The 114,139-nt window shown below is 54.7% G+C and carries 111 protein-coding genes, 2 pseudogenes and 1 other annotated feature (1 of these 114 cut by a window edge); of the genes and pseudogenes, 23 read left to right on the forward strand and 90 right to left on the reverse strand.

Going from position 1 to position 114,139, the window contains the following annotated elements:
- The 8 genes and pseudogenes from NLX71_RS00005 to NLX71_RS00040 all read right to left on the reverse strand — a co-directional run.
- A pseudogene (locus NLX71_RS00005) lies at positions 1 to 930 on the reverse strand (hypothetical protein); the annotation flags it as partial.
- Positions 931 to 1,064: 134 nt separating this feature from the next.
- Positions 1,065 to 1,673, reverse strand: coding sequence for a ribonuclease HII (locus NLX71_RS00010; RefSeq protein WP_254361464.1), 609 nt, complete (start codon positions 1,671 to 1,673; stop codon positions 1,065 to 1,067).
- A gap of 59 nt (positions 1,674 to 1,732) precedes the next feature.
- A complete protein-coding gene (locus tag NLX71_RS00015) occupies positions 1,733 to 2,239 on the reverse strand; it encodes a YhfM domain-containing protein (RefSeq protein ID WP_254361465.1) in 507 nt (168 codons plus the stop codon).
- Between the two features lie 268 nt (positions 2,240 to 2,507).
- Positions 2,508 to 3,155 (reverse strand): polysaccharide deacetylase family protein, encoded by a 648-nt coding sequence (locus tag NLX71_RS00020; RefSeq protein WP_254361466.1) that lies wholly within the window; start codon positions 3,153 to 3,155, stop codon positions 2,508 to 2,510.
- Positions 3,156 to 3,262: 107 nt separating this feature from the next.
- The gene (locus NLX71_RS00025; protein ID WP_254361467.1) at positions 3,263 to 4,594 is read right to left on the reverse strand and encodes an FAD/NAD(P)-binding protein; all 1,332 of its coding nucleotides are present in this window, start codon (positions 4,592 to 4,594) and stop codon (positions 3,263 to 3,265) included.
- Between the two features lie 21 nt (positions 4,595 to 4,615).
- Positions 4,616 to 5,101: a GNAT family N-acetyltransferase gene (locus NLX71_RS00030; RefSeq protein WP_254361745.1), complete on the reverse strand. Its 486-nt coding sequence runs from the start codon at positions 5,099 to 5,101 to the stop codon at positions 4,616 to 4,618.
- A gap of 36 nt (positions 5,102 to 5,137) precedes the next feature.
- Complete coding sequence (locus NLX71_RS00035; RefSeq protein ID WP_254361468.1) at positions 5,138 to 6,541, reverse strand: MATE family efflux transporter; 1,404 nt, start codon at positions 6,539 to 6,541, stop codon at positions 5,138 to 5,140.
- 323 nt (positions 6,542 to 6,864) lie between these two features.
- Positions 6,865 to 8,784 (reverse strand): beta-N-acetylhexosaminidase, encoded by a 1,920-nt coding sequence (locus tag NLX71_RS00040; protein ID WP_254361469.1) that lies wholly within the window; start codon positions 8,782 to 8,784, stop codon positions 6,865 to 6,867.
- 123 nt (positions 8,785 to 8,907) lie between these two features.
- Between NLX71_RS00040 and NLX71_RS00045 the strand changes: the two genes are divergently transcribed.
- Genes NLX71_RS00045 through NLX71_RS00055 form a run of 3 tightly spaced genes read left to right on the forward strand, consistent with a single transcriptional unit; the run spans position 8,908 to position 11,797 of the window.
- Positions 8,908 to 9,759 (forward strand): MurR/RpiR family transcriptional regulator, encoded by an 852-nt coding sequence (locus tag NLX71_RS00045; RefSeq protein WP_254361470.1) that lies wholly within the window; start codon positions 8,908 to 8,910, stop codon positions 9,757 to 9,759.
- A gap of 26 nt (positions 9,760 to 9,785) precedes the next feature.
- Positions 9,786 to 11,003 carry an N-acetylglucosamine-6-phosphate deacetylase gene (gene nagA, locus NLX71_RS00050; RefSeq protein WP_254361471.1) on the forward strand — a complete coding sequence of 406 codons (1,218 nt, stop codon included), beginning with the start codon at positions 9,786 to 9,788 and terminating at the stop codon, positions 11,001 to 11,003.
- A 50-nt stretch (positions 11,004 to 11,053) separates the two neighbouring features.
- Positions 11,054 to 11,797, forward strand: a complete 744-nt coding sequence (locus tag NLX71_RS00055) for an MOSC domain-containing protein (protein ID WP_254361472.1) — start codon at positions 11,054 to 11,056, stop codon at positions 11,795 to 11,797.
- 158 nt (positions 11,798 to 11,955) lie between these two features.
- On the opposite strand, the gene ylqF is transcribed toward NLX71_RS00055, so the two are convergent.
- The 21 genes from ylqF to NLX71_RS00160 all read right to left on the reverse strand — a co-directional run bounded on the left by ylqF (position 11,956) and on the right by NLX71_RS00160 (position 30,615).
- Positions 11,956 to 12,834 carry a ribosome biogenesis GTPase YlqF gene (ylqF, locus tag NLX71_RS00060; RefSeq protein ID WP_254361473.1) on the reverse strand — a complete coding sequence of 293 codons (879 nt, stop codon included), beginning with the start codon at positions 12,832 to 12,834 and terminating at the stop codon, positions 11,956 to 11,958.
- A gap of 23 nt (positions 12,835 to 12,857) precedes the next feature.
- Positions 12,858 to 13,454, reverse strand: coding sequence for a signal peptidase I (gene lepB, locus NLX71_RS00065; RefSeq protein ID WP_254361474.1), 597 nt, complete (start codon positions 13,452 to 13,454; stop codon positions 12,858 to 12,860).
- A 73-nt stretch (positions 13,455 to 13,527) separates the two neighbouring features.
- Positions 13,528 to 13,869 carry a 50S ribosomal protein L19 gene (gene rplS / locus NLX71_RS00070; RefSeq protein ID WP_090675007.1) on the reverse strand — a complete coding sequence of 114 codons (342 nt, stop codon included), beginning with the start codon at positions 13,867 to 13,869 and terminating at the stop codon, positions 13,528 to 13,530.
- A gap of 334 nt (positions 13,870 to 14,203) precedes the next feature.
- A complete protein-coding gene (gene trmD, locus NLX71_RS00075) occupies positions 14,204 to 14,971 on the reverse strand; it encodes a tRNA (guanosine(37)-N1)-methyltransferase TrmD (RefSeq protein ID WP_254361475.1) in 768 nt (255 codons plus the stop codon).
- Positions 14,968 to 15,492 (reverse strand): ribosome maturation factor RimM, encoded by a 525-nt coding sequence (rimM, locus tag NLX71_RS00080; RefSeq protein WP_254361476.1) that lies wholly within the window; start codon positions 15,490 to 15,492, stop codon positions 14,968 to 14,970. The genes trmD and rimM overlap by 4 nt, the downstream gene beginning before the upstream one ends.
- Before the next feature lie 78 nt (positions 15,493 to 15,570).
- Positions 15,571 to 15,801 (reverse strand): KH domain-containing protein, encoded by a 231-nt coding sequence (locus NLX71_RS00085; protein ID WP_254361477.1) that lies wholly within the window; start codon positions 15,799 to 15,801, stop codon positions 15,571 to 15,573.
- A gap of 22 nt (positions 15,802 to 15,823) precedes the next feature.
- Positions 15,824 to 16,096 carry a 30S ribosomal protein S16 gene (rpsP, locus tag NLX71_RS00090; protein ID WP_010501096.1) on the reverse strand — a complete coding sequence of 91 codons (273 nt, stop codon included), beginning with the start codon at positions 16,094 to 16,096 and terminating at the stop codon, positions 15,824 to 15,826.
- Between the two features lie 37 nt (positions 16,097 to 16,133).
- Positions 16,134 to 17,501 carry a signal recognition particle protein gene (gene ffh, locus NLX71_RS00095; protein WP_254361478.1) on the reverse strand — a complete coding sequence of 456 codons (1,368 nt, stop codon included), beginning with the start codon at positions 17,499 to 17,501 and terminating at the stop codon, positions 16,134 to 16,136.
- A 31-nt stretch (positions 17,502 to 17,532) separates the two neighbouring features.
- On the reverse strand, positions 17,533 to 17,883 hold the full coding sequence (locus NLX71_RS00100; RefSeq protein WP_254361479.1) for a putative DNA-binding protein: 351 nt from the start codon (positions 17,881 to 17,883) through the stop codon (positions 17,533 to 17,535).
- Positions 17,884 to 17,995: 112 nt separating this feature from the next.
- A complete protein-coding gene (gene ftsY / locus NLX71_RS00105) occupies positions 17,996 to 19,000 on the reverse strand; it encodes a signal recognition particle-docking protein FtsY (RefSeq protein ID WP_254361480.1) in 1,005 nt (334 codons plus the stop codon).
- A gap of 32 nt (positions 19,001 to 19,032) precedes the next feature.
- Positions 19,033 to 22,608 carry a chromosome segregation protein SMC gene (smc, locus tag NLX71_RS00110; protein WP_254361481.1) on the reverse strand — a complete coding sequence of 1,192 codons (3,576 nt, stop codon included), beginning with the start codon at positions 22,606 to 22,608 and terminating at the stop codon, positions 19,033 to 19,035.
- Positions 22,609 to 22,723: 115 nt separating this feature from the next.
- Positions 22,724 to 23,428 (reverse strand): ribonuclease III, encoded by a 705-nt coding sequence (gene rnc, locus NLX71_RS00115; protein ID WP_254361482.1) that lies wholly within the window; start codon positions 23,426 to 23,428, stop codon positions 22,724 to 22,726.
- Between the two features lie 106 nt (positions 23,429 to 23,534).
- Positions 23,535 to 24,773, reverse strand: a complete 1,239-nt coding sequence (fabF, locus tag NLX71_RS00120; RefSeq protein WP_254361483.1) for a beta-ketoacyl-ACP synthase II — start codon at positions 24,771 to 24,773, stop codon at positions 23,535 to 23,537.
- A 135-nt stretch (positions 24,774 to 24,908) separates the two neighbouring features.
- Positions 24,909 to 25,142: an acyl carrier protein gene (gene acpP, locus NLX71_RS00125; protein ID WP_254361484.1), complete on the reverse strand. Its 234-nt coding sequence runs from the start codon at positions 25,140 to 25,142 to the stop codon at positions 24,909 to 24,911.
- 167 nt (positions 25,143 to 25,309) lie between these two features.
- On the reverse strand, positions 25,310 to 26,050 hold the full coding sequence (gene fabG, locus NLX71_RS00130; protein WP_254361485.1) for a 3-oxoacyl-[acyl-carrier-protein] reductase: 741 nt from the start codon (positions 26,048 to 26,050) through the stop codon (positions 25,310 to 25,312).
- A gap of 27 nt (positions 26,051 to 26,077) precedes the next feature.
- Positions 26,078 to 27,019, reverse strand: coding sequence for an ACP S-malonyltransferase (gene fabD / locus NLX71_RS00135; RefSeq protein ID WP_254361486.1), 942 nt, complete (start codon positions 27,017 to 27,019; stop codon positions 26,078 to 26,080).
- A 100-nt stretch (positions 27,020 to 27,119) separates the two neighbouring features.
- A complete protein-coding gene (locus NLX71_RS00140; RefSeq protein WP_254361487.1) occupies positions 27,120 to 28,112 on the reverse strand; it encodes a beta-ketoacyl-ACP synthase III in 993 nt (330 codons plus the stop codon).
- Between the two features lie 2 nt (positions 28,113 to 28,114).
- Positions 28,115 to 29,110, reverse strand: a complete 996-nt coding sequence (gene plsX / locus NLX71_RS00145; RefSeq protein WP_254361488.1) for a phosphate acyltransferase PlsX — start codon at positions 29,108 to 29,110, stop codon at positions 28,115 to 28,117.
- A complete protein-coding gene (gene fapR, locus NLX71_RS00150; RefSeq protein WP_010501116.1) occupies positions 29,094 to 29,702 on the reverse strand; it encodes a transcription factor FapR in 609 nt (202 codons plus the stop codon). Before fapR ends, plsX begins: the two co-directional genes overlap by 17 nt.
- 177 nt (positions 29,703 to 29,879) lie before the next feature.
- A complete protein-coding gene (gene rpmF, locus NLX71_RS00155) occupies positions 29,880 to 30,053 on the reverse strand; it encodes a 50S ribosomal protein L32 (protein ID WP_254361489.1) in 174 nt (57 codons plus the stop codon).
- Between the two features lie 40 nt (positions 30,054 to 30,093).
- A complete protein-coding gene (locus tag NLX71_RS00160; protein WP_254361490.1) occupies positions 30,094 to 30,615 on the reverse strand; it encodes a YceD family protein in 522 nt (173 codons plus the stop codon).
- Between the two features lie 152 nt (positions 30,616 to 30,767).
- On the opposite strand from NLX71_RS00160, the gene NLX71_RS00165 reads away from it, so the two are divergent.
- Positions 30,768 to 32,003, forward strand: a complete 1,236-nt coding sequence (locus tag NLX71_RS00165; RefSeq protein WP_254361491.1) for a nucleotidyltransferase — start codon at positions 30,768 to 30,770, stop codon at positions 32,001 to 32,003.
- 3 nt (positions 32,004 to 32,006) lie between these two features.
- Here the strand turns inward: NLX71_RS00165 and NLX71_RS00170 are convergent, their stop codons facing one another.
- Entirely contained in the window at positions 32,007 to 33,110 is a 1,104-nt protein-coding gene (locus NLX71_RS00170; RefSeq protein ID WP_302058014.1) for a SepM family pheromone-processing serine protease, read from the reverse strand.
- 126 nt (positions 33,111 to 33,236) lie between these two features.
- Between NLX71_RS00170 and NLX71_RS00175 the strand changes: the two genes are divergently transcribed.
- Positions 33,237 to 34,505 carry a nucleoside recognition domain-containing protein gene (locus NLX71_RS00175; protein ID WP_254361493.1) on the forward strand — a complete coding sequence of 423 codons (1,269 nt, stop codon included), beginning with the start codon at positions 33,237 to 33,239 and terminating at the stop codon, positions 34,503 to 34,505.
- Between the two features lie 14 nt (positions 34,506 to 34,519).
- On the opposite strand, the gene coaD is transcribed toward NLX71_RS00175, so the two are convergent.
- Both coaD and rsmD read right to left on the reverse strand, forming a co-directional pair.
- Positions 34,520 to 35,044, reverse strand: a complete 525-nt coding sequence (gene coaD / locus NLX71_RS00180; RefSeq protein ID WP_254361494.1) for a pantetheine-phosphate adenylyltransferase — start codon at positions 35,042 to 35,044, stop codon at positions 34,520 to 34,522.
- A gap of 30 nt (positions 35,045 to 35,074) precedes the next feature.
- Positions 35,075 to 35,644, reverse strand: coding sequence for a 16S rRNA (guanine(966)-N(2))-methyltransferase RsmD (gene rsmD / locus NLX71_RS00185; protein ID WP_254361495.1), 570 nt, complete (start codon positions 35,642 to 35,644; stop codon positions 35,075 to 35,077).
- 544 nt (positions 35,645 to 36,188) lie between these two features.
- Here rsmD and NLX71_RS00190 point away from each other — a divergent pair.
- A complete protein-coding gene (locus NLX71_RS00190) occupies positions 36,189 to 36,308 on the forward strand; it encodes a putative holin-like toxin (RefSeq protein WP_302058015.1) in 120 nt (39 codons plus the stop codon).
- Positions 36,309 to 37,051: 743 nt separating this feature from the next.
- Here the strand turns inward: NLX71_RS00190 and NLX71_RS00195 are convergent.
- The 4 genes from NLX71_RS00195 to NLX71_RS00210 form a co-directional block, all read right to left on the reverse strand.
- Positions 37,052 to 37,315 (reverse strand): YolD-like family protein, encoded by a 264-nt coding sequence (locus NLX71_RS00195; RefSeq protein ID WP_254361497.1) that lies wholly within the window; start codon positions 37,313 to 37,315, stop codon positions 37,052 to 37,054.
- Between the two features lie 46 nt (positions 37,316 to 37,361).
- The gene (locus tag NLX71_RS00200; protein WP_254361498.1) at positions 37,362 to 37,580 is read right to left on the reverse strand and encodes a hypothetical protein; all 219 of its coding nucleotides are present in this window, start codon (positions 37,578 to 37,580) and stop codon (positions 37,362 to 37,364) included.
- Positions 37,581 to 37,654: 74 nt separating this feature from the next.
- A complete protein-coding gene (locus NLX71_RS00205) occupies positions 37,655 to 37,855 on the reverse strand; it encodes a hypothetical protein (RefSeq protein WP_254361499.1) in 201 nt (66 codons plus the stop codon).
- Positions 37,856 to 38,112: 257 nt separating this feature from the next.
- Positions 38,113 to 39,459 carry a lytic polysaccharide monooxygenase gene (locus tag NLX71_RS00210; RefSeq protein ID WP_254361500.1) on the reverse strand — a complete coding sequence of 449 codons (1,347 nt, stop codon included), beginning with the start codon at positions 39,457 to 39,459 and terminating at the stop codon, positions 38,113 to 38,115.
- Between the two features lie 593 nt (positions 39,460 to 40,052).
- Here NLX71_RS00210 and NLX71_RS00215 point away from each other — a divergent pair.
- Entirely contained in the window at positions 40,053 to 40,262 is a 210-nt protein-coding gene (locus NLX71_RS00215) for a YrzA family protein (protein ID WP_254361501.1), read from the forward strand.
- Between the two features lie 416 nt (positions 40,263 to 40,678).
- On the opposite strand, the gene gloA2 is transcribed toward NLX71_RS00215, so the two are convergent.
- The 5 genes and pseudogenes from gloA2 to NLX71_RS00240 all read right to left on the reverse strand — a co-directional run bounded on the left by gloA2 (position 40,679) and on the right by NLX71_RS00240 (position 43,702).
- Positions 40,679 to 41,065, reverse strand: a complete 387-nt coding sequence (gene gloA2, locus NLX71_RS00220) for an SMU1112c/YaeR family gloxylase I-like metalloprotein (RefSeq protein WP_254361502.1) — start codon at positions 41,063 to 41,065, stop codon at positions 40,679 to 40,681.
- Between the two features lie 46 nt (positions 41,066 to 41,111).
- Positions 41,112 to 41,546, reverse strand: coding sequence for a DUF350 domain-containing protein (locus NLX71_RS00225; protein WP_254361503.1), 435 nt, complete (start codon positions 41,544 to 41,546; stop codon positions 41,112 to 41,114).
- Between the two features lie 51 nt (positions 41,547 to 41,597).
- Positions 41,598 to 42,884, reverse strand: a pseudogene (locus NLX71_RS00230) (glutathionylspermidine synthase family protein).
- Between the two features lie 64 nt (positions 42,885 to 42,948).
- Entirely contained in the window at positions 42,949 to 43,221 is a 273-nt protein-coding gene (locus NLX71_RS00235) for a hypothetical protein (RefSeq protein WP_254361504.1), read from the reverse strand.
- Positions 43,222 to 43,258: 37 nt separating this feature from the next.
- Positions 43,259 to 43,702, reverse strand: coding sequence for a hypothetical protein (locus NLX71_RS00240; protein ID WP_254361746.1), 444 nt, complete (start codon positions 43,700 to 43,702; stop codon positions 43,259 to 43,261).
- 233 nt (positions 43,703 to 43,935) lie between these two features.
- Here NLX71_RS00240 and NLX71_RS00245 point away from each other — a divergent pair, with 233 nt between their 5' ends.
- From NLX71_RS00245 to NLX71_RS00265, 5 genes are all read left to right on the forward strand, one after another.
- On the forward strand, positions 43,936 to 44,169 hold the full coding sequence (locus NLX71_RS00245; protein ID WP_254361505.1) for a hypothetical protein: 234 nt from the start codon (positions 43,936 to 43,938) through the stop codon (positions 44,167 to 44,169).
- A 296-nt stretch (positions 44,170 to 44,465) separates the two neighbouring features.
- Positions 44,466 to 45,842: a TcaA NTF2-like domain-containing protein gene (locus NLX71_RS00250; protein WP_254361506.1), complete on the forward strand. Its 1,377-nt coding sequence runs from the start codon at positions 44,466 to 44,468 to the stop codon at positions 45,840 to 45,842.
- 156 nt (positions 45,843 to 45,998) lie between these two features.
- Complete coding sequence (locus tag NLX71_RS00255; protein WP_254361507.1) at positions 45,999 to 47,252, forward strand: DNA polymerase IV; 1,254 nt, start codon at positions 45,999 to 46,001, stop codon at positions 47,250 to 47,252.
- Positions 47,249 to 47,719 carry a YhjD family protein gene (locus NLX71_RS00260; RefSeq protein WP_254361508.1) on the forward strand — a complete coding sequence of 157 codons (471 nt, stop codon included), beginning with the start codon at positions 47,249 to 47,251 and terminating at the stop codon, positions 47,717 to 47,719. The genes NLX71_RS00255 and NLX71_RS00260 overlap by 4 nt, the downstream gene beginning before the upstream one ends.
- 135 nt (positions 47,720 to 47,854) lie before the next feature.
- Positions 47,855 to 48,400 carry a Crp/Fnr family transcriptional regulator gene (locus tag NLX71_RS00265; protein WP_254361509.1) on the forward strand — a complete coding sequence of 182 codons (546 nt, stop codon included), beginning with the start codon at positions 47,855 to 47,857 and terminating at the stop codon, positions 48,398 to 48,400.
- A gap of 33 nt (positions 48,401 to 48,433) precedes the next feature.
- On the opposite strand, the gene hmpA is transcribed toward NLX71_RS00265, so the two are convergent.
- From hmpA to NLX71_RS00300, 7 genes are all read right to left on the reverse strand, one after another.
- Complete coding sequence (gene hmpA / locus NLX71_RS00270) at positions 48,434 to 49,684, reverse strand: NO-inducible flavohemoprotein (RefSeq protein ID WP_254361510.1); 1,251 nt, start codon at positions 49,682 to 49,684, stop codon at positions 48,434 to 48,436.
- Between the two features lie 208 nt (positions 49,685 to 49,892).
- On the reverse strand, positions 49,893 to 51,248 hold the full coding sequence (locus tag NLX71_RS00275; protein ID WP_254361511.1) for a right-handed parallel beta-helix repeat-containing protein: 1,356 nt from the start codon (positions 51,246 to 51,248) through the stop codon (positions 49,893 to 49,895).
- 117 nt (positions 51,249 to 51,365) lie between these two features.
- Positions 51,366 to 51,653, reverse strand: coding sequence for a stage VI sporulation protein F (locus tag NLX71_RS00280; RefSeq protein WP_254361512.1), 288 nt, complete (start codon positions 51,651 to 51,653; stop codon positions 51,366 to 51,368).
- A 142-nt stretch (positions 51,654 to 51,795) separates the two neighbouring features.
- Positions 51,796 to 53,850, reverse strand: coding sequence for an ATP-dependent DNA helicase RecG (recG, locus tag NLX71_RS00285; RefSeq protein ID WP_254361513.1), 2,055 nt, complete (start codon positions 53,848 to 53,850; stop codon positions 51,796 to 51,798).
- 1 nt (position 53,851) lies between these two features.
- Positions 53,852 to 54,703 carry a DegV family protein gene (locus NLX71_RS00290; RefSeq protein WP_254361514.1) on the reverse strand — a complete coding sequence of 284 codons (852 nt, stop codon included), beginning with the start codon at positions 54,701 to 54,703 and terminating at the stop codon, positions 53,852 to 53,854.
- Positions 54,704 to 54,764: 61 nt separating this feature from the next.
- Positions 54,765 to 56,561 (reverse strand): DAK2 domain-containing protein, encoded by a 1,797-nt coding sequence (locus NLX71_RS00295; RefSeq protein WP_254361515.1) that lies wholly within the window; start codon positions 56,559 to 56,561, stop codon positions 54,765 to 54,767.
- Positions 56,562 to 56,659: 98 nt separating this feature from the next.
- Entirely contained in the window at positions 56,660 to 57,019 is a 360-nt protein-coding gene (locus tag NLX71_RS00300; RefSeq protein WP_254361516.1) for an Asp23/Gls24 family envelope stress response protein, read from the reverse strand.
- Positions 57,020 to 57,211: 192 nt separating this feature from the next.
- Between NLX71_RS00300 and rpmB the strand changes: the two genes are divergently transcribed.
- Positions 57,212 to 57,400, forward strand: coding sequence for a 50S ribosomal protein L28 (gene rpmB, locus NLX71_RS00305; protein ID WP_010498258.1), 189 nt, complete (start codon positions 57,212 to 57,214; stop codon positions 57,398 to 57,400).
- A 171-nt stretch (positions 57,401 to 57,571) separates the two neighbouring features.
- Here rpmB and spoVM read toward each other — a convergent pair whose 3' ends face one another.
- From spoVM to NLX71_RS00400, 19 genes are all read right to left on the reverse strand, one after another.
- Complete coding sequence (gene spoVM / locus NLX71_RS00310) at positions 57,572 to 57,652, reverse strand: stage V sporulation protein SpoVM (protein WP_014652194.1); 81 nt, start codon at positions 57,650 to 57,652, stop codon at positions 57,572 to 57,574.
- Between the two features lie 254 nt (positions 57,653 to 57,906).
- Complete coding sequence (locus NLX71_RS00315; protein WP_254361517.1) at positions 57,907 to 58,158, reverse strand: hypothetical protein; 252 nt, start codon at positions 58,156 to 58,158, stop codon at positions 57,907 to 57,909.
- A gap of 1 nt (position 58,159) precedes the next feature.
- Positions 58,160 to 58,828, reverse strand: a complete 669-nt coding sequence (gene rpe, locus NLX71_RS00320; protein WP_254361518.1) for a ribulose-phosphate 3-epimerase — start codon at positions 58,826 to 58,828, stop codon at positions 58,160 to 58,162.
- A gap of 1 nt (position 58,829) precedes the next feature.
- Positions 58,830 to 59,741: a ribosome small subunit-dependent GTPase A gene (gene rsgA, locus NLX71_RS00325; RefSeq protein WP_254361519.1), complete on the reverse strand. Its 912-nt coding sequence runs from the start codon at positions 59,739 to 59,741 to the stop codon at positions 58,830 to 58,832.
- Complete coding sequence (gene pknB / locus NLX71_RS00330) at positions 59,741 to 61,936, reverse strand: Stk1 family PASTA domain-containing Ser/Thr kinase (protein ID WP_254361520.1); 2,196 nt, start codon at positions 61,934 to 61,936, stop codon at positions 59,741 to 59,743. Before pknB ends, rsgA begins: the two co-directional genes overlap by 1 nt.
- A 7-nt stretch (positions 61,937 to 61,943) precedes the next feature.
- Entirely contained in the window at positions 61,944 to 62,714 is a 771-nt protein-coding gene (locus NLX71_RS00335; RefSeq protein ID WP_254361521.1) for a Stp1/IreP family PP2C-type Ser/Thr phosphatase, read from the reverse strand.
- An 8-nt stretch (positions 62,715 to 62,722) separates the two neighbouring features.
- On the reverse strand, positions 62,723 to 63,808 hold the full coding sequence (rlmN, locus tag NLX71_RS00340; protein ID WP_254361522.1) for a dual-specificity RNA methyltransferase RlmN: 1,086 nt from the start codon (positions 63,806 to 63,808) through the stop codon (positions 62,723 to 62,725).
- Between the two features lie 93 nt (positions 63,809 to 63,901).
- Positions 63,902 to 65,386 carry a 16S rRNA (cytosine(967)-C(5))-methyltransferase RsmB gene (rsmB, locus tag NLX71_RS00345; RefSeq protein ID WP_254361523.1) on the reverse strand — a complete coding sequence of 495 codons (1,485 nt, stop codon included), beginning with the start codon at positions 65,384 to 65,386 and terminating at the stop codon, positions 63,902 to 63,904.
- Between the two features lie 42 nt (positions 65,387 to 65,428).
- A complete protein-coding gene (gene fmt, locus NLX71_RS00350) occupies positions 65,429 to 66,385 on the reverse strand; it encodes a methionyl-tRNA formyltransferase (protein WP_254361524.1) in 957 nt (318 codons plus the stop codon).
- Entirely contained in the window at positions 66,382 to 66,864 is a 483-nt protein-coding gene (gene def / locus NLX71_RS00355) for a peptide deformylase (RefSeq protein ID WP_254361525.1), read from the reverse strand. Before def ends, fmt begins: the two co-directional genes overlap by 4 nt.
- A 103-nt stretch (positions 66,865 to 66,967) precedes the next feature.
- Positions 66,968 to 69,472, reverse strand: coding sequence for a primosomal protein N' (priA, locus tag NLX71_RS00360; RefSeq protein WP_254361526.1), 2,505 nt, complete (start codon positions 69,470 to 69,472; stop codon positions 66,968 to 66,970).
- Between the two features lie 7 nt (positions 69,473 to 69,479).
- On the reverse strand, positions 69,480 to 70,685 hold the full coding sequence (gene coaBC, locus NLX71_RS00365; RefSeq protein ID WP_254361527.1) for a bifunctional phosphopantothenoylcysteine decarboxylase/phosphopantothenate--cysteine ligase CoaBC: 1,206 nt from the start codon (positions 70,683 to 70,685) through the stop codon (positions 69,480 to 69,482).
- A gap of 75 nt (positions 70,686 to 70,760) precedes the next feature.
- Entirely contained in the window at positions 70,761 to 70,976 is a 216-nt protein-coding gene (rpoZ, locus tag NLX71_RS00370) for a DNA-directed RNA polymerase subunit omega (RefSeq protein ID WP_254361528.1), read from the reverse strand.
- 1 nt (position 70,977) lies between these two features.
- Positions 70,978 to 71,619: a guanylate kinase gene (gmk, locus tag NLX71_RS00375; protein WP_254361529.1), complete on the reverse strand. Its 642-nt coding sequence runs from the start codon at positions 71,617 to 71,619 to the stop codon at positions 70,978 to 70,980.
- Positions 71,609 to 71,869 carry an extracellular matrix/biofilm regulator RemA gene (gene remA, locus NLX71_RS00380; RefSeq protein WP_009672664.1) on the reverse strand — a complete coding sequence of 87 codons (261 nt, stop codon included), beginning with the start codon at positions 71,867 to 71,869 and terminating at the stop codon, positions 71,609 to 71,611. The genes gmk and remA overlap by 11 nt, the downstream gene beginning before the upstream one ends.
- A gap of 33 nt (positions 71,870 to 71,902) precedes the next feature.
- Positions 71,903 to 72,784 (reverse strand): YicC/YloC family endoribonuclease, encoded by an 882-nt coding sequence (locus NLX71_RS00385; protein ID WP_254361530.1) that lies wholly within the window; start codon positions 72,782 to 72,784, stop codon positions 71,903 to 71,905.
- A 29-nt stretch (positions 72,785 to 72,813) separates the two neighbouring features.
- A complete protein-coding gene (locus tag NLX71_RS00390) occupies positions 72,814 to 74,709 on the reverse strand; it encodes a bifunctional homocysteine S-methyltransferase/methylenetetrahydrofolate reductase (protein ID WP_254361747.1) in 1,896 nt (631 codons plus the stop codon).
- 32 nt (positions 74,710 to 74,741) lie between these two features.
- The gene (gene dapF, locus NLX71_RS00395; protein WP_254361531.1) at positions 74,742 to 75,578 is read right to left on the reverse strand and encodes a diaminopimelate epimerase; all 837 of its coding nucleotides are present in this window, start codon (positions 75,576 to 75,578) and stop codon (positions 74,742 to 74,744) included.
- 149 nt (positions 75,579 to 75,727) lie between these two features.
- Complete coding sequence (locus NLX71_RS00400) at positions 75,728 to 78,520, reverse strand: calcium-translocating P-type ATPase, SERCA-type (RefSeq protein WP_254361532.1); 2,793 nt, start codon at positions 78,518 to 78,520, stop codon at positions 75,728 to 75,730.
- A gap of 206 nt (positions 78,521 to 78,726) precedes the next feature.
- Here NLX71_RS00400 and NLX71_RS00405 point away from each other — a divergent pair, with 206 nt between their 5' ends.
- Entirely contained in the window at positions 78,727 to 80,496 is a 1,770-nt protein-coding gene (locus NLX71_RS00405) for an Rqc2 family fibronectin-binding protein (RefSeq protein ID WP_254361533.1), read from the forward strand.
- A 161-nt stretch (positions 80,497 to 80,657) separates the two neighbouring features.
- On the opposite strand, the gene galU is transcribed toward NLX71_RS00405, so the two are convergent.
- The 5 genes from galU to NLX71_RS00430 form a co-directional block, all read right to left on the reverse strand.
- Positions 80,658 to 81,533, reverse strand: coding sequence for a UTP--glucose-1-phosphate uridylyltransferase GalU (gene galU / locus NLX71_RS00410; protein WP_254361534.1), 876 nt, complete (start codon positions 81,531 to 81,533; stop codon positions 80,658 to 80,660).
- Positions 81,530 to 82,378, reverse strand: coding sequence for a PHP domain-containing protein (locus tag NLX71_RS00415; protein WP_254361535.1), 849 nt, complete (start codon positions 82,376 to 82,378; stop codon positions 81,530 to 81,532). Before NLX71_RS00415 ends, galU begins: the two co-directional genes overlap by 4 nt.
- A gap of 38 nt (positions 82,379 to 82,416) precedes the next feature.
- A complete protein-coding gene (locus tag NLX71_RS00420) occupies positions 82,417 to 83,328 on the reverse strand; it encodes a selenium metabolism-associated LysR family transcriptional regulator (protein WP_254361536.1) in 912 nt (303 codons plus the stop codon).
- A gap of 160 nt (positions 83,329 to 83,488) precedes the next feature.
- The gene (locus NLX71_RS00425) at positions 83,489 to 83,929 is read right to left on the reverse strand and encodes a hypothetical protein (RefSeq protein ID WP_254361537.1); all 441 of its coding nucleotides are present in this window, start codon (positions 83,927 to 83,929) and stop codon (positions 83,489 to 83,491) included.
- 227 nt (positions 83,930 to 84,156) lie between these two features.
- Positions 84,157 to 84,423, reverse strand: a complete 267-nt coding sequence (locus tag NLX71_RS00430; protein WP_254361538.1) for a YlbG family protein — start codon at positions 84,421 to 84,423, stop codon at positions 84,157 to 84,159.
- 53 nt (positions 84,424 to 84,476) lie between these two features.
- Here NLX71_RS00430 and NLX71_RS00435 point away from each other — a divergent pair, with 53 nt between their 5' ends.
- A complete protein-coding gene (locus NLX71_RS00435; RefSeq protein ID WP_254361539.1) occupies positions 84,477 to 85,496 on the forward strand; it encodes an asparaginase in 1,020 nt (339 codons plus the stop codon).
- A gap of 41 nt (positions 85,497 to 85,537) precedes the next feature.
- Here NLX71_RS00435 and NLX71_RS00440 read toward each other — a convergent pair whose 3' ends face one another.
- The 3 genes from NLX71_RS00440 to NLX71_RS00450 all read right to left on the reverse strand — a co-directional run bounded on the left by NLX71_RS00440 (position 85,538) and on the right by NLX71_RS00450 (position 89,816).
- The gene (locus tag NLX71_RS00440) at positions 85,538 to 85,984 is read right to left on the reverse strand and encodes a YlbF/YmcA family competence regulator (protein ID WP_254361540.1); all 447 of its coding nucleotides are present in this window, start codon (positions 85,982 to 85,984) and stop codon (positions 85,538 to 85,540) included.
- A gap of 89 nt (positions 85,985 to 86,073) precedes the next feature.
- A complete protein-coding gene (locus tag NLX71_RS00445; protein ID WP_254361541.1) occupies positions 86,074 to 88,125 on the reverse strand; it encodes a helicase-associated domain-containing protein in 2,052 nt (683 codons plus the stop codon).
- Positions 88,122 to 89,816, reverse strand: coding sequence for a DNA repair helicase XPB (locus NLX71_RS00450; RefSeq protein WP_254361542.1), 1,695 nt, complete (start codon positions 89,814 to 89,816; stop codon positions 88,122 to 88,124). Before NLX71_RS00450 ends, NLX71_RS00445 begins: the two co-directional genes overlap by 4 nt.
- A gap of 43 nt (positions 89,817 to 89,859) precedes the next feature.
- Between NLX71_RS00450 and NLX71_RS00455 the strand changes: the two genes are divergently transcribed.
- Positions 89,860 to 90,294 carry a thermonuclease family protein gene (locus NLX71_RS00455; RefSeq protein ID WP_254361543.1) on the forward strand — a complete coding sequence of 145 codons (435 nt, stop codon included), beginning with the start codon at positions 89,860 to 89,862 and terminating at the stop codon, positions 90,292 to 90,294.
- Between the two features lie 72 nt (positions 90,295 to 90,366).
- Here NLX71_RS00455 and NLX71_RS00460 read toward each other — a convergent pair whose 3' ends face one another.
- The 3 genes from NLX71_RS00460 to NLX71_RS00470 form a co-directional block, all read right to left on the reverse strand.
- On the reverse strand, positions 90,367 to 91,533 hold the full coding sequence (locus NLX71_RS00460) for a Gfo/Idh/MocA family protein (RefSeq protein WP_254361544.1): 1,167 nt from the start codon (positions 91,531 to 91,533) through the stop codon (positions 90,367 to 90,369).
- Positions 91,534 to 91,672: 139 nt separating this feature from the next.
- A complete protein-coding gene (locus NLX71_RS00465) occupies positions 91,673 to 92,110 on the reverse strand; it encodes a CBS domain-containing protein (RefSeq protein ID WP_254361545.1) in 438 nt (145 codons plus the stop codon).
- Positions 92,111 to 92,243: 133 nt separating this feature from the next.
- A complete protein-coding gene (locus NLX71_RS00470; protein WP_254361546.1) occupies positions 92,244 to 93,431 on the reverse strand; it encodes a M20 family metallopeptidase in 1,188 nt (395 codons plus the stop codon).
- A 243-nt stretch (positions 93,432 to 93,674) separates the two neighbouring features.
- Between NLX71_RS00470 and NLX71_RS00475 the strand changes: the two genes are divergently transcribed.
- Together NLX71_RS00475 and ftsW are read left to right on the forward strand one after the other, a co-directional pair.
- Positions 93,675 to 94,022: a YugN family protein gene (locus tag NLX71_RS00475; protein WP_254361547.1), complete on the forward strand. Its 348-nt coding sequence runs from the start codon at positions 93,675 to 93,677 to the stop codon at positions 94,020 to 94,022.
- A gap of 11 nt (positions 94,023 to 94,033) precedes the next feature.
- Positions 94,034 to 95,179: a putative lipid II flippase FtsW gene (ftsW, locus tag NLX71_RS00480; RefSeq protein WP_254361548.1), complete on the forward strand. Its 1,146-nt coding sequence runs from the start codon at positions 94,034 to 94,036 to the stop codon at positions 95,177 to 95,179.
- A 22-nt stretch (positions 95,180 to 95,201) separates the two neighbouring features.
- On the opposite strand, the gene NLX71_RS00485 is transcribed toward ftsW, so the two are convergent.
- Both NLX71_RS00485 and NLX71_RS00490 read right to left on the reverse strand, forming a co-directional pair.
- Complete coding sequence (locus tag NLX71_RS00485; protein ID WP_254361549.1) at positions 95,202 to 95,591, reverse strand: Asp23/Gls24 family envelope stress response protein; 390 nt, start codon at positions 95,589 to 95,591, stop codon at positions 95,202 to 95,204.
- 155 nt (positions 95,592 to 95,746) lie between these two features.
- Entirely contained in the window at positions 95,747 to 96,532 is a 786-nt protein-coding gene (locus NLX71_RS00490; RefSeq protein WP_254361550.1) for an SDR family oxidoreductase, read from the reverse strand.
- A gap of 104 nt (positions 96,533 to 96,636) precedes the next feature.
- Between NLX71_RS00490 and cax the strand changes: the two genes are divergently transcribed.
- Positions 96,637 to 97,689 (forward strand): calcium/proton exchanger, encoded by a 1,053-nt coding sequence (cax, locus tag NLX71_RS00495; protein WP_254361551.1) that lies wholly within the window; start codon positions 96,637 to 96,639, stop codon positions 97,687 to 97,689.
- A gap of 45 nt (positions 97,690 to 97,734) precedes the next feature.
- On the opposite strand, the gene NLX71_RS00500 is transcribed toward cax, so the two are convergent.
- The 4 genes from NLX71_RS00500 to NLX71_RS00515 form a co-directional block, all read right to left on the reverse strand.
- A complete protein-coding gene (locus tag NLX71_RS00500) occupies positions 97,735 to 98,022 on the reverse strand; it encodes an Fpa/YlaN family protein (protein ID WP_254361552.1) in 288 nt (95 codons plus the stop codon).
- Positions 98,023 to 98,264: 242 nt separating this feature from the next.
- Complete coding sequence (locus NLX71_RS00505) at positions 98,265 to 98,513, reverse strand: HPr family phosphocarrier protein (RefSeq protein WP_254361553.1); 249 nt, start codon at positions 98,511 to 98,513, stop codon at positions 98,265 to 98,267.
- 100 nt (positions 98,514 to 98,613) lie between these two features.
- Positions 98,614 to 99,732, reverse strand: a complete 1,119-nt coding sequence (locus NLX71_RS00510) for an aminopeptidase (RefSeq protein ID WP_254361554.1) — start codon at positions 99,730 to 99,732, stop codon at positions 98,614 to 98,616.
- A 28-nt stretch (positions 99,733 to 99,760) separates the two neighbouring features.
- A complete protein-coding gene (locus NLX71_RS00515) occupies positions 99,761 to 100,348 on the reverse strand; it encodes a TVP38/TMEM64 family protein (protein ID WP_254361555.1) in 588 nt (195 codons plus the stop codon).
- A gap of 368 nt (positions 100,349 to 100,716) precedes the next feature.
- On the opposite strand from NLX71_RS00515, the gene rpsD reads away from it, so the two are divergent.
- Positions 100,717 to 101,319: a 30S ribosomal protein S4 gene (gene rpsD / locus NLX71_RS00520; RefSeq protein ID WP_254361556.1), complete on the forward strand. Its 603-nt coding sequence runs from the start codon at positions 100,717 to 100,719 to the stop codon at positions 101,317 to 101,319.
- Positions 101,320 to 101,477: 158 nt separating this feature from the next.
- Here the strand turns inward: rpsD and tyrS are convergent, their stop codons facing one another.
- A complete protein-coding gene (gene tyrS, locus NLX71_RS00525; RefSeq protein ID WP_254361557.1) occupies positions 101,478 to 102,734 on the reverse strand; it encodes a tyrosine--tRNA ligase in 1,257 nt (418 codons plus the stop codon).
- 59 nt (positions 102,735 to 102,793) lie between these two features.
- Positions 102,794 to 103,095, reverse strand: a binding site (T-box leader).
- Positions 103,096 to 103,282: 187 nt separating this feature from the next.
- Here tyrS and NLX71_RS00530 point away from each other — a divergent pair.
- Complete coding sequence (locus NLX71_RS00530) at positions 103,283 to 106,471, forward strand: transglycosylase domain-containing protein (protein WP_254361558.1); 3,189 nt, start codon at positions 103,283 to 103,285, stop codon at positions 106,469 to 106,471.
- 148 nt (positions 106,472 to 106,619) lie between these two features.
- On the opposite strand, the gene acsA is transcribed toward NLX71_RS00530, so the two are convergent.
- A complete protein-coding gene (gene acsA, locus NLX71_RS00535; protein WP_254361559.1) occupies positions 106,620 to 108,344 on the reverse strand; it encodes an acetate--CoA ligase in 1,725 nt (574 codons plus the stop codon).
- A 145-nt stretch (positions 108,345 to 108,489) separates the two neighbouring features.
- Here acsA and NLX71_RS00540 point away from each other — a divergent pair, with 145 nt between their 5' ends.
- Complete coding sequence (locus NLX71_RS00540; RefSeq protein ID WP_254361560.1) at positions 108,490 to 109,122, forward strand: GNAT family N-acetyltransferase; 633 nt, start codon at positions 108,490 to 108,492, stop codon at positions 109,120 to 109,122.
- Between the two features lie 16 nt (positions 109,123 to 109,138).
- The gene (locus tag NLX71_RS00545) at positions 109,139 to 110,317 is read left to right on the forward strand and encodes an acetoin utilization protein AcuC (RefSeq protein ID WP_254361561.1); all 1,179 of its coding nucleotides are present in this window, start codon (positions 109,139 to 109,141) and stop codon (positions 110,315 to 110,317) included.
- 123 nt (positions 110,318 to 110,440) lie between these two features.
- Here the strand turns inward: NLX71_RS00545 and NLX71_RS00550 are convergent, their stop codons facing one another.
- The 4 genes from NLX71_RS00550 to NLX71_RS00565 form a co-directional block, all read right to left on the reverse strand.
- Positions 110,441 to 111,826: a glycine--tRNA ligase gene (locus tag NLX71_RS00550; protein ID WP_254361562.1), complete on the reverse strand. Its 1,386-nt coding sequence runs from the start codon at positions 111,824 to 111,826 to the stop codon at positions 110,441 to 110,443.
- 57 nt (positions 111,827 to 111,883) lie between these two features.
- Entirely contained in the window at positions 111,884 to 112,585 is a 702-nt protein-coding gene (locus NLX71_RS00555) for a 5'-methylthioadenosine/adenosylhomocysteine nucleosidase (RefSeq protein ID WP_254361563.1), read from the reverse strand.
- 38 nt (positions 112,586 to 112,623) lie between these two features.
- Positions 112,624 to 113,652, reverse strand: coding sequence for a catabolite control protein A (gene ccpA / locus NLX71_RS00560; RefSeq protein ID WP_254361564.1), 1,029 nt, complete (start codon positions 113,650 to 113,652; stop codon positions 112,624 to 112,626).
- A gap of 138 nt (positions 113,653 to 113,790) precedes the next feature.
- Positions 113,791 to 114,139 carry the 3' portion of a hypothetical protein gene (locus NLX71_RS00565; protein ID WP_090667868.1) on the reverse strand. 68 nt of this gene lie beyond the right edge of the window, so only the last 349 of its 417 coding nucleotides appear in the window; its start codon lies beyond the right edge, outside the window; its stop codon occupies positions 113,791 to 113,793.

Consider the following 114,139-nt stretch of genomic DNA (forward strand, 5'->3'; position numbering starts at 1 on the left):
CTGCGCCGCTGCTTGCGCTCCCGCGCCTGCGCCCGTCCCCGGCTGCGCCGCTGCTTGCGCTCCCGCGCCTGCGCCCGTCCCCGGCTGCGCCGCTGCTTGCGCTCCCGCGCCTGCGCCCGTCCCCGGCTGCGCCGCTGCTTGCGCTCCCGCGCCTGCGCCCGTCCCCGGCTGCGCCGCTGCTTGCGCTCCCGCGCCTGCGCCCGCCCCCGGCTGCGCCGCTGCTGGCGTCCCCTCTCCGTTGGGTTTCGCCCCGATCAGCAAGCTCGCCGTATCGCGAAGCTGTTGAACAAGCTGCCGCACGTTTTGCAGCAGCTCGCGGCTTTGCGGCAACAGCGCAGCGTTCCCTTCCAGCACGCGTCCTGCAAGTTGTCCGAGCTGATCCAAAACCTCATGAAACGGCGGACCCTGCACCGCCTGCCGCACCGAAGAGACCGTCTCCGGAGTTAGCGGCAGTCCTTTTTGGAACGCGACGACAGCCGACGGAAGCCATGCTTCTTGCGGCATATTCGGAGGCATTTGAGCCTGCAGCTTCGCAAACGCCTGCACATTTTCCTTTGTCAAGGTAACTCCTGTCTGATTCAGAAATTGCACCAACTGCCGGTTTGCCGGAGAATCGGGAAGTCCCATCGTTTTCACAATATCCGCAAGAGATCCGTCCGATAGTTGCACGTTCGACTGCAGCGGCTTAAGGACCACCTGTCCGTTCGGCGATTCCGGCTGCACTTGAAGCATCGTCACTTCCCCCGGTTTCAGCGGCACTTCGAGCTGAGCCCGTACCTGCACCCCTCCGATATTGACTACAGCATCCTTCTCCGGTCCAACCTGAAGCACCATGCCCTTTACCACTTGCCCGACCTTGAGCTCCAAGGCCTTAGGCTCCGCTGCCTGCGCGTCGCCCGCCAATCCCCGGATCAATCCGCTGATATTCATCGCTGCCGCTCCTTCCATCTATACAAATAAAGCCGGCTTAGGCTACGTTTGCACGTCTCCTTGCCGGCTGCATTTCCGGTTCATTGTATATATCGGCTAACTGCCGGGCTTTTTTCAGCGCAGACTTGCAACGACTAGAATAGCACCTGCTGTTCGTAAACGATGTTTCTTAAAAACGTTTTGCGATGCATCGGCGACGGGCCATATTCTGCCACACGCTCCCGATGCATTTTTGTCGCATATCCTTTATGTATCGCAATGCCGTACTCTGGAAATTCTATATCCCATTGCAAGCACATGCGGTCCCGAGTCACCTTCGCAATAATGGAAGCGGCTGCGATCGACTGGCTTAAAGCATCACCGTGGATAACGGCAAGCTGCTCCACATCCACATCGACTTTCTCGGCATCGACAAGCAGCGAATCGGGAATGGGGTCCAGTTGTTCGACCGCACGCTTCATCGCGAGCCGCGCCGCCTGCTTAATATTGATCCGTTCGATCGTGTCGACGTCCGCCACCCCGATGCCGATGGACAGCGCCTCCCGCTGGATCACATCATACAACGTTTCCCGCTTCTTCTCGCTTAGCTTCTTCGAATCGTCGACGCCTTCGAGCACCAGACCTTGTGGTAAAATAACCGCCGCAGCCACCACATCGCCGAATAAGCAGCCTCGTCCGACCTCGTCAACTCCGGCCACGAGCGTTCTGCCTCGACCCCAGAGCTCCTGTTCGTATTCCAGCATTTCCTCACCCGTATTTCCTGCACCAAGATTCGACCTTGGCAATCCGCCATGATGTTCCATTATACCGCAGGATTCGGGACCTGCCTATCCCCTTGTGCATAAAACCGCGAATTCAAGCTTTTTCTCGTTTCATCCAATAAGTGTAAAATTTTATTTTTGCCTTCTTCCGTCAACCTATAATACCCTGCAGAACGATCCAGGTCTACGAACAGGCGGTCGTTACTTTGAGCAAGCCAAAAGTACATCGGACGCTCTCTTCCATCCTTCAAGCTCATAGCAATCGTCATGTCAGGAGGCCGAATGTCCGGCTTGGCCGCCTCCGCAGTCGCTTCCTGTATCGCGTCGAGAAACTGTCCGATCGCATCCCGGGAAGCGATCGAACCTTGGTTGCCCGACGAATCGGTAACGATCAGGCTCGCGATATCTTCCGCCCGAATATGATGCGGCTCGCCCCACGTTCGTTTTTCGGCGGCAAAATCTTTTCCCGCCTCGTGATTGCAAGCACTGAGCAATCCGATGCCGAACAAAGCGGCGGCAACCGCCATCCGCACTTTCCATCCGTTCATTCCGTTCATTCTCTCCACCTCTCAGCAGCCTAACTATAAATACAGGACGTCGTACGCACCCGTTTTGTTTCTTATTCCCAACCAAAAATTTCAGTGCCTGTCCATTACGGCTCCCCAAAAAAACAAAAAGGACCCGATTACGGAGAACCATAATCAAGTCCAACAATACAGGCAATGAGCTGCGGATGAAACTCAAGAGAGAGAAACAGAATGAACTAATATAAATACATATTTTTGAATAATTATGCAAATTCTTTAATACCTGCTCCTAGACGCGCAATATCATCGCTTCATTATAGCTGCGCATCATCCGGGATACGGTCACCAATTTGTAGTTATTCCCAATCAAATGCGGAAGCAGTATTTCGATGGCCTGGACCGTCTGGCTGCGATCCTCGCCCGCATCGTCTCCACTGCCGTCATGAAATAAAATAATATCGCCCGTTTGCAGCGTTTCCAGCACCCGCTCCACAATCGTGTCGACGCCCGGGAGACTCCAGTCCTTCGTGTTTTGATGATCCGGCCAGATCACCGTATGAAGCCCGAGCCGATCCGCCGCCTCGACGGTATGCTTATTGAATTCGCCGTAAGGAGGGCGAAACAAGGAAGGCTGTATTCCCGTAATTTCTTGAATAATCCCGTTCGTCGTTTCCAGCTCGTTATAAACATCCTGCCTTTCGCATTTGGGCAAAGCAGGATGACTGTACGTATGGTTCCCTATTTCGTGCCCCTCTTCAACAATCCGGCGAAGGAGGTCCGGGTATTGCTTGGCATAAGAGCCGATGACGAAAAAGGTGGCATAAGCTTGATGCTTCTTAAACAAATCCAAAATTTGCGGAGTATAGACCGGATTCGGACCGTCGTCGAACGTAAGCGCGAGCTGTCGTTCCCGCGAAGGCAGTTGATAGATGATCATCGTAACTCTCCCTTCCAAGAGGAAAATAGCAAGGAGAGGTGTTCGCTTCCTCTCCGAAAGCACGAGGTCCTCGGGTCGGATCGTCCGGCAAGCCTTGATTTCAACCGTTAACCCTTCGATGCCATCGCCGTCTCGGATATTCGTTGGTACAAGACGTTGCCTAATTCCTCCGCTACCCGGTATACGGCCAGTATACTTTCGACGTGCGTTTCAAGCGCGTCCCGGTTCAATAAAGGTCCGATGACAAAGCCGTTATCCACCCCCTCAAGCTCGTAACCATTCGGCCGCAATTGGAATCCCCGCAAGGAAGCGTTCATTTTAAAATGATTTTCGCGTGCCCGCAAATTGCCGATCAACGGGGAATCCGTCCGGTTTACGCGTCCCGCTCCAGTGCAGTTCACCACAATATCTGCCGTCAACTCGATTTCCCCCTCCTGTCCTTCCGCTTCGATATACAACCGCCGGTCTGCCCGGCTGTCCATATGGATAATTTTTGCCTGCGTGGCAGTGACAAGTCCTTCCGCTACAAAGCGGGCAGCGATCTCGATGTACTCGAGCGCCGACGGACGCTGGCCGCCGGATGTCAGAGCTTCGTTTTCTTCCCCTTCGAAGACGCCGCCCGGCAAATACCCGCTGGAGGAAACGACATTGATGCTGCGCACAGCAGAGAGCAGCTCCGCACGATTCGATAGAAAATAGATCGCCTCAATTGCCGAAGCGTTCGAGCCTGCGATCAAGATGTCCAGCTTCCGGCCGAACGCTTTGGCGCGCGTCGCAACCGCCTTTTCCAGACCGGCATAGGCATCCTCGTACAAATCGTGGATGTACCCCTCGTCCGCGCTCAAGCCGTAGCTGTTGCTGCGCGGAATGCATCCCGTTGCCAGCACGAACGCCAGGCTATGAAAGCTTGAATCGTCGGCCAGCCGGGTCGTAAAGCCGGATGCCTCCGGCTCGATATCCGTTACCTCTCCTGTAATGAACCCAACCTTGGCCAAATTCCGCTCTTCCGCCAGCTGCACCGTTTGACGAAGCAAGCGCTCGACGTAGAAGCCGAACAGCTTCCGGGGCACATAAAGCTCGTCTACCTGCCCGCTCTGGAGCTGCTCTTTAAAGCGAAATATCCAAGCCTGCAGCAATCGATCTTCATGGTGCACGCCTTCATGGACCAGCTCCTTATCATGCATCGACAGCCAATCCCGAAACTCTTTCGGCGTCGACTGGGCAGCCGGTTCAATCAGCAAAAATCCGGACGGGCTTTGTTTCCCGTAAGGAATCCCGCGTCCAAATTCGCCGAAACGGTCAATCATCACGATTTCGATCGGCTTTTCTCCCGCTCCCTTGCCAGCTTCCAGCAATCGGTTCAATACATGAATGACCACCCGACTTCCTGACAAGCCTCCTCCGGCGACAACCAAATCCGCATGATTAAGGTTTACCATCGCTTCCCGTCCACTCCTTTTTTAACTATCTTTGCCACGCAATCTGTCGATATAAATTCCCGGATTCGACCCTTCGATATCAATAGCGCCCACAACCCGTGCGTAGAACGGAGCCGCCTCCTTGGGACCGCCGATAATGGCATAGGCGTAGCCCATATCCGCCATCGCGTGCAAGCAATGCAGCAGCAGCGCTTTGCCCACCTGTCCGCCCCGATAAGCTTCGCCTACCCCGATCGGGCCGAAAAAATTCCGGTATGTCGCTTCGTAGCAAGCAAACCCGATAATTTCTCCGTCCTGTGTAGCAATAAAGCTGCTGACCGGAGAATTGGAGAACGTGACGTCGCATTCGCTCATCCAGCCTTTGCTAAAATGGGTCTGTACCCATTCCAGCACCTGATTTTTTTCATAAGCTCTCGGACGGCGAATCAGAATACCGTTCTCGCGCAGTGCGTTAATATAATCCTCCAACGGAGGCAACTCATAAAGCTTCACTAATCTGTCCAGCATTTCCACGATCGCTTCACCTCAAAATCATTTTCATTATTACATTGCCGAATACGTCTGTTCACGCGTCTTAACCGTGACAAGGTTCCGAACCCATTTACCTTGCCGGATGCGATAAAGCGTCAAGCACGCCTTCACAAGGTCTTCCATGATGACCAGAATAAAAATTTGCGGCAAGCTCCACTTCAAGACGAATGCGCCCACTAAAGCAAGCGGAAGGCCGATCAGCCATTGTCCAGTAAAATCAATCACCAATCCCGCGTTCAAGTCTCCTCCGCTGCGCAGCACCCCGCTGATCCCGACGGCATTGATCGTTTTCAGCCAAAACGTGAACGCCATGATCATATACACTTGGAACGCCGCATCGATTAACGATTCGTCGATCGCCCCGTACAACCCGATAATCGGGCGGTAAAACAACAGCAGCAGCGAACCCAGCCCGAGCGACAGCAAAAGACTGATCATGAGCATTCCTTTAGCCTGTTCAATTACCGCATTAAAGCGCTGTTGCCCAAGAGTATGCCCCAGAAGCACAGCCGTCGCCGTTGCGCAACCTTGTTCAAAAGCGGCGCTGAAAGAATCGATGGTCGCCATCATCGACATAACAGCCAACGCTTCGGTGCTGATCTTTCCGTAAATGACGTGATACAAGAAAATACCCGTAGACCAGATGAAGCCGTTGACGGTAGACAGCACGGATATTCGGACAAACTGTACTAAACGAGCTTTGCTGATATAACGGATGAAATCGTTCGGAACGAACGCCAGGGGGTGTTTTCTGAAGTAAATCATTGCGGTGAGCAGCAAGGCCTCCGCCACACTACTGATCAGCGTAGCATAGGCAGCCCCCATGATGCCGAACTGGGGAAACCCGGCTTTTCCAAAAATAAGCAGGTAGTTGAGCAACACATTCAAGGCGACGCCTCCGATGCTGAAGTACATCGCTGTGGAAGCTTGTCCAATCGCTCGAAGACCGACGCCAAACACATTGACAATCGCTAAAAAAATGACGCTTAACGAAATGACGCCCAAATACTTCGACGCGATTTCGGCAAGATGGCTATCGGAAGTGGCCAGCCCCATAACGACCGCCGGATTGGCCGTAAAGAGGAGCAGAACCGGCAGCACGACAAGCACAAACGCCATACCGAAACTGAGACCCAGAATTCCTTTCACACCGGAGAGATTGTTCGCTCCCCAATATTGGGCGGCCAGAACGCCGCAACCGCTGCTGAGGCCGACGAGCAGCACAATCGAAATCATCATCGCTTTGCTGACAATACCGACCGCAGCCACTTCGGTTTGTCCCAACGTCCCAACCATAAGGACATCCGCCAAATTCCGCGACGACAGCATAAGCACCTGAATAATGACTGGAATCGCCGTCGTAATAAAACTGACGAAAAATGCTTTTTCAAAGCCGAAAAGCTTTCTTGTTTTCATCCCGGTTCTCCTATCGTATGTCTCTTCATCCTCTCGCCGGATGTTTTGCAGACCGGCCAAACGTTTTCGTCCTTACTTCTTCTCGTCTTCTCGCACAGCTTCACTCCTTCCCCCATTCATCAGGGATATTTTATCTTCAATCCCATAAATAGTTAATCACTATTTATTTAAAAAGGATATTATCAAATATTTCCCATTGGAGCAATAGGTTTTTATTAATTTTAATAAGCGAAATGTTGTTCATCGAGGGTTGAAATTTAGAAAAGCCTCTTGCGCCATAACGCAGAGGCGGTCTCTTGAAAACAAAATGCGCTTCTTTTCGGTCAAAAGATCGGCAGCACATGGAAAAACACATTCGGCGAAGCAATGCGAAAATAATAGCTGCTCCAGCCCGCGCCTTTGTTGTTAAAACGATTGCGCTGACCGAACAACAACCGCTCCTGCTCCAATTCCTCCAGTTTATCGATTCTGCCCTCCACATAATCCAGCAGTCGCGCGCCTGCGCTTTCCAGCCTTGTCAGAACGCCGCCATAGCGGATATCGAGCACTTCCCATCCAAAAGGCTTATACATCGCGTGCCACTGGTTCCGATGGGCAATCCGCAGCGCGTTGACGCGTCGGGAAAGCTCGGGAAGCACATGCAGGGCCGCATCTTTAAGCTTTTCCAGTTGACCATTGTCGTAAGCCTGCTTCAGGTCGATGCCTAACTGGCTTTTTAACGCCAGTACCCTGCACAATTGTTCCGGCACCTCGAACAAATAATCAAGCTCCGCCTCTGGATTGCGTCGTTCATGAATCGCTTGTTCCAAGCGCGCATAATGCTCCGACAGCTCCAATCCCTCGATCTGCTTGTCGAACAACCCCAACAGCACATCCTGCCACAGCAAAAACTTGGACGGATTGCTCTGCTCCGTATTGTCCGGCACGCTCCCCGGCGTTTCGTCCAAATATTTCAGATGGAGGAACGACTCCGCATCAATGCCCGTACAAAACTTCACTCTTTGATGCAATTGTTCCGTGCTCACTTCCTCCGCGTAAGCATGCTCCGCATACAGCTGAATGCCAAGCAGCGCATTGAAGTGATTATTTTCCATGCCGTCGTCGCCCCACATGGCTGCATGCACCTGCTTCACACCTTCTTTTTTGCAGGCTTTCAAAGCTGCCTCGGACGTTTTCAAAGAAAGTCCGTAGTTCGTCCCGAAGCAGTTCCACGTCCAGATGCCGCCAAGGAAAATCGGATTTTGACCCCGGCCCAATTGACGATGAATATCAATCAGATACGAGTAGTCCTTTTCTTCCGTATGGAAAAAGTCCCAGTACACTAACCGTACGTCGTTCGGAATCACATTCACCATTTCCTCGGAAAGCTCCACGTTTTTCACGAACACGTAATGATCGCCTTCGGCCTTGGAAGCCATCTTCAAGAACATATCTCCGTACATGCATGGCTCCAAGCCGAGCTTTTGGGCAATTTGGCGCACCTTGGACAAGTGCTGGATCATCACGTCGAACCGGTCCTTGTAACCGAACCGGTCCAGGTATTTCCCCCTTCCCAGCTCCTCCGCTTCGTCCATGCCGATGTTCACCTTTTTGCTGCGGAACGGAGCGGTGGCAGCTGCAAGCATTTTCTCAATCAGCTCGTACGTCGGCTCGTAATCGGACAGCAGCACGCCTCTTGTGTCCCGGTAGTGTGCCGCCTGCTCCCATTTCAAAAACTCCTCCAGATGCGCATAAGTCTGGATGCTGGGATAAGCTTCGATGCCAAAGATGTCGGCGTAATCGTCAATCGCTTTCAATTCGGCGAACGAATATCTCCCCCGCATGTAGCCGAAATAAGGCTCGCCTTCCAGCTCGTACACGTCTTCCATGTAAAGCACCATCGAGTTGAGCCCCATCAGTGCGAGTTTGCGAATCCATTCTTTAAAGCTGTCCACCGTCAATACCGCATTGCGGGACAAGTCGAACTGCGGCCCGATCGCATCGAACTGCGGATGCTCTTCGATATGGAACGATTCTTTCTCGCCGTAATGCTGAATAAACAATCCTAATGCGCGAAAAAATTCATGCTTTTTTCCATAGCGGATCGTTCCTTGCCCTTGTTCCAGCCGAACCTCCAACACATTCGGCGTCCGTTCCACACGCACCGGGATTCCGTCATCCGACAGCGTAAACCGCAGTTCCTCCGCCATCAGTCCGATCCCGGCTGACAGTTCTTCCGTTTGCCCTTCAAACTTTATTCTCATCGCTTATCCCTCCAAACTTGTATGGATACAAAAAAACATTGATATGTAACATTATTACGTATATTATTATATTGTGAGGAATTATATTACGTCAATGAATAAATCACAAGCAGGTGAAGGTCAATGAACAATGCCGGTTTATTGCTGCAAAGCATGCTCGATACACTGCATCCGGCTGAAAAACGGGTCGCCGAGTATATCCTGAAACACCAACAGCAAATTAGCCAAATTTCCGTGCAAAAGCTCGCCGAGGACACGGAAACCAGCGTAGCGACGGTCGCCCGGCTTGCCCAGCGCGCAGGCTTCAGCGGATACCGCGAATTAAAGTTCGCACTGCTTTCCGCTGTGACCGCCATTCCGAAGAATGACGATCATTTTGACGATATTCGTCCTGGCATGGAACCCACTCAAGTCATCCGGCAGCTTACTTATTGGGCGAAGCAATGCATCGAGGATACGGCAATGGTCTTGTCCGCCGAACAGGTCGACCGGGCCGTTAGCGCGCTGCTGAACGCTTCAAAAACGGCTTTTTTCGGTGTAGGCAGCTCTTCTTTCGTCGCGATGGACGCCTCTTTCAAGTGGATTCGCCTGAACCGGTGGAGCTTTGTTTACAGCGATCCTCAAGTCATGCTGCTTTCCGGCGTTATGCTTCAGCCGGGCGATGTGCTGGTTGCCATCTCCTATTCCGGCAAAACAAAGGAAACGCTCGAAGTGGCGGCGATGGCCAAGGAGCACGGGGCCACGGTGATCAGCATCACGCAGGTCGGCAACAATCCGCTTCATCAGATGGCGGATATCGGGCTTTGGGTCACGGCGACCGAAGCGGGGATGAAACGGGGCGACATCGGTTCGCGTCTGGCGCAAACCCATGTGATCGATATTTTATACATGTCCATGATCAGCCGTAACTTTACCGACGCCGTCATGCAGTTGGAAGAAACCTACACCATGGTGCGCCAAAAAAGGAAGGACTAGACCGAGAGCAAATGGAGGCGTTGCACATGACGGAGCGCAAACGGAGCGCCGGCCGGCTGGTGCTTAAAGGGACGATCCTCGACGGGAGCGGCAGGGAGCCTTTTAGCGGTTATGCCATCATCGAGCAAGGTAGGATCGCAGGGGTATTCCCCGAACAAGCAGCACCTGCGGAAGTTATGTCGCAGCTTGATTTTACCGACGCCTCCGTGCTTGATTTCGGCAAGGCATATCTGATTCCCGGCCTGATCGACATTCATCTTCACGGAGGCGCTGGCGCGGATGTGATGGACGGCAGCGCCGACAGCCTGATTCGGATGCTCCGCTACTATCTCGCCCATGGTACAACCTCGATTCTCGCCACCACCCTGACGGCCCCGAAGCCGGATATTGATCGCGCGCTTGCCGCCACTTTTTCCATACAGCAAACGGAGCGCATCGGTCGGGTGATTCAAGGCGTTCATCTCGAAGGGCCGTTCCTCAGTCCCAAATGGCCGGGCGCCCAGCATCCGCAGTGGATCTGCAACCCGCAGACCGCATGGCTTCGCGAATGGACTTCCCGCTTCCCCGGATTCATTCGTATGCTGACGCTCGCCCCCGAACTGGAAGGAGCCCAAGAGGCTGTCGCTTATGCTTTGGAGCAAAATATCATCGCCGCTTGCGGACATTCCGACGCTACCTACGATCAGGTGCGGGCCGCAATCGGCTGGGGAATTTCCCACGCCGTCCACTGCTGCAATGCTATGCGTCCGTTTCATCATCGCGAACCGGGGGTTGTAGGAGCGGTGCTTCTGCACGACGAGCTGAGCACCGAAATCAATGTAGACGGGTATCATCTGCATCCGGCGGCAGTGGAATTGATTTTAAGACTAAAGCGTGATCGCGTATGCTTAATTACGGATTCCATGCGCGCCGCGGGAATGACGGACGGCGTCTACCATTTGGCCGGACTGGAGGTTCACGTCAAGCAAGGGGCCGCCCGTTTTGACGACGGCACGATCGCCGGAAGCACCATTCCTTTGGTGCAATCGGTACGAAACCTCGTGCAGACGCACGGAAAATCGTTGCCGGAGGCGGTGAAGCATGCGACCTCGATTCCGGCGGGAATCGTAAAACTGCCCAACAAGGGACTTTTAAAAGCCGGGTACGATGCGGACCTTGTCGTGCTTGAGCCGGAGGGTCTGCAAGTGAAGCGTGTCATGCATGGCGGGGATTGGTTTGATCCCGAGACCCATGATTTTACCTAAACGGGAAGAAGCATAAGTTCACAAGCGTTCATTTCAGGGAGGGGTTCGCTTTGAAATCCATTGGTGTCATTCAGTCCATTTACCGTTATCCCGTGAAGTCCTTTCAGGGAGAGCGCCTGACCGCGGTCGATATCGAGCGATACGGATTATACGGAGACAGAGGGTACGCTTTTATCGATCATACGCGTTCAACCGATGCTTCCCGGTCCAACAAGAAGCTGAACGCCAAATTTGTTCCAAAGCTGCTCGCGTACTCCAGCAAATACGTCGCCGGCAGATCGGACAACGAATTTCCGCCAATACAGGTAACGGCCCCCGACGGCCGGGTATTTCAATGGGATGAGGAGCTTTTTGAAGAAATTCGGACCGTCGTTTCTCCGCGTGAAATTTCTCCCCGGAAGTATTCGCCTGAGCATGACGACCTGCTGGGAGTTGATGAAGCAAGCATTTTGATTGCCACGGACGTTTCTCTGGCCGAGCTGGAAAAAATCATTGGCGTGGAAACCGACATGCGCAGGTTCAGGCCCAACCTCGTCATTCGTTATGACGAACCGCAGCCCTTTGAGGAATTTGATTGGATCGGGAAAACCGTCCAAATCGGGGGTACGAAACTGGAGATATACAAAAAATGCCATCGATGCAGTATGGTGAACGTAGATCCGGACCACAACACCGTCAACCCAGCCTTCCTAAAACATATTGCCAAGCATCTGGATGCCTGCTTTGGGGTATATGCCAGAGTCATTCGGACCGGAACCGTTACGGTTGACGATCCTGTGTATTTGCTCGACTAAATTTCAAATGAAAAAGAGCGATTCGTTTCTTTACGAATTCGCTCTTGCAGGATAAATTTTATATCGTTTCCGATGCGCGCTGTGCCACTCACAGCGCGCTTTTCGGCGTTTATGAACAGTTAGACTTTGTGCTGCTTTCGAAGGCTGCTCATTCATTGTCAGGTTGTGACGGCATCGCCAGGCGCTTCGAGACTAATGCGTCCCAGCTTGCCTGCCCTCAGTTCGCGCAGAATGGCGAGCGAAGCCTTCTCCAGATCTACCCGTCCTCCGCTCATCAGGGCGCCGCGCTTACGGCCTACGGCTTCCATCAGAGCGACAATCGCATCCGTGTCTCCCGGGTCTTGCGGAATCTCTTCCACGTCGAAACGTTCTTTGACCGCTTGTGGATAATGCTGGGTCAAATAACGCATGGCGAACAGAGCAATTTCCTCCACCTGCAAAATCTCTTCCTTGATCGCTCCGGTCGCTGCCAAGCGAAAACCGACCAACTGATCTTCGAACTTCGGCCACAAAATCCCGGGCGTATCGAGCAGCTCCATCTCCGTGCCGACCTTAATCCACTGCTGACCTTTGGTTACCCCCGGCTTGTCTCCGGTTGCGGCGATTTTACGTCCGGCCATCCGGTTGATCAGGGTCGATTTTCCGACGTTCGGAATCCCGACGATCAATGCGCGGATCGCTCTCGGATTCATCCCTTTGCGCAGCTGCGCCTGAATTTTTTCCGACAGCAGTTCCTTGCTGCGCTGCATAATTTCTTTCACCGGATTGCCGCCTACGGAATCGATCGGGATCGCTTTCAACCCTTTTTCCGCGAAAAACTCCATCCACCGCCGGGTAACCTCCGGGTCCGCCAAATCGTGTTTGTTCAGCAGAACCAAACGCGGTTTATTTTGCAAAATTTCATCGATCATCGGGTTTCGGCTGGATAACGGTACCCGCGCGTCCAAAAGCTCGATCGCCATATCAATCAGCTTCAGCTTCTCTTGGATTTGCCGCCTTGCCCGTGTCATGTGACCCGGAAACCATTGGATCGTCATCTGAGTCACCTCAATCTGTTTACCTACTGCCGGTTCGGACTGTTGAAATGAACCAGGCTGATTTTATTGAACGGCCAGAATATCAAGTCGGCACGTCCGACAATTTTATCATAATTGACAAAGCCTACAGACGGGTCGCGGCTATCTGAGCTGTTCGAACGGTTGTCGCCCATCACGAATACGCTGCCCTCGGGGACTGTTTGCTCCGGGAAATTTCTTGTGTTATAGGGTCTCCCTTCCGAGGCGGCTTTATCCAGCGCCGGCTTCAGATAGGTTTCGTCCACCAATTGGTTGTCCACATACACCTTGTCGCCTTCGACTTTAACCTTCTGGCCCGGCAAGGCAATAACGCGCTTTATGTAATCTTTATCCTTGGATGCATGAAACACGACGACTTCCCCGTGCTTCGGTTTCCCGAACTTGTAAATAAACTTATTGACGATGAGCCGCTCTGCCGTATAGAAATTCGGCTCCATGGAAGGCCCTTCCACAATGAACGGGGCGAAAACGAGCCAGCGTATAAAAAACACGAGGGCCGCCGCAATCAGCAGCGCTTTGATCCATTCCCAAGCTTCGTTTTTGACGGGATTCGTTTTTTCTACGGTTTGATCCTGCTCCATTAGCTTTCCTGCCCTTTCGCCAGAGTGGGTAAAAAACGAAAAGGGACTTGGTGTGCAAGCCCCTTTGTTTTCGTTAACGAATCTCTTTAATTCTTGCTGCCTTACCGCGCAGACCGCGAAGATAATAGAGCTTCGCGCGACGGACTTTACCACGGCGAGCCACTTCAATCTTATCGATCTTCGGAGTATGAATCGGGAACGTTCTCTCAACGCCGACACCGTAAGAAATTTTTCTTACTGTGAACGTTTCGCTGATTCCGCCGCCGCGGCGCTTAATAACAACGCCCTCGAACAGCTGGACACGCTCGCGCGAACCCTCGATAACCTTAACGTACACTTTCAAAGTGTCGCCAGGACGAAAGCTCGGAATGTCGCTGCGCAGTTGTTCCTTTGTAATCTCTTGGATCAAGTTCATGGATGACTCCCTCCTTCCACACAGGTGTTCATGCCGCTGCTATTAGATGTCGGTTCTTTGATGTCACGCGCAGAGGACCACCGTATTCAAGCAAATTGCCACAACGTTATATATATTAGCATAAGTTCGAGGGAAACACAACCAGTTCTTTGCCGAAAGATGAAGGATTGTTCCATTTTTTGCAAATTGATCCGTTCATGCCGGATGCTTGGCGATGTCTTCCAGAGTCACATTATTCCCATTACAACAAAAATGTATTCCATCCTCCAAGTTTAAAAAACCGTCTTGGCTCATGCTTCTACGCATGACGCAAAACGGTTTTTCCTGAGGTCCGTCATTCCGGTTTACCCGGGACATCCCGCCCTGAACGCTCCTGTGCTTCCCATTCGTCAAGCCAGCGGCGTTCTTTAGGCGTAAGCTCGATCCCTGCCAGCAAATCCGGACGTTTCCTCCATGTGCGCTCCAGCGACTGCTTTCTGCGCCATTCCTCGATATTCCCATGGTGGCCGGAGATCAGCACGTCGGGAACCTCCCAGCCGCGGAAATTCGCGGGTCGGGTATAATGAGGGTATTCCAGCAGGCCGGTGCTGAACGAATCCGTTACCGCCGACGTTTCGTTCCCCAGCACGCCGGGAAGCAAACGTACGACGCTGTCGATCACGACCATCGCCGGTAGCTCTCCCCCGGTCAGCACATAATCGCCGATGGACAGCTCGTCTGTCACCAAATGCTCGCGGATTCGCTCGTCATAGCCTTCGTAGTGTCCGCAGATAAAGATCAAATGCCGTTCTGCCGCAAGCTCCTCGGCTTTTTTCTGTGAGAACGACTCGCCCTGAGGACACATCAGGATCACGCGGGGCTTCGATTCCAGACCGGAGGTTACATCTTCAACCGCAGCGAACAGCGGTTCCGGCTTTAGCACCATTCCGCCGCCGCCCCCGTACGGATAGTCGTCCACCGTATTGTGCTTGTTATTCGCGTAGTCCCGGAAATTGACCGTATTTAGCCCGACTAAACCTTTTTCCCGTGCCTTCCCCAAAATACTCGAAGTAAACACCCCGTCGAACATCGCTGGAAAAAGCGTCAGCACATCGATTCTCATAGGTCAAGCAAGCCTTCCATCAGGCGGACCGTAACCTTCTTCGCGGTTACGTCGACGTTCAGCACGACATCGTCGATATAAGGAAGCAGCAGCGGTTTACCTGCTGGACGATTGACGACCCATACGTCATTTGCCCCAGGCGACAAAATTTCCGAGATCGTACCCAGCTCTTCGCCTTCTTCCGTGACGACGGTACAGCCGAGTATTTCGTGGTAGTAATACTCGTCTTCGGGAAGTTCGGACAAGTATTGTTCTTCGACTTTTAACAGCCAGCCTTTATATTTTTCCACTTCGTTGATGTTCGTGAAGCCTTGGAATTTGATGATGAACATGTTTTTTTGCTCACGGGCCGCTTCTACCGTAACGGAGAGCTGCGTCCCTTGCTCGGGATGAACAAATACGAGCTTGCTGCCTTTGGCAAAGCGCTCGTCCGGAAAATGCGTTTCCGGGACGATCTTAAGCTCGCCGCGGATACCATGCGTGTTCACAATTTTTCCAACCGTATACAACTTTTCGCTCATAGGACCCTCCCGGGTTTGGAATAGGAGCTTATAGGAAGAGAAAAGAGTTAGGAGCAGCTCCTAACTCTCATGTTTCCCTTATGACACGATTTCAACCGAAACGCGTTTCGGTTCTTTCACTGCAGCGGATGTGACTACGGTGCGGAGCGCCTTGGCAATCCGTCCTTGCTTGCCGATTACTTTGCCGACATCGTCGGGGTGTACCGACAGCTCAAACGTAATGCTGCGGTCGTCCTCGGCCGTATTCACGCGTACTTCTTCAGGATGATCCACCAACGCCTTGGCGATAACGGTAATAAGATCCTTCATCGTACCCTCCGAATCTTACAGATTACTTCTGCAGTTTAGACTCGTGAAATTTTGTCAAAATGCCAGCTTTGCTGAACAGGCTGCGAACCGTATCGGAAGCTTGCGCACCGTTTTGGAGCCATTTCAGTGCTTTTTCCTCGTCGATATTCACAACGGCTGGTTGAGCAACCGGATTGTAAGTGCCAATTTCTTCAATGAAGCGACCGTCACGCGGGGAACGGGAATCCGAAACCACCACGCGGTAGAAAGGAGCTTTGTGAGCGCCCATACGCTTCAGACGAATGCGAGTTGCCATGTAATCACCTCCCCAATAGAGTTAAACATCGTATATCTCAAAACGGGAATTTCATCCCGCGTCCGAGCTTCTTGAGGTTCTTCAGCTGCTTGGACCCTTTGGGTCCCATCATGCCGGAGAACTGCTTCATCATCTTGCGCATATCTTCGAACTGCTTGATAAACCGATTGACATCCTGCACGGAATTGCCGCTGCCCGCAGCCAAGCGCTTACGCCGGCTCGGATTGAGCAGATCCGGATTTTGCCGTTCTTCTTTCGTCATCGACTTGACGATCGCAGCGACGCGAGCCATTTGCTTATCGTCGACCTTGACGTCCTTCATGCCCTTGATCTTGCCTGCGCCCGGCAACATGTCGAGCAATTGGTCCAGCGGACCCAGCTTCTTAACCTGCTCCATCTGCTCCAGGAAGTCGTCAAACGTGAATTCCGCGGTACGCATCTTGCGTTCCATTTCCTTCGCCTTGTCGGCGTCGATGCTCGCTTGCGCTTTCTCGATCAGCGTGAGCATATCGCCCATACCGAGAATCCGCGAAGCCATCCGTTCCGGGTGGAACGGTTCAAGCGCATCCATCTTCTCGCCCATGGCAGCAAACTTGATCGGGCAGCCGGTAACGGCTTTGACCGAAATCGCCGCTCCCCCGCGCGTATCGCCGTCGAGCTTCGTCAGCACGACGCCCGTCAGCTCAAGCTGCTTATGGAAGCTTTCGGCTACGTTGACCGCGTCTTGTCCGGTCATCGCGTCGACCACCAGCAAAATCTCGTCGGGGCTGACCGCTTCGACAATTTGCTTCAATTCTTCCATCAAGCTTTCATCGATGTGAAGACGGCCCGCCGTATCAACGATCAAATAGTCGTTGTTATGATCCTTCGCATGCTGCAGCGCCTGCTTCGCAATGTCGACCGGGCTTACTTTGTCGCCCAGCGAAAACACCGGGACCTTCAACTGCTCGCCCAGCACTTGAAGCTGTTTGATCGCAGCCGGACGGTAGATGTCCGCCGCCGCAAGCAGCGGCCTGTGGTTCTGCTGGAGCAGCAGCTTCGCAAGCTTGCCGGTCGTCGTCGTTTTCCCTGCGCCCTGCAGACCGACCATCATAATGACCGTCGGCGGCTTGTTCGCCCGCGCCAGCTTGCTCTGCGTCCCGCCCATCAAGGCCGTCAGCTCTTTATTTACAATATCGACGACAACCATCGCCGGGGTAAAGCTTTGCAGCACTTCTTGTCCGATCGCCCGTTCCTTCACCTTAGCGATGAATTCCTTGACGACCTTAAAGTTGACATCCGCCTCAAGGAGCGCAAGCCGTACTTCCCGCAGCGCTTCGTTTACATCGTCCTCGGTCAGCTTGCCTTTTCCTCTTAGCTTACTGAATACACTTTGCAGCCGGCTGGATAGTCCTTCGAATGCCACAGGTCGTCACCACCTTCCGGAGGGAATTAAGTTAGTCCAATTCGTTAAGCTTTTCCATGACGGCCTGAATCTCCGAGCGCCCAGGCTCTGGCAGACCGTCGCTAAGCGCCTCCAACTGCCGCAGGAGCCGCTGCCGTTCTTCATGCTTCTCCAGAAGCCGCAGCTTGCCTTCGTATTCCTCAAGCACGGATTCGGCCCGTTTAATATGTTCGTAAACCGCTTGACGGCTGATGCTGAATTCCGATGCGATCTCGCCAAGCGAATAATCGTCGTGAAAATAATGCTTCAAAAACATTTGCTGCTTTTCCGTCAACAACCGCTCATAGAAATCGAACAACAGATTAATCCGATTCGTCTTTTGAAGGGCATTTTCCTCCGTCATTCGTGCCTCACCCCCGTTAAGGTAAAACACTTTACAGCAAATCAACCTCACTTATCATACTGAAATTGAATGGGGATGTCAAGCTTTTCTCCTTGTCAGGCAAAAAGCCGGCTTATTGACCGGCTTTTTCCTCATCCTTTTCCGACTCGGCAATCCATTTGCTGAATAGCGCATGCACGAACTGATCGGAGTCGAACGCTTGCAGATCGTCCATCTTCTCGCCGAGGCCGACGAATTTGACCGGCAGCTTCAGCTCCTGACGGATCGCGACGACAATGCCGCCTTTTGCCGTTCCATCCAGCTTGGTCAGCACCAAGCCGCTCAGACCGGATTTCTCGTCGAACAGCTTTGCCTGCTGCAAAGCGTTTTGTCCGGTCGTCGCATCAAGCACCAGCAGCACCTCGTGCGGCGCTTCCGGCACCTCGCGGCGGATGACGCGGTAAATTTTGTTCAGCTCTTCCATCAGGTTGACTTTGTTCTGCAGCCGGCCCGCCGTATCGCAGAGCAGCACGTCCACGCCGCGCGATTTGGCCGCATGCAGCGCGTCGTACATAACCGCCGCCGGGTCTGAGCCCGCCTGCTGCTTGATCACGTCGACGCCTACGCGGCGCCCCCACTCTTCCAGCTGCTCGATCGCTCCGGCACGGAACGTGTCTCCAGCGGCAAGCAGCACTTTTTTGCCTTGGGATTTCAGCATATGCGCCATTTTGCCGATCGTCGTCGTTTTGCCGACGCCGTTGACGCCTACGAACAAAATGACCGTGAGGCCGGATTCGGCCATGCGCAGACCGGTTTGCTCCTGCCCTTTGAGCAGCGCGATCAGCATCTCGGACAAAATCGGCTGCAGCTCGCTCGGGTTCTCGATTTTGCGTTTGCGGACTTCAGCCCGCAGATCCTCGATCAGCTTCAGCACCGTGTTCACGCCCACATCGGCGCCGATCAAGATTTCTTCCAGCTCCTCGTAAAAATCCTCGTCGATTTTTTTGCGGCGGGAGAACAGATCCTCTACGCGCTCGACAAATACGTCTCTCGTTTTGGCCAAGCCTTCCTTGAACTTATTCGTCACCGTTTCGGCTTTGGTCGAAATCGCTTCTTTCAGTCGTTTAAAAAAGCTCACGGGGCACCTACCTCAATCTCAATATATCGGCATCAGCCGGCTTCCATAATGGCCTCGTCATCTTCCAGACGGACGGATACGAGCTTCGATACGCCGCCCTCTTCCATCGTCACGCCGTACAGCACGTCGGCTTCCTCCATCGTGCCTTTGCGGTGCGTTACGACGATAAACTGCGTCTGCATCGAAAATTCGCGTAAATATTCGGCAAAACGCGTCACATTCGCCTCGTCAAGCGCTGCTTCGACCTCGTCAAGCACGCAGAACGGCACAGGTTTGACCCGGATGATCGAGAACAGCAGCGCAATGGCGGTCAATGCCCGTTCGCCGCCGGAGAGCAGCTGCAAATTTTGCAGCTTTTTGCCCGGAGGCTGCGCTACGATCTCAATGCCCGTATCAAGCAAATTATCCGGCTCCGACAAAATCAGGTCGGCCCGGCCGCCGCCAAAAAGCTTCCCGAAAACGACGACGAAATGCGAACGGATCGCTTCGAACGTGGAGCGGAACCGTTTTCCCATCTCCTCGTCCATCTCGCGGATCACGAGATAAAGCGCCGTTTTGGCCTCCACCAGATCGTTCTTCTGCTCCGCCAAAAACAAGTACCGCTCGTGAACACGCTGATACTCTTCAATCGCGCCGAGGTTGACTTCCCCGAGAATGGCGATTTCGCGCTTCAGCTCGCGAACTTTATTTTGCGTGCCCGGAACGTCCTCCGGTACGGGATAACGCTCTTTCGCCAGCTCATAGCTGAGCTCGTAATCTTCGGAGAGCTTTTGGAGCAGGTTCTCCAGCTCCACGTCCAAGCGGTTCACGCGAACCTCCGTCTGATGAAGCTGTTCTTCGATCTCCCTGAGCTGGGAGCGCTGCTCCTTGGTTTTGCTTTCCTCGGCTTCGAGCTTGGCCACCCATTGCGCCCGCTCCGCGCGCTTCATGTCCAACTGCTCCGCACATTGCTGCTTCTTCAGCTTCAAATCGTTCAGCTGCTCAATCTGCTGCACGGATTCCTGCTCGTGATTCGCCATCTCGGAGTCGAGCTGCCGCTCCAACTGACAGTTCGCTTCCAGCTCGTTCTTGATCGTCCCCAGCTCATTGCGGGAACGGCGCTCCTGCTCGTGCAGCGACTGCTTCTCCTGCGATTGCGCCGCGACCTTCACCTTCAGGTCCGTGAGCTGCGTTTGCAGCTCCTCCTTCTCCGACTCGCTCGCCTTGCGGCGGATTTCGGCGTCGCGGATCGCCTGCTGCAGCTCGGCCTCCTGCCGCTGCAACCGCTCCTGCGCCTCAAGAGCCTCCGTCCGCCGGCGCTCCAGATCGCTGCGCTCGGCCGCCAGCGTTTCGCCGTCGGCGCCGTACAGCGCAAGCTGCTGGGCCACTTGCTTCGCCTCATGCTCCAACGGCTCAAGCGAAGCGCGAACTTGCTGCTCCTCGATCCGCCGGTTTTCGCCTTCCGCCCGCAGCTCGTCCAGCTTACGCGTCGTTTCGCCGATTTCGCGGCGCAGCTCCTCCGCTTTGGCCCGGAAGCTTTTCAGCTCGGTTTCGGACAGTGAAATGTCCTTATCCATATCTTCAATTTGCCGTTGACGGCTCAGAAGGCTGGTCGTTTTCTTCTGTTGGCTCCCCCCGCTCATCGAGCCGCCAGGGTTCACGACATCGCCCTCCAGCGTGACGACGCGGTACCGGTACTGTACCCGGGCAGCGATCCGGTTGGCCACCTCCAGCGTATTCGCAATAATGACATTGCCGAGCAAGCTGCCGGCAATTTGCCGGTACGTATCTTCAAATTGCACCAAATCGACGGCGATGCCGACAAAGCCTTCCATCCCTTGAATTTGGCGCTGTTCGTTTTCCGGAATGGACCGACTGCGAATAACGTCCAGCGGCAAGAGCGTCGCCCGGCCGAGCTGGCGGCGCTTCAGAAAAGCGATCGCGTCCCTGCCGTTCGCCTCATTATCCACGACAATGTGCTGAAGCGCGCCGCCCAGCGCCGTCTCCATGGCGACCTCCACATGGGCAGGCACCTTGACAAGCTCGGCCACCGCGCCGCGAATGCCGCGCAGATCGCCGCGGTCCTTCGCCTTCAGCACTTCCTTGACGCCGTGCATAAAGCCGTCATAGTCGTTTGCCATCTCACGCATCGTATCGCGTCGCGACACCATGGAATCGATCTTTTGCTCCCACTTGCGGACGGCGGCCTGCGCCTCTTCCGAAAGCGTCTGCTTCGATTTCAATCCTTGGCTGAGCTCCAGATATTGATTCCGCAATTCCGCGATCGCGGCTACGGCTTCGTCGAGCTTCTTCTCCAGAGCCGCCTTGCGCTCCGCGATGCTCTCCTGCTGCTCCTGCCACTTGCGGTGCTCGTCGTCGAGCCGGTCCAGCCGGCGGCCAAGCGCTTCCAACTGCTGCTCCGCATACCGCGCTTCATTGCGGGCATTGGCGGAATCGTTCAGCACTTCGAGCAATTCGCCCTTCAGCCGCTCTTCCTCCGCGCTGCTGATGCCTCCCGTCACGCCGAGCAGCCGGTCTTCCTCGGCCTTCAGCTTGGCCTGCGTTTCCGCAAGCTCCGCTCCGATGGCCGCGATTTTTTCGCGCAGCTGGGCAATTTCAGACTCTTTATCAAGCACCCGCTGCTCCTGCTGGGCAACGGCAAGTCGGGTCTGGTTTTTATTGGAAGCGTAGTTTTTTTTACGCTCCTTCAGCACCTCGCCCTGGCCTTCGCATTTCTCAAAATCCTCACTGAGCTGAAGCAGGTGCTGCTGCAATCCTTCAATCTCTTCCTCCAGCCGCCGCGTTTCCCAGCGTTCTTTCTCCAGCTCGGCGTCCTGCTTGCTGATCACGCCGGACAATTCTCGCTGCGATTCGCGAAGCTTTTCAAGCTGAGCGTTCGTATCCGTCCAGCTTGCATAAATGTGCTCGATCTGATGAACGTACATCGCGATCTCGCTCGATTTGAGCTCTTCTTTCAGCTCCTTGAAGCGGACCGCCTTCTCCGACTGCACGCGCAGCGGCTCCAGTTGGTCTTCCAGCTCCGACACCAGATCGTGGATACGCAGCAAATTTTGCTCCGTTTCCTGCAGCTTCTTTTCCGTTTCGCGCTTACGCGATTTATATTTGACGATCCCCGAAGCTTCTTCAAAAATACCTCGGCGGTCTTCCGATTTCGTGCTCAAAATTTCTTCGATGCGCCCCTGCCCGATAATCGAGTAAGCTTCCTTCCCGATTCCCGTATCCATAAAAAGCTCGGTAATATCTTTGAGCCGGCAGGGCTGCTTGTTGATCATATATTCGCTTTCCCCGCTGCGGTGCACGCGCCGGGTGACAGTCACTTCGCTGTAATCCAGCGGCAGCGACTGGCTCGCGTTATCGAGCGTCAGCGACACTTCGCCGTAATTGACGGCTTTGCGGGCGTCGCTTCCGGCGAAAATAATATCTTCCATCTTGCCTCCGCGCAGCGACTTGGCGCTTTGTTCACCAAGCACCCAGCGGATGCCGTCGGAGATGTTGCTTTTTCCGCTACCGTTCGGCCCGACTACCGCTGTAATGCCTTGTACGAATTCCAGCTCGGTCCGATCCGCAAACGATTTGAAGCCCGAGAGCTCGATACGTTTCAAAAACAACTTGGCTCACCTCTTACGGCTATTGTATCATATTCCGGACCTATAGTAGCACCGCCCGCCTGCAAAAAAAAGAGCGACGGCCCGCTGTACGGCCGTCACCTTCTGCGAACTTGCTTTATGGCTGATCCACCTTGACCTCCAGCTTCGTGAGCGCTTCGGCAGCCGCATGCTGCTCCGCTTCCTTCTTGGAGCGGCCAAGTCCCCGACCGAGCATTTCCTCATGAAGATATACTTCCGCCGCGAACTCCCGCTCGTGCGCAGGACCGCGTTCGTCTACGATTTTGTATTCCAAGGGGCCTATATTATGCTGCTGAGTATGCTCCTGTAGAATCGTTTTGTAATCCGCCATTAACAGGCGCCCCTGCTGGGGCAAGCCTGGAAACATATGACGGCTCAGAAAAGCGCGCACCGTCTCCAAGCCTTGATCCAAGTAAAGCGCGCCGATAAACGATTCGAACACATCTGCGAGCAGTGCCGGACGGGTTCGACCGCCGGTCAGCTCCTCTCCTTTGCCGAGCAGCACATAAGATCCGAAATCGAGCTGCTCGGCGAAGCCGACGAGCGAGGGCTCACAGACGATGGAAGCACGCAATTTGGTCAATTCGCCTTCCGTGCGGTCCGGATACTTGTCGAACAAATATTCCGATACGGTCAGCTCCAGAACAGCGTCGCCGAGAAACTCCAGCCGCTCGTTATCCTTGTGTTGGCCGATGCGATGCTCATTCACGTAGGAAGAATGCGTAAATGCCTGTCTTAGAAGGTCGGGACGCCGGAACGAGATTCCCAGGTCCGCTTGCAGCTGTTTTAAGTTGCGATGCATATCTAATCACCTTCGTGTAAGCAATTTGTTTCGTGGAGATTGAAACGTGCAACCAACTTCCACGAAACAATGGTATAGTTTAGCCGGCCCCGTGAAATCTATGCTCTTAAGCCTCGTACTTTTGCAGAATGACCGTTGCGTTATGGCCGCCGAAGCCGAACGAGTTCGACATGACGGTGCGCAGATCGAACGGACGCGGCGTATTCGGCACGTAATCCAGATCGCATTCGGGGTCCTGATTGTCGAGATTGATCGTCGGCGGGATCACGCCATGCTTCAAGGCCAATGCGCAAATGAGCGCTTCCACGCCTCCCGCTGCGCCAAGCAAGTGTCCCGTCATCGACTTGGTCGAGCTGACGGCCAACTTGTAAGCGTGCTCGCCGAATGCCTGCTTAATCGCGGTCGTCTCCGATTTGTCGCCGACCGGCGTCGAAGTGCCGTGCGCATTGATATAATCGATCGCTTCAAACGGAATACCGGCGTCTTTCACGGCTTTAACCATGCAACGTGCAGCGCCGTCCGGGTCCGGATCGGTCATATGATGCGCGTCTCCGCTCATGCCATAGCCGATCACTTCGCCGTAAATGCGGGCTCCGCGCTTCTGCGCATGCTCCAGCGATTCCAGAATGAGAATGCCGGCGCCTTCGCCCATGACAAACCCGTCGCGATCTGTATCGAACGGACGGCTCGCTTTTTCCGGCTCGTCGTTGCGGGTCGACATGGCGCGCAGCGCGCAAAAGCCTGCAACGCCCGTCGGACTGATCGTCGCTTCCGCACCGCCGCAGATCATCACGTCCGCATCGCCGCGAAGGATCGTCTTGAAGGCGTCTCCAATGGAATGCGTACCTGTCGCACAGGCGGTAACGGCCGTACTGTTCGGTCCTTTGGCTCCCGCGATCATCGAGATTTGCCCAGCCGCCATATTGGCGATCATCATCGGAATAAAGAACGGGCTGACCCGCTTCGGTCCCTTTTCGAGCAAAATTTTATGCTGCTCTTCCCAAGTCGACAAGCCGCCGATCCCCGAGCCGACATAAACGCCGACCCGTTCCGGATCGGTATCTTCTTTAACATTCAGCCCTGCATCCTTCAAGGCCATTATTGAAGCGGCCACGGCAAATTGCACGAAGCGGTCCATGCGGCGGGCTTCTTTTCTGTCAAAATAATCTTCTGGATTAAAATCTTTAACCTCGGCGGCGATCCGTGTCGGATATTCGCTGACGTCAAACGACTCAATCGCGCTGACGCCGGACTTTCCGGACATCAGATTCCCCCAGAACGTTTCAAGATCGCGTCCAAGCGCGGACATCACGCCGAGACCCGTAATAACGATTCTTTGTTTCATGCTGTAATTCACCTCTATTGTAAATAACCTTCGTTATGTACTTCATCCGTAAGGGGTCAAGCTCGCTACTGCGCGCAGTTAGGCACGGAATGGAGATAAGTCCCGTTTATCCAAGAAAAACGGGACTTATGCGTTTTACGTATGAGATTTTATGTACTCAACTACTTGACCTACAGTAGTGATCTTCTCTGCATCTTCATCAGAGATTTCGATATCAAACTCTTCTTCCAATTCCATAACCAATTCTACGACATCGAGAGAATCGGCACCTAAATCATCTTTAAAAGAAGCCTCAAGGGTTACTTCCGCTACGTCAACGCCGAGACGGTCCACAACGATGCGTTTTACGCGATCCAGAACTTCGGACATCCGGTTCACCTCCTCTCTGGTATTATACTTAACTTATGGACAAAATGCCATAGCAAGCGTCGCTTAGTGCGAAAAAACAAATTTCGCCAAAAAATTGTATTTTGCGGCAACTCTGGCAGTACGTTTGCGTCTGCCCGCACCTCCGCCCATTGTTGCCGCAAGCCTGGCTACATATACATGCCGCCGTCGACGTGAAGCGTCTGTCCCGTCATATAGGACGAATCGTCGGACGCCAAAAATACCACCGCTTTGGCAATGTCCTCCGGCTTCCCCAGACGCGCGAGCGGAATTTGCGTCATGAGCTGCGAGCGCTGATCTTCCGACAGCTTGTCGGTCATATCGGTCTCGATGAAGCCCGGCGCGACGCAGTTCACATGGATGCCGCGCGAGGCAAGCTCCTTCGCCGCTGTTTTGGTCATCCCGATGACGCCCGCTTTGGCAGCCGCATAGTTGATCTGCCCGGCGTTCCCCGTCGCTCCGACGACGGACGAGATGTTGATAATCCGTCCCGAACGCTGCTTCATCATCGGGCGCGTAGCCGCTTTTACGCAGTTGAACACGCCTTTCAGATTCGTCTCGATCACTTGATCGAACTCCTCTTCCTTCATACGCATAATCAGGTTATCCCGCGTAATTCCCGCGTTGTTGACCAAAATATCGATCCGGCCGAACGCTTCCAGGATGAGCTTGAACATCTCATCGACTTCTTGGACGGAACCGATGTTCGCTTTTACCTTAAACGACTTGCGCCCTATCGCTTCGATGGCCTGCACAACTTCCGCCGCTGCCGCTTCGCTGCCCGCGTAGTTGACGACCACATCGGCCCCCGCTTCCGCAAGTCCGATGGCGATGGCCCGGCCGATGCCGCGAGAGGCGCCGGTAACCAGCGCTACCTTTCCCGTTAGCATACGCTAATTCCTCCCAACAATAATCGTTTATTCCGTCGTTTCCAGCTGAAATTTCTCGATGGCTTCCAGACTGTTGATGGAATACACTTTCGCGCTGCGGTCGATTTTCTTGATCAGCCCCGCCAGAACGGTGCCGCTGCCGATTTCGACAAACGTGTCCACACCTTGCCCGAGCAGCCATGCAACGCTGTCTTCCCACAGTACGGAGGAATGCACCTGATCGATCAACAGCTGCTTTATTTCCGCCGGCTCCTGCACCGGCAGCGCCGTCACGTTAGCAACGACCGGAACGGCCGCCGCTTTCATTGCAACGGACTCCAGCACGCCGCCGAGACGCTCGGAAGCGGGTTTCATCAACGAGGAATGAAACGGTCCGCTAACCTCAAGCGGTATCACGCGTTTCGCGCCGGCTTCTTTGCCGCGTTCGGCGATGGCCTGCACCCCTTCTTTGCTGCCGGAAACTACGATCTGTCCCGGGCAGTTGAGGTTCGCAAGCTCAACAACGCTTCCTTGCCCGCTGACATCCGAACACAGCTGCCGCAGCGCTTCTCGCTCGGCGCCGAGCACGGCTGCCATAGCGCCTTGTCCGCTCGGCACCGCCTGCTCCATAAACTCGCCGCGCGCGCGCACCGTACGGACCGCGTCTTCAAAGCTTAGCACACCTGCCGCCACAAGCGCACTGTACTCGCCAAGGCTGTGCCCGGCGACATAATCCGGCTGAAGGCCGTGACGCGCGCGAAACAGCTCAAGGTAGGCAATGCTGGTTGTAAGCAGCGCAGGCTGTGTATTCGCGGTAAGCTTCAGCTCTTCCTCCGGACCATCGAAGACGATGCGGCTGAGAGGGGAGCCGAGCGCCTTGTCGGCCGTTTCGAAAATGCCCCGCGCGGCGGCATCCGCTTCATAAACGTCTTTCCCCATCCCTACCGCCTGGGCCCCTTGACCCGGGAATACGAATGCGATTTTCCCCATATCCGATTCTCCTTTATTACCGACTGCAAGCCGTGCGGACGGACCGAAACGGCCGGTTCTGCACAAAGCTATCAAGATGTAATGCCATCTCCCGGATCATTTACCATACCAAGACGGAAGCGCCCCAAGTCAAGCCCCCGCCGAAACCGACAAGCACCAAGCAATCGCCTTCTTTAATCCGTCCGGACTCCGCCGCCTCCGCGAGAGCGATCGGAATCGATCCTGCCGACACGTTGCCGTATTTGTGCAAGTTGATCATGCATTTGTCCTCGCTCAAATTCAGCTTCTGCAGCGCGGATTGAATGATGCGGATATTCGCCTGATGCGGTACGAGCAAATCCACCTCGGACTTGTCGATTCCCGCCTTGCGCAGCGCCTCTTCCGCGGCGCTTCCCATGATGCGTACCGCAAACTTGAATACCTCGCTGCCAGCCATGTAGATGAAATGCTGCTTGCCTTCCAGACTCTGCGGCGATGCCGGACAGCGGGAACCGCCCGCAGCGACATTCAGCAGCGGTCCGCCCGCGCCGTCCGCGCCAAGCTCGAACGACTTAAACCCGCGGCCTTCCGGCACCTCTCCGAGCACGACCGTGCCTGCGCCGTCTCCGAACAAAATACAGGTGTTCCGGTCGGTGTAGTCCGTAATTTTAGACAAGCATTCCGCGCCTACGACAAGCGCATATTTATACGTTCCGGTGGCGATGAAATTCGCGGCGTTGGCCAAGCTGTAAATAAATCCCGAACAAGCCGCAGACAGATCGAAGGCGGCCGCTTTTTTGGCCCCCAGCTTGTCCTGTAAAATGCATGCCGTCGACGGAAACGCCATATCCGGGGTAATCGTCGCCACAATAATTAAGTCAAGCTCTTCCGGCGCGATGCCCGCGTTCTGCAGGGCGATTTTCGACGCTTCATAGGCCAAGTCCGACGACGCTTGCTCCGCGGAAGCGATGCGGCGTTCGCGGATACCGGTACGGGTGACGATCCATTCGTCGTTTGTGTCCACCATTTGCTCTAGCTCGAAATTGGTCAGTACCTTCTCGGGCACATATTTTCCCGTTCCGAGAATGCCTACAGGCTTTAGGCTGCTATTCATCATTACTCGCTCCCGTTGCTAATTTCTGCAGAGATGCTGCGAACCAAATCGTTTTTCAAAGCGACCCGGGCTTGACGCACCGCATTTTTAAAAGCTACGCCGTTGGACGAGCCGTGGCTTTTGAGCACCAGACCGTTAATGCCCAGCAGAGGCGCTGCGCCATGCTCGGAGTAATCCATTTTTTTGCGGAATTGGCCCAGGCCTTTCTTGACCGCCGCCGCCGCAAGCTTCGTGTACCACGTACGCATAAATTGTTCTTTTAAGACGGAAAAGATGACCGAGGCCGCCCCTTCCATCGATTTAAGCATAATATTCCCCGCGAAGCCGTCGCATACGATGACGTCGCAAGGCTTCCGGAGCACGTCGCGCGACTCCACATTGCCTATGAAGCGGATCGGCGCCTGCTCAAGCAGCGGAAAAGCCGCCTTCGTCAGCTCGTTGCCTTTCATCGCTTCTGTGCCCACGTTAAGGAGACCGACGCGCGGCTCGGCCACTCCATGCACTTTGCTTCGATACAAGCTGCCCATGATAGCGTACTGCACCAGATGCTCCGCCGTCGCGTCCATATTCGCTCCGAGGTCAAGCGCAAGAATGCCTTCCCCGTCAACCGTCGGCAGCATCGGCGCAAGCGCCGGACGTTCGATCCCTTTGATTCGGCCGACAACCAGAAGGCCCGTGGTCATCAGCGCTCCCGTATTGCCCGCCGAGATCATAGCGCCTACTTCCTGCTCCTTCACCATACGGCCGGCGACGACCATCGAAGCGTCTTTTTTGCGCCGCACCGCTTTAACCGGCTCGTCATCCGCTTCGATCGTCTCGCTTGCGTGTCTCAATTCCAGATTCGCAAGCTTCTTCCCTTGAAGCAATGGCTCCAGCACGCTTGTATCTCCAACCAGCATAATCGTCGTTTCCGGCCATTCTTCGGCCGCCGCGATCGCGCCATCCACCGCCGCCTGCGGCGCATGGTCTCCGCCCATCGCGTCAATCGCTATCCGCATGAAGCTCTCCTCCTTCATGCCGATCTTTGCTCGCATGATAAATGATGAAATTTCCTTGGAATACCACTTCGTCTCCGACGTATGTAAAAACTTCGACCTTCGCTTTGCCTTTAGAGATCGAACGGACATAAGCCTTGGCAATGCATTTCTCCTGCAGTTTGACCGGCCGCACGAAGCGGATGTCCGCAGCGGCGGTCAGCGCCACCTTATCGTTGATCAGCGCGACGGCCAAGGAATTAGCCTGAGAAAATATATGATGACCCCGGGCGATTTTCGTCCGGGAGAACACATGCTCTTCTCGAATTTCGAACATGGAAATGCCGCTCTTGTCGAGCTGCAGATCGATGACATCCCCGATGACTTCATGCAGCGGAAGCGAACGCACCTGATCGTACGATTGCTCCGCCATCAGCTTCATCCGCTCCCGCAGCTCGGGAATGCCGAGCTCGAGCCGGTCCAGACGGATCGTCTGGATGCTGACTTGAAACAGCTTCGTCAGCTCTTCATCTGTAATAAACGGGTTTTCTTCGATCGCTTTGGCCAACTGCTGCTGGCGCTGTCGTTTCGGAAGGCGTTCGATAACGAGCACCACCTTTTTTAGCTTGAACTAGGGAGGTCCCCACCTGATGCATATGACATGTCACTATCTCTTATGACCAAGTCACAAAGCAAAGTATACTGGATTCCGTTTGAAAAGGGAAGCGCAAGCAAACAAAAAAATAGCACTGCACCCGGAGGTGGAGTACTATCTCTTTTGTCTGCAGGAAGATTATTGGCTAATAATCTCTCTTTTCTTGTATTGACCGCAAACTTTGCAAACCCGGTGAGCCAATTTCAATTCACCGCAGCTGTCACACTTTACCATGCCTGGTACTTCCAATTTAAAATGAGTACGACGCATATCGCGGCGCGTTTTGGATGTTCTCCTTTGAGGTACTGCCATCTTTCCCACCTCCTTCAACGAATTCAGCCTGCGTTCCTGGTTACGATCGGTCTTTAAAAAAATCCGCAAGTCCGGCCAAACGCGGGTCCACCTTCTCCGTCTTGCATTCGCAAGCCTTCTCGTTCCGGTTCGTTCCGCACACGGGACACAGTCCTTGACAATCTTCACTGCACATCGGGATGAACGGCAGCGCCATCAGGATGCTTTCCGCCAAATAGGGCTTCAGCTCAAACCGATCCTCGGAGACATACAGCACGTCTTCCTCGTCCTGATCCTCGGACTCTTCCAGCTCTTGAGCTTCGCCCTTCACAAACGTCTCATGAAACGGAATCGTCAAATGCTGTCCGACCGGGGACAAGCAGCGCGAGCACGATTGCTCCACGTCGATGTCCAGTTCGCCGGTGACTTCGGCCGTGCCGGCCTTGCCCCGAGCTTCCAAACGCACCTGCAGCGGACCGTGCCCGAGCAGACTTCCGGACTTCGGCAGGATACCTGTCAAATCTTCCGTGCCTTCGATCCGGATCGTGCCTTTGGATGCCAAATCTTTCAAATGTATAAACATGAGTATCACCCCAAACAAACAAAGATTATTATATCGACTTCGGTTCCGTTTTGTCAACATTTTCAGTTCATGCTATGTTCATGCTATAGTGATTAAACATATTCGTTAATGGCAAAAGAAGCCTGAAGCCCTGAACGGGAGGAATCATACGCATGTCAACCGTCGGTCTTGTCGTCGAATACAATCCGCTGCACAACGGTCACTACTATCATTACCTACAATCGAAAAAGGTAACGGGAGCGGACAGCGCGATTTGCATTATGAGCGGGAACTTTCTTCAGCGCGGCGAACCGGCGGTCGTGAACAAATGGGCGCGGGCCGAGATGGCGCTCCGCATGGGAGCCGACCTCGTTCTGGAGCTGCCGGTCGCCTACAGCGCCCAGCCGGCGGAATGGTTCGCCTTCGGCGCCGTCTCCGCGCTCGACGCTACCGGGCTCGTCGACAGCCTCTGCTTCGGCAGCGAAAGCGGCGACATCGGCTGGCTCGAAGCGGCAGCCGATGTCTTGCAGGACGAGCCGGCTTCGCTGCGAGAACTGCTGCAGCAAGAGCTGAAAGCAGGCGTACCGTATCCGGCCGCCTACAGCCGCGCCGTAGCGCAGCTCCTACCGGGCGCTGCCGAGAGCGAGCTCGCCAAGCCGAACAATACGCTCGGTCTGCATTATCTGATCGCCCTGCGGCGGCTTCGCAGCGGCATCCGGCCGCAAACGATCGCAAGGACGAAAGCCGAATACAATCAGACCGACATTACGGACGGACGGATTGCAAGCGCTACCGCTCTGCGCAAGCTGCTCTTTGAGGAACGTACATTGCACGCCCTCCGCCCTTATGCGCCTGCGACGACGCTGGATATTTTGGAGCGGGAATGGCAGGCCGGACGCGCACCGGTCGATTGGGAGCGCTTCGCAAGGCCGCTGCTGCTGCAGCTCATGAATCATACCCCGGAGCAGCTGGCAACGTTCCATGAGGTTACGGAAGGGCTGGAGCACCGCATCCGGCAGGCGCTGACCGAGACGGCGGCTCTTGGCGAGGGCTGCGTCGCTTCGCTGCTGGACCGGCTCAAAACGAAGCGCTATACGCGGACGAAGCTGCAGCGCACCTTGCTGCGCATTTTGCTGAATCATACCAAGGAAGAGCTTTCTGCCGAAACGCTGGGCCAAGGCGTGCCGTACCTGCGCGTGCTTGGCTTCCGTCCGAAAGGGCGGGAACTGCTCCGACGAATGAAAACAACGGCGAAGGTGCCCGTCGTCACCAAAGTAACGGACACGCTTTCGCCGCTGCTCGCAATGGATATTCGCGCTACCTCTGTCTATGCGCTCGGATATGAAGCGCCTGCTCCCCGCGATTGGTTCGCGGATTACTACGAACCGCCGGTTGTCGTGACGGATTGATACCTAGCTTCCCGTTTTCGCCGGCAGCTTCGCCAAATAGTCCAAAGCCTCGGCCATTGTGGCCACCGGAACGACGGTCATCTTGGTTCCCAGCTCTTCGGCACGCTTCTTCGCGTCCGAATAATTGGGGATCGTCTGCCCGGTCGGAGCTTTATAATCTGCGGGGCTGAAAAAGATTTCGGCGCCCGCCCGGTCGGCCGCTACGATTTTATGCTGAATGCCTCCGATAACACCGACATGGCCTTCCGGATCGATCTCTCCGGTTCCCGCCACCTTGTAGCCTTTCGTAATATCGCCTGGCGCCAGCCGGTTATAAATTTCCAGCGAAAACATCAGTCCCGCCGACGGTCCTCCAATGTCTCCCGCTTTAATGGTTACCTGCTGTTCCTCCGACCCGGGCTTCACACTGTGCAATTCCGCCAATACGACTCCCAGCCCGACCTGCGGAGCGGCAGGTGCAGCGTCCGCAGGTTGTGCTTTTTTGTCGACAGGCAGCGCGGCCAAAGCGATATCCTTCGTCTGGATCACGTCTTTGCGTTTGTAGCTGACCAAGACGGTTTCTCCCGCTTTCTTGCCTTTTATGCCGCCTCGAACCTCTTCCATCGATTGAATCGGTTTATCGTCGATTTTCACGAGGGTATCGCCGGCCTGAAGCACGTCATGCGCCGGAACATCCGGATATACCTGCTGGATGACGACGCCGTCCTTGCTGATATGGTAAGGAATTTTCAGCCGGTTATACACCGCCTGAATCGCATCCGCCTGCGAAGTGAGCATAACCACTTCCTGACGCCGCGAATATTCCGCCTCGGACTCGTTGTTGCGGAGCAAATCCCGCTTCAATCGCAGTTCTTCGTAGGGCCGGACATAAGACATCAAATAGCCGAACACGGTTGCGTCGGCCACCTGTACCGTAGTCAGCATAAACTTGCCTTTTTCCTCCGAAGCCTGCTTGATGTGAACCATCGGATTTATGTCCTCGGCCGTCCCTGGTTTAAAAATATAGAGCGGCAAAGGCATAATAAAAACAACATACAAAAGCGCTATCGCTATAAAAACGGAAAAAACGACGCGTGACGCGCGTTTTATGTCTCTAGCCTCTCCCATTGGTAGCTGTCCCCCCAGCCGTTCGCAAATGTCGTATCTCTATAGGTAGCGTACGCCTGTCAGGTCTATTCCATGCGGACAAAGCGTAAACATGTACCACTAACCCAAGCTGGAGTGATGATTCGGATGCAACGGTTACAGGCTCTATTCTCCCCGCGCTTTACGACGCTGCTGCTCGGCGCCGCGGCGCTTGCTCTCGTCGTCAGCATCATCGCATTTCCCGACGAAGCGTTTCGCTCCTCGCTCCAAGGACTACAGCTCTGGTGGAAGCTGGTCTTCCCGGCCCTGCTGCCCTTTCTGATCATAACCGAGCTGCTGCGTGGAATGGGCGTACTGCACGGACTTGGCGTACTGCTTGAGCCGCTGCTGCGCCTGTTGTTCAGGCTTCCGGGAGTCGCCGGCTGGATCGTGGCGCTCGGCTTCACGGCGGGCATGCCGGCCGGTGCCGCAGCTGTGGGCCAGCTTCGTAAGGACGGCACGCTTACCCGAGACGAAGGAGAGCGCCTGCTCGCTGCCTCCCACCTGCTGAGCCCGGTTTTCCTCGTGAGCGTGGTCGGCGTCGGCTTCCTGCAAAACGCGACTGCCGGACTTGCGCTTGCGGTCATTCATTATGCCTCTACGCTGCTCCTGGCCGTGCTCCACCGTTTTCGCAGCGCCCCGGGACCTTATCCACTGCCGAAAATGAAATCGCAGGACAAAGGAGGCGCAGGATGGCTCAGCCGGAGCTTCGACGCATTTCAAGAAGCCCGGACGCGCGACGGCCGGACGTTCGGCAAGCTGCTGGGAGATTCGGTGACGTCCAGCGTTCAGCAGCTTTTCCTCATCAGTGGGTGCATGATGATGTTCTCCGTGCTGCTTCACGCCGTCTCGCTTTCCGGGCTTGTCTCCACTGCCGCTTCCCTTGCCTCCGCGCTTGGCCTTAACCGCGACAACGCTATAACGCTTGCCCAAGCGCTGCTGGCCGGCTTCTTCGAGCCGCATCTCGGAGCGTACGCTTTGTCGCAATATACCGAAGCCGCTTCGTCGGCCTTGCCGTTTGCGCTGCTCAGTCTGCTGCTCTCGTGGGGAGGTTTGTCCACGCACGCCCAAGTCAAAAGCTTGACTGCCGCTTCCGACTTGCGTTACCTGCGCTTTCTGCGTTCCCGGCTGGAGCATGGCGGGATTGCTTTTGTGCTCACCTGTTTAGCCTGGAAGCCGCTCACCGATTCGCTGGGCGGTGAGCAGCCCGTGCTTGCGCACTATGCCGCGGTCCGCAGCGGCTGGTCCTTCGAGCGCGACAGCCTGTGGCCTTTGGTCAGCCCGATGATGCTGCAGTTCGGTACGATGCTGCTTGTCCTGCTCGTGCTCTCGGTATTTGCCGCTTTTCTCTTCCATCGCCGCCGCCATCGGCGGTAAGCCTTCGTTCCGAGCTACAAACTTCCGCTGCCGTATTTGCCGCGCAGCGCCCGCTCCACTTCCGGAGGAACCAGATCGACCACGGGCCCGTGAAAACGGGCGATTTCTTTCACAATGCTGGAGCTTAAATACGAGTATTTCGGTGTCGACGTCATAAAGAATGTCTCAATGTCTTCGCACAGCTTGCGGTTGGTCGAGGCCAGTTGCAGCTCATATTCGAAATCGGAAACCGCGCGCAGTCCTCTGACGATGAGGTGCGCGTTTTTTTGCTTCATATAATTAATGAGCAAATCCCGGAAGCTGTCGATCTCGACGTTCGGCAAGTCTTTGGTCGCCTGCCGCAGCAGCTCCGTCCGCTCCTCCACCGAGAACAGCGGATTTTTGCTTGTATTGTTGAGCACGGCGACGATCAGCTTATCGAACACCTTAGCGGCACGATGAATAATATCCAGATGCCCGTTCGTCACCGGGTCAAAGCTGCCGGGATACACGGCCACCCGCAGCCCGGGTTGATCGCCAATCTCGATCATTGGATTCATGGGTATAGTCAGCTCCCTCTATTGTCGAGTTTAAGTCTCTTTCCCCTCAGAGCGGGTACGGTAAATCGTAATGGAAGTATCCCCATACTCGGCCCGCCTCAGCCACTCGAGCTTCCCGAAGTCCCCCTCATGGCGGTCCTCCGCATCATGCTCGACCACGATCCGCGCTCCGTCGGCCAGCATTCCGCCCTGTTGCAGCTCCTCCAGCAGCTCTCCGATCACTTTCAGCTTGTACGGCGGGTCCAAAAAAACCAGATCAAAACGCGCTTCCCGCTTGGAAAGCGCTTTGAGCGCGCGCATCGCATCATTGCGGTACACTTCGGCCCGCTCCGTCAACCCGGTCGCCTGAAGGTTGTGGCGAATCGTGTCGATGGCTTTTTTGTCCACGTCCGTGAGTACGGCGCGGTCCATCCCCCGGCTCAACGCTTCGATACTCAGCCCGCCTGTGCCCGCAAACAAATCCAACACTTGTCCGCCGTCGAAATAAGGGCCGATCATGCTGAATACCGCTTCTTTCACTTTGTCCGTCGTGGGCCGGGTCCCCATGCCCGGTACCGCCTTCAGCGGCCGCCCTTTGGCACTTCCCGAAATGACTCTCATGCTGTATAGCCTTCTTTCCGCCAACTTAATATTGATATCGTATCACAAACGGAATCTTTTGCACAAAAAATCCAAAAAAATTTTGCCAGCGGATGTATATCTTTCTGCAAAAAGGATCATCCTTATATCATCGACATCCGAAAATGTCGTAGACAACCGCGGAGAAGACTTACGTTCCCCATAAGCTCTTCGTCCGGTTTCTCCTCTCCCATGAAAGGGGCTCGTCGTGAGACGGGCCCCGATTTTATTGACAAGGCCTTAAACCGTCGAATTTTTTACCCGCACTCTGACATGAGTTATTTGTTTTTTGCAGCACATAATCTAAAGTTGGTTTTCCGATATATTCATATATTTCGAAGCTTCTTTATATAGAAGCATCACATTTTGAGAGAGCACAGATTTTTATACATGTCCAGAAGAAAATTGTATCAACTCCATATGATAGGGAAAATAGTAGATTGCTAGGGATTAAACATGGTATAATACTCCAATCACAATAGAATGGCTTATATGGGCGGTCGGCTAGCCTCTCGGAAGGGAGGTGATGCCTGTGGAGGTTAAAGACGTTTTGACGCTCATGATCAGTTTCGGCATGCTGCTTATTGCACTGTTGGCGCTGGTTGTGACTATAGTCAGTGCGATTAACCAAAACAAAAAGAAATAGACCGCCCTCGGCAAAGGTAGCGGTCATTTCGTGATCCATATCCAATGTTCAAAGCCAACCGCCCTTAAAAGCGGCTATTGTGTGGGAGTCGTGTTGGTAGCACGACTCTCTTTAGTTTATGCCTTTGATTGCGTAGTTAATGTCAATACACTGAATAAGTACTGCTATGTATATTTACTGTACCAAAACCCTATAGAAATGTAAATAAACTTATTTGCGATAACGCTTATTTTAATTTATCGGCAACCATAGTGGTTTCGGCGCCTCCGGCTCCCATCCCCGAATAACCCGAAGCTCTCCTTTTTTCACTTCAACGTACCCAGCTTTCGCAAGGGATTTTACGATCGTCCGAAGTTCCTCTACAGACCGTCCCGAAAGTCGACATATCTTTCCAGCATCTGGCCGTATGCAATCGCTTTTGTGTATGTTCCACAGGATGCGGAGAACCTTTCTTTCAGAATCGCTCAACATCGAAATTCACCTCAATTACATCGGAAAATTGAATCAACTCCCAACCTACCGTTTTCTGTAGCCAGACGATGCGGATCAAGTCCTCAGCCGGCCGAAAAGTTCCTGCTGCTCTTCCTCGGGGATTCCCCGTATCATGTCGCCACCAAAAAGCGAACGCCCGGCATCGGAATGCTCGGGCGTCTTTTACTTGGCCCCGTCAATTACCGGGGCATGATTTGAAATTACGGGTATCGAGCAGGCGGCGTTGTCATCGGGTCCGACGAATATTCCGTTTAGGCACGCTCCGCTTTCATGATATCCAAATAAGAAACTTTCAGCCTATCGCCGTCACGCTCTATATGTACCAGCCGGGTTCGCGGGTCCATGTTGATGATTCGTCCCCGCACCTGTTCGTCCATTCCCCATACGGTCAAAAAAATCTCGGCTCCCTCTTCCTGAGCCTCAATCAATCGGTTACCCAGCTCCTCCAATTCAAATTCGTCTCTTGTCGGGCGTAGCGCAGCGTATTTCTTGCTTAACGTCGGTAAGCCTATCATAATTTCCATCCCCTTTTTTTCAATTTATCTTCAGTTCTATCCCTGTCTACTGCTGCGGTGCCTTTTGCTCCAAGCCTTGTATGACCCGAAGCTCGTCCCTGCGAACTTCTACGTAACCATCCTTGACGAGGCACAATACAATTTTTCGCAGTTGCTCCACCGTGCGCCCGGATAACCACGAGATCCTTTTGACATCAGGCCTTGCCCAAGCTGTTTTGTATTGATTCCACAGGATTCGAAGCACTTTCTTTTCAACATCTGTCATCAACGAATTCCACCCCGATCACGTCTTTCACCGGTCTGCCGGACCAGCTTTCTTTTTTCCTTCAGTGCATCAGCTCATGATACTCTCGATGACACGGAAACCCGCTTCACGGCTAAAATATTTTCGATCCAAATTACACGCAGTGCTTGCCGTTGATGACAAAATGCTTTAACGGCACCATTCTCAACCGCCAAAACCTCAATTCTCCGCTGCTTGGTCTTATTGTCGATATCCAAATAAATCACGTCAATGATATGGCCAATGTATCTTTCCATTCACGCTCGCCTCCAAATGAGAACATTTGTTTGTATTATATACGAACAAGATACGAACACGCAATAGTCCATTTGGTTTATACTGGATAACACAGCATAATGATGCACATCGGAAAGAAGAAAACGAGGTTACGAAGCAGGAGACGAATACCGGATGCCAAGTCATGAAAGCTGTTGTGGATTCTCGCTCAATTGAAAAAGGATAGTCCGTCAGAAGTTGGCTCTGACAAGCTATCCTTTCAAGAAATCTTGTCCGATTACTTCAACAACCACAACGAAGCTGCGTTAGACGGCTCCCAGCCGACCAGCGAGGTGTGGGCCTGACGACACTCGTACGTTTTGCCGTTGTACGTGACAAGCGTGCCTACCGTATAAGCCGTGTTCGGCGCCCATGCGGCAACCGCCGGACCGGAAGCCGTCTTGGCATTGACAGCATTGCTGTCGGCCGATACGTTGCCGGCGGCGTCAACCGCGCGAACCGTAAACGTATAGGACGTATCGGGTGTCAGTCCCGTCACGGTATATTCGAGCGTCGTCCCCGAAACCGTGGTCACCAAAGTGGTTCCACGATATACCCGGTAGCCCGTCACTCCGACGTTATCCGTCGATGCGCTCCACATCAGATGAACGCTGGAGGAAGTCGGAGTACCCATCACATGCAAGCCGGTCGGAGCCGTAGGCGCCTCATTGTCTACAGGTACGGAAGGAGTCGTAACCGTGACGGCGTTGCTTGCGCTGGAGACGTTGCCTGCGGCATCCTCGGCGCGAACCGTAAACGTATAGGACGTATTCGAGGTCAGCCCCGCGACGTTGTAATTCAAAGTCGAGCCGGAGACGGCGGCAATCAGCGTCGAGCCGTTATAAATTTTGTAGCCGGACACTCCAACGTTATCGCTCGATGCGTTCCATGCCAGCGATACGCTCGTGGCTGCAACGTTGGAAGCGCTTAACCCTGTCGGTGCAGTAGGAGGTTGAGTATCCGAAGAATCTCCTCCGAAGTTCACGTCGATGACATTATAGAAGGCATTGGCCGTGTCGGCAACTTCCCAAACCGCCAGAATGACTTGATATCCTGTCCGGCTAGGAACGTTGCACGTATCGGAATACGTCGAAGGAGGCTTCTTTCCGCCGTAATTTACCGAGCAGAACGGCGTGAGATCGAACGAAGCCCGGCTGAGCGGGGCGTTCTGATCCCAGTTTTGCTTCGTCATGTAATACTTCCAGCTGGATGTCACATGAGCGGCGGTCAACGTCCATGTAAACGTTTTCATTCCTGCCGTCATCGGTACCTTGCTCCAACGTGTAGCGGATTGTTGATCAAGCTCCGGATATTTTCCGTTTGCGCTGGCGATTTTGCCGTCGGCAGGCCCGGCCTGCGGAAACCCTTTCAGTGCTTCCAGGTTGTTCCTGTTATAACCAGCATCTTCGCAGTTCTTATTTTGCTTCAGAAAGCACAAATAGGCGCGGCTGCTCGGCGAATCGACCCAACCATGGGCAAAAGCCCGGTCCGAGAACAGCAGCATGACTACGGCCATTAGCAGCATCATGCTGCTGGCAACAAGCAGTTTGAATAGAGAATGGTGGGGTAAACGAAGCTGTATCATATATTTTTGGGGGCGGTAAGGATACTAAGGACACTACGATTATTTATTACCCTCGCAATCGTTCACAATTGTCAGTTCGATCAAACCTCCTTAAAATAGAGCTGTGAACCCGTGTGTGGAAAAGTTCTTGCAAGTATTGCATATCCTCCTTTCTATCCTTTGTTTTATATAAACTCGTAAAGAGTCTATATATGCCAATAGTCCGCGAATATCATCAATGAGCGATCTGGATGTCGTTAGAATTGAAAAAATCAAATAGAGGAACGGACACTTCACGCATGTTTCCCGTGTCCGGCAGCTGTCGAAATCCATGGTGTGATGCGGGGAACTCAATGTAAGCGATTTCGTTAAACTGGTCGTATAGGTGACGGATCGCAACAGAACTATGTAATCCACTATAGTGCTTGGAATTATATGAATAGTAAATATATTGCAATAATAATATATTACTCAAAAAATTACAATATAGCTATAAAACAAAGCGCGCAATCGAGCTTTCTTTCCGTAAAGGCAGCTCTCTTGCGCAGTTGCAATCAAGGACGGAGCTTGGTAGATTTAGTTTAAGCCAAATACGCAGCCGGGAGCGAATGACGATGAGTTTTACTTTAGACAGAATCGAGAATAAAATTGAATTTTTCGAAGCCTACGATTTGAAAACGCTCGAAGCGAAAATCGACGCGAAAATCGAGAATAACAAAGCGCTGCTGCTGGATGTTTTTTCGATCTGCCATCAAGTGGTGTTCGACCCGAATGCCGGGAAAATGCTGTACAGCGCCGTCGTTCATTTTAAAGTCAAAAACTAACGAATTCCGTCAAGACAAAAGCTTCATACCTACAAAAAAGCCATCGGCCCACCCGGCCGATGGCTATGATTTAAATAAACAACGCGATGGCGCCCACGACCAGTCTGTACCAGCCGATCATCGACAGCCACAGCGGGACGCTCAACAGCGCCCCGAACATGATTCCTACCGAAAATCTTCCTTCCATACACCGCACCTCCATCATTGTCCCCTTGCGCCCAAGAGCTTCTGTGATGATAAGGCAAGCATAGCAAAGTTATGTTTGGAATCTATTAGGTCCTTGTTAGATTTTAATGAGCTTTTTGAACTAGGACGAACTAAAAATTATAACTTTTTACCCACTTTTATCCGTAAGAAAATCCCGCTTGCAAAAAAAGACCCGTGCGCAGCACACGGGTCTTGCTTCTTGCGTTACTTTATTTTTCGTACAGCTCCAAGGGCAGCCGGTCCGGATCGAAAAAGAACGTAAATCGTTTTCCCGTAGTCTCATCGACACGAATCGGCTCTACGGCGATCTCTTCCGCTTCCAAAGCCTTGACAGCCGCTTCGATGTCGTCAACCTCGAAGGCCAGATGCCTCAACCCGCTTGCTTCCGGATAGCTTGGCCGCTGGGGCGCATCCGGGAACGAGAACAGCTCGATCTGGCTGTCGCCGATCCGCAGATCGAGCTTATACGACCGGCGCTCCGCCCGGTACGTTTCCCGGATGACCATCAGTCCGAGCACGCGGACGTAAAAATGCTTCGACTTCTCATAGTCCGAGCAAATGATAGCGGCATGGTGAATGCTGTTCAGTTTTAACATGACGTTGAGCACAACCTCCTTTGGAGCCAAATTTTAGGTCGTCCGATCAATAGCTGATTAACGAAGCCAGCAGAAGACCCGACGCCAGACTCAAGCAAAACGAGAAAATACCGACGGACACGTTGCCCTTCGGAATTTCGGCCAGTACTTTAAAAGGGGTCAGCAATTCGAACAAGTAGAACACGATAATCTGGAACGCGATACCGATGAGTCCCCAGATGATTAAATCGACGAGACCGACCGAATGATATACCGCGGACGCCAGCACGAGCACTTGGCCGATAATTTTGCCCCCAAGATCGTAAGCCGCTGCTTTGGCGGCCGCCGCTTTACCGGGATCGGATAAATCGCCGCCCTCCCGGATGAGCGCAAACTCATTGTACGGCGTCGTCAGGGTAAAAAATAAGATGCCGAGCCCTACAAGAGGGACGGTTACGCCCAAATACATCAAAAAGTTAACGATATTCCCAAACTGATCCAACGAACTCCCCCCAATAAACGTTGTAATGTAAGGCCGTTCTTATCTGCGGGCCTAGCCTATGACCGACGAAGGCAAATAATAGGACAAATTGTTCGTAATGCTCCCGCCGACACGGGCAATGACAGCAGAGCTTCGGCCGTCGATCAGAAAGCAGCCCCAGAGCAGCCGGCCATCGTATGGACCGTTTAACGTTTCCACCCGGATGCGGGGCAGCTCGGCGTATTGCTGGTAGATCATCGGCTGATCCCCGTATTCGTCTTCCCCGCTCGCTTCCGCAATATCCCCGCTTCCCGCATAGATCGTGACCCCGCTACCTTCGCGTCCCAGAATCGGCTTCGCCACATAAGGCGTGCCTTCGGGGAAGCACGGCTCCATAAACGTCGGCAGCATGTAGGCTTCGATCGTCTCATGCTCCTCTTCCGTGTAAAATTCTCCCGCTAGATGCAAATTCCAGATCAGCGCTTGCAGCGCCTTCGTCTGAGCGGCAAACCCCTAGGGCGGATTCATGATCGCCAGCTTGCGTTCCGCGATTAGTTCCAGCACATGCTCGCCGGTCGGATAGCCGTCCGTATCCCGGTCTTCAGCCAGCTTCTCGATCGCATGCAGCCGGTACAACACATCGATCGGATACCTCGCCGCTTCTTCGTCACCAGCATTAGAAGACTGAGCCCATATCCGGTCTCCCTCCACGCGGAGGTCGGACAGCGCTGCAAATTCCGCGCCGGCAATCCCGGATTGCTTCAGGAGATAGCGAGTCGTTCCGGCATCCTCCTCATGCCAATCCAGCGAGCTGAAGACGACATGCTCGGACGCATAGCCTGCTTCGCGGTATAGGTCAAGCATCCGTTTGAACGCCTGGCGGAAAGCCCCGCTGCAGCCTTCGTTCGGGTCCTCTTCGCCATAGGCGGCGCACACCCGGCCGTTTGCATGAAAGGCTTCGACGATCCCCGTCGGCGTATCGCTGTTAAACTCAAGCATCTTGAGCCCTTGCGGCGTCAAAACAAAATCGAACCGTCCGATCAGCGTCGGGATGTCTTCATCAAACCGGAGACGGATGACACCGAACGACGCGGGAGGCAGTCCCAATTCAGCCAAAAGCGCCGGCTCGCCCTGCTGGACGATCCGGACGGTCTTGGCATAGATGCGCCCTAACGCTTCGGCGGCTCTGCGCATTTCTTCCAGCTGCGCACGCTCCAACCGGTGCAAGCCGGCGAGCGCATATTCCTGGCCGTATAAGCAGTCCCATGTAAATACACCCTCTTGCCGCAGCGGCCCATAGATCGCTTCCCGGCGTTCCGCATAAGAAGCGTCCGACCGCAGCGTCTTTGCCATGCTCATGTCAGCACGCCTCCTCTCTGATCGTTGCTTTTTATCGCGTCGCGCCACCGTGGCAGCTCTGGCGTTAGGAGCTTGAACTGCCGCTGCCGCCGATGCCTCCCTTGCTAATCCCGGAAGAGCTGTCCGAAGACGCTTTAGTAGAGCTACCGCTCGAGCCCCCACCGCCGTAATAATGTCCTCCGGACGAACCGCCGCTGCCGTTGTCGCAGTAACCGTCCCCGTTTCGATCGGCGCAGTTTTGGGAATTGGAGCAGCCCGCCGTGCCGCCGAGCACCAGTGTCGACGCCACGAACAGCGCTACCAGTTTGCGTGTCCTGCTGCTTTTTTGCTGTTCCATTCTTCGTCACTCCTGTCTATCCCGGTTTGATTTGCGGCTATACCGGCATGGCATAGTATACATACGTCTCCCGGTCTTCGTCGATTTCGGCGCAAGTGCGCTGCCATTCCCGGCCCTCCGCATACAAATAACTCGCCTGAAGGTTCAGCATCGCCTCCAGCGTATCGGGAAATGTAAACGTATGCACCAACCGGTAATCCGCCGTCCATTCGCGGTATTCCCTTAGCTCCATGCGAACGCCGCGGGGACCTTCCGGCTTCCCCCATAACATCGTCCGCTCGTCAAGCACTTCCTGCACATAAACGACATAGCATTCCGGCTCCACAGCGCACGAGGTTTTCTCATACACCTTGCCGTCCTTAATAAAATAGTCGCAAGCAAAACGCAAAGCGACCTCGTCCCGGCCGATCCGGTCATAATAATACAGCAGCGGAAACGTCTCGCTGCCCTCGGCATACAAACGGTATTCCAATCGTGTCATCATGCTTCGGCACTCCCTTTCTCCCTCTCGGAAACGGGTCATTCTCACGGAGATCCTCTAAACATATACGCACCACGGCGAAAAGGTTTCGCAGTCCGCCATGGCGGTTTGCTCCCCGGTCCGGAAACTGCATCCAAAGTCGATTATAGGTTTCTGACGCGGTACGTCAAGCAAAAGTTGCCCCGGATTCGCGAAGCGACAAAAAAATACCGCTCCCAGACGCCTTCCCTCTCTTGGAAAAGCTCAATGAAATTGGCTGGAAGGCAGAGAAAGCGACCATTTTGAATTGGAGGGATACAGAGGGCCGCCCTACCGATGGACAAGCAGCAGCCGGAGAAATCGGAATCGTTATCCACGAAGCCACGGAGTATAATACAGAATCTCTTGCAAAGTTCGCCTTTTCGATGCTATACCGAGCAGCACTTTTTTCTAAAGAAAACAATGTACCGATTTTGTTAGATTACTAAAAACCCCGGGCCAAGTTGGTCCGAAGCACAAAAGCAGTACGTTGGCCTGAACATCGGCAAGCGTACTGCTTATTTTTTACCCGGCTGCTGCGTCTTTTTCAACTCCAGTTTGCTCAAGATGCAGGTAGGTTCGTCCATAATCCATTTGGCATGGTTTCTTCCATCCGTTACGTTTTTTTGTCGATTTTTTGTCGAATCATGAAGGAAAATCGCACTTTATATTGAAATTCTTTCTAAAGAAGGTTCCCACATCATGGAAGCCCCTTAACTAAATCGGAATGGGAGTAATGACAAGTATGGAAAATAAGACAAACAACCCGGCAACGTCTGAGGAGACGGGAACAGCGGCAAAAAAATCAAATAAGAAGCTGATCATCATCTTGAGCTCGCTTCTCGTTGTATTGGCAGCGGCCGGTGGAATCACCTACAAGCTCACGAATAACTTGAAATACGATTCGTTGGTCAGGCAATACAATCAGGATTTTGAATCGATTCAGGCAGCGGGCTCCGCATTCAAAAAGCAAATAGAAACGCCTCCTGTCGACAAAAAAACGCTTAAGGAAATCGTCAGCTTTTATGAAAATTCCAAATCAACAATCAATTTTGAAGCTCAAGTGAAAGAATTGAACAGCAATCCCAAGTACGCTTCGCTTACGGCGGAAAAGAAGGATTACCCCAGTCTTAACTTGGACAATGCACTCGCGGAGTACAAAGATCGATTGAAGGATATCGAAAAGCTTCAGAGTGTCATACAGCGAAGCGACAACATCGATTCGGAAATCAGACAGTTAAAGAAGCCCAAAGACGATACGTATACCATTTATAGCACAATCGACGCTCTCGTCGAAAAAAACAACAAGCTGAAGGACGAAATGCTCAGCGTAGTTTTATCGGCAAAATTAAAAGATATTCAATCCAAGTTCGTCGATGCTTTGACCTACCGCGGCAAATATTTGACGGAAATGCAGGCTGCGCATGAGGCTGCAAGTAGTAATAAATATATGGAGAGCAGCTATGAGCGCAATATTTCCGCCATCAAGAAAAACAAGCAGCTGGCGCAAGGTCATACCTATCCCTACGAATATATCGATGCTGCCTACAAGGCGGCCAATAGCGCCGAGTCCGATAGAAAATATTTGGAGAAAAGCGGGACCGAACAAAGAAATCGTGCAACCGAAGCCGCCAGCATGCTGGCCAAGTATGTGGAATTGACAGGGGCCGAATCAGCCGATCTGACGAAAAGCGAAATTAATCCCCAACCGCTTCCGCAGAGTCCGGCGAAGCCATCCGGCGATGAGGAAATGGCCAAGGCGATGGTCGAGATTTTCCTGGCGAAAAGCATGTGGGCCCTGTCCACAGACGACATCAAGGTCGTGACGCCGTATTTGAGTTCAAAAAAACACCAAGAACAGGCGAATTACATGCAATACCTGAAAAACAAAGGAATCAAGGAATCCATGACCCTTAACGAAGCCAAGTCGGCAGAAAAATTGGACGATTCCACCTTCATCGTTACGACATCGGAAAAGTACAAAATCTCTTATGGCGATGGCAGCAGCAAAACAAAGAGCTTCACTTCCAAATATAAAGTCCTGAAAACCGATTATCACGATTATAACTTCGTAATTGACGAATTGCTCGAAGCGAAGGAAACAGAGAGCAAAGACAGCTAGATGGCTTGCATCGTAAAAACAATTATACAACCTCCGGATTTTGATTCCGGAGGTTTTTTTGATCATCCCCGGCAATTTCAATTATTTACCTTTGCATAAGGAACGTGTGTTCTGTATATAATAATTAAATACGAACATATATTCGCAGGTGATGAAATGCAACGAACGGTTCTCATGGCAGATGGGCAAAGTTTTTACGCGAGTATCGAAAAAGCGGCGCACCCGGAATATCGGGATAAACCCGTTGCGGTTGGTGATCCGGCACGCCGTAGTGGAATTATTTTAGCCGCCTGTCCGATTGCAAAATCACGCGGTGTAACTGCAGCGGAAAGAGTCGGTGAAGCGCTGGCCAAATGCCCGGATTTGGTCGTCATACGGCCACGAATGCAAACGTATATCTCGGTATCCCTGCTCATTACAGAAATTTTCGAATCCATTACAGATCAAGTTGAACCGTTCTCCATCGATGAACAGTTTCTCGATGTGACAGGATCTTTGGCCTTGTTCGGCTCTGCTGAAGAGATTGCCCGTTTGATACAAACAAGGGTAAAGCTTTCAACCGGAGTATGGTCCCGCGTCGGTATCGGCCCCAACAAAATTCTTGCCAAAATGGCTACGGATAATTTCGCAAAAAAGAAACCTGCAGGTATATTTGAACTTACCCATGACAATATCGAAAAAGAACTTTGGCCCCTGCCTGTCCATCAAATGTTTATGGTAGCCGGGCGAATGACTTCCCATTTTGCCCGCATGGGCTTACACACCATTGGCGATATAGCGCGTCTCGATCTCGGCGAATTCAAAAAACGGATGCGTTTCCGTATGGGCCGGCAAAGTGACATTCAAGCGGAATATTACTGGCAAACGGCGAACGGCATCGACCCGAGTCCCGTTGTCACCGGAATGCGAAGCCAAATTAAAGTGATCAACCACGGCAGGGCATTAAAATGGCAAGCCTATCGAACGATCGAAGACATTGAACCCCTTATGATCGAACTGATCGTGGAGGTTTGCCGCCGTGCCAGGCGCTACGGATATATGGGCAGAGTCGTTGCCGTGGGAGCCGCAGAAACCGACGGGTACCGGTCTTCAGGCTTCGGAAGGCAAAAAACATTGCCGCGTCCTACCCATTTGGAACATGAAATCGGCCCGGCTATACGCTCACTCTTTTTGGAGCACTGGAAGGGCTTGCCTCTTACTCATTTGCATATTACGCTCACCGACCTTTCGAAAGATGATGTTTACCAACTTGATTTATTTGAGGATCGAGAACGATTGATTCGCCGTGAAAAAGCAGTCGATGCGCTAAAAGAGAGGTTTGGACCAACAGCTATTATCCGTGCATCGTCCTTGTTAAAAACGGCTCAGGCATTCGAAAGGGCAGCTCAAATAGGAGGGCACTGGGCATGAGCAAACTAGACGGGAATGGTCGCTGGCAGTCGAAAATGACGCTAACGGAACATACGGAGCAATATGAGGCGCGTCATGATTCCAAAACGTCCCGACCGACGTCCGAAGAATACACCATGGCTCGGGATTACATTCTGCTGCCTCATATGTTAACCATGATTGAGCGGAGTATTGAGGAAATAAGAACCTCAACAAATATTTTAAAACGGTTATATTTGATCGCGGCGCAAACCGTGATGAACCAAATCCATAAAGACATGTACTCGTTACGTCGGGAATTAAGCAAACGAAACATTAAAGTGATCAACGACGAGCAGATTGACCTGGTTATTTATTACAAAATCATGTGCCGAGGTTACGAAGAACGATTCGGTATCGTTCGTGATGTCGTTCGATCAGAGATCAGCGTGCGTTTGACCAATTATTTAAAAGACGTTGCAAAATTCATGGAGCAATACGGCAAATGAATTACACTTGTGTACGCCGTTCTAGTCTTGTTTCACTATGAGCGTGACCTCGGATCGTGCTATAATCGGAAAAAGAAAAGCGTCCCGCCTCGACAGAGACGGAACGCCAAAAATTGGAAGCAAAGGTGAAGACGTATGCTGCTGCACAAGGGCGAAACGTTGTTTCGCCAAGGAGAAGCCGGACCGCTGTACCGTATCAGGAGCGGCCTGCTTAAAATTGTCCGCATTCACGAGGACGGACATCCCGTCTTGGTCAATATTATCGTTCCGGGCGAAACGATCCCTCATCATTCCTTAATCAGTCCGAAAGAATATTACGGAACCGCGATTGCGCTTATGACCTGCGAGATTGAAACGCTTCCCGCCCAAGAATGGTATGCCAAGCTTCAACGGGAACCGCAAACGTGTCTTGAGATCGCCATGCTGCTGGAGAACAAGCTGCGAATGATGCAGCAGCGAATCGATCAACTAACGCAGCTTGCGCCTGCGGATAAGCTGGCGAAGCTGCAAGCCTGGTTCGAAGCCTATATTGCCCCGGCCCGTTTGACCAATCTGCTGACACAGGAGGAAATCGGCCAGTTTATCGGGCTGCGCCGCGAGACGGTCAATCGTCTGCTTCGTGCTCAAGCAGGCAATCGCGCTGCCTTGCAGGTCCGGGATGATAACAAACGCCGACGCTAATCATACAGTTCCTTTGTTTATCCAATCTGCATTTTAGCGGCGTGCCTGAGCCGCTGGTTCCCCGGCTTCCTCCAGCGAACCCGCCGGTCCGAAAAACTCGTAACGCGCGTCTTCCTTACGTACGCCCCATGCTTGCAGCATCCGGTTGACCGTCTTCATGAACGGCACCGGTCCGCAGAAATAGAACGCGGCATCCGGCGAAGGAACGACGGATTGCAACCACTCCAGATCAATGTAGCCCTCCTTGTGGAACGTCCGCTCCGCCTGATCGGCAGCGGTCGGCGATTGGTAGCAAAAGCGGTACGAGAAGCCCGGATACCTGCGGGCCAGCTCTTCCACCTCGGCGCGCATCGCGTGCGTCTCACCGTTCAGGGCCGCGTGAATGAACGTGACCTGCCGGTCCGGCGCCGTTTCACCGAGCGTTTTCAGCATACTGAGCAGCGGAGTCAGACCGACGCCGCCGCTCAGCAATACGACCGGGCGCAGGTCGGAGGTATCGAGCGTGAAATCTCCGGCAGGAGCGGTCAGCCATAGCGTATCGCCTTCGTTCACATGCTCGTGAAGGAAGACGGATACTTTGCCGGCCGGGTGCTCCGGCGCGCCGTCCTCACGTTTGACGGAGATGCGGTAATACGGCTTGCCCGGCGCATCGGACAAGCTGTATTGCCGGATATGCGTGTAGGTCTCGCCGGGCATTTCCGGCTTCACGCTAACATACTGCCCAGACTCGAACGAGGCAATCGCGCCGCCGTCGACCGGAACCAAATAAAACGACGTAATGACGCTGCTTTCCTTTTGCTTGCGCTCCACCCGGAACGCCCGGAATCCTTCCCAGCCGCCCGCCTGCCGCTCGGCCTGGACATACATTTCCGCCTCTACGCCGATGAAGGCGTCGGCAATGATGCCATAGGCGGTTTCCCACGCCTGCAGCACCTCGTCCGTAGCTGCCTCGCCGAGCACCTCCCGCATGGCCGTCAGCAGCGTCCGGCCTACGATCGGATAATGCTCGGGCTTTACTCCAAGACTCCGGTGCTTATGCCCGATCTGCTTCACTACAGGCAGAATGGCAGCCAAATTATCGATATGCACGGCAGCGGCATACACGGCATTCGCCAGCGCCGTCTGCTGACGCCCCTGCTTTTGGTTCGCATGGTTGAAAACGTTCAGCAGCTCCGGATGCTCGGCAAACAAAATTTCATAAAATCGTTTCGTGACCGCAGTCCCCTTCGACTCCAAAAGCGGAGCCGTCGATTGAATAATGCGGATCGTCTGTTCGTTTAACATTCGTTATCCCTCATTTCATCATTGCGGATTTCGTTACCTTCATAAGAAAGTATACAAGGACGCCCGAAACGCTTTTGTGATCTAGATCACATCAAAACAAAACGATTTGTGGCAAAACAGACAGCCGGTCGGGATGTTCATTTCTCCGACCGGCTGTCCGCTTGCCGAGTTATCCCCATTCCGGGATTGTACGTTTCAGTTTCAGAGGTTAAAAGCCCGTCTTCGACGTATCCTTCCCTTGATCGGCCAGCATTTCGCCGTTACCCGTACCGGCATTGCCGTACACCGTGTTATTTTCGCAGCGGCTGCCGGCGATCTGGATGGCGGCCGCCGAACAGCGGGACAGCATATTGCCCGTGACGAGATTGTGCCGGCTGAAGGAGCCATCGGCATTGCCGGACGTTTCAAGGGCAATACCGGTTTGGACCCGCCGCACATCGTTGCCCGTCACCGTAGTAACATCGCTGTTCAGCAGAACGATACCGCGCCCGGTCTGATCGATTTTGTTGCCGGAAACGATGTTGCCGAACGGCCGCTCGCCATCTGCCGCACCGTCGCCCGTCAGCGAGATGCCGGATTCTTTTGCCCGGGAAATGATGTTATGGACGATCACATTGTCCGTGCAGTAATCGCGCAGCACGATGCCCTGCTTGCCGGCATAAGCGCCGTTTCCCAGCCCTTCCGCCGACAATACATTGCCTTCGATCCGGTGGTACGAGCTCGGCTTCAGTTTGGAAGATATCACGATGAAGGCATCGTCGCATTGCTGCGCCACGTTATCGGAGACGATCGAATACGAGCTGCCTGCGGAAATATAGATGCAGGGTCTTTTCAACAAATGAAACCGGTTATCCGTCAGCCGGAAATTCGCCGCCGACTCGGCAAAGATCCCATGGCCTTCGTAAAAGTTTTCGTAAGCGATTAGCTGGGAGAACACGCTTTGGCTAACCGAGACGTGCCGGCTGTCGCTGAACCATACGCCGTTGGCGATGCCGGTGAACAAACAATTCCGAACGGAGACGTATTCGCATTTTTCAAAATAAACGCCGCGTTCCGTCATCTTGTAATTTGCCGGCGATATGGCGCCCATGCCTTCGAAGCCAAGCCCTTCGACCGCATTCTTCTTCGTACTGAGCCCCATCACCATAGATAGATTCGGCTCCGCCGCCTTCAGTATGGATGCGCCCGGCCCATCTCCGACCAAACGCACATTCGGCCTTAGCATAATGGCGGATCTCAGAATGTAGCGCCCGGGCGGAAAATACACGGTCCCTCCCAAAGGCGCCGCCGCTTCGACGGCCGATTGAATCGCTGGTGCGTCGTTTTGATCAAAACGACCCGAGCCTTGCGCTCCGTAGGCTTTCACGTTGATCCAGGCGACCGATTCCGGGCGAAACCCCGGATTTTGCATCGGATTGGGCATCGGCTCCGCCGCGGCCGTACCGCTCCAACCCGTACCGGCGGCCAAGATGATGCCGGCCGTCGCCGTGCCCATCGTGGCCAGCAGCTCGCGGCGGGACATTGCTTTTTCTTTGGATGAAGATGAAGATTCCGAAGTAGACATATCGATATCGTTCCCCTTTCCACAATCTAGCAATCTATCAGCATTATAGCCTGCTCCGCTTCATTTGACAATTGGGCGGGAGCCCAGTGTTTCGAAGAAAAAAAAGAACATGCCCGCTTAGCGGAACATGCTCCACAGTTTAATCAGATGAAATGCATTGTTCGGATCGATTTTTTGCGAGATAACGAACTGAACGAGCTGCTCGGTCTGCTGCTCGGTGACTCTTTCGCCAAGTGCCTTCGTCAGCATGCCGACGAACCGACGAACCTTCACGCGGTCCTGCAAATCGTACTTCGTCACGCCCTGCAAAATCATTTTGACCCGTTCTTTCGTCTCCGGATTTTTCATCTTCAGCTTGATCCGCTCGATTTGCGCAGGATCAAAGCCGTACTGCGTATAGCTCATGCCGCACACCTCCGCGTTCTTGCAAATAGGACTTACAACAACCATACAGTAAGTCTATGTCGGAGGGCTTGGTCTTGTGTACCTAATTCTTTCGCCGTCTTTCCCCTTCACGCCGCAGGCGGAGCGTCAAGCAGGCTATCACCTAATCCAGCATCTCGCTGTCGAAGATGTGCTCGCGCTGCAAATAGTGACGCAGCGGCACGTAGTCGGCCTCGGTCCAGAAATCCGGCTGCTTGACAAGCTCGGCCGCATCGTCCCTTGCCTGTTCCATCACTTCGAAGTCGGTCACCATGTCGGCGAGCCGGAAATCCGGCACCCCGCTCTGCTTCGTGCCGAAAAAATCTCCGGGCCCCCGCAATTCGAGGTCACGGCGCGCAATCTCGAAGCCGTCGTTCGTGTCCGTCATCGCCTTCAGCCGTTCCTTGCCGACTTCGTTCTTCGGATCGGCAATCAGCACGCAGTACGATTGGTGCTCGCCCCGTCCGACCCGGCCCCGCAGCTGGTGAAGCTGCGATAGTCCGAACCGGTCGGCGTCATAGACGACCATCAGCGTAGCGTTGGGCACGTCCACGCCGACCTCAATAACCGTCGTCGAGACCAGGACATGAAGCTGGCCTTGGCTGAACTCGCGCATCACACCGTCCTTCTCCGCCGGGGCCATCCGTCCATGCAGCAGCCCGACCTTATATTCCGGAAAAGCAAATTGAAGCTGCGCGTGCACATCAATCGCGTTCTGCACGTCGAGCTTCTCGGATTCCTCGATCAGCGGACAGATGACATACGCTTGCCGCCCTGCGGCCACCTCGCGGCGAATAAAGCCAAGGACGCGCTCCAGCATATTGTGCGTCACCGCATACGTCTGAATCGGCTTGCGTCCCTTAGGGAGCTCCCGCAGCGTCGAGACGTCCATATCGCCAAAAGCGGTAATCGCGAGCGTCCGCGGAATCGGCGTCGCCGTCATCGTGAGCACGTCCGGATTCATCCCTTTACGGCGCAGTATGCTGCGCTGCTGTACGCCGAAGCGATGCTGCTCGTCCGTAACGACGAGTCCGAGCCGGCGGAAAAACACATCCTCTTGAATGAGCGCATGGGTGCCGACAATGATGTCGATCATCCCCATCTGCAGCGAGCCGAGCACATCCCGGCGCTGCCGCTCCGTCAAGCTGCCGGTCAGCAGCGCCGTCTGGATGCCGTACGGCTCGAACAAGCGGTCGAGCGAGCGCTTGTGCTGTTCCGCAAGAATTTCCGTCGGCACCATAAGCGCGCCTTGATAGCCGGCCTTGACGACAGCAAAAAGCGCCACCGCCGCGACGACGGTTTTTCCCGCGCCCACATCGCCCTGCAGCAGGCGGTTCATACAGAAAGGCTGCTGCAAATTATGAAGAATTTCGGCCAGCACGTTTTTCTGGGAAGCCGTTAATGTGAACGGCAGCGCGCGTACAAACGCGCGGACAGCCGGCAAATCTACGGGGTGTGCGACCCCGTCCGCCCGGTCGTGATTCAGCGAGCGGTACGCCTGCATCTTGAGCTGGAACAAGAACAGTTCCTCGTACACCATCCGGCGTCTCGCCCGCTGCCCCTGCTCCATACTGCCCGGCAGATGCAGCAGGGCGACCGCCTGCTTGCGGGGCAACAGATTGTATTTGCGCAGCAGCTTGCCTGGAAGCACCTCGGAAATGAGATCGCCGAATTGCAGCAGCGCTTGCTTCGTCGTTTGCCGAAACCACTTTTGCGTAATCGATCCCGTTATCGAATAAACCGGCTGCAGCGTCCCGGTCTGCGACGTGCCGCGGCCCGGGAATTCCACCTCCGTCACGGTCAAGTGCAGCCGCTTCTGGTCCCATTTTCCGGTCAAGACGATATCCGTACCGGCGGTCAGCTTGTCCTTCAAAAAATGGCGGTTGAACCAGACGGCCGTAATGAAGAGCGGATCGACTACGATTTTGCAGGTCATGCGCGATTTGGTACGCCCGTACATTTGCACCTGGGGAACCCCCGCGACCGTGCCCTGCACCGTAATCCGGTCTCCGTCCTTCACCTGCGTCAAATCGCGAAGCGTGTAATCCTCGTAGCGGAAAGGATAATAATCGAGGAGCTCTCCGACGCTCGAGATGCCGAGCGCAAGCAGCTCCTCGGGCTTCTTGCCTTTGACGCCGGACACCTTCGTGACCGGAAGCGAATAAAGATCCAAGGTCATATCAGACCGGTATGGCAATGGTCGCTACGGTTCCGGGTCCGACATGCGCTCCGATGACGGGCCCGATATGCGTGTAGTGCACGCTTTTTACATCAAAATGCTGCTTCAGCAGAGCGCAAAACTGCTCCGCCGTCTCGCGTCCGGTCGTATAAGCCACGACCAAATCGATCGGTTTGCTGGCGTAATCCTGCTGCAGCAGCTCGACGATCCGGTTCATCGCTTTCTTCTGTCCGCGAACCTTATCGACGGAGAACACGACTCCGTCATCGTTGACCGACAGAATCGGCTTAATATTAAGCAAGGAGCCGAAGAGTGCCGCAGCCTTGCCGATCCGTCCGCCCTTATGCAAATACTCGAGCGTATCCACCAAAAAATAAAGCCCGAAGCTTTGGCGCAGCGACGCAATCCGTTCCAAAATTTCCGACTTGCTCTTCCCCTGCTTTGCCGCTTCTGCGGCAGCTATGACGAGCATGCCGATGCCAATGGAAGCCGACCGGCTATCTACCACCTCGATATCCGCCTTCTCGTCGATCAACGATTTCGCCACGAGGGCGGACTGGTACGTACCGCTCATCTGCGATGATAAATGAATCGAGATGATCGAGTCGGCGCCTTCCGCCGCAAGCCTCTGATACACTTGGATGAAATCGGCCGGCGACGGCTGCGATGTGGTCGGAAAAATACCGGACGAGGACAGCTTGTCATAAAATTGCTCCGGACCCATATCGACCCCGTCGCGAAATGCCTCCGAGCCGAACAATACTTTAAGCGGCACCATCTCAATGCCGAGCCGCTCCCGCAGGTCGGCCGGAATATCCGCCGTGCTGTCCGTTACAATACGAACCTGGCTCAATAGCCTCCCTCAATTCTTTGTAAAGTTTTGATCTAAAGACATAGCTTTGAAAACGAACCGCTTATTCCGCGGAAATGATGTAGTAATAGAGCGGCTGTCCGCCATCCTGCACTTCAACTTCCACCTCTTGATACGTTTGTTCGACATACCCGACAAGCTCCTCGGTCTGCTCCTGCACCGCATCCGCTCCGGTATACAAAGTCACGATCTCCGCACCCGCATCCAGCATGGAGTCGATCAGCTTTTTGCAGGAATCGACGAGGTCCGGGGCCGAGGAAACGATGCGGCCGTTATGAATGCCGATATAGTCGCCCTCTTTAATATCGATCCCGTCCATTTGCGTGTCGCGTACGGCATGGGTGATTTGACCGGCCTGTACCTGCTGCAGCGCCCGCTGCATTTCGCCGATGTTTTCTTCGGGAGCCGCCTCCTCCTGGAATGCGATGACAGCGGCAATGCCTTGCGGAATCGACTTGCTGGGAACAACGACAACCTGCTTATCCTCCACAAGCTCCACGGCCTGCTGCGCAGCCAGGATGATGTTCGAATTGTTCGGAAGCACGAACACCGTTCTCGCTTCGACCTCGCTGACGGCGCGGACGATATCTTCGGTGCTCGGGTTCATAGTTTGTCCGCCGTGCAGAATCCGGTCGACACCCAGGCTGCCGAAAATACCGGAGATGCCTTCCCCCGCGGATACGGCAACAAAGCCGTACGGCTTAAGCTCGCGGGACGGACCGTTCGCCGCATGGACGGTCGGCTTGCCGAGTTCGAGCTCTCTGGCCGCGTCCAGCAAATGCGTCGCCTTGGCCAATGCCGCGACCGCACCGGACGGTCCGGCCTCCTCCATCAGAAGATGCGTATGCTGATCGCGCATATTTTCAATTTTGATCCGGCTAAGATCGCCGTAATTCTGGGCCAGATTCATAACGCTGCCCGGGAATTCCGCATGGATGTGTACTTTGACCAAATCGTCGTCGGCCACGACAAGCAGGGAATCGCCGAAGGCAGACAGCTCCTCGCGGAACAGAGCCTCGTCAAACTTGCGGCCGTTCAGCTTACCCGGATTCAGCGTCACCATAAACTCCGTACAATAGCCGAACTCGATATCCTCCGTCGCCAGCTTTGCTTGCACACGCTCGTGACCTGTAAAATCAAACGCCGCCGCAACCGACTCAAGCGTCTCCTCCAGCGGCTGCACCGCGCCAAAAGCGACGTACGGCATATCGGGCGGCTCCTCCGCAGGCGCTTCCTCCTCCATGTCCAGAACGGACACAAAGCCCTCGTAGATATACACAAGCCCTTGTCCGCCCGAATCGACGACGCCCACCTGCTTCAGCACGGGAAGCATGTCCGGTGTTTTAGCCAGCGCCTCTTTCGCTTTATCCAGCAATTCCGCCATCACGACAGCGACATCCGGCTGCCGCTTAGCGGTCTGTACGCCCTGCCTCGCCGCTTCCTTGGCTACGGTCAGAATCGTACCTTCCACAGGCTTGACAACGGCTTTGTAGGCCATATCCACGCCGTTCTGAAACGCCGCAGCCACCTGCTGGGCATTGGCCGAAGGCAGGTCAGATACGGCTTTGGCGAAACCGCGGAACAACTGTGACAAAATCACGCCCGAGTTGCCGCGAGCGCCCATCAGCAAGCCTTTGGCAAGCGCTTCAGCTGTTTTACCCAAGTGGTCCGACGGACGGCGCCGGAGCTCTTCCACCCCGGAAGTCAAGGTCAAATTCATATTCGTGCCCGTATCGCCGTCCGGTACCGGAAAGACGTTGAGCGCATTGACCCGCTCTGTGTTCGTCGTCAGCCTATGCGCTCCCGCTTCTACCATTCGGATGAAATCTTGTCCATTCATTTCTTTTAAGCGCCTACCCAAAAGACCGTTCCCCTTTCGCTATAACCCTGTTGGCGATCCATAACATGTTTCGGCCACAACCGCTGTCATCACAGGTCTCATTCCGCAATCCTCACGCCTTGGACAAAAATGTTCACGTTAGCCACTTGCAGGCCCGCGACTTCTTCGAGCATGTATTTTACTTTGCTCTGCACGTTATGCGCCACGACCGAAATTTTCGTGCCATAGCTGACAACGATATATAAATCAATGGTCAGGACATCCTGCTCGTTGCGGCGAACCTCGACTCCCCGACGCAAATTGTCCACGCGCAGCAGTTCAGCAATACCGTCCTTGAGATTGAGCGAAGCCATCCCGACTAGTCCGTAGCAGTCCAACGCCGCCGAACCCGCAAGTGAGGCGATTACTTCGTCCGTAACATAGATTTTTCCATATTCTGAAGCCAGTTCGATTGTCATCTCCATACAGCTCCTTCGATCCCAAAATTAGCATGGACTACGAATCATTGTACTATATTCGCCGCAAGAAATAAATAAAACGCAGGCCCCAGGGGAAGAAAACGAAGAAGCTGCGTTGACGGCGTTTAGGCCGCTGTGATATGATGTTTAAGTGTGTTTTTGAAGCGTGTAAGCTTTAAGGAGGTGTAATCAATGTCCCGCAAATGTTTTATCACAGGTAAAGGCCCGGGTACCGGCAACCACGTATCCCATGCGAACAACAAAGCGAAACGCACTTGGGGTGTCAACGTTCAAAAGGTTCGCATTCTGGTCGACGGCAAACCGAAACGCGTTTGGGTGAGCACGAAAGCCCTGAAATCCGGAAAAGTAACTCGCGTGTAATCTGCGTCCGCAGACAAAAAGCACCTGGCTCAGGTGCTTTTTTTAGTTGGCAAGAATGAATCCTTGACAAACGCGCTTGTCTTGCAAGACAAGGACGGCTGAGCCGTTGATCCTGGGTGCGGCGCCTGCCCTAGCCCGGCAGCCAGCGCCTAAGTATGGACGGGCGTACCTTCAGTTTTTGCTGAATGTATTAAGTACAGCCTTCACAAACCCACCCAAAAACTTCGGAAGCTTGATAGTGTAAAATTTCATTTTGCACCCTCCCTCCAGACTTTGCGCAGCAAAGTCAGCATCGCTTGGCTTTGCGACGCAAAGCCGACCTCGAGCCATGCGCGCAGTAAACCACCTCGTTAAAAGTATATTCCGCTGCTCCCCAAAACGTGCCATGCAAATTCCGGGCACCGAAAAAACAAAAAAGGCTACAAAAGCCGGAAGCCGTACTTTTGTAACCATGTATATGCGACCCCCGCGCCGGTTATGCACGTCCGGGTTTTGTTTCTTTTTTCTCAAACCGCAGCCTGCTGCTGCTGAATAGCCAAATACACCGCGTAGAACACCGAATAAATAAAGTAAAATAAGATCGTGATCAAGACGAATGCAATGCGCGGGCCGCGCGTCTCGTATCGCTTAAAAAACTGGATACCGACGTATATAGCCCCCAGCGAAAAGGCAAACTTCACCACGCCGTCGATAATGGAAAACACAAACAGCAGGGCGGCGCATAGCAAACTGAAGGCAAAAATTTGCAGCGCCCGCATTTTACCGGCCGCTCCCGACTTCCCGGATCGCGCGGATCGCCTCGGCACGGTCCGGCCGGTTAAATACCGCATTCCCGGCAACGAGCACATTGGCGCCCGCTTCGGCAACGAGCTTGGCCGTCTCGGTGTTGATACCGCCGTCGACCTCGATGTCCACGTGCTGAAGTCCCCGCTCGTCCAACATGCGGCGCAGTCCGGCGATTTTGGGCAACGTCGCGGAAATAAACTTCTGCCCGCCGAAGCCGGGGTTAACCGTCATCAGCAGCACATAGTCGAGCAGCCCTTCCTCAAGCACATGCTCCAAAGCATGGAGCGAAGTGGCCGGATTCAGCACGACGCCCGCTTTGACGCCCTGCTCCTTAATATAATGAAGTGTCCGGTGCAGATGGACGCATGCCTCGGCGTGAACCGAAATAAGGTCTGCGCCTGCCTGAACGAACGAGGCGATGTAGCGGTCCGGCTGCTCAATCATCAGATGCACGTCGAGCGGTAATTTCGTTATCGGACGGATGGCTTCCACCACCAGCGGTCCGATCGTAATATTCGGCACGAAATGTCCGTCCATCACGTCGACGTGAATCCAGTCGGCCCCGCCGCGCTCGACGTCGGCAATTTCTTCACCCAGCTTGGAAAAGTTGGCGGATAAGATCGAAGGAGCGATATGCAGCATCCTAGTACCTCCTCTTTTTGTCTTTAATCTCGTTCAAAAATTGAATGTAATGGTTGTACCTTGATACGGCGATATGGCCCTCTTCTTTGGCCTCCTGAACCTTGCAGCCCGGTTCGTGCAGATGCAGGCAGCCGCGGAAGCGGCACGCTGCGGCATAAGACGCAAATTCCCGGAAAGCCCCGCTAAGCCCCTCTGCATCCACCTGCAAAAAGTCAAGCTGGCTAAAGCCCGGCGTATCGGCGATAACTCCGCCGTTCTGCAGCCGGATCAGCTCGACGTGGCGCGTCGTATGCTTGCCCCGTCCGAGCTTCATACTGATTTCGTTCGTTTCCAGCGACAGCCCCGGCACCATGGCGTTGAGCAGCGACGACTTCCCGACGCCGGACTGCCCCGCGAACACCCCGATGCGGCCCGCCAGCCGATCGTATACTTCGCTCACGCCGATGCCTTCCTTGGCGCTTGTCACAAGCACCGGGTAGCCGACCGATTCGTAGAGCCGGATCACCGGCGCCAATTGTTCGGAAACGCTGTCAGGCGAACTTCCTTCGGACATGAGATCATGCTTGGTCAAGCAGATCAGCGTATCGAGTCCGGCGCTTTCCGTATGAACCAGAAACTTGTCCAGCAGCGGCAAATTAAGCGCCGGCTCGGTCACCGAGAACACCAGTACGGCCAAATCGATATTTGCCACCGGCGGCCGGATCAGCTCGGAGGAGCGGGGAAGAATTTCGTCAACCATTCCTTCCCCGTTCTCCGTCAGCCCGAACACCACGCGGTCGCCGACAAGCGGCGAAATGCCGCGCTTCTTGAAAATGCCTCTCGCCCGACATCGCACCGATTCGGTCGTTTGCGCGTCGTCGGCAAGCACATAATAATATCCGCTTAGCGCCTTCACGATTAATCCGGTTGGCATTATGGATTCGTGCCTCCTGTGCCTGTCGTATTTCCGGCCGGAGCCGTCGCTGCGCCTCCGTTCTGTCCGGTCGGCGGTGACGTCGTTCCGCCGCTTCCCTGTTTCACCGGCTTGCCGCTCGCGCCGCCCGTGCCGGAAGCCGGAGTCGCCGACTGCTCGGTCTTCCCGCCGCCGTTCGTCCCGGTATCCGCATTAGGTGACGTACCGGCACTGTTCGACTGAATGTTGCCGCTTTTTTGATCCTGATAATCCTTATAAGTGATCGTCATCGAATCGTTCTGAATGTTATCCCCGCGAATCTGGATCGTCGCATCTTTGTCCGGCGAAACGACCAGCTTCACCTCAAGCGTTTCCGTCTTGGTCACGTTCGTAAGCTTCTGGTATTCCGAGTTTTCGACCGCCGCATCGCTCAGGATGACTTTGGCCGTACCTGCCTGCCCTTCCTTGGACGGCTTAATCTGCACGGGCACGGTCATCTGTCCCGCTTCCGGCGGAAGACCGGAGCTGACGGTCAGCGTAATTTCCGTACCCGGCATCACATCGTCGTCTGGCTCGAACGGAAATTGCTTCGTTACACGGCCCTTGCTTTGCTTGTAGCTCGGCTGGCGGACAATCCCGTCCTTGGAAAGCTTCAGATCTTTTGCGCTAAGGATCGTTTTGGCTTCGTTTTCCGTTTTGCCGATCAGGTTCGGCATTTTGAACGTTTCCCGGCCTTTGCTAACGGTCAGCTCGACCTTGATATTGTCCGGAATCGTGTACTCCTCATTGGGCGCAGGCTTCTGAGACGTCACCGTTTCCGGCTCGGCTTCCAGAAACTGTTGATCGATCTTGATATTTTTCAGATCGAAGCCGGAGGAGACCAGCTTTGTTTTGGCGTCCGCCAGCTTTAGGTTTGTAACATCGGGCATTTTTTTGCTTGTAGGCCCCGCGCTGACAGTCAGCTTGATCATCGTGCCCACGATAACCTGATTATTCGCCTGGCTTTGCTGGATGACAATATCTTTCGGCTTTGCATCATCATTCTGATAATCCGCTTCCACTTGAAGCTTGCTGTCCTCTAATATTTTCTTAGCTTCAGCAAGCGGCTTATCTACCACATTCGGGATATCGACCCGTTGCACCGTTAAATTCTGCTGCACGTACTTGACTGCATACCACATCCCGCCGACAAGCGCCATAAGCACCACGAACCAGACCAATGGCTTGACCCAGCCCTTTTTCTGCTTCTCGGGCGGCGGCGTCTCCTTCGCGCGGGGCGCATCGTCGTCATCCTCCACAACGGCGTATTGTCCCGGCCGCAGCGCAGGCATGACCCGCGTCTTTTCCTCATCCAGCTCGTCGTCGTCCAAAAAGTTGACTTTCGGCTCGTTGCGGCGGTGCGGCAACAGGCATGACTCGAGGTCGCTCATCATGTCTTTGGCCGAACGGTACCGCTCGGACGTGCTTTTGCGCATCGCGCGCAGAATGATGTTTTCCACGCTTTGCGGGATGAGCGGATTCACCTTGCGGGGCTCCTCGACATCCTCCTGCAAATGCTTCAAGGCTACGCTGATCGGACTTTCGCCGAGAAACGGCAGCCGGCCTGTCAGCATCTGGTACATGACAATCCCGAGAGAGTACAAGTCCGATTGCTCGCCGGTCGGCGTCCCTTTGGCATGCTCGGGCGAAAAATAATGAACCGAGCCGACGACAGAGCCGGTCTGCGTAATCGTGGAAGAAGTGACGGCGCGGGCGATCCCGAAATCGGTCACTTTGACGCGGCCGTTTTTGCCGATCAAAATATTGTGAGGCTTAATATCCCGATGAATGATCTGATTATGATGCGCGTGATCGAGGGCGTCGCAAATCTGGCTCGCAATATGAACGGCTTCCTCCACCTGCAGCGGAGCTATTTCCTTAATCTGCTCGTTCAAGTTCGTTCCCTCGACATACTCCATCACGATGTAATGGATGTCTTCCTCTTGGCCGACGTCGTATATGCTGACCACGTTCGGATGCGACAAGGAGGCGGCGGCTTGCGCTTCGCGGCGAAAACGCTGAATGAATTCTTCATCGTGCACGTACTGCTGGCGCAGCACCTTCACGGCGACATGCCGATGCAATAAAATATCGAGTCCTTTGTATACGATGGCCATTCCGCCGCCGCCGACGCGTCCCAAAATCTCGTAGCGTCCTCCTAGCTGCTTACCGATCATTCCTTCCTCACCCCGCTTCCCCGTCGTCTTGTACCACCGAACCCGGCCCGTTCTCGATCAGCAGCACCGTTACGTTGTCGTCGCCCCCGGCATCCAGCGCAGCCTGGACCAAGCGGTCTACCTTGTGCTCCAAGCCGTCTGTCTCCTTCACGGTTTGGAGCATTTGGCCCGGCTCAACCAAGCTGCTTAGTCCGTCACTGCACAGCAGCAGCAAGTCTCCGGGGCCCCAACCGATTTCCTGCACATCCACTTCGATCGTCGGCTCGGTTCCGAGCGCCCGCGTCAAGACGTTGCGCCGCGGATGATGGCTCGCTTCCTCGCGGGTGATCTGGCCGCTTTTAACCAGTTCGTTGACGAGCGAATGATCCTGCGTTAGCTGCTCGATCTGCCTGTCGTGAATCCGGTATACGCGGCTGTCGCCGATATGCGCGATAACGGCCCGCTCGTCGTTCGCCAGCACGGCAACGACGGTCGTCCCCATCCCGTGGTAATTTTCGCGCCCGGACGCAAACTCGAAAATGATATCGTTGGCGGTTTCGACCGCTTCCTTCAATTTATGCTGCCGTTCCTCGGACGACCGGTTCGGGTCCGAGGACTTCACCTTCAGCGGGATAAGCTCCACCGCCATCTGACTTGCGATATCTCCGGCCTGATGGCCTCCCATGCCGTCCGCGACAATGGCGAGGGTCCAGCCGTTCAAGTCCTCTTGAACGGCTGCGCGGTCCTCGTTGACCGCCCGTACCCGGCCGATATCGGATTGATAAGCCAATCTCAGCATCGCTTGCTTCACCTCGCACCCGACTCCATATGCTTCGCCCGCAGCTGCCCGCAGGCGGCCGCGATATCGCTACCCTGCTCCCGGCGTATGGTGGCGTTGATTTTGTTGCGTTCCAGAATGCGTTGGAACGTGAAGATATCATTCCGGGGCGTACGCACATAGTCGCGCTCGGAAACGAAATTGACCGGAATCAAGTTCACGTGCGCCATCGGAAATGCTTTTAATACTTTCGCCAGCTCCTCCGCGTGCTCGGCCTGATCGTTTACGCCGCCCATCAGCGCGTATTCGAACGTAATGCGCCGTCCGGTTTTTGCGACGTAATATTGACAGGCTTCGATCAGCTCGGCAAACGGGTACCGGCGGTTGACCGGCATCAGCTTGGAACGCAGCGCATCGTTCGGCGCATGGATCGAAATCGCCAGATTGATCTGCGTATCCTCGTCAGCAAACCGGTAAATGTTCGGAACGATGCCGCTGGTCGATACGGTAATGTGCCGCTGGCCGATATTCAGCCCCTTCGGATGGATCATCACCTTGAGAAACTTCATCACCGCGTCGTAATTTTCGAACGGCTCGCCGATCCCCATGATGACGATGCTGCTGACCCGCTCCTGCGTTTCGTCCAAAAGCTGCTGCGCCTTGACCACCTGAGCAATGATCTCGCCGGACGTCAAGTTCCGCTTCAATCCGCCGAGCGTCGAGGCGCAGAACGTACAGCCGACCCGACAACCGACCTGCGTCGTTACGCAGATGCTGTTCCCGTAGCTGTGCTTCATGATGACCGTTTCGATGGCATTCTCGTCGCTAAGCTCGAACAAAAACTTGACGGTCCCGTCCTTCGAACGGTAATGCGCCACTTCCGTGAGCGTGACGAAGTCGAACTGCTCCTTAAGCCGATCCCGGAGCGTTTTCGGCAGATTCGTCATCTCGTCGAAGCTTGAAACTCTTTTCACATACAGCCAATCGAAAATTTGGCCGGCGCGAAAGCCCGCCTCACCGTTGTCCTTGACCCATTGCTGCCAATCCTCCAGAATAAAGTCATAGACGTACGGCTTTTCATTTTTCGGCTGCCATCTGCTTTCTATTTCATTCATGTATGCATCACGACCTGTTTAGTCTATAGTGAAGCCCTATCGGGGGACATTCCGCCGAAAAAGCCACGTTTTATTTTACCACATTTTGCGGTTCTATGCTCGCTTGCGCAGCCGGGCGATAAAAAAGCCGTCCGAGCCGTAATCATATGGCATGATCCGCACCGCAGCGAGCCCCTCGTCCAACCGCTCCCTGAGCGTCTCCTGCACCTCGGGCAGATCCGGCGCAAACGAAGGATGACGCTCCAAAAATTCGCGGATCATGTCTTCGTTCTCTGCTTTCTCCACCGTGCACGTGCTGTATACCAGCACGCCGCCCGGCTTCAACAGCGGATGTACCGCTTCCAGCAGCTCCCGCTGGATATCGCAGATCTCCGTTAGTTCAGCTTCGCTCTTGCTCCACTTCATATCCGGCTTCCGCCGGATGACGCCAAGCCCCGAGCAGGGGGCGTCGAGCAGGATGCGGTCGAAGCTTTCCGGGGCAAAATGCTCCGCCAACCGGCGCGCATCGGCCGTCAACGTCCGAATCGACCGCAGAGCGAGGCGCTCCGCCTGCTCCTCGATGAGCTTCCGCTTATGCTCGTGGACGTCGCAAGCGACGATTTCGCCACGGTCGCCCATCTTCTCCGCAAGGTGCGTCGTCTTGCCGCCGGGCGCGGCGCAGCAGTCCAGCACCCGCTCGCCCGGCTGCGGGTCCACCCATTCCGCGACGAGCATGGAGCTCTCGTCCTGGACCGAATACAGGCCCGCCGCAAAGTCCGGCGCGAGGGCCATGTTGCCGCCACCGCGCACGATCACGCCGGCGGGCGCAACGGCGGAGGGCTCCGCTTCGAGCCCTCCTTGCCGCAGCCGCTCGGCCAGCTCGACCGGGCCGAGCTTCAGCGCATTCGCGCGAAGGCTCACGCGCGGCGGCGTGTTGTTGGCCTCGCAGAGCCGTTCGGCCGTCTGCTCGCCGAACTCGCGGACCCAGCGCCGCACCAGCCACTCCGGATGCGACTGCGCAAGCGCGATGCGCCGCTCGGCCGGCAGCCCGGCCGGCAGGACGAGCTCGCTTTTGCTGCGGAGCACGCTGCGCAGCACGCCGTTGACCATGCCGGAGATGCCTTGATGGCCCCGCCGCTTGGCGATATTGACCGCTTCGTTGACGATCGCATGGTCCGGAATCCGGTCCAAATAGTGCAGTTGGTAAAAGCTCAGCCGCAGCAGGTTGCGAACCCACGGCTGCAGCTTCGCCAGCCCTTTACTGACGAACCGCTCCAGGAAAAAGTCGATCGTGCCGAGCCGCTGCACCGTTCCGTATACGATTTCGGTTGCGAGCCCCGCGTCCGGCTTGTCCAGCCTGTACTTTTGCAGCGTCTGGTTGAGCAGCAAATTGCTGTACGAACGGTCCTGTTCGATCCGCACTAGCACGTCAAGCGCCGCTTCCCTGGCCGAGCCTTGAACCGGGCCTTTGCTTGCCCGGGGCACATTCCCCTGACGGCTCCCACGAGCTCCACCCGAAGCCACGCCGCCGGTACGTTTGCCTCCTGCCGCTCCCGCCTGTTTGGTCCGTCCGGAGGACGGTTGATTCGTTTCGCTCATAATTCCTCCGCTTTTCTTCTATCGCTCACAGCATCTCACAGCTCAAGCGCCCGATGTCCCAAGCACAGTGCCCGGCGCCAGCTGTCCGCTTCGCGCGAACGCGGCGGCGTCCATGGCCTTCTTGCCCGCCGGCTGCAGCTCGGTGATCCGCAGCACGCCTTGTCCGGCAGCCACGGCGATTCCCCGTTCTCCCGCTTCCAGCACGGTGCCCGGCTGTACGCCGTCAGGTGCCCGATCCGACTCGGCGGGCTTGGCGCACGTCCATATTTTCAATACTTCGCCGTTCCACAGCGTATAAGCTCCCGGCCGGGGATGCAGCCCCCGCACCAGATTCCACAGCTGCATCGCAGTATTTGTCCAATCGATCCGTTCCAGCTCGCGAGTGATGTTCGGCGAATATACCGCCTCCGCATCGTTCTGCGGCACCGGCTGCACGCGGCCCTCCAGCAAATCCGGCAGCGTCTTCTCCAGCAGCTTCGCTCCGGCCAAGCTCAGCTTGTCGAACATCGTGCCGGTCGTATCGCTGTCCTCGATCGGCACCTCGATCTTGCTGATCATGTCGCCGGTATCCAGCCCTTCCGCCATGTACATGATCGTGACGCCGGTAACGGCATCGCCGTTCATCACGGCGTAATGGATCGGCGCCCCGCCGCGGTATTTGGGGAGCAGCGACGCGTGAATATTAATACAGCCCAGCTTCGGCAGCTCAAGTACCGATTTCGGCAAAATTTGCCCGAAGGCCGCCGTCACAATCAGATCCGGCTGCAGAGTGCGGATCGCCTCCACGGACTCCGGGCGGCGCAGCCGTTCCGGCTGAAGCACGGGCAGGCCGTGCTTCTCCGCCTCGACCTTGACGGGGGTCGGCGTAAGTACGCGTTTGCGCCCGACCGGACGATCCGGCTGCGTGACGACCGCGACGACCTCCAGATTTTTATCGTTCAGCAGCGTCTGCAGAGACGGCACGGCGAAATCCGGCGTGCCCATAAAAATCACTCTCATGCGTCATCACGATCCTGTTGCTCGCTGCGATACATTTTTTCCGCCAAGTCCGTATACAGCACCCCGTTTAAATGATCCACCTCATGCTGAATGCAGCGGGCCAGCAGCTCGGTCCCTTCGATGACAATCTCCTCGCCGTTGCGGTTGAGACCTTGCACCTTCACACGGGCGGCCCGCTTCACATCCCCCGTAAATCCGGGAATGCTTAAGCAGCCCTCCGGTCCGAACTGCTCCCCTTCCCGCTCGATGATCTCCGGGTTGATCAGCTCGATCAAGCCGTGCTCGTCGCCGACGTCCATGACGATGACCCGTTTGAGAATGCCGATCTGCGGAGCGGCCAGTCCTACGCCCTCCGCATCGTACATCGTATCCGCCATGTCGTTCAGCAGCTTATGAATGTTCGGCGTAATTTGAGGAACGGGCCTGCATTTTTCGCGCAGCACCGGGTCAGGGTCCTTCACGATGATTTTGATTGCCATGGATAAGCACCTTCCTTTTCACTTCAAGAGAATAAACCGGCTTTTCTGCAGCCGACTGACACATTATGTATATTCCGGCCGCATGGACCGGTTGACAGTTTCGTTACATTAACACTTGGGGATCGACATCAATCGCCACCGTCAGCTTGTGCTGCTTCACGGTATCGTCAAGCACGGCGGCCGCTTTCTGGACCAAGGCAGAAATGTCCGTCTCCCCCCGATATTTTATCATGCATTGAAAGCGATATCTATCTTTAATCCTTGAAATCGGCGAAGCGACGGGCCCCAGCACCTCCAGCTCGGTTCCGTCCGCTTGCATCGTTTGTGCCAGCTCCTTCAGACGGGAAGCCAGTATTTCGCCTGCGCGAAGCAACAGCTGCACCTGCTCGTGCGACAGCGTAATCAAGACGAGCCGGTGAAACGGCGGGTAATTATGCAGCTTGCGTATCAGCATCTCCTTGCGCATAAAGCCTATATAATCATGCTTGCTCGCGCTCATAATGCTGTAATGCTCCGGCGTGTACGTTTGCACGAACACCTCGCCGGGCAGCTCGTGCCGTCCGGCGCGTCCCGCCACCTGCGTCAGCAGTTGGAATGACCGTTCGGCCGCGCGAAAATCGGGCAGGTTCAGAACGGAGTCAGCCGCGAGCGCGCCGACAAGCGTCACATAGGGGAAATCAAGCCCCTTGGCGACCATCTGCGTACCGAGCAGCACGTCGGCCTGACGATTCCGGAACATTCCGAGCCATTTTTCATGCGAGCCCTTTTCCGTTGTCGTGTCCACATCCATGCGAATGACGCGAATGCCGGGAAACAGCTTGCCAAGCTCCTCCTCGACCCGCTGCGTTCCCGTGCCGAAATGACGGATATGCTCGCTGCCGCAGTCCGGGCAGACGGCCAATTCGCGCTCCGCGTAGCCGCAGTAATGACAGCGGATCGCCTTGGAGCTTTGATGATAGGTCAGCGAGATATCGCAATGCGGACAATCCGCAACATAGCCGCAGGTGCGGCACATGACGAACGTGGCGTACCCGCGCCGGTTCAGCAGCAGGACGACCTGTTCCTTCTTGTGTAACCGATCTTCGATCGCTTTATACAAGGCGCGGCTGAACATCGACCGGTTGCCGCTTTTTAGTTCCTCACGCATATCGATGATGTTTACCGGCGGCAGCGGCCTTCCCTCGACGCGCGAAGGCATCGAAAGCAATTCAAATGCCGGCCGGTCGGGGGTTGCCGATGCGGCGGCTTCAACGGAGGTCCGGTACATGCTTTCCAGCGATGGGGTAGCGGAGCCCAGCACGACCGAAGCCCCGAGTTCGCCCGCCCGGGCGATCGCCACGTCGCGGGCATGATATTTCGGACTTTCTTCTTGCTTATAGGACGATTCGTGTTCTTCGTCGATAATCATGAGTCCGATATTCGTAAAAGGTGCGAAAATTGCTGAGCGCGCGCCAATCACAACACTGACTTCCCGGCGCACGATTTTGCGCCATTCGTCATAGCGTTCGCCGTTGGAGAGACGGCTGTGCAGCACGGCGACCCGGTTGCCGAACCTTCCTTTGAACCGCTCGACCATCTGAGGCGTAAGCGAAATTTCCGGGACAAGCACGATCGCTTCGCGGCCTTGATCCAAGCAAGATTGGATCGACTGGAGATACACCTCTGTCTTGCCGCTGCCGGTCACCCCGTGCAGCAAAAAGACGCGCGGCGTCCGTCCTTGCACCGCTTCTCTGATCCGTTCGAACACCGCTTGCTGCTCTGGCGTCAACGGAAGCGGCGAGGTCGGCTTGAAGGTGCGCGACGCATAAGGATCGCGCTGCACTTCGGTTTCCTCCAGCCGAAGCCAGCCTCGTTCGGCGAGCCCCTTTACCGCCGCGGCGGTAATTTGCAGCTTCGTCAGCAGCTCCGTTAGCTTGATCGGCTCAGGATACTCCTGCAGAAAAGCGAGCACCTGCTTTTGCTTGGCCGCACGGGCTGGCAGCTCGGCTTGCCACGCTTCCAGCTGGTCGGGATCGTTCGGCGGAAACACATAAAGCGCTTTTTTCGCGGACATCCGGTCTTTGACCATTTGAACTTCCGTCAGCTGACCGTCTTCCATCAGCTGCTTGATCAGTGCGCCTTTTTCCGGGAAGGTTTGCAGCAGCGATTCCAGCTCGACCGATTCGCGCTTGCGGACATAGGCGAGAATTTCTTCCTGCTCGGGGAGGAGCAGAGACAGCAGCTCCGGCTGCTTTTCTTTGGTCTCGTGGTCGTCGGCCACCCTCACATGCCGTTCGTATTTGGCCTTCAGCGCGCCGGGGATCATCGCTTGCAGCGCAATCATTTCGTGGCAAAGGTACGTGCGGCTGATCCAGCGGCCCAGCTTCACCAGTTCAGGGGTTAGCGGAGGAGTGACGTCCAGCGGTTGGCGGATCGGCTTCAGCTTCTCCGGGTCGAGGTCCGTTCCGTCGTGAAGCTCCACGACAAACCCTTGTACAATGCGCGGACCGAAGGGAACGCCTACGCGGCTCCCCACGGCGATGTAGTCACACATCGTTTCCGGTACTATATAGTCAAATGCCCGGTTCGTAGGCCGGGCCGGGACATCCACAATGACTTTGGCGTACATTCGTCGGTCATCTCCCCTTTCCGAGACGATCCGCAACGAGCGTGAGCAATCTGGACGCCACTTGTCCTTTCGACATCAGAGGCAGCGCTTCAAGCAGCCCCGCAGAATCATAAATCCGTACGACATTCGTATCCGTGCCGAAGCCTGCCCCTTCCATCGTCACGTCGTTGGCTACCAGCAGATCGCAGCGCTTCTTCTTCAGCTTTTCCTGTGCAAACGTCTCCAAATGCTGCGTTTCGGCCGCAAAACCGACGAGAAGCTGCGACGGCTTCTTCCGTTCGCCGACCGCCTGCGCGATATCCGGATTTTTCACCAGCCGCAACGTCATTTCGTCTTCGTTTTTCTTGATTTTGTGCTCCGCCTGCTCAACGGGCCGGTAATCGGCCACAGCCGCCGCCTTGATAATTACATCCTGCTCGGGCAGCCGGGAAAGGACCGCTTCCATCATATCCAGTGCGGATTCGACTTTAACCACGGTCACGCCGGCGGGCGCAGCAATTGAAACCTTGCCCGTGACGAGCGTCACGTTCGCCCCCATCCGCTGCGCTTCCTCAGCGATCGCATACCCCATTTTGCCCGAAGAATCATTGGTCAAGTACCGGACCGGATCGATCCGTTCCATCGTCGCGCCAGCCGTAATCAGAACATGCTTGCCTTCAAGCAGCCGCTTCTCTTGGAAAAAGAGTTCGATCGCAGCCACGATCTCTTCCGGCTCCGCCAAGCGGCCCTTGCCCACGTAGCCGCAAGCCAGTTGACCCGTACCCGGCTCAATGAACCGGACGCCGCGTTCCGCAAGCTTCTGCATATTCGCCTGCACCGCAGGGTGCGCGTACATATGTACATTCATGGCGGGAGCTACGAGAATCGGCGCCGTGGTGGCCAATAGCGTCGTGCTGAGCATATCGTCGGCAAGGCCCAGCGCAATTTTGCCGATGACATTGGCGGTGGCCGGGGCGATCACGACGACGTCCGCCCTGTCGGCCAGATCGATGTGCGATACGACAGAAGCGTCCTTTTCGTCAAACGTATCGACGATGACGTCGTGTCTCGACAACGTTTGGAACGTTAGCGGCGCCACAAATTGGGTCGCCGATTCCGTCATGATCACCCGCACGTCGGCTCCCGCCTGCGCAAGCTTGCTGCACACCGCCGCCGCTTTGTAAGCGGCAATGCCGCCGCTGACCCCGAGCAAGACCGTTTTTCCGTTCAACATGGGGCTTCGCTCCCTTCCATTACAGGCAATGAATCGTATCCTTGCGAAAAAAATAACAACCACGAGGGTTGTTGTTTACTTTAAGGATTCTTTGTTTTGCAATTTCTCGTAGGAAATATAGTCTTCGTAGATTTCTTCCAAAGCCAGACCTACATATTTATGCGACTTCTTCTGTTTCATTTCGGTTTTGGAACCGTCACGCAGCATGCGCGCCCGTTTAGAGGCCGCTACTACGAGCGAATACTTGCTGTCTACCTTGTCCAAAAGTTTGTCGATTGAAGGATACAACATGTTATTTTTTCACCTCAGCCATCCAATGTTTAATTTTGGAAACCATCCGGTCTTTGCGGCAGTGCTCCGCCGTCAAAATGCTGCGGATGCGGGAACAGGCGAGGTCTACGTGATCATTGACGATTGCATAATCGTACTGCTCCATCATCGCGATCTCGTCGACCGCTACCGACATGCGGCTGCGAATCGTATCCTCGGATTCCGTGCCGCGTCCGACGATACGACTTTCAAGCTCCGGCAGCGACGGAGGCAGCAGAAAAATGAATACCCCTTCCGGGAACTTCTGCTTCACCTTTAGCGCACCCTGCACTTCGATTTCCAAAATAATGTCTCTGCCTGTGTTTAGCGTATCTTCTACAAACTTGCGCGGCGTTCCGTAATAGTTGCCTACGTATTCCGCCCATTCCAGCATCTGGTCCTGCGCGATCATCTGCTGGAATTGTTCCCTGGTCTTAAAAAAATAATTAACCCCATCCGTTTCGCCCTGCCGCGGAGCCCGCGTTGTCGCAGAGACCGAATACACGATATCCGGCGCGCAGCTCCGCAGCGCTTTACAGACGGTACCCTTGCCGACGCCGGAAGGACCGGAAAGCACGATTAAGATTCCTTTATCCGCAGGGGCATATCCTACATTACTCGTCATGATCATCGTCCTTATTGGAAAGTCGATGCGCCACCGTTTCCGGCTGTACCGCGGACAAAATGACATGATCGCTGTCCGTGATAATGACGGCGCGGGTGCGGCGACCGTAAGTCGCATCGATCAGCATATGGCGGTCGCGCGCTTCTTGGATGATCCGTTTGATCGGTGCCGATTCCGGGCTGACAATGGAAATGATTCGATTTGCAGATACGATATTCCCGAAACCGATGTTGATTAGTTTGATCGCCATGATATAGGTTCCCCCTGGAACTTTCTTTTAAAATTACTCGATATTTTGAATCTGCTCCCGCATTTTTTCGAGCTCCGCTTTCATGTCGACCACCACGGCGGCCAGTTGGGCGTGATTCGCTTTGGAACCGATCGTATTCGCTTCCCGGTTCATCTCCTGAACGAGAAAATCGAGCTTGCGGCCCACCGGCTCAGAAGATTTCAGCAGTTCCCGGAACTGCTTGCAGTGGCTTTGCAGACGGGTCAGCTCTTCGGCGATGCTGGCGCGATCAGCGAAGACGGCGATCTCCATCGCAAGCCGCTGCTCGTCCGGAGGCGCTTGCTGCAAAAGCTCTTCGATCCGGGCGCGGAGCTTGCCGGCATAGTCTTGGACCACTTGAGGAGCGATCCCCGAGGCTGTGCTGCAATAATGCTCCATCGTCCCGATACGCTGCATCAGATCGCTCTGAAGAAAGGCGCCTTCCTTCTCGCGCATGTCCGAAAGCTCCCTGGCCGCTTCTGCTGCGCAGGCAATGAGCTCAGCTTCCATCCGCTCCTCGGCCATCTCCTGATTCTGCCCGATCTCAACCAGGCCGGGAATGGCAAGCAAGTCGCGCAGGCGCAGCTCGTCCTTGAGGGATAACCGCTCCCGCAGCTGTTCGGCCGCCTGGACGTAGCCCATCGCCAAGCTCCAATCGATCTCGACGGCTTGCGGTACGTCGCGGTCGCGTTCCATCGTAACGAACGCGTCGACACGCCCGCGCCTTACATACTGCTGAACGGCGGCTTTAACCGCGTTCTCGTAACGGGCAAATTCCCGGGGCATCCGTACCACGATCTCGCAGTAACGGTGATTGACCGATTTCAGGTCAATCTGGATCCGGAAGCCGTCCGTCGTACGTGCGGCTTGTCCGAAGCCGGTCATACTGATGACCATGGCCTTCACATCCATTATCCTATTCTAATTCATTTTGATAGTGGGTACAAGTGGGAATCAAGCCGCTGCGCTTTCTCCCAAACGTACTCCGTCAGCTGTACGGTCATCTCGTAGGCAAGGAACGGCGTCATCAAGTAAATTCCTTTAAAATAACCCATTGCCGCATCGAGAAGTTCCTTGCCGATCTGCACGCCCATGGCCCGTCCTTCCTCACCCTTGAGCCCGTTCATCCGCTGCCGGACTTCGTCCGATAACTGAATGCCCGGAACCTCGTTATGCAGGTATTCGGCGTTGCCCCCGCTGGCGAGCGGCATAATGCCGATGAAGATCGGAACGTCCAGATGCTTTGTCGCCTCGTACATCTTCTCGATCAGTTCCGCATTATAGACCGGCTGGGTCATAATATAATCCGCGCCGGACTCGATTTTGCGCTCAAGCCGCTGCACCGCTTTATCCAAGTGCTTGACGTTGGGATTAAAGGCGGCGCCGACGACGAAATTCGCTTTCTTCTTAAGCGACTTGCCGGAAAAAGCGATCCCCTCGTTCAACTGCTTGATCATCCGGATGATCTCGAACGACGTCAGATCGTATACGGAGCTCGAACCCGGCAAATCGCCGAACTTGGCCGGATCACCCGTCACGGCCAGCACATGGTCGATGCCGAGCGCATGCAGCCCCATCATATGCGATTGGGTGCCGATCATGTTGCGGTCCCGGCAGGCGATGTGAATAAGCGGCTTTATGCCGATTCTCTCTTTCACCAGACTGCCGAGCGCCAAATTGCTCATCCGTGTGACGGCGAGCGAATTGTCCGCCATCGTCAGCGCGTCGACCCCGGCATTTTTGAGCGCCTGCGCTCCCTGCATGAATTTCTCGATGTCCAGATCGCGCGGCGGGTCAAGCTCCACGATGACGGTATAGCGCTCCTTCGCTAGCTCGACAAGATTCGGCTCCGGAGCGGGAGGCGACGGTACGGGCTGCAGGAGCGGCACATTGCGGTCGGTCTTGCTTCCGCCTCCGACTTCCTGCAGCAGGCGCAAAGCATCCGGATCGGGCGTATAGTTCTGAAGCGATTGCGCCATGGCGGCGATATGCTCAGGCGTTGTGCCGCAGCAGCCGCCGACGATCCGCGCCCCCAGGTCGACGAATTTCCGGGCGGTTTGTCCAAAATATTGCGGAGTCGCCGCGTAAGTGTATCGTCCGTCCACGTAGTCGGCGATCCCCGCGTTCGGGAATACCGAAATCGGCGGCGCACCCTCCATGCCGGCGACCCGCTGGAGCGAACGCATCAGCCCGTTCGGACCGCTCTGGCAGTTAAAGCCGACAACGTCCGCTCCGGCCGCCGTCAGCATGCGGATCGCTTCCGTCAGCAGGATGCCGTCATGTGTCGAGCCTGTGCCTTCGGTGGCAAACTGGCAAATGACCGGGAGTTCGCTGACCTTGCGGATCAGCTTCAGCGCGATCAACATTTCCTCCAGATCGTAGAACGACTCGAGCAGCAGCCCATCCACCGGCGTATCGACAAGCACCTCGATTTGGTCGCGGAAATCTTCCTTGATCTTGGCGGTGCGGACATTTTTGCGTTTGCCCGCCCGGATCGAGCCGATGGCGCCGACGATATAGGCATCGTCCCCAACCGCTTTTCTGGCCAGCTCGACGCCGGCGCGGTTGATTGCCTCCATTTCCTGCTCCAGCCCGTATTTGGACAGCTTTTCGCGGTTCGCCGAAAACGTATTGGTTTCGATTAAGCGCGCTCCCGCTTCGTAATAGCGACGATGTACGTCCATAATGACATCGGGTTTCAACAAATTTAATTCTTCATAAGAAATGCCGACAGGAAAACCCATCTGGTACAGGTACGTCCCCATAGCCCCGTCCCCTACCAGCACCTGACGTCTGAGCGCTTCTCGCAAATCCGGTTTCACTAACGGCATCTCCCTTCTCTCCATGATGGACCTTACAGCGTTCCTTTAAACACGATTTCCGCCGGTCCCGTCATGTAAACACGATTATCTGATTCATTCCATTCGATCCGAAGCTCGCCGCCTTTTAAGGAAATGACCGCTTCCCGGTCCATTTGTCCGGTGAGCACCCCGGCCACCAGCGTGGCGCAGGCGCCCGTTCCGCAGGCGAGCGTCGGGCCTGCGCCGCGTTCCCATACCCGCATATCGGCATAATCGCGCCTCTGGACCGTCGCAAACTCTACATTCATTTTACGTGGAAACAGCGCATGCGTTTCGAGCTTCGGGCCCCAAGCGTACAAATCCACTCCGACTGCATCCTCGACAAAAATGACGCAGTGAGGGTTGCCCATCGACACGGCGGTGAAGCGGAATTCGCGTCCGTCGACGATGACCGGATACCCGATGACCTGCGGCTCGTCGATCGTCGTAGGAATTTCGAGCCCGTTCAATACCGGCGCGCCCATATCGACGCGTACCGCAGCGACACGCCCTTCCTTGACCGCGAGCTGCACTGCCTGTGCCCCGGCTCCGATCGTTTCGATCGTCAGCTCGGTTTTGTCCCAGGGAACAAGCTCGTGATCGTAAATATATTTGGCCGCACAGCGGATGGCGTTGCCGCATTGCTCCGCCTCCGAGCCGTCGGAATTGATGATTCGCATCATATAATCCGCTTTTGCCGAAGGAAGCAGGTAGACAAGACCGTCCGCGCCGATGCCGAAATGGCGGTCGCACAGCCGGATTGCTTGCTCGGATACGTCCGCAGGCAGCTCCTTGTGGCCATGCAAGACAATAAAATCGTTGCCTAACCCTTGCATTTTCGTGAAATTCATCGTTATTGCTCCCATTTCAGCGTTTTACACCCTACTATATCGCAAATTCGCAGCTATGCATAGCGGCTCCGCAAAATTTTATCCGAATTTGGGCGAAAATGCAAATAGCCGAACCCTCTGCTTTCGCAGGGGTCCGGCTCCTGTACCCTTTATCGGGCGACCGGCTTCATCGCCTTCGTCCCGCCGCCTCCGAAAGACGCGGGCTTGCGCTTCCGCGGCTTGCTCATCAGGCTTCCGATGCCCATCAGGAATGTCGGAATACCCGCAAATACGAGCACAAGTATCCAATCCGCAACACCGAGCGGCACCGTCTTGAAAATCGGCTGAAGCTTCTCGACATAAAGTACCGGCAGCATCAGCAGCAGCGAAGAGACGACCGCCATCACTAACCACTTGTTCTGAAGCGGGTTCCGGTGGAAAATCGAGCGCGAGCTGCGGCAGTCGAACACGTGGATGAGCTGTGCCATCACCAGCGTGACGAATGCGACCGTCTGCGCCTTGACAAGCGCGCCTGGGCCATCCCCGCTCTGCTTGAGCGTAATGTAGAACGCCGCCAGGGTGCACAGTCCGATCAGAACACCGCGGCTAATAATTTTCCACCCGAGACGGCGAGCGAAAATATTTTCTTTGGCCAGGCGGGGCTTTTGCTGCATCAGATCCTTCTCCGCCTGATCTACGCCGAGCGCCATGGCCGGCAGGCCGTCCGTCACGAGATTGACCCATAAAATCTGTATTGGCACGAGCGGCAGCGGCAGCCCGGCCAGCATGGCGAGAAACATTGTCAATATTTCGCCGACATTCGAAGCGAGCAAGTAGCGGATAAATTTGCGGATATTTTCGTAAATCCCGCGTCCTTCTTCGATGGCCGAGACGATCGTGGCAAAATTATCGTCGCTGAGCACGAGCGCGGACGCTTCCTTCGATACGTCCGTCCCGCTGATCCCCATCGCGATGCCGATATCCGCCGCCTTGATCGCCGGCGCGTCGTTCACACCGTCGCCGGTCATCGCCACGACGTGGCCTTGGCGCTGCAGCGATTTGACAATGCGCAGCTTATGCTCCGGGGACACGCGCGCATAGACGTACACCTCGCCGACCCGCTTATCGAGGTCGTCATCGCTCATCGCGCTAAGCTGTTGGCCGTTCAGAGCAAGGCCGTCCTGCGGCAAAATCCCGATCTGCCTGGCGATAGCCTCCGCCGTCGTCTGGTGATCGCCGGTAATCATGACCGTTCTGATGCCCGCCTTGCGGCATTTGAGTATCGCTTCCCGCGCTTCTTTGCGCGGCGGGTCGATCATCCCGGTCAGACCGACGAACACAAGCTGGCTTTCCACCGCCGTCTCTTCCTCGCTCCGTTCCGTCGGTTTCAAATCGCGGTAAGCCAGACCGAGCACGCGGAGCGCGTTCTTGGCCATCCCTTCGTTCGCGGCCATCACCTTCTGCTTGAGCGTCGGAGTGAACGGGATGACTTTGTCGTCCCACAGCACATAAGCGCACTGCTGCACCAAGACGTCGGGCGCTCCCTTCGTGCAGACCATCCGGCCGCCCTGATGCTCGACGATGACCGACATCCGCTTGCGCTCCGAATCGAACGGGAACTCCAGGACGCGCCGGTACAAGCCTCCGAGCGATTGCTGCGTGACGCCGGCTTTAGCCCCGAGCACGACAAGCGCTCCCTCCGTCGGATCGCCATTGATGCTCCACACGCTCTCTGTCTTGTCGTCCGGCTGCTTTTTCTTGGATTCCGTCCGCTCCTCCCGCAGCTCCGCGTTGTTGCAGAGGACGGAAACCTGCAGCATCCGGCGCAGCATCTGGTTTTTCCGCATATCGACGTGCTGCCCCTGCTTCAAAATTTCGCCGCGCGGGTCGTAGCCGTTCCCTGTCACCTCAAGCAGGTCGCCGCCCGTCCATAAGTGCGTTACGGCCATTTTATTTTGTGTCAGTGTGCCGGTTTTGTCCGAGCAGATAACGGAAGCGCAGCCGAGCGTCTCGACGGAAGGCAGCTTGCGGACGATCGCCTTGCGCTGAATCATGCGCTGTACCCCAAGCGCCAGAGCGATGGTCACGATCGCCGGCAGCCCTTCCGGAATCGCGGCGACCGCCAGGCTCACCCCGGCGAGGAACATACCGTACGGCTGTTGTCCGTGCAGAATGCCCGCAACCACGACCATCACCGTCAACGCCAGCGCGACGACGATCAATATTTTGCCGAGCTGCTCAAGCCGGTGCTGCAATGGCGTCTCGGTGGCATCGGTGTTTTGGATCAGGTCGGCGATCTTGCCCATCTCCGTCGCCATGCCGGTACGGACCACGACTCCTTTGGCCGTTCCCCGCGTCAGCATCGTCCCCATAAAGCCTACATTGCGCTGGTCCCCCAGAGGAATATCTTCTCCCTCCAGCGACTCCGTATGTTTGGCGACCGGTACGGATTCCCCGGTCAGCGCGGACTCTTCCGCATAAAGGCCGTTCGTCTCAATGAACCTGACGTCCGCCGGCACCCGGTCGCCGCTTTCCAGCACGACGATATCCCCGGGAACCAGCCATCGTGCCGGTATGAGCTCCACTTGGCCCTCCCGCAGCACCTTGGCGTTCGGCGCCGACAGCTCCTTCAGCGCCCGCAGCGATCGTTCCGCCCGGAATTCCTGCACGAAGCCGAGAATACCGTTCATGATAATAATCGCAATGATCGCGACCGCGTCCAAATATTCGCCCAGCAGACCCGAGACGAGCGTCGCTCCGGCGAGCACGAGCACCATGAAGTCTTTGAATTGGTTCAAAAACAGCGTCACGGGAGACACGCCTTGTCCTTCCGCCAGCTCGTTTTTGCCATATGCGTCCAGACGCTTTTCCGATTCCTCCATAGTCAGCCCTTTTGAAGGCTCTGTCCCGGACGACTGCAGGGTTTCTTCCGTCGACATTTGATACCACTTCTTCTGACTCATCTGCTTTTTCCCTCCCAAAAGGTTGTCTATGTTAATGTATTCAGACAAGCTGGAAATTAGCACCTGGAAAGGAACGCCGGGGCCGCCTTCTATCGGAGCGGCAGACGCATGCGGACCCGACGACTTAAAATTTGCTTTAAAATATGGCATGATAGAGGGTAGCACTCAAAAATCGCTTTTGCGCATGAAGAATGGAGTTGTCCCACATGTCTTTCGACGGTCTCGTCGTTCACAGTCTGGCCCGCGAGCTGCAATGCTGCGTCGGGGCCCGAATCAATAAAGTGCAGATGCCATCGGAAAACGATATCGTCCTGCAAATCCGCGCGGTCGGCCGCAACCTGAAGCTGCTGCTGTCCGCCAATCCCACCTACCCCCGGGTGCACCTCACCGAGCAGAGCTTCCTGAATCCGCTGGAAGCGCCTATGTTCTGCATGCTGCTGCGCAAGCACTGCGAGGGAGGCATCATCGAAGCGATCGAGCAGCCTGGTCTCGAGCGGATATTGCATCTGAACATCCGGCAGCGCGACGAGCTCGGAGACCTCAGTCTCAAAACGATCGTCGTGGAGATTATGGGCCGCCACAGCAATATTATTTTGAAGGACCCGGTGACCGGGATCATTACCGACGGCATTCATCACGTCACGCCGGCAATCAGCAGCTACCGCATCGTCATGCCGGGCAGCGTCTACACAGCGCCGCCGGAGCAGCACAAGCTGCTTCCGTTGGGAATGAGCGAGGAGCGTTTCACCGCTCTCCTTACCGAAGCGGCCGAGGCGGCCGATGAGCCCGCTTCCCCACGCTTCTGGGAACAGGCGCTTGTCGGGCGCTTTAGCGGGTTCAGCCCGCTCGTCGCCCGCGAGCTGGTGTACCGCGCCGCCAACGGAGGCCAGCCTTTGCCGTCCGAAATGCCCGCGAAGCTGTGGGCTCCGTTCCGGGAGCTCACCAAAAAGCTGGAAGCCGGAGCGGCGGAGGCGGTTATTGTCGAAGAAGCGTCGACGGGCAAAACGTTCTTCTCCATTACGGAGTTGAGCCACGTGCAGGGCGAGACGCAGCGCTTCGCTTCGATCAGCGTCTGCCTCGAAACGTATTACGGAGACAAGGCGGAGCGGGATACCGTGAAGCAGCGCGTAGCCGATCTGTTCCGGCTGCTCAGCAACGAACGGAGCAAAAACATCAAAAAGCTAGAAAAACTGGAAGAGACGATGGAGGACGCCCGCGGAGCGGACCGCTTCCGCATCCTTGGCGAGCTGCTCACCGCTTCGCTGCACCAAATCCGTAAAGGCGACAAGCAAATCGAGGTAGTGAACTATTACGATGAAGAGCAGCGTCCCGTCACGATCGAGCTTGATCCGCTGCTGACGCCGTCCGAGAACGCCCAGCGGTATTTCAAAAAGTATACCAAAAGCAAAAACAGTCTGATCGCCGTTCAGCAGCAGATGACCGAGGCGCACGAGGAAATCCGCTATTTGAACAATTTGCTCCAGCAGCTTGCCAGCGCGGGACTGGCCGATATCCAGGAAATCCGCGAGGAGCTGACGGAGCAAGGCTACGTGCGGGACCGCGGCAAAAAAGGCCGTAAAAAAAAGCCGAACCAAAAGCCGGCTCTGGCCTGCTACACTTCAAGCGAAGGCATCCCGATCTATGTCGGCAAAAACAACACGCAGAACGAGTACTTAACGAACCGGCTTGCCCATCCCGGCGATACGTGGCTGCATACGAAAGATATTCCGGGCTCTCACGTCGTCATTCGCAGCGCCGAGTACGGCGATGCGACGTTGCATGAAGCGGCCCAGCTTGCCGCCTGGTTCAGTCAAGCCAAGGAATCGAGCCAAGTGCCGGTCGACTATACGCTCATCCGGCACGTGCGCAAGCCTGGCGGCGCCAAGCCGGGATTCGTGATCTATGACCATCAAAAAACGCTGTTCGTCACGCCCGATCAGGGGAATATCAAACAGATGCCGGTAGCCATAAAGTAAGCCCGTGCAGCGAGCAAAAGCACCTGAATCCCGCAGTCTTGCGAATCAGGTGCTTTTTCATGTAAGGCAACACCGGAAGTTCCCAAAATAAAAACCGCCCTTCGGCGGATACGGTTCCGCTAGAAGGACGGTCTGTCGTTTAAAAGGTTAAGATGAGGTTCCTACAAGCCTAACCGCTTGCGCAAATAACTTTCGAACGGTCCGCGCAAATCTTCCCGCTCCAGTGCCATCTCGATCGTCGCTTCAAGGTAACCCAGCTTGTCGCCAACATCAAAGCGCCGGCCCGGTACTGGAAACATCACCATTTGCCGCTGCCGGTTCAGCGCCTGCAGGGCGTCGGTCAATTGAATCTCGCCGCCGCGGCCAGGCTCGCTGTGCTCGAGTATATCGAAAATATCCGGAGTCAGAATATACCGCCCGATAACCGCCCAGTTGGACGGGGCTTGCCCGCGTTCCGGCTTCTCGATCAAGCCGTCGATATAACGATGCGAATGCTGCCCCGCCAAGGGCGAGATGATCCCGTATTTGTCCACATCGTCCCAGGGCACCTCCTGGCAAGCGATCACCGACGTGTTCGTCTCCCCATGCAGGTCGATCATTTGCTTCAGGCAAGGCGGCTCCGATTGAATGATATCGTCTCCAAGCAGCACGGCAAACGGCTCATTGCCAATAAATTTGCGGGCGCAGAGCACCGCGTGACCGAGCCCAAGCGGCTGCTTCTGGCGAATGTAATGAACGTCAGCCAGATTCGATACGGACCGGACGATGCCGAGCAGCTCCTGATTTCCTTTTTCTTCGAGGATGGTCTCAAGCTCCACCGATTTGTCGAAATGGTCTTCGATGGCCCGCTTGTTTCGCCCGGTAATGACCATGATATCTTCAATACCCGACGAAATGGCTTCCTCTACGATATATTGAATCGCCGGCTTATCGACGATCGGCAGCATCTCCTTCGGCTGCGCTTTGGTGGCCGGCAAAAATCGGGTACCGAGGCCCGCAGCCGGAATAATCGCTTTGCGTACTTTGCGTACGGTCATGACCGCATCCCCCTTCGTTCGAATAGCCGATCTACAACGTCCGCAGCGACGCGGCGCGCCCCAATCGGCGCATGGAACACGACGCCGCCCCGTTCGCCATGGTAATCTGATCCCGCCGTTACCAACAAACCGTACTCGGCAGCCAACGCTTCGTAATGCGCTTCCTGCTCCGGCGTATGATCGGAATGGAATGCTTCCACACCGACGAGTCCCACTTCCGCAAGCAGCGGGATCAGTTCGTCCTCCCCGTACAACCCCGGATGCGCCAGCACCGGAGCTCCCCCGGCCTCCAGAATCCACTCCACCGCCTGCTGCGGCGTGATGCGGGGCGGATTCACATAGGCTGCCGACCCTCTGGCTAAATATCGGTCGAACGCTTCGGTCATCGAGCTTACATACCCTTTGCGCACCAAAGCATCCGCGATATGCGGACGGCCTACGGTGTCGCCCGCTTTTTTCGAGGTCCGCAGCGATTCGAGCACGTCGTCCATCGTGACGGACAGCCCCAGCTCTTGAAGCTTGTTCACGATCATTTCGTTGCGCCGATTGCGCACTTCTCTCAGCTCTGCAAGCCTCGACAGAAACCGAGGGTCCGTTTCGTCGATCCAGTAGCCGAGCACATGAATGTCCTGTCCGGCATGGACAGTGCTGATCTCCACGCCCGGCACGACGGCGATGCCGTACTTCAAGCCCGCTTCCATCGCCTCCCGGAGTCCGCCCACCGTATCATGATCGGTGATTGCTACCGCTGCAAGCCCCGCCTCGGCGGCCAGCCGGACATTGTCGGCGGGCGGCCTCGTACCGTCCGAGGCCAGTGTATGCGTATGTAAATCTGCAAATGCCATCGAACCACAGACCTCCCTTTTTTTCTCATACAAGTCTGTTATAACCACTGGCTTAAATCGCGCTCCCGCAAAAAGGTCATGAAGGTCACGGCCGAGATGGGGAGCAGCGTAGAGCTTAAATATATGGCATGAAAGCTGCGGGCGAAGGAAACCCCTTCGACGTTCTTCACCTGCAATACGCCGAGCGTGGCTTCATGCTTAACGGAGGATTGCGATACGATCGAGATGCCGAGTCCGGCCTCTACGGCTGATTTCACCGCCCCTGTGCTGCCGAGCTCCATCACGATTTTCAAGGCGGACACATCGCAGCCGGCCCGGGCCAGCTCCTCCTCCATCACCTTGCGCGTTCCCGACCCTTGCTCACGCAAAACAAACGGATACTTTTCAAGCTCCTCCAGCCCGATATGCTCACGCTCGGCAAGCGGATGACGCCTCGGCACGATCAGCTTCAATTCGTCATTCAACACAGCTTCCGTATGCACGTCCGGATGATCCACCTCGGCCTCCACCAAGCCGAAGGTCAACTGATGACGGAGCACTTCCTCCAAAATTTGCTTCGTATTGATGACCTTCATGCTGACGGAGATGTTCGGGTATTCTTGCCCGAACGGTCCGAGCAGCCGGGGCAAAACATATTCCCCCACCGTTAAGCTCGCGCCCAGATGCAGCCGGCCTTCCAGCGTATGCGTGAATTTGGACATCCGGATGTCGGTTTCCCTCATTAGCTCAATGCTGCGAGACGCAAACGGCAGCAGCGTCCGGCCGGCTTCGGTCAGCTCGACCCGCTTGGTCGACCGCACGAACAGCTTCGTCCCGAAATAGTCCTCAAGCGACTGTACCTGCATCGTCACCGCCGGCTGTGTCATATGCAGCGCCTGCGCGGCATAGGAGAAGCTCCCCTTCTCCGCAACGGTATGAAAAATATGAAGCTGGTGAAAGTTAAGCGCCATAACGATTCCTCCGCAAGCGTTGTAGCCCCATTATATAAGAAAACCTTCATCGAAGCTAATTCAAGGATGCGCGACCGCGAATCAGCGGTTGGTTTTCTTGTGGGCGGGAAAGCGCTAAAAGCATGCCGGATTTCCGGCATGCTCGAATTATCCACGTATCTTATCTTCGTTTACGGCTGTTCTTGATCAGCGTCATGCGCCGCGAATGGCGAAGCCAGGAATAATAGGAGCGCAAATCCCGCAGCTCCATCGTCTCCGACATCCTCCCGAGGAACGTGACGACGATCATTTTATACGCCTCCGCTTCCACCGCCGGTTCCGAAGCGTCCATCTTGACAAATTCGGCGACCATAACCAAATCCTCATCGATCAGATAAACATCCTGCTCGTTTTTGTAGTAGGGTAGGATCAAGTTCGACTTCAGCTTGCTCCATAAAAAAGCCGTAATGTCGTGAAAGCCTGTCTTCTCCGTTTCCACTCGATCGACCCATCGACTGCGAGCGTGATGAGTGACGACGATATCCGCAATCGGTTTGCCTCTAAGCAGCCTGTTACGCGATACTTTTTTTTGTTCCCGGCCTTCGACTTTCCCTCCGTTCAACTTCCCAACCCCTTTCCTACAAAAATAGTTCCGTTACCCTATGTACACATCAAGCCACCTATTATTTTGCCTTATTCCAACTCGAGAATCAAATTAAAAAAACTTTAGAAACCCGGAGCCGGAACTTGCTGCTTGCCTAGGAGGCGCATGCCCAAAAAAAGAAAGGAGCTTCTGCGCACAGAAGCTCCCTTCCTATCGTAAGTTATGGTCGTATATTCGCTCCGAGATTACAGGGAATAGAACCTTGTCTTATCCGGAACGTTGCTGTTATACTCAGTTTTGATCTCGTTTCGATACGAACGTTCCACTTTTTTTACAAACGGCAGCTTTTGAAGCTGCTTCACCGTTTCGTCCAGACGGCTGGAATAAACGTACATCGCGGCATAGTGCAGTCTCTTGGAAATAAAATGGACATTTCCGTATTTCTCCAAATGCTTGCCAGCCGCTTTCAAATCGCTTACCCAGACAATAATGCCGCTTCGCTCGGTAAACATGGACAATGACCTTCTTTCTGTTTGCTATAGGATCAGGAAAGGATGGATGAACGATGGTTGCACCGGAAAATGAATTGTTAGTCGAAATCTCCCGCGGATCGATGACCGAAAGCATACACCGTGGCCATATCGCCGTGGTGGATAATGAGCGGAAACTGCTGGCGTATGCCGGGAATCCGGAATTTTACACGTTCGCCCGCTCGACGGCCAAACTGCTGCAAGCCATCCCGCTGCTGGAAGCTGGCGGAAGCGAACGATTCGAGCTGACGTCATCGGAGACGGCGCTGCTTTGCGCCTCGCACGGAGGGGAACCGGAGCATGCGGCAACCGCTCTGGAGATTTTACGAAAGCTGGGACTGAATGAAAGCGCTCTAGGCTGCGGCCCGCAGGAGCCGATGTATAAGCCCGCGGCCGATGCGATAAAGCGGGAGCGGCGCGAACCCGGACAGCTTCATAACAACTGCTCCGGCAAGCATGCCGGCATGCTGGCGCTTGCCAAGCTCATGAATGTTCCTATACAACAGTATATCGCACCCGAGCATCCTGTCCAGCAAAAAATGCTCCGGACGGTCGCCGATATGTGCGGAGTCCCGCCGGAAAGCATCACACTTGGAACCGACGGCTGCGGAGTCCCCGTATTCGCCGTCCCGCTGGCCTCGCTCGCATTCGCTTACGCGCGGCTCGGGCAGCCGGAGGGCCTTTCTCCGGAGCGGGCGGAGGCTTGCCGCACGATCATCGGAGCGATTCGGCAAGCGCCGTTCTATGTAGCCGGCAGCGAAAGATTCGATACTCGCCTCGTCGAGCTGACGCAAGGCCGCATCATCGGCAAAATGGGGGCCGAGGGCTTATACGCGGCCACCGTGCCGGAGCAGGGCATCGGCATTGCGGTCAAAATCGAAGACGGCGCCGAACGCGCAATCTATCCCGCCGCAGCCGAAACGCTGCTCCAGCTCGGTTTGCTTAACGCCGAAGAGGCCGCGCAGCTTGCCAGCTTCCACCGTCCGGCGGTGAACAATCGCCGCGGCGATCAGGTCGGCATCGTCCGGCCGGTCTTCCGTCTTCATCGCGTCTAAAGCACGGGCCCGGGGTATCCCCGGGCCCGTTTTATCGCTTGTTAACCGCACTTGCCGCTGCAGCTTCCTCCGGAGGAGCAGCCTGTACCGGCTGCAAGCGGATCGTTCGAAGGCACCTTGATCGTATCCGATACGGAACGAGCGATGATCTCCGACACGTCGTGCAGCAAGTTATCCAACCGCTTCTCCGCTTCCTTGAAGCGCCGGACGGATTCTACGGCATCAAGCCGTTCCTGAACCGCCTTGACCCGGTCAAGCGCCTCATGGTAATTCGGATGAAAATGCCCGAAGCGTTCGCACTCCTCGAACAATTCCTTGACTTTCGCAAACTCCTTCACCAACTGCCGAACTTCCTCGTCGGCATCCTTGCGCTGTTTCCAATATAAATAATCCGCCGTTTCTGCGGAGAACTTGATGCGGTCAGCCAGCTCATATGACCCAAGCAGTATGGCAGACATGTCGAGCGTATGCGTCTCCGTTACCGCCATGCGGCAGCACCGTCCTTTCATTCGGGTATGATTCGTCAGACCATGTCAGACCTGTTTATCATACCATACATGAGGACGGCCGTGCTGAATTAATATTTATCGTTTATCCCGGGAAGAATCAGCCGCATTTCCTGCCACTCCTCCGCCAGCCAGCGTACCTCCGACGTTTCGTCCTGCGTGCCGCCGGACAAACCGAGTCCGGTCATGCACCAGGTTCCCCGCGTTTCCTGCACTTTGCGGGGAACGATGCGAAAGTCGGCGCCATTTTTGCGAATTTGCAGCACCGAACGCATCTCGATCGCCTTTTCGACGATTTCTTTGCGGGTCGATACATGATAGTTCCGGTAATCTCGAAGCCACATCTGAGGAATATCCTGCAAGGAAGGATAAACGTCGGAGGCTTCCGGCAACCGTGTCTGCAGTCTGAGGAAACCGACGGAATTTCTCGAGTAAATAAGCCCTTTGTCCAGCGGCTCGACGGTAAGCAACTTCTTTACGGATGCGGTCCATTCGGTAGACAGCTTCGGGTAACGGTTCGAGTTCCTTTCCCCATCCGTTTCCGCCTGAGCCGCCGGGAAAGCAGGCAGCCCGGGCATAAAGCCCGCTTTTTCCAAAGCAACAGCAAGCGGCTTTGCGTCTACGGCCGCAATAAGAAAATCCCGCCCGTTCAGCATTTCCTTCACGTACGGGGAAGCGGCTGGCAGCTTGGCGACTGTTCGGGCGGTTTCATCATCGGCACAGCGAAGCAGCAGCGCTTGGGTAAAGACGGTTTTGCCGTACGGCTTCGCCCACTGCCCGATGCTTAACCGAACATGGTCCGGTACGCCGTAGATCGCATGACACTCCAGAAAATCGCATATTTCCGCAGCCGTACGGCCATTTTCCAGAGCCCGCTTGACGCTTTCCTTCGACAATTTATAGACACTTACCTGATCCCGCGCCACCAGATCGGCCAAGCAGCAAAGCTCCCAGCGCACTTTGCCCGCGACATCCGGGGGCACCAGAAGTTCAAAATCGGGCTGAACCATAAATCCGCCGTCTTCCGCTTCGTCCTCCATGGCCTGCTCGTCCCGCAAGACGAGCGGAAACGTCCATCGGTAGGCGTCTGGTCCCCCCATCAGATCGGAGCTTTGCTCCAGAAATCCCAGCGCAGCGAGCGGCTCCAGCCACAACCTGAGCAAATACCGGGTGCTCTCCGCTCTTTCCCCGCTCTTTACCGACTCAGGCAGTAGACTGAACGTCTCCAACCGTTCCAGCAATTGCTCCGCCGTTATCCATGTCCCGTCGTTTACGCGCTCCAGAAGGCACACGGCGTGCTGCAGCCACGCCGCGGCAGGAAGCGCCAGTGTTTTCCAAAGCCCGTACAAACGGCGCATCTGCGCGGCCAGCGGCTGGTCCAGAAAAACGTCTACTGCTTCGACGCCCAGCTTAAGCTCTTCGTCTTCCGGAACGACAAGCTGCAACCGCAAAAGCATATCCAGCACCAACGCAATCTTCGGAGAATACGTATCGGCATACGCATATTTCAGCGAAAGCGGCTCAAGAGCCTCTTCCCGGAGCCGCACCCGTTCGGACAATTTCTGAAGCTGCTTTTTGTGCAAAGTTCCGTTTTTGGTCAGCTTAAGCCCCTGTTCTGCGGCAAGCACCATCGTATAAAACAAATCGCGCGCCAAATTCGGCTCACCGGGCAGGGCCGGTGCCTGGCTCAACCCTGCGCTTCCCGGCGCCTCGCCAAGCCCGGAGGACATTTCGGGAAATAAAACCGACTGCCAGCAGGAAAATCCGTCCTCCGGCATGAAATACAATGGCTCGCCCCATGTTTTGAGAAATGAAAAAACGATGCCCTTGCGAAGCAATCCGGCCAGGCCCATTTTTACCTCAGCTCCGGACAAGGGGCCGACTGCCGCTCGCTCCAATTCCGCATCGTCGAACGGCTCACAGCCGATTCGCCGCACAACCGCCTCAAGCACCGTACGCTCGGAACGGCTCAACCGGTTGCAAACGGTCTCCATCACGACGGGGTCGGTCCATAGTTGACAAAGCGAAGCTCCTTGACCAAGCCAAGGCGCGTAGACCGTTTCGGCTTCCAGCCGGCTCTTCAGCTCTCGGGGCATCCGCAGCAGCAACTGCGCGTAATTCATATCGAGACCGCCTCCTTCGATCCATCCGCCCATTCGATCCGGTAGCGGTAGCCCTGTTCGATCAAGAACAGCTGCCGGTTCAGCGCGAACTCCTGCTCTTTCGTATCCTCGCTGACGAGCGTATAGAAGACCGCCCGGTTCATGCCCGCCTTGGGCCGCAATATCCGTCCGAGCCGCTGCGCCTCCTCCTGCCTCGAGCCGAAGCTGCCCGATATTTGGATCGCCACTGTCGCATCGGGCAGATCGACCGCGAAGTTGGCCACTTTGGATACGATCAGCGCCGGAACCGTCCCGCCGCGAAAGCCGGAATACAACGCTTCCCGCTCCTCATAAGGCATTTCACCGCTTATCATAGGAAGCTTCGTAGCTTCTGCAAGCTGGCGAAGCTGCTCCAAATATTGGCCGATAATTAAAATTTGCTCGCCGTCATGCTTGCTCAGCAGCTCGCGGACGACCTTCAGCTTGTCCGGGTTGACACTGGCCTCCCGCATTTTGTATCTTGGCGCCGCGGCGAGGTAAGCTTCATTCTCTTTCTCCGCCATCGGAACCCGGAGCTCGACGCACTCGACCGAGGCAATCCAGCCTTGCGTCTCCAGCTCCTTCCACGGCATCTCGTAGCGCTTGGGCCCGACCAGCGAGAACACATCCTCTTCCCGGCCGTCCTCCCGGATCAGTGTCGCCGTCAGGCCAAGCCGGCGCGTCGCCTGAATGTCCGCTGTAACACGGAACACCGGGGCCGGAAGCAGATGCACCTCGTCGTAGACGATCAAGCCCCAGTCGCGTTTGTTGAACAGGTCCATATGGATGAACGGATCATCTTTGGATTTGCGGTAAGTCAGGATCTGATACGTGGCCACCGTAATCGGGCGCACTTCTTTTTGCATTCCCGTGTACTCGCCGACCAAGTCTTCCGTAACGTCCGTTTTCTCCAAAATTTCCCGCTTCCACTGCCGTACCGAAGTGCTGTTTGACGTCAAAATCAGCGTCGCGCAGTTCAGCTTTCCCATCGCGGCGATGCCGATCACCGTTTTCCCGGCGCCGCAAGGCAGGACCAGCACGCCGCTGCCGCCATGCAGGCTCCCCTCCCGATAAAAGGAATCGACCGCCGACCTCTGATATTCCCGCAGTTCGAACGCCTGCTCACCAGCCTCCTCCGTCCGGAGGCGGATAGGAAGCGATTCGCCCCGGCTATAGCCCGCCAGGTCTTCAACCGGAAAGCCAAGCTTAACGAGCTCCTGCTTGAGAAGCCCCCGATACCGGGCGGAAAAACGTAGCGTCTGCGAATCAACCTGACACAACCCGTACGACCGCAAGGAACGGAAAGAAACCATCTCCTTGATCGCTTCTACGTCTTCCGAGATGAGAAGCAGATCGTCGCCCAGTCTTTCCATCCGAACAAGACCGTACCGCTCGACGAAGCGCCGGATATCTTGCTTAACGGCCATCGGAACGCCGAATTTCGCATGACGATCCAGGAAGCCAATAATCTCCTCGGACGTCAGCCCGGCTGCCGAGGCATTCCAGAGGGAAAGCGACGACATGCGATACGTATGGATGTTTTCCGGCGATTTGACGAGATCCGCAAACTTGGCGAGCCCGGCCCGCGCTTCTTCGAAAGCCGGGTGCCGCACTTCCAGCAGCACGCAAAAATCGGTTTGCACGATCAATGGGCGGTCTTTATGAAATGTCATCTCCCGATCCCTCCACCTATAGCTGTCAGTTTTAGTATGAGGGTTGGGAGGGGGATTTAAACATTCGCCAAACAATCCCGACCGGGTAATCGAGGTCAAGCGCGTCGTCGATGGCGATACGTTCGAGACGATGTCGGGTGACAAAGTCCGCTTAATCGGCGTCAATACGCCCGAAACGGTGAAGCCGAACAGTCCCGTCGAATACTACGGGAAGGAAGACAGTCAATACACGAAGTCGAAGCTGACCGGCAAAACGGCATACCTCTTTGCGGACGCAGGGGATAAAGACAAGTATGGGCGGCTGCTCCGTTATGTGTTCGTTCAAGGCGATCCCGCGATGTTCAACGAAACGCTGGTCCGCGAAGGCTACGCCAATACGATGACCATACCGCCTAACGTGATGTTCCAGGACAGCTTCGTCAAGCTGGAGCGGGAGGCGCGCAGCAAGAAAAAGGGGCTATGGGCCGACAATAAATAAAGAACGTAAAAAAGGTCCGGCCGCATTTCGCCCGGACCATCTTCGTTTCTGGCCGATACATACTTCATTAGATTAATGAGTTCCGCTGACATCCATATGGTTCAGCTTGCAGGTTTCTTTTTTATACGTGGAGTTTTGAATCCGTTCCTGCAGCTTTTCGTAATACAGGTCTTCGTCGATCGGAAGATCGACCCAATTGTCGGTCCAGGAGGACAGGTGCATCGCGTTCGAAAGGGTCAGTCCCTTGATCCCTTCTTCTCCTGGGGCCAACAGCGGTGTGCCGTGCAAAATATGATCGACGAAATTTTGCGTAATCCCTTTGTGCTGCGATCCTTCCGAGGAGCTTACCGGAATCTCGCATTTCCAGCATTCCGGCGCACCGAAGCCGCCTTTGAAATCGCGGTTAAACTCGGACTCCGGCACCCGCAGCCGCCAGAACGTCAGCTTGCCGTCTTCGATGACAATTTTGCCGCGGTCGCCGCTCACTTCGAACCGGTTCGTACCCGGGGCTTCGCCGGTCGTAGTCACGAACAAGCCGGTCGCTCCGTTCTCGTATTCCACGTAAGCGGTCACGTCGTCCTCCACTTCGATATTGCGGTATTTCCCGAAATGGCAAAACGCACGAACCCGTGTAGGCATCATATCGATCGTCCACTGCCACAGATCGAGCTGGTGCGGGTCTTGGTTAAGCAGAACGCCTCCGCCTTCCCCTGCCCAGGTCGCCCGCCAGCCGCCGGAATCGTAATAGCTCTGAGAGCGGTACCAGCTCGTAATGATCCAATTGGTGCGGCGAATTTCGCCAAGCTCTCCGGAGGAGACGAGATCGCGCAGCTTTTGGTATAACGGGTTCGTGCGTTGGTTATACATGATGCCGAATGCTTTTCCGGACCGGGCGGCAGCTTCGTTCATCTCGCGAACCTGTTTCGTGTAGACGCCTGCCGGCTTCTCGACCAGCACATGATAGCCATGCTCGAATGCCGCAATCGCCAAGCCGGGGTGATCGTAGTGCGGCGTGCAGATGAGAACGGCATCGAAGGCTTGCGAAGCGAAAAACGAATCCGGATTGTCAAACAGCTTGAACCGGTCTCCGTACTGCTGGCGAACCCATTCCAACCGCTCCGGGTTCGTATCCACAATGGCGGTCAACTCGCCTCCGGTCACTTCATTTTTGGCAAAATAATTCGTATGACCCTTCCCCATATTGCCGATTCCGATAAGTCCGAATCGTATCTTGCTCATCGTTTCCCCGCCTCTCATGACATGTCCTTACCTAAATTAACCTTCTTTTCGACACCATCATTATACAATGCACACGTGAACAAAACAATATATAAAAAAATCGTTCCTCCGACCTTACGGACGAAAGAACGATTGCTGATTAATGCACCGTTTGCTTATCCTGTTCGGAAATTTGACTGAGCGCTTCGCCCGCTTCATCCTCGAACTTGTCGCGGACGGCCAAGTCTCCGATGGATACGATCCCGACCAGATCGCCGTTCTCCACCACCGGCAGCCGGCGGATTTGCTCTTTAGCCATAATTTTGGCCGCTTCGTCCACCGTTGTCTCAGGCGGTACGGACACAACTCTTTCGCTCATCACCTGCTTAATCGCCGCGGACCCTTCCCGCTTCTCCGCATAGCCGCGGATGACTAGGTCCCGGTCCGTCAATACCCCGATGAGCTTCTTTCCCTCGACGACGGGAATAAAGCCCGTATCCTCGTGCTTCATCTTCACGGCCGCCTCGTATACGTTATCCTTCAACGTAACCGTCGAACAATCGGTCGTCATAATTTCCTGAAGCGTTCTGGTACTCATGGCAAACACCCTCCTGAGAAAAAGAATTGGCAGCCTGTTGCCGAAACTCTCCGCCAGGCCGCTGCACGCTTAGAATTCCCTTTCCCTCGGCTTCCCATTCGTCCCGTCCGTTGTGACTTCCCGGGAGACGCAGTCAAGCTTTCGTCCCATTTTCCTTCATATAATCTTGGATCATGGCGATAAATAACCGGGCGGCGTGTTCCATCGACGTTTCGTCAATATCGAATTTCGGATGGTGTTGCGGATACACGATGCCCTTCGCTTTATTGGCCGAGCCTACGAACATAAAACAGCCTGGAATTTTTTCTAAATAATAGGCATAGTCTTCGCCAGCCATAATGAGCGGCGCCGTCCGTCCGGCTTCCGTGCCGATAGCCCATGCAGCCGCGCGGTAAAACCGTTCCGCTTCCTTCGCATCGTTGACAACGGGAGGATAACCAAGCTTGTAGTCGAGCGTGTAGGCTGCCCCGTTCATCAGACATGTTTGTTTTACGATCGTCTCCAGCCGCTCTTTCACTTGCATGCGCAGAGCGGGGTCGTAAGTCCGTACCGTCCCTTCAAGCACGGCGGATTCGGCAATCACGTTGAAGCTCGTTCCGCTGTGTATCGATCCCACGCTGACGACACAGGGCTGTGTTGGATCGACGCTGCGGCTCACAATCGACTGCAAATTGACAACCAGCTGCGAGGCGATGTATACGCTGTCCACCGTCTCATGAGGCAGTCCGCCGTGACCGCCCTTTCCTTTGATCTCGATCACAAACTCATCCGCCGCCGCCATGATCGGACCGGGCTTGCAATAAGCCGCTCCGACCTCAAACGATGTCCACAAATGAATGCCATAAATGACATCGACCCCGTCGAGCGCGCCTTCCTCGATCATCCCTAACGCCCCGCCAGGAGATATCTCTTCGGCCGGCTGAAAAATAAATACGATGCTGCCGCCCAGCGTTTCCCGGTGGCTGCTAAGGGTTTTGGCGACGCCGAGCAAAGTGGACGTATGGGCATCATGACCGCAGGCGTGCATCACTCCCGGTACCGAAGAGGCGTACTCGCAGCTTTTTTCATCCTGAATCGGCAGCGCATCCATATCGGCTCTCAACGCCACCGTCGGCCCGTCCGATGCTCCGCGCAGCTTTGCAACGATCCCGTGCCCGCCTACGCCCGTCCGAACCTCCAGCCCCCATTGCTTCAGCAAGTCCGCAACGAAAGCCGCGGTCGCCGATTCTTCGTACGAAAGCTCGGGATGGCGGTGCAAATAGCGGCGCCAAGCGATCATATCGGGCACTGACGCTTGCAGCGTTTCTTCTATCGATTTCATAGGGTACCCTCCGTCTTTTCTTGCCGCTGTCCGGCGCATTCAAATTAGCGATCGCTGAAATGTAATTTCATTTTATCAAATCCTTTAAACGGTTTCATCCATGTATCACAAGAATTTCACAAACTTAATTCGGGCGGGAAATTTCCCTCCGTGCATTAGGCTTGCACAAGAAAGGGAAACATACTATCATGAATAAAGGGTTAACCGTAGAGTCGAGGTACATATATCTAGGAGGGTTTTGTTGTGATCATTGAAAATAGCGGAATTAAAGGCATAAAAAGCGACCTTGCGCATTTGGATGAAGTGATGGAGCAGCTCGGCTTCGTGCGTTGGCAATGGGAATATTACCGCGCTACGTACGATCTGCAACTGCCGGATCGTGAATCTACGAACGATTATTTCCTGCGCATCAATGCCCGCGTAGAATCCGGAAAGCTGGAATCGCCTTATGCCATTCTTTATGTCGAGGATGTCTATATCGGCCAAGCGACGTTCCCGCACGGCGTCAACTATCAGGCTGCCATTCCGGATTACATTATGAAAACGGTTAGCGGCAAGCTTGCTGAACTGAAAGTCAAGCTGACTCAATAGAGGGAGGCCCTATGAGTGCCCCGCGACGAGGAACGCCTGATTTTCTGCTGCTCTTCTTGACGTTTTCGCTCGTGTGCTTCGGATTGGCGTTTGTTTTTAGCGCAAGCATGGCTTACGAACCGAACGATCCTTGGTACATGGCAATCCGCCAGGCTATATTTATTGGACTCGGCACGGTAGCCATGTTTTTTTGCATGAATGTGGATTTCCGGAAGTTTCAGAAATGGGTCATACCGGCCCTTTTCGTTGTTGTCGTTCTTCTGCTCCTCGTCCCGATAATCGGTACGGGAGTCAACGGTGCCAAGAGCTGGATTAGAATCGGTGGCTTCTTCTCCGTGCAACCGACTGAATTCGCCAAGCTTGCGGTTCTCATTTATTTGGCTTCGATTATCAGCAAAAAAGGCGACCGGTTCCAGGACTTCAAACGGGGGCTTGTGCCGCCGCTAGTCGTTATCGGTTTTATCTGCGCGCTGATCATGCTGCAGCCGGACCTCGGTTCCACGATGGTGCTGGTCCTGTGCGCCATGCTGATCATCATTGTCGGCGGGGCGCAACTCAAGCATATCTTTTATCTTAGCGCTGGCGGAGGCATATTCCTGACCTTGGTAGGAATGATTTATTATATCGCCACTGACGGCATCAGCCATCATTTCGCCCGTTTTTCGGCCTACTTTAACCCGTGGGCTGATCCGAAGGGAAGCGGCTTTCATCTTCTGCAATCGCTGTATGCGTTCGGACACGGCGGCCTGACGGGAGCCGGCTTCGGACAAAGCGTGCAGAAGCTGCACTATTTGCCGGAAGCGCACAACGATTTTATTTTTGCGATTATTGGAGAAGAACTCGGTTTTATCGGCACCAGTCTGTTTCTGCTGGCCTATCTTGCATTTTTTTGGCGGGGATTGATCGTGGCACTCCGCTGCCAGGATACGTTCGGCATGCTGCTTGGTGTGGGGATCGTCGGAATGATCGGCGTTCAAGCGTTCATTAACATGGGTGGGGTAACGAATACGATTCCGCTCACCGGCGTGACACTGCCGCTAATCAGCTATGGCGGCACCTCGATGCTGACAACACTGGTCGGCCTAGGTATTCTGCTTAGCATATCCAGAGAGTACAATAAGTCGGAAAAAGAACGGGAAACGAAAAAGAGAGCCTAATTCAAGGCTCTCTTTTTTGCTTTTACTTGACCCGGTTATTCGGGTCTTCCACAACGGCTCTCTCTTCTTCGAGAAATGCGACGCCCTCAACCTTAATATTGACTTCAACGACCGTCAGACCGGTCATGTTCTCCACCGCATCGCGTACATTTTCTTGAAGATCTCGACAAACCTCATGGATTTTACTTCCGTAATTCACAATGACTCGAAGATCAATAGCCGTTTCCACTTGTCCTACTTCCACTGAAACGCCCTTCTGTACGTTTTTGCCGCTCAGACGCTTCGCCAATCCTTCGGAAATGCCTCCCGACATATCGGCAATCCCTGGAGTCTCCAGCGCAGCCAATCCTGCAATAGTCGCTACGACATCATCTGAAATGCGGATAAGACCTGTTTGAATTTCTTCGCTCATGAGGATCACTCCTTCAAGGATTATAGCTCTATTGTAATAACTTCCAAGCGGGAATGCAAATGTACCGCGCAGCCATTTGACGGCATTCGACATCGACTGCATTCACAGGTGCTGTCAGACGGAACAAGTCGCTGTCACCCCGCCGGAAATGATCTCTAAATGGCCTTGACCGACCCGCCATCGACATAGAAGACCGATCCGGTCATGTAGCTGTTGCGCGGCGAAAGCAGGAATGCGGCCGTGGCAGCCAGCTCCTCTGGTTCGCCGTAGCGGCCGAGCGGAATATCCTTGATCATGCTTTCCCGTATCTCTTCAAACGTTACCTGGTCGCGGGTCGCTTTGGCCGAATCCAGCTCGACCAGACGATCCGTACTGATCCGGCCGGGACATACGGTGTTCAGCAAAATTCCGTCGGAACCCCACTCGACCGATAGCGTCTTCATTAGACCGACGATCCCCGTTCGCAGCGTATTGGACAGCACCAAACCGGGAATCGGCACTTTCACCGACGACGAAGCGATTGTGACGATCCGTCCGCCCTGCTCCTTCATCAGCGGATGGAAGCCTTTTACAAGCCTGACAACGCTCATGAGATTCACTTGAATGGCATGGAGCCATGCTTCCTCGTCCAGCGATAGGAAGCTGCCGCTCGGCGGCCCTCCCGCATTGCACACGAGAGCGTCAACCCGGCCGAAACGGTCGGCCGCCTGCTGGACGAGCCAGCCGATTTGCTCGGGGCTGCTTAGATCGACAGCCATACCTGCAGCCGATACGCCGTATTTTTGCCCCAGCTGAGCAGCTACGTCGCATACGGCCTGCTCATCCCGGCTGCAGAGCAATAAATCGGCTCCTTCCGCCGCCAACTGCTCGGCGATTGCCCGGCCCAATCCCTTGCTGGAAGCGGTGACGACAGCTTTTTTACCTTTTAAATATAGATCCATAAAAATCTCCCCTCTAAAGTACTTTACTTCGTCCGAAAACTGTTTATATCTTTAGAATAGATTTTATTCGAGTTAGGTATACTTTACCACATGAGGTGATCCTTTTGAAACGCTACGGTTTTACGATCGGTCTGCTTGCAAGCTTCGCCCTAAGCGCAGTGGCCCACTATGTCGGAGCTCCCACATTTAGCCCAACGGTTCAATTTTTCATCTCGGCGGTGGCGATCGTCTTTGTCGCCGGTTTTCTGGGAAAAGCTACGGAAAGCGTGGCTCATTATGCCGGCGACAGACTGGGCGGTTTTTTGAACGCGACGTTCGGCAATGCCGCGGAACTCATCATCGCCATCTTTCTGGTGAGAGACGGGTTGTTCGATATCGTCAAAGCCAGCATCACCGGCTCCATTATCGGGAATATGCTGCTGGTGCTCGGACTTAGCGTACTGCTCGGCGGATTGAAATTCAAGGAACAGACATTCAACGTAAAATTGGCCGGTCACAACGGATCGCTCATGCTATTGGCTGTGATCGCCCTGTTCATTCCTGCGGCTTTCGCCCGGAGCTTCACCACTCAGGAAACGTCCAATCTGAGCATCATCGTATCCGTGATCCTGATCATTGCTTACCTGCTCTGGCTCGTCTTCTCCATGATCACGCACAAGAACGAGCTCTCGGACGAGGTCATTGAGCATGGGGAAGCCGCATGGTCCAAAGGCTTATCTATCGTATTTCTGATCGTCGCCACCACCATGGTCGCCTTTCAGAGCGAATGGCTCGTCCATACGCTGGAGCCGTTCAGCCGTCAATACGGACTGTCCGAGCTGTTCGTAGGCGCCTTCCTGATTGCCATCGTCGGCAATGCCGCGGAACACAGCGCAGCCATTATCATGGCCCGGAAAAACAAAATGGGCGCAGCCGTCGAGATTGCGGTCGGCAGCAGCCTGCAAATTGCGCTGTTCGTCGCGCCTGTGTTGGTGCTGCTCTCGCTCGTTTTCGGGAAAACGATGGATCTCGTCTTTACGACCTACGAGATTGTAGCCATCGGCGTAGCCGCGTTTATCGCCAAGTCGATCTCCAAGGACGGAGCGACAACGTGGTTCGAGGGCGTGCTGCTGCTGGTTGTCTATATCATTCTCGGCATTGCGTTCTTCTTGGTGTAGAAGCAATACAGATAAAAAAACAAAGAGTAACCTTCCCAACGAAGGTTACTCTTTGTTTTGACTCATAGCCTCGTAGAGCTGGGCCATATTCCGTTCCAGCTTCATCAAGATTTGTTTGCCCGCCGTCTCGGTAACCAGCTCCGCCCGGATCGCAAAGTCAATCTCCCGCGACAACCCGTAAATTTGCGTATCTAATACCTCTTCATACAGAGGACATTTGCGCGTGGTTAAGTTTTCCATCTGCACTTCGATCAGCTTCTCGATCTTGTCCGCATCTTCTTGCAGCAGATGCAAGGCCTTCTGCGACAAGCTGAGCAGCACATCCGACGACATGGTGCTCCCCCCCTGTAATCCAACCATTTGCGTTCACCGGCGGTTCACCGGATAAACATGCGGCCCCGGTTCTTATCCGAAGCAGGCGCTTAAACGCCGATAGTTTTATATTAGTCGAAAACGGCGCAATACACAAGTCGATAGACCAAGATAGACGCCGCACCTTGAGAATTATTCTCATAAAAATGAAATAAAGGCATCTTCGCCCGTGCGAAAATGCCTTTATCTGGAAACCATATGAATTAGTCTTGAATGCTGTTGATCATAAGACTGTGCTTTTCGAACACTTCGGCCATCGCTTTCTTCGCTTCGTCGGCATCCGGACCGTGAACATGAAGATCATAGTTGCTGGATGTGAGCAGCGTCGTAAACAAGCCGAGGATGCTCTTGACATCGATGTACTTGTTATCATACTGCAGAACAATGGAAGATCTGAATTTATTGGCGGTTTGAGAAATTTCCACGATTGCGGCGTTATTAGCGTTTGACATACAAAATCCCTCCATGCGTCTAGTGACGGACAAAATAAATCGCTTTCTTCAAATATGATACCGTGGAAGGGAATAACATGCAACACTATTTTCGTGTCGATTACTTTAAATTTTCCGGGTTAAGCCCTTCCAGCTCCGGAATGACGAAACGCCCGTCCTTGCGAATCAGCCGGTCGTCAAAATAAATCTCGCCCCCGCCAAATTCCGGCCGCTGAATAAGCACCAGATCCCAATGAACGGCGGATCGGTTGCCGTTGTCCGCCTGCTCGTACGCTTGACCGGGCGTGAAGTGAAGGCTGCCGTCGATTTTCTCGTCAAACAGCGTATCCTTCATCGGGTATAAAATATGCGGGTTGAACCCGAGGCTGAATTCACCGATATAACGGGCGCCTTCGTCCGTGTCGAGAATTTTGTTCAGCCGGGCGGTATCGTTTGCGGTAGCCTCGACGATTTTGCCCTTCTCGAACCGGAAGACGACGTTCTCGAACGTAATTCCGGAATTTTCGGAAACCGTATTATAGGCGATGACGCCGTTCACGGAGTCGCGTACCGGGGCGCTATACAGCTCGCCATCCGGGATGTTGCGGCGGCCACAGCATTTGACGGAGCCGATGCCTTTGATCGAGAAGGAAATATCCGTTTCCCCCGGTCCTACGATGCGCACGCGATCGGTCCGGTTCATCAGCTCCTGAAGCGGAGTCATCGCATCGGACATTTTGGCATAATCCAGATTGCAGACGTCGAAGTAGAAATCTTCGAATTTTTCCGTGCTCATGCCGGCAAGCTGTGCCATCGAAGCATTCGGGTAACGCAGTACGACCCAGCGCGTATGCTTGATCCGCTGCTCCATGTGCACCTTTTGGCTGTAAATTCGTTTGTAAAGCTTCATCTTATCCTCTGGCACGTCGGACAGCTCGCTTACGTTTTCACCGGCGCGAACCGCAACGTAGCAGTCCATATCCTTCATTCGAGACAGGTGCATATCGGCCCAATGCTCCAAGAACTCGGGCGTCGCAGAACGCAGCACTGCCGCCGTAATCGCATAGTCCGTCAGCTCCACGTAAGGATGGCCGCCGCGGGCATGCACCTCCTGCACGAGACATTTGACGATTTCCCGCTCGGAGCCGATCATCTCGATCAACACCCTTTCGCCGGGCTGCACATTCAAAGAATAACCAACAAGATTACGAGCCAGTTGTTCTAAACGGGGGTCACGCATCGAATCTTCTCCTTTTTCCATAGCAATGTTAAAATTTGCTGCCGCTTTTGGTCCATTTGTTTTTGTAATAATTCCCGATGATCAGCAGGACGAAAAACAAGGCTAATGCGGCAAAAAGTCTTCCTTTATACCGGCCGAGATGGAGCAGGTCGTGCCCGATTACCGATTCAAGGAAGATCATCGGCGCTTTGCCGATCAGCGTGCCGATCACAAAATCCCTTGGTTTGACCTTCATGACCGCAGCGCCCAGGTTGATGCCGAAGGAAGGAATCACCGGAATAATCCGGCTGGCTGCGATATACCAAAGTCCGTGCCGCTCCAGTCTCCCGCTCCATTGCTCGATAAAATCGTACTTCGCGAGCTTGCTTTGCACCCATGCCCTTCCGTAATTTCTTGCCGCATAATACGCAATAAACGCTCCAAGGCAAGCAAACACATAGTTGACCAGAAACCCTCGCCACAACCCGAAAATCAAGACGTTAGCCCCGGCTACCAAGACAAAAGGCACAACGGGAAACAGCGTCTGCAACAAAACGAGCAGCGCCCCCGCGACATGACCTATCCATCCGAGAGATTGGAGCGCTTCCGACAACTGGTGGACATTCCAATTGGCCAATGGTCAAGCCTCCCTTCGCACATCATATTGTACCAGAAATTGCTTCCGATCACGAACCTGTTGGAGCGATAGTCTGCAACAAAAAACAGCTTTTCGTATGCCGGTTCTCGCATTCCTACGCTTGACACGAACATATTCATCTTATAAAATAAGAAGTCGAGAATAAGTATCGGAATTACTGCTCTGGCAGCCCGTTGCTTATGGTGGAAGCTTGCGTCACCCTCTGTAAGATTTTGCTGCCGACAGGACCGCGGCTGGTTCTTCTTGTCGGGTGCGGATCGTTAAGAAACGCTTCAGGCAAAATCGGGCACACGCTTCACCCGTTTATTAACTTAACCAAATTATTGATAAAAGGAGCTTCCCAACTTATGGCACGTTACACTGGTCCCAAATTTAAATTAAGCCGCCGCCTTGGTATTTCCTTGAGCGAAACTGGTAAAGAATTGAAAAAACGTCCTTTCCCTCCGGGGCAGCATGGTCCGGGACAACGCAAGAAGCTGTCCGGCTACGGCGTTCAATTGCAAGAAAAACAAAAACTTCGCCACATGTACGGTTTGAACGAGAAGCAATTCCGCAACCTGTTCAACAAAGCTACCAAGCTGCAAGGGATCGCGGGCGAAAACTTCATGTTCCTGCTTGAAAGCCGTTTGGACAACCTCGTATACCGTCTGGGCTTCGCCAACTCCCGCGCCGGCGCGCGTCAATTGGTTGCCCACGGTCACGTAACGGTGAACGGCAAGAAAGTCGATATCGCTTCCTACACGGTAAGCACGGGCGACGTTATCGGCCTTCGTGAGAAAAGCCGCAACCAGTCTTCCGTTAAAGAAGCTTTGGCAAACCGCAACCACCTGCCGGCTTACCTCGAATCCAGCGAAGGCGTATTGGAAGGCAAGTATGTTCGCTGGCCTGAGCGCTCTGAGCTCGCTCAAGAAATCGACGAAAAACAAATCGTCGAGTTCTACAGCCGCTAATATTTAATCGTACAAGGGCTGCTTTGCAGACAGGGAAACCTGCTGCAAAGCAGCTTTTTTGCGTCGTGACTCTACTCTCCCCTGCCGAAAATCCCGAAAAAAAAAGGATGCTTCCGCCGAAGTCGATACGACATGCGGAGCATCCTTTTCTTATGTGCTTACCCTAGCTTAATGCGGGCAAATTTGCGTTTGCCAACCTGCACGATTTCGCCGCCCTGCGGCGCGAGCTCGGCGTTCGGATCGTCGATTTTCTCCTCGTTGACCTTCACCGCGCCCTGCTGTACGCTCCGGCGCGCCTCGCTGCCCGAGCTTTGCAGACCAAGCGTAACGAGCAGCTTCACAATACGGATTTTACCGTCTTCCAGCGCCTCCTGCGGCAAATCTACTTCCTGAATATCCTCCGGCAGCGCGCGCTGCTGGAAGACGGTCACGAAATGCTGCTGCGCTTCTTCCGCAGCCTGCTGCCCATGATACATCCGGACAAAAGTGTAAGCAAGCCGCATCTTGGCATCGCGCGGATGAACGTTGCCGTTGCCGAGCCCATCGCGAAGCTGCTGCAGCTCTTCGTTCGAAATGTCGGTCGTCAGCTCGTAATATTTGAGCATCAGCTCGTCCGGCACGGACATCGCTTTGCCGTAAATTTCATTCGGCTCTTCGTCGATTCCGATATAGTTGCCGAGGCTCTTGCTCATCTTCTGCACGCCGTCCAGCCCTTCAAGCAGCGGGTTCATGATCGCTACCTGCGCATCAACGCCGTATTCCTTTTGCAGAGTACGACCCATCAGCAGATTGAACTTCTGATCCGTTCCGCCCAGCTCAATATCGCTCTTAAGCGCCACCGAATCATAGCCCTGCATCAGCGGATAGAAAAACTCGTGGATATGAATCGGCTGTCCACCGGCATATCGCTTGGAGAAATCGTCCCGCTCCAGCATACGCGCCACCGTCAGCTTGGCCGACAGCTCGACGACATCGACGAAGGTGAGCGGTCCGAGCCATTCCGAGTTGTAGAACAGCTGCGTTTTTTGCGGGTCCAATATTTTATAAATTTGCTTCTGATACGTCTCCGCATTGCGTTTGACGTCTTCTTGCGTCAACTGCTTGCGCGTCTCGGATTTGCCTGTCGGGTCCCCGATCCGGCCGGTGAAATCGCCGATGATAAGCTGCACCTGATGGCCGAATTCCTGAAACTGGCGCAGCTTGTGCAACACGACCGTGTGCCCGACATGAATATCAGGAGCCGAAGGATCAAGTCCCAGTTTTACTTTTAAAGGAATTCCCGTTGCGACGGAGTCGATGACCTTCTGCTTCAAATCTTCCTCAGGCACGATCTCGACGACTCCGCGGCGAATCGTCTCCAGCTGACGGTTCACCTCCTGCTGCTGCTGCGGTGTCAATTGCTCCCATTTTGCCATGGTTCGTTCCTCCTGCTTGATCTCTAAATTTGCAATAAAATAAAAAAAAGCCTCTCATCCCAAGGGACGAGAAGGCTTTGCTCGCGGTACCACCCTAATTAAAGCCCGGCAAACGAAACGGTATCGTAAGGAAAAAATACACTTCCTTCACTAAATTTCGTTACCAAAGCTTTCACTTCATCGGATAACGGGCTGCTGCCCGATCGGAAGCTACTGACGGGCGGCTTTGACATGCCGTTCCGCGGTTCCCTTCCGCTGCTCCGGACGGTAATTCGGTTTAAGGTCGGCCGCCGGTTCGCACCATCCACCAGCTCTCTGCAAGCTTAGTTCCTTATCCTACTAAGTCCATCACTGCATTTCAACGGTATACAATTATCCCTAGTTATATCACATGGCCAAAACGATTGTCAAACCCCTCGATTCGAAGCGTCAAATCAGACCGAAGTCAGCAAATCGTCATGGAGAAACGATTTTGCGGCGGTGTGTAGCGGAGCGCTTTTATGCTATAATGTTTAAGAATGTTTTCCAATCAGGAGGAACTCGCTTTCATGGAAAAGGAGACAAAACAGAAAAGGCCAAGATATCAAGTCATCTTGCTTAGAACTGGCAAATATACTCTACATACGATCAAGTGGCTTTTTATCGCCGGTTTGTTTGCGGGTTTGCTGGGGGCCGGCGCCGCTTTCGGTTATGTCAGCGCACTGATTAAAGATGATCCGATTCGGAGCAAGGAAACGATGATGGCGCAAATGCAGGACGACGCCTTAACCGGATTCGTATATTTCCGCGACGATTCGGTCGTCGGCCAGCTTCGTACCGAGGAAGACCGGCGGATGGCGGGCTTGAAGGATATTCCCAAGCCAGTGCTGGATGCCGTATTGGCAATCGAGGACAACGACTTTTATCAGCATCGCGGCGTGGACATCAAAGGAACAGTCCGCGGGGTGCTCCAAAAGCTGTTGAATGACGACGTTCAGACCGGAGGCAGCACGATTACGCAGCAGGTCGCCAGACGCGTCTTTCTGACGCTGGATGTAACCGACAGCCGCAAAGCCAAAGAAATTTTGCTCGCCCTGCGTATGGAGCGTCTGATGTCAAAGGATGAAATTTTGCTGGCCTACTTAAACAAAATTCCTTACGGCAACGGCTCGTCCGGCTATAACGTGTACGGCATTAAAGCAGCCGCTAAAGGGATCTTCAACATCGACGATCTCAACAAGTTGAATATTGCGCAAGCCGCCTATTTGGCAGGCGTGCCCCAGCAGCCGAGCAATTTCTCCGCTTTCACCAGCAAAGGCGAGGTCGACGGCGCCGCTTTCAAGCGCGCGGTTAAGCGCCAGCAGCTCGTGCTGAAGCGGATGCTGGAGGAAGGCAAAATCAACGAGCAGCAGTACCAGGAGGCGCTACAGTTCGACTTGAAGGGCTCGCTAGCCGAGCGTGTTAGAAAAGCATACACCACCTACCCTTTCCTGATGATCGAGGTAGAGAAGGAAGCGGCTAAGGCGCTGTTATCGGTCCAACACCCGAAGCTGGACCCGCAGGCCAATCCGGATATGTACAGCGAGGCGCTGAAAAGCGTACAAGCCCAATTGTCCCGGGGCGGCTATCACGTGTATACGACGATCGACAAAGACATCTATGAGTCGATGCGCAACATCGCGAAGAATGATAATAACTTTACTGCTGAGGATAAAGTCAAAGGGATCGAGCAAATCGGCGCCGTCATGATGGACAGCAAAACCGGAGCCATTCTCGGCATGATGGAAGGGCGCGACTTTTTCAAGGAGCAGTTGAATCACGCGACACAGGCGCTCCGTCAGCCCGGATCGGCCATGAAGCCGATTGCCGCTTTTTTGCCCGCCATGGAGATGGGCGCCATTCAGCCAGCCTCGGTCATTGACGATGTCCCGATCATTCTCAAGGATGGCGGAAGAGGCTTTCACATCCCGGAAAACTGGGACAACAGTTATCATGGACTCATTACGGTCAGACGGGCGTTAAACCAGTCATATAACATTCCGGCGATCAAGCTTTTCATTGAAGACGTCGGCATTAAAGAAGCCTGGGAATTTGCCAAAAAGATGGGGATCGTCTCCATTACCAAGGAAGACTATCAAGCTCAGACGGGCGTTATCGGCGGTTTAAAAAACGGAGTAACGGTCAAAGAGTTGACGAATGCCTACGCGACGATCGGCAACAAAGGCGTGTTCAACGAAACGTTCCTCATCCGCAAGATTACGGACTCCCAAGGAAAAGTCGTCTTCGAGCATCAGCTTAACCCGTCAACCGCCTTTTCCGAGCAAACGGCATATTTGATGACCGATATGATGCGTACCGTCATTACGTCCGGTACGGCAACCGACCTGATGAAAAATTTCAAGCACTACGGCAAAATTCCGATCGTCGGCAAAACCGGCTCGACCCAGGAAGATGCTGACGCTTGGTTTGTGGGCTACACGCCGGATATTACACTGGGCGTCTGGGCCGGATATGACCAGTCGATTCATAAACTAAGCAAGAAAACCGGCGGAACGAACCGGGCCAAAAATATTTTTGCGCTCGTTCTGGATGATGCCATTAATAAAAAACCTGAGATGTTCCCGACAAAAGAGTTCGAGCGGCCGGCCAATATCGTCACGGCGACCGTATCCAGCCTTTCCGGAAAGCTGCCGAGCGCGGCGGCTTCGCAGGCGGGCAAGCTCGTCACGGACATATTTAATAAAAAATATATTCCGACGGAAGTAGATAACGTGATGGTAAGCTTGCCGATTATTGCGTATAACGGAATCAATTATCTCGCACAAGACGGAACGCCAAGCGAATTTGTTCAACAGAAGAGCGTGGTCAAGCGGGAAAAATCGCTCGGACCTTTGTTTAGAGAGCTGGCAAGCGCCATGAACAGAGTCAAAGCGGACCGCCGCCGCAGTCTGGATTTTTACCGTCCGAAAGATTACCAAGACGATGCGCCTGCCGAGACCGATCCGCGGAAGGACGACGGAAATCCGCCGGCAGCGCCTACGACGGTGGTAGCGACCCAGACAGGCAGCACCAGCGTCATCACGTTCCAAGCAAGCTCAAGCGCCGACACGGTCGGTTACCGTTTGTACCGTTCCGCCAATAACGGGCCGTACCAGCGGGTAAGCAAAGTCGTGATGGCCGGCGACGAGGCGAAATTTACGGATTCCGGCAACGGAGGCAACCTGTACGGTTATTACGTGACCGCTGTCGATGTAGCCGGTAACGAATCGCTACCAAGCAAAGCGGCTTACACGGACGGAACGTCCGTCGATCTACCATCGCTCCCCCCGGATGGAGGTCAGAAGACCGCTCCGGAGAGCAAACCGAACGATGGAAAAAATAACGAAGGTACTGGCGGTTCGGAAAACGGCACCGGCTCTGGACCGAAAAAGGAGCAAGGCGCTGGCAGCGGCTCCACCGACAACGGTGATCAGAAGGCCGTCAAGACACCTCCGGCTGCGCCTACAGGATTGACGGCCAAGTCCACTGGCGGAGGCGTCGAGCTGAATTGGAAGGATAATCCCAGCAAAGAAAAAGTTAAGGAATACAAGGTATACTATAGCGAAAAAGAAAACGGCAAGTTCGAGAAAATCGGTACAGTAGCGAATGCAACGCAATTCAAATACTATGCTGTCTCCTATGACGGCTATTACAAAGTTTCCGCCACAAATGAATTCGGCGAATCCAAGCCTTCGGCGGCGGTGAAGTTCAAGAAATAACAGTAATGAAAAAAGGGACACAAACCGCTTGTGCGGTTCGTAGCCCTTTTTTTAGATAAATAATAAAAGAGAGGAGCTCCGCCACTTGAAGCAGCGGAAATCCTCCCCTTGATAATAAACGATATCAAGCCAACACCGGACGAGCTTCCTAGTCCTCGATGGTCGACAAGTCGCCTGTCGGCAAATTCAGCTCCCATGCTTTCAGCACGCGGCGCATAATTTTGCCGCTGCGGGTTTTCGGCAGCTTGTCTTTGAATTCGATCTCACGCGGCGCGGCGTGGGCGGACAAGCCTTCTTTGACGAACTTGGAAATGTCCGTTTTAAGCTCTTCGGACGGCGTATAACCTTCACGCAAGGCAATGAACGCTTTGATGATCTCGCCGCGCATCGGGTCCGGTTTGCCAATTACCCCCGCTTCCGCAACCGCCGGATGCTCGACCAGCTTGCTCTCCACCTCGAACGGGCCTACGCGCTCTCCTGCCGTATTGATGACGTCATCGACGCGGCCCTGGAACCAGAAGTAGCCGTCTTCATCCATATAAGCGGAATCGCCGGAAATGTACCAGCCCGCAATCCGGAAATATTCTTCATATTTCGCCGGATTGTTCCAAATTTTGCGCATCATCGACGGCCAAGGCGTCTTGATTGCCAGATTGCCCATGCGGTACGGCGGCAGCACGTTGCCTGCATCGTCGATGATCGCCGCTTCGACGCCTGGAATCGGCTTGCCCATCGAGCCCGGACGGATCGCCATGCTTGGGTAGTTACAGATGAGATGTCCGCCTGTCTCCGTCATCCACCACGTATCGTGAATGCGCTGATTGTACACCTTCAGCCCCCAGCGGACGACTTCCGGGTTCAGCGGTTCGCCTACGCTGAGTACGTGACGAAGGGAGCTGAGATCAAACTGCTTCACCGTATCGTCGCCGGCGCCCATCAGCATGCGGAAAGCCGTCGGTGCACTGTACCATACTGTGACCTTATATTTCTCGATCGTCCCGTACCAGTTCTGCGGAGAGAAACGGCCTCCACGGATGACGTTGGTCGCACCGTTGAGCCATGGCGCAAAAATTCCGTAAGACGTGCCAGTGACCCAACCCGGGTCCGCCGTACACCAATAAACGTCCTGCTCCTGAAGATCCAGCACGACACGACCGGTATAATAATGCTGCAGCATGGCGTTATGGACGTGGAATACGCCCTTCGGCTTTCCGGTAGAGCCGGATGTATAGTGAATAATCAATCCGTCTTCGCGGTCCACCCACTCGATCTCGAGCTCTTCGGAAGCGACAGCCATTTCTTTATAAAAATCGACTTGGCCTTCGGATAAAGACAGATCTTCTCCGACCAAGATTACATGCTTCAAATGCGGGAGGTCTTGAGCGGGCACACGCGAAAGCTGCGAAGGCGTCGTAATGATCGCCACCGCCTCGCTGTCCTCCAGCCGATCCTTGACGGCCGTCTCCATGAACGCTTCGAACAACGGTCCGACCACGGCTCCGACTTTGATCGTGCCGAACAAGGCAAAATAAAGCTCCGGCGAGCGCGGCATGAAGATGAAGACCCGGTCGCCCTTCCCTACGCCAAGCTTGCGCAGAATGTTGCCGAATCGATTGGACTGGGCTTTCATTTCCTTGAACGTGTACTGTTCGTCTCGGCGGTCATCGCTGTAGTACAGGGCGATTTTGTCTCCGAGCTGCGAATCGGCATGGCGATCAATCGCTTCATAAGCGACGTTCACCTTTCCGGTTTGGGACCATGTGAATGCTTTCTCGATATCCGTCCATTGAAAATGGGCTCGTTCTTCCTCGTAGTTTTTCATGTTGGGCGATGTTGCTACGGGTGCTATGATTTCGACATTCGTATGATCCATGACCATTTCCTCCCCAAAGCTCTCTTTTTTACTTTAATGAAACGCTTTCATACGCACTAAAACATATTATACCACAACACTTTTTATCCGACTATTTTTTTGTTATTCTTAAAGTGAAGTTCTGGAAGGGAGTGAATCGCCGCAGATGGAGCATGTTAAATTGTATCATTCCCAGGTTATTCCGTATCAGAACGGCGAAATTATCCTGGAAGGCCCTGTGCCGCCCGAGCAGCTCCGCAACTATACGATGCATCCGGATCTTGATGCGTTCCGAAGGCCCAAGGAGCAGTTCGAGGCGCTTGTCGAAATTGCCGGGCTGCCGGAGGGACGAATCGTTCTGGCTAGGATTTCGACGCAAATTGTCGGCTACGTCACATTCCATTATCCCGACGAGATGGAACGCTGGTCGGAAGGAAATATGGAGGACTTGGTCGAGTTGGGCGCGATCGAGGTGGCGGACGACTATCGGGGGCTTGGCCTTGGCAAGAAGCTGATCCGTTTGGCCTTTGAGGATGGGCAGCTTGAGAATGTCATCACGTTTACGACTGAATATTACTGGCATTGGGACTTGGAAAAAAGCGGGCTTACCGTTTGGCAGTACCGGGATATGATGGAGAAGCTGATGAAATGCGTCGATATGGTCTGGTATGCTACCGACGATCCGGAAATCTGCTCTCATCCGGCCAACTGCCTGATGGTGCGCATCGGCAAAAACGTGCCGCTGTCTTCCGAGGAGCAATTCGACCGGGTCCGATTCCGGCAGCGGTTTATGTACTGATGGGAGCGCGAATAGCATGAGTGCAAAAGCTTTGTTTGTTTACGACGAGAATGAAGTCGCCTACAAGTTCAACGACAGTCACCCGTTTAATCAGCAAAGACTGGTGCTGACGGTCGATCTGTTGCGCAAGGCGAAAGCGTTGCCCGGCGACAGCCTGATCCGGCCGATGCCGGCCGACGAAACGCAGCTTTGCTCGGTGCATTCGCAGGAATATGTCAATGCCGTCAAGGCATTAAGCGCCGACCAGCCGGCGGAAGAGTGGCTGCATCTGGCAGGAAAATACGGGCTGGATACGGAAGATACGCCCTTTTTCCCGGGAATGCACCAGGCTACATCCTTTGTGGTCGGAGGCTCGATTCGGGCGGTCGATGCCGTGCTCGGCGGAGAAGCCGGGCACGCGCTGCATTTGGGAGGCGGGCTGCACCATGCCATGCCGAATAAAGGAGCGGGCTTTTGCGTCTACAACGATGCATCCGTAGCCATTGCGCATGCCAAAAGCAAGTACGGCGTGCGCGTCCTGTACATCGATACCGACGTGCATCACGGCGACGGCGTTCAATGGAGCTTCTACACCGACCCGGATACCTGTACGTTCTCGATTCATGAAACGGGCAAATATTTGTTTCCCGGTACGGGAGCGGTGAACGAGCGCGGCGACGGGACGGGCTTCGGAACGACGATCAACGTGCCGATGGAGCCCTTTACCGAGGATGAATCGTGGCTGGAATGCTTCGAGGAGGTGGTTATCAAGACGGCGGCGCAATTTAAACCGGATCTTATCGTTTCCCAGCACGGCTGCGATGCCCATGCCTACGATCCGCTGGCTCATATTCACTGCAGCATGGAAATTTATCGGGTGATGCCGCGCATCATCCACCGACTGGCACATGAGCACTGCCATGGCCGATGGGTAGCGCTCGGCGGCGGAGGCTACGATATTTGGCGTGTCGTCCCGAGGGCCTGGAGCCTCCTCTGGCTGGAAATAAGCGAGCATCCCCTTCTCCAACTGCTGGAGCAAAACCCGGAGATGGCCCTGCCAGCCGACTGGGTAGCGAAATGGCAGCCGCATTTCGGTGAAGCGCTTCCAACTACGTGGCTGGACGCGGCGCACACTTGGGACCCGATGCCGAGGCGGCAGGAAATTACCGAGAAAAACCGGCACACCAAAGAAATTGCCTCGCTTTATTTAGCCTAATCCTTCGGCTTGAAGCGCAATTTTTGCGGCTTAACAGCCGTACAAGTACCTAGGTTCGTTCTCTGTGAGGATACAAATAGCCCGCGCGACCATATTGGCGCGGGCTGTGTCGTATTTTGAAGATTAGAACTGCACTTTCGACTCGATAAACGCTTTGAGCTCGCTGATCGGCATCCGCGTCTGCTCCATCGTATCGCGGTCGCGAACGGTCACTTGACCATCCTGCTCCGACTCGAAGTCGTACGTAATGCAGAACGGTGTGCCGATCTCGTCATGACGGCGGTAACGTTTGCCGATCGAACCAGCTTCGTCATAATCGACCATGAAGTGCTTCGCCAGATCGGCAAATACTTGGTTAGCTCCGTCGGACAGCTTCTTCGACAGCGGGAAAATCGCCGCTTTATAAGGCGCAAGCGCCGGATGCAGATGCAATACCGTCCGGCTGTCGTCGCCTTCCAGCTTCTGCTCTTCGAACGCGTCGATCAGGAACGCCAGCGTTACCCGGTCCGCACCGAGCGATGGCTCGATACAGTATGGAATATACCGCTCGTTCGTTTCTTGCTCGATATAGTTGAAATCATCGCCGGAATGCGTCATATGCTGCTTCAAATCGTAATCCGTGCGGTCGGCGATGCCCCACAGCTCGCCCCAGCCGAACGGGAATTTGTATTCGATGTCCGTCGTTGCATTGGAATAGTGGGACAGCTCGTCGCCCGAATGATCGCGCAGTCGGATGTTTCCTTCCGTGATGCCGAGGCCCAAGAGCCAATCGCGGCAGAACGAACGCCAGTAATCGAACCATTGCAGGTCTTCGCCCGGCTTGCAGAAAAATTCGAGCTCCATCTGTTCGAACTCACGCGTACGGAAAGTGAAGTTCCCCGGCGTAATTTCGTTCCGGAAGCTCTTGCCGACTTGACCGATACCGAACGGCAGCTTTTTGCGCATAGTGCGCTGTACGTTTTTGAAATTGACGAAAATGCCCTGCGCCGTCTCCGGACGCATGTAAACGACATTCGTACTCGATTCGGTCACGCCTTGGAACGTTTTGAACATCAGGTTAAACTGGCGAATTTCGGTGTAGTCCAACGCTCCGCAATCGGGACAAACGATCTTATGCTCGGCAATCAGCTTCTCCATCTCAGCAAACGACAGGCCGTCGACGATCATTTCGATGCCTTTTTCCGCCAAGGCGTTCTCAATCAATTTGTCGGCGCGGTGACGCACTTTGCACTGCTTGCAGTCGATCATCGGGTCGTTGAAGTTGCCCACATGGCCGGATGCGACCCAAGCTTGAGGGTTCATCAGAATAGCCGCGTCGAGGCCGACATTGTACGGGGATTCCTGAATGAACTTTTTCCACCAGGCGCGCTTAATGTTATTCTTCAGCTCAACGCCGAGCGGACCGTAGTCCCACGTATTGGCAAGACCGCCGTAAATTTCGGAGCCCGGGAAAATAAAGCCTCTGTGCTTGGCCAAAGCGACCAATTGTTCCATCGTTACGGATGACATCGTTATATTCTCTCCTTCTATTTCTCTGGTTTGGACCCCTTCCGGTGTCCGTCAAACCTATGTCAGACGCTTGACAATCTGATCCACGATACGGTATGAGTTCTCGGAAGCTTGCACGGTGAATTCCGCAAAATTGACGTGCGCCGATCCGTCCGCCTTGTCGGACATGGAACGAATGATGACGAACGGGATGCCGTTCATGGAGCAAGCCTGTGCGACCGCCGCGCCCTCCATCTCGACGCATGCGCCTTGAAGCTCCTGATGCAGCATTTGGACCGTCTCCCGGCTGGCGATAAACTGGTCGCCCGAAAGTACCCGTCCTTCCTTAACCGCCCCGAACAGCTCCCGGCTCGCTCCGGCCGCTGCGCTGCGCAGTCCCGTATCAGCAGCAAAAACCGACGTCGCCTCGTAAGGAATCGTCCCCCGCGGAAATCCAAGGGCCGTTACATCCATATCGTGCTGAAGGCACTCCGTCGACACCACGATATCGCCGACGTTCAGCGACGGGTCGACCGCCCCTGCCACTCCGGTGAAGATCACGGCTTCCACGCCGTAGGTATCGATCAAAATCTGCGTCGTTACGGCAGCATTCACCTTGCCTACGCCCGATTTGCACAGAACGATGTTTTTACCGTGGAAAACCCCTTCGTAGAACGTGATCCCCGCCTTCGCCGATTCCCGCACCTGCTCCATATGCTCGTGGAACAGCTCGATTTCTTCCTTCATCGCGCCGATGACGCCTAGTTTACCGTACGTCAATCCAGAATCCCCCTTTTTACAAAAGAAAGTGGCTCATATTAGCGATGAGCCACCGAATTTCTATAAAGCACTTCATGCGGCAAAATAACCTGCGACAGCTCCGAAGCATCCTTCGTTTCTTTATTCATCAGCTTGGTTAGAAGCCGCATCGCCACGGCACCGATGTCGTACATCGGCTGAGCAACCGTTGTCAGCAGCGGACGAACCATCGAAGCCATCCGAATGTTGTCCACGCTGATGACAGACATGTCTTCCGGAACCTTCAAGCCGCTATCCTGCAGCGTGTGAATCGCTCCGATCGCCATCTCGTCCGTTGCCGCAAAGATCGCCGTAGGACGGTTGTCCAGCTCCAGAAAGTACTTCGTCACTTCAAGTCCCGATTCATAGCGGTAGTTCCCGATGCGGACCAGCTCTTCGCGCAGCGGAATGTTCGCGGCTTCGAGTGCTTTCTTGTATCCTTGGTAACGGGCGAAACCGTTGGACGGGTCCTGCAAAGTGCCGGAAATCATGGCGATATCGCGGTGTCCGTTCTCCAACAGTACGTTCACGGCGTCGAACGCCGCCTTCTCATGGTCGATATCGACCGAAGGAATCGTCCGCTGTTCATCCGCCGTCGCACACAGCACCACCGGTACAGAAGACGTCTTGAACGCCTGAATGTGATCCTCCGTAATCGCCCCGCCCATGAAGAGCAGTCCGTCCACTTGCTTCTCCAGCAAGGTGTTAATCACGCGGATTTCTTTTTCCTTCTTCTTGTCCGCATTGGATAAAATAATATTGTAGTGGTACATATTCGCGATATCTTCGATGCCGCGCGCGACCTCGGAAAAGATCGAGTTGGAAATATCGGGAATGACCACGCCGACCGTTGTCGTTTTCTTGCTGGCTAAGCCTCTTGCCACGGCATTGGGACGGTAGCCTAAACGCTCGATCGCTTCAAACACCTTCTTGCGAGTTTGCGGCTTCACGTTTGGGTTATTGTTGACAACCCTGGAAACGGTCGCCATGGAAACGCCTGCTTCTCTGGCTACATCATAAATTGTCACAGTCACGGCCATTCTCTCCATTGTTTAAAAAGTATAATGCGATCATGTCATTTAGCCTTATCATACGACAAAATGCTTGTTTTCGCAACGAATTGGTCATAGTCCTATGAATATAGTATCAAAAAGACATAAAAAAAGCCAACTGCGGAGCAGCGGCTTTCAAAAATCGTGTACCGTTACCGAATGCTTGGCGATTTGCGACAGTCTTTTGCGGACGTCGTCAATCCATACTTCGTCGTCGAGCGACTGGGCCAACAGCAGCAGATCAAGCAGTTCGTTGATTCTTTCTTGGATGATTGTCTCTACAGGGTCGGCTGCCCTTTTTTTCTCCGTTACTTTGACCATCAAATGAGCGATTTCGCATACATCGTCAAACTGGAGCGATTGCTTCTCCGGTTTGCTGCCGATCTTGCTGATGAATCCGGTCAACTCCGGTTTCACTTCCGCAAACACCTCGCTGCGGTTGCAGGTGTCGCACGAGAAAATCGGAACGTTCCCGATCTCGACT

The sequence above is a fragment of the Paenibacillus sp. MZ04-78.2 genome, assembly GCF_024213375.1.
GTDB lineage: Bacteria > Bacillota > Bacilli > Paenibacillales > NBRC-103111 > Paenibacillus_G.

Excerpts from the sequence above, each read along its gene's own strand:
- rimM (WP_254361476.1), bottom strand. The coding sequence starts at position 15,492 with ATGAGCGAAAAGTTGTATACGGTTGGAAAAATTGTGAACACGCATGGT.
- NLX71_RS00505 (WP_254361553.1), bottom strand. The coding sequence starts at position 98,513 with ATGTCAAACGCTAATAACGCCGCAATCGTGGAAATTTCTCAAACCGCC.
- NLX71_RS00015 (WP_254361465.1), bottom strand. The coding sequence starts at position 2,239 with ATGAACGGATGGAAAGTGCGGATGGCGGTTGCCGCCGCTTTGTTCGGC.
- ccpA (WP_254361564.1), bottom strand. The coding sequence starts at position 113,652 with ATGGAGAGAATGGCCGTGACTGTGACAATTTATGATGTAGCCAGAGAA.
- remA (WP_009672664.1), bottom strand. The coding sequence starts at position 71,869 with ATGGCGATCAAACTAATCAACATCGGTTTCGGGAATATCGTATCTGCA.
- NLX71_RS00100 (WP_254361479.1), bottom strand. The coding sequence starts at position 17,883 with ATGACGGAGGAAAATGCCCTTCAAAAGACGAATCGGATTAATCTGTTG.
- NLX71_RS00510 (WP_254361554.1), bottom strand. The coding sequence starts at position 99,732 with ATGCGTGACCCCCGTTTAGAACAACTGGCTCGTAATCTTGTTGGTTAT.
- NLX71_RS00400 (WP_254361532.1), bottom strand. The coding sequence starts at position 78,520 with ATGAGTCAGAAGAAGTGGTATCAAATGTCGACGGAAGAAACCCTGCAG.
- NLX71_RS00165 (WP_254361491.1), top strand. The coding sequence starts at position 30,768 with ATGTCAACCGTCGGTCTTGTCGTCGAATACAATCCGCTGCACAACGGT.
- NLX71_RS00435 (WP_254361539.1), top strand. The coding sequence starts at position 84,477 with ATGGTTGCACCGGAAAATGAATTGTTAGTCGAAATCTCCCGCGGATCG.
- NLX71_RS00215 (WP_254361501.1), top strand. The coding sequence starts at position 40,053 with ATGAGTTTTACTTTAGACAGAATCGAGAATAAAATTGAATTTTTCGAA.
- NLX71_RS00190 (WP_302058015.1), top strand. The coding sequence starts at position 36,189 with ATGCCTGTGGAGGTTAAAGACGTTTTGACGCTCATGATCAGTTTCGGC.
- lepB (WP_254361474.1), bottom strand. The coding sequence starts at position 13,454 with ATGGAGCAGGATCAAACCGTAGAAAAAACGAATCCCGTCAAAAACGAA.
- NLX71_RS00405 (WP_254361533.1), top strand. The coding sequence starts at position 78,727 with ATGTCTTTCGACGGTCTCGTCGTTCACAGTCTGGCCCGCGAGCTGCAA.
- rnc (WP_254361482.1), bottom strand. The coding sequence starts at position 23,428 with ATGCATCGCAACTTAAAACAGCTGCAAGCGGACCTGGGAATCTCGTTC.
- plsX (WP_254361488.1), bottom strand. The coding sequence starts at position 29,110 with ATGCGGATAGCGATTGACGCGATGGGCGGAGACCATGCGCCGCAGGCG.
- NLX71_RS00445 (WP_254361541.1), bottom strand. The coding sequence starts at position 88,125 with ATGAATTACGCGCAGTTGCTGCTGCGGATGCCCCGAGAGCTGAAGAGC.
- NLX71_RS00200 (WP_254361498.1), bottom strand. The coding sequence starts at position 37,580 with ATGACAGATGTTGAAAAGAAAGTGCTTCGAATCCTGTGGAATCAATAC.
- rpsP (WP_010501096.1), bottom strand. The coding sequence starts at position 16,096 with ATGGCAACTCGCATTCGTCTGAAGCGTATGGGCGCTCACAAAGCTCCT.
- NLX71_RS00170 (WP_302058014.1), bottom strand. The coding sequence starts at position 33,110 with ATGGGAGAGGCTAGAGACATAAAACGCGCGTCACGCGTCGTTTTTTCC.
- NLX71_RS00415 (WP_254361535.1), bottom strand. The coding sequence starts at position 82,378 with ATGGCATTTGCAGATTTACATACGCATACACTGGCCTCGGACGGTACG.
- NLX71_RS00490 (WP_254361550.1), bottom strand. The coding sequence starts at position 96,532 with ATGGATCTATATTTAAAAGGTAAAAAAGCTGTCGTCACCGCTTCCAGC.
- NLX71_RS00175 (WP_254361493.1), top strand. The coding sequence starts at position 33,237 with ATGCAACGGTTACAGGCTCTATTCTCCCCGCGCTTTACGACGCTGCTG.
- rlmN (WP_254361522.1), bottom strand. The coding sequence starts at position 63,808 with ATGAATGAAATAGAAAGCAGATGGCAGCCGAAAAATGAAAAGCCGTAC.
- spoVM (WP_014652194.1), bottom strand. The coding sequence starts at position 57,652 with ATGAAATTTTACACTATCAAGCTTCCGAAGTTTTTGGGTGGGTTTGTG.
- NLX71_RS00235 (WP_254361504.1), bottom strand. The coding sequence starts at position 43,221 with ATGGAACAGCAAAAAAGCAGCAGGACACGCAAACTGGTAGCGCTGTTC.
- rsmD (WP_254361495.1), bottom strand. The coding sequence starts at position 35,644 with ATGAGAGTCATTTCGGGAAGTGCCAAAGGGCGGCCGCTGAAGGCGGTA.
- hmpA (WP_254361510.1), bottom strand. The coding sequence starts at position 49,684 with ATGTTAAACGAACAGACGATCCGCATTATTCAATCGACGGCTCCGCTT.
- NLX71_RS00300 (WP_254361516.1), bottom strand. The coding sequence starts at position 57,019 with ATGACAATCGAACTGGCTTCAGAATATGGAAAAATCTATGTTACGGAC.
- NLX71_RS00240 (WP_254361746.1), bottom strand. The coding sequence starts at position 43,702 with ATGACACGATTGGAATACCGTTTGTATGCCGAGGGCAGCGAGACGTTT.
- dapF (WP_254361531.1), bottom strand. The coding sequence starts at position 75,578 with ATGAATTTCACGAAAATGCAAGGGTTAGGCAACGATTTTATTGTCTTG.
- NLX71_RS00315 (WP_254361517.1), bottom strand. The coding sequence starts at position 58,158 with ATGCGGGCGCTGCAAATTTTTGCCTTCAGTTTGCTATGCGCCGCCCTG.
- NLX71_RS00420 (WP_254361536.1), bottom strand. The coding sequence starts at position 83,328 with ATGGCGCTTAACTTTCACCAGCTTCATATTTTTCATACCGTTGCGGAG.
- NLX71_RS00160 (WP_254361490.1), bottom strand. The coding sequence starts at position 30,615 with ATGTTTATACATTTGAAAGATTTGGCATCCAAAGGCACGATCCGGATC.
- fmt (WP_254361524.1), bottom strand. The coding sequence starts at position 66,385 with ATGAGAGTGATTTTTATGGGCACGCCGGATTTCGCCGTGCCGTCTCTG.
- rpe (WP_254361518.1), bottom strand. The coding sequence starts at position 58,828 with ATGCTGCATATCGCTCCTTCGATCTTATCCGCCAACTTTTCCAAGCTG.
- rsgA (WP_254361519.1), bottom strand. The coding sequence starts at position 59,741 with ATGCCAACCGGATTAATCGTGAAGGCGCTAAGCGGATATTATTATGTG.
- rplS (WP_090675007.1), bottom strand. The coding sequence starts at position 13,869 with ATGAACTTGATCCAAGAGATTACAAAGGAACAACTGCGCAGCGACATT.
- fabG (WP_254361485.1), bottom strand. The coding sequence starts at position 26,050 with ATGCTAACGGGAAAGGTAGCGCTGGTTACCGGCGCCTCTCGCGGCATC.
- galU (WP_254361534.1), bottom strand. The coding sequence starts at position 81,533 with ATGACCGTACGCAAAGTACGCAAAGCGATTATTCCGGCTGCGGGCCTC.
- NLX71_RS00265 (WP_254361509.1), top strand. The coding sequence starts at position 47,855 with ATGCTGCTGCACAAGGGCGAAACGTTGTTTCGCCAAGGAGAAGCCGGA.
- NLX71_RS00430 (WP_254361538.1), bottom strand. The coding sequence starts at position 84,423 with ATGTTTACCGAGCGAAGCGGCATTATTGTCTGGGTAAGCGATTTGAAA.
- NLX71_RS00205 (WP_254361499.1), bottom strand. The coding sequence starts at position 37,855 with ATGGAAAGATACATTGGCCATATCATTGACGTGATTTATTTGGATATC.
- acsA (WP_254361559.1), bottom strand. The coding sequence starts at position 108,344 with ATGGATCATACGAATGTCGAAATCATAGCACCCGTAGCAACATCGCCC.
- rpmF (WP_254361489.1), bottom strand. The coding sequence starts at position 30,053 with ATGGCAGTACCTCAAAGGAGAACATCCAAAACGCGCCGCGATATGCGT.
- NLX71_RS00465 (WP_254361545.1), bottom strand. The coding sequence starts at position 92,110 with ATGAGTACCAGAACGCTTCAGGAAATTATGACGACCGATTGTTCGACG.
- NLX71_RS00250 (WP_254361506.1), top strand. The coding sequence starts at position 44,466 with ATGGAAAATAAGACAAACAACCCGGCAACGTCTGAGGAGACGGGAACA.
- rpmB (WP_010498258.1), top strand. The coding sequence starts at position 57,212 with ATGTCCCGCAAATGTTTTATCACAGGTAAAGGCCCGGGTACCGGCAAC.
- NLX71_RS00470 (WP_254361546.1), bottom strand. The coding sequence starts at position 93,431 with ATGAAATCGATAGAAGAAACGCTGCAAGCGTCAGTGCCCGATATGATC.
- NLX71_RS00335 (WP_254361521.1), bottom strand. The coding sequence starts at position 62,714 with ATGCTGAGATTGGCTTATCAATCCGATATCGGCCGGGTACGGGCGGTC.
- NLX71_RS00500 (WP_254361552.1), bottom strand. The coding sequence starts at position 98,022 with ATGTCGTCGGATGTGCTGCTCAGCTTGTCGCAGAAGGCCTTGCATCTG.
- recG (WP_254361513.1), bottom strand. The coding sequence starts at position 53,850 with ATGACCTTGGATCTTTATTCGCTTCCGGTCACGAAGGTGTCCGGCGTC.
- nagA (WP_254361471.1), top strand. The coding sequence starts at position 9,786 with ATGACGGAGCGCAAACGGAGCGCCGGCCGGCTGGTGCTTAAAGGGACG.
- priA (WP_254361526.1), bottom strand. The coding sequence starts at position 69,472 with ATGTACGCCAAAGTCATTGTGGATGTCCCGGCCCGGCCTACGAACCGG.
- NLX71_RS00035 (WP_254361468.1), bottom strand. The coding sequence starts at position 6,541 with ATGAAAACAAGAAAGCTTTTCGGCTTTGAAAAAGCATTTTTCGTCAGT.
- NLX71_RS00545 (WP_254361561.1), top strand. The coding sequence starts at position 109,139 with ATGAGTGCAAAAGCTTTGTTTGTTTACGACGAGAATGAAGTCGCCTAC.
- NLX71_RS00485 (WP_254361549.1), bottom strand. The coding sequence starts at position 95,591 with ATGAGCGAAGAAATTCAAACAGGTCTTATCCGCATTTCAGATGATGTC.
- fabF (WP_254361483.1), bottom strand. The coding sequence starts at position 24,773 with ATGAAACAAAGAATCGTTATTACGGGTCTCGGCGTGATGTCCGCGCTT.
- NLX71_RS00540 (WP_254361560.1), top strand. The coding sequence starts at position 108,490 with ATGGAGCATGTTAAATTGTATCATTCCCAGGTTATTCCGTATCAGAAC.
- NLX71_RS00085 (WP_254361477.1), bottom strand. The coding sequence starts at position 15,801 with ATGAAGGATCTTATTACCGTTATCGCCAAGGCGTTGGTGGATCATCCT.
- trmD (WP_254361475.1), bottom strand. The coding sequence starts at position 14,971 with ATGAGAATCGATGTGCTGACGCTTTTTCCAGCGATGTTCGACGGGGTG.
- NLX71_RS00210 (WP_254361500.1), bottom strand. The coding sequence starts at position 39,459 with ATGATACAGCTTCGTTTACCCCACCATTCTCTATTCAAACTGCTTGTT.
- NLX71_RS00020 (WP_254361466.1), bottom strand. The coding sequence starts at position 3,155 with ATGATCATCTATCAACTGCCTTCGCGGGAACGACAGCTCGCGCTTACG.
- NLX71_RS00530 (WP_254361558.1), top strand. The coding sequence starts at position 103,283 with ATGGAAAAGGAGACAAAACAGAAAAGGCCAAGATATCAAGTCATCTTG.
- NLX71_RS00295 (WP_254361515.1), bottom strand. The coding sequence starts at position 56,561 with ATGAATGGACAAGATTTCATCCGAATGGTAGAAGCGGGAGCGCATAGG.
- NLX71_RS00275 (WP_254361511.1), bottom strand. The coding sequence starts at position 51,248 with ATGTCTACTTCGGAATCTTCATCTTCATCCAAAGAAAAAGCAATGTCC.
- tyrS (WP_254361557.1), bottom strand. The coding sequence starts at position 102,734 with ATGGCAAAATGGGAGCAATTGACACCGCAGCAGCAGCAGGAGGTGAAC.
- rsmB (WP_254361523.1), bottom strand. The coding sequence starts at position 65,386 with ATGAGCGAAACGAATCAACCGTCCTCCGGACGGACCAAACAGGCGGGA.
- NLX71_RS00195 (WP_254361497.1), bottom strand. The coding sequence starts at position 37,315 with ATGATAGGCTTACCGACGTTAAGCAAGAAATACGCTGCGCTACGCCCG.
- ylqF (WP_254361473.1), bottom strand. The coding sequence starts at position 12,834 with ATGACGATCCAATGGTTTCCGGGTCACATGACACGGGCAAGGCGGCAA.
- NLX71_RS00255 (WP_254361507.1), top strand. The coding sequence starts at position 45,999 with ATGCAACGAACGGTTCTCATGGCAGATGGGCAAAGTTTTTACGCGAGT.
- NLX71_RS00280 (WP_254361512.1), bottom strand. The coding sequence starts at position 51,653 with ATGAGCTATACGCAGTACGGCTTTGATCCTGCGCAAATCGAGCGGATC.
- NLX71_RS00550 (WP_254361562.1), bottom strand. The coding sequence starts at position 111,826 with ATGTCATCCGTAACGATGGAACAATTGGTCGCTTTGGCCAAGCACAGA.
- ftsW (WP_254361548.1), top strand. The coding sequence starts at position 94,034 with ATGAGTGCCCCGCGACGAGGAACGCCTGATTTTCTGCTGCTCTTCTTG.
- NLX71_RS00010 (WP_254361464.1), bottom strand. The coding sequence starts at position 1,673 with ATGCTGGAATACGAACAGGAGCTCTGGGGTCGAGGCAGAACGCTCGTG.
- def (WP_254361525.1), bottom strand. The coding sequence starts at position 66,864 with ATGGCAATCAAAATCATCGTGAAGGACCCTGACCCGGTGCTGCGCGAA.
- NLX71_RS00460 (WP_254361544.1), bottom strand. The coding sequence starts at position 91,533 with ATGAGCAAGATACGATTCGGACTTATCGGAATCGGCAATATGGGGAAG.
- gmk (WP_254361529.1), bottom strand. The coding sequence starts at position 71,619 with ATGACGAGTAATGTAGGATATGCCCCTGCGGATAAAGGAATCTTAATC.
- rpsD (WP_254361556.1), top strand. The coding sequence starts at position 100,717 with ATGGCACGTTACACTGGTCCCAAATTTAAATTAAGCCGCCGCCTTGGT.
- coaBC (WP_254361527.1), bottom strand. The coding sequence starts at position 70,685 with ATGTTGAACGGAAAAACGGTCTTGCTCGGGGTCAGCGGCGGCATTGCC.
- coaD (WP_254361494.1), bottom strand. The coding sequence starts at position 35,044 with ATGAATCCAATGATCGAGATTGGCGATCAACCCGGGCTGCGGGTGGCC.
- NLX71_RS00030 (WP_254361745.1), bottom strand. The coding sequence starts at position 5,101 with ATGCTGGACAGATTAGTGAAGCTTTATGAGTTGCCTCCGTTGGAGGAT.
- acpP (WP_254361484.1), bottom strand. The coding sequence starts at position 25,142 with ATGTCCGAAGTTCTGGATCGCGTAAAACGCATCGTTGTGGACCGTCTC.
- pknB (WP_254361520.1), bottom strand. The coding sequence starts at position 61,936 with ATGATCGGTAAGCAGCTAGGAGGACGCTACGAGATTTTGGGACGCGTC.
- NLX71_RS00440 (WP_254361540.1), bottom strand. The coding sequence starts at position 85,984 with ATGGCGGTAACGGAGACGCATACGCTCGACATGTCTGCCATACTGCTT.
- NLX71_RS00450 (WP_254361542.1), bottom strand. The coding sequence starts at position 89,816 with ATGACATTTCATAAAGACCGCCCATTGATCGTGCAAACCGATTTTTGC.
- gloA2 (WP_254361502.1), bottom strand. The coding sequence starts at position 41,065 with ATGTTAAAACTGAACAGCATTCACCATGCCGCTATCATTTGCTCGGAC.
- NLX71_RS00260 (WP_254361508.1), top strand. The coding sequence starts at position 47,249 with ATGAGCAAACTAGACGGGAATGGTCGCTGGCAGTCGAAAATGACGCTA.
- NLX71_RS00025 (WP_254361467.1), bottom strand. The coding sequence starts at position 4,594 with ATGGTAAACCTTAATCATGCGGATTTGGTTGTCGCCGGAGGAGGCTTG.
- rpoZ (WP_254361528.1), bottom strand. The coding sequence starts at position 70,976 with ATGTTGTATCCTTCAATCGACAAACTTTTGGACAAGGTAGACAGCAAG.
- NLX71_RS00040 (WP_254361469.1), bottom strand. The coding sequence starts at position 8,784 with ATGAGAATAAAGTTTGAAGGGCAAACGGAAGAACTGTCAGCCGGGATC.
- fabD (WP_254361486.1), bottom strand. The coding sequence starts at position 27,019 with ATGGGGAAAATCGCATTCGTATTCCCGGGTCAAGGGGCCCAGGCGGTA.
- NLX71_RS00140 (WP_254361487.1), bottom strand. The coding sequence starts at position 28,112 with ATGAATAGCAGCCTAAAGCCTGTAGGCATTCTCGGAACGGGAAAATAT.
- NLX71_RS00045 (WP_254361470.1), top strand. The coding sequence starts at position 8,908 with ATGAACAATGCCGGTTTATTGCTGCAAAGCATGCTCGATACACTGCAT.
- NLX71_RS00385 (WP_254361530.1), bottom strand. The coding sequence starts at position 72,784 with ATGGTCATCAGTATGACCGGCTTCGGACAAGCCGCACGTACGACGGAC.